Here is a 115343-nt window from a genome sequence, read left to right as displayed (position 1 = left end):
GCCAACAAAGACCTCCAATACGTCGAAAAACGGATTGAAGATCTGGATGTGAACGTAGGCTGACAGTTGAAATGGACGGACGACCTGGTGACAGACAGAAGGAGGAGCAGCAGATGCGTTTTTCACGACAGATGAAGACGGTGGAGGAAGCCTTGCAGGAGCTATTGGCAAGACTGCAAAAGCTGGATGAGGAGCAGGTAGAGCTCGGGGAGGCGTACGGAAGGATCTTGGCGCATGATGTGATCGCCACCTGCGACATGCCGCCTTTTGACCGCTCCCCACTGGACGGGTTTGCCGTGAAAGCCGCAGACACTGTTCATGCCGCTGTCGATCAGCCCGTATACTTGCGGGTGGTAGAGACGGTCGCCGCCGGTCAAGTACCGCGCATCCCGGTCGACCCTGGGTGCGCCACGCGAATCATGACCGGGGCGATGATGCCGGCTGGAGCAGACGCGGTCATCATGTTCGAACAGACGGAAAATCCGGGAGTCCACTCCGAGGTCGTCGGGATCAAACGCGCCCTGCGTCCCGGAGAAAATCTCTCCCGGCGCGGAGAGGAGATCGCGCAGGGTACTGTCGTGGCTCATGCGGGTGAACGGGTCAATGCAGGGACGATCGCCGTACTGGCGACGTTTGGCTATTCGCAGGTGAGTGTCATCCGCAAGCCGCGTGTCGGGCTGCTCTCCACCGGGATCGAGCTCGTCGCTGTCGATGAACCGCTTGCACCGGGAAAAATCCGCAACAGCAATACAGCGATGCTGGCCGCACTGATCACCGAGGCAGGAGGCATTCCCGTGCTGTTTCCGGTTCTTCCCGATGAGTTGGCGGAAGCGAAGCAAAAAATGACGGGCTACGTCCGGGAAGTGGATCTGCTGATCAGCAGCGGGGGAGTATCGGTAGGGGATTACGATGTCATTGCGTCTCTGGCAGATGAACCGGAGGTAACGCTCTTGTTCAACCGGATCGCTATGCGCCCGGGAAGCCCGACGACTGGCTTGCTGATGTCGGGCAAACCGGTCCTCGCCTTGTCCGGCAATCCTGGAGCCTGTTTTGTCGGGTATGAATTGTTCGCACGCCCCGCTCTGCAATGCCTGGCAGGAAAAAAGCAGGTTTCACTAGAACCGATCAAGGCACAGCTAGGCAGCCCCTACGAGAAGCCTTGTCCACATCCTCGCTATTTGCGCGGCAGACTGCTGCAAAAAGACGGGGTCTTGATCGCACAGCCTGACTTCAACGATAAAGCAGGCAATCTGGGGACACTTAAAAACAGCGAATGCCTGATCGTCATTCCAGCCGGGGGGCGTGGCAAGCAGGCTGGAGAGCTGGTCGATGTGATCGTACATGCTCAGCCAAGCTGGCGGGAAGAGGTGTAGGACTTGACCGACGAACACAAGAAACCGCTTGTGATGCAAGTGGTGGGATACGCCAACACGGGCAAAACGACTTTGTTGGCCAAGCTCATTCCGCTGCTTGAGCAGGAGGGCATGCGAGTCGGGGTGATCAAACATGATGGCGGGCATGATTTTGAGATTGACCAGCCGGGAAAAGACACCTGGCGTTATCGCGAGGCAGGCGCTTCGCTAGTCGCCATCACGTCACAGACGAAGACAGCCTGGATCGAACAACGTCCCGTGCCGCTGGCTGCGCTCATCGATCGAATGGGTCAGGCAGGTGTCGAACTGGTGCTGGTAGAAGGATTCAAACGGGAGGCTTATCCGAAGCTCTTGCTCATCCGGGAAGCGGAACACCGGGAGCTGCTGCCGGAGCTGACCAACGTGGCAGGCATTGTCCATTGGCGTGACGAGGTATATGCGGATCTGCCGCATTTTTTCATCGATGACGCAAGCGGGCTTGCCGCTTTTATACGAAAGCTGCGTTAAAGAGAACCGCCTTCTAAGGAAGGCGGTTTATTACGCTGACAAAGCGCAACGGCTGATCCGAGACCCTTCCTTTCCAGATCATATGATCAGTCCCATTCCCCCAATAATTGGGAAACAGATAAGTCGGTTCGCCAAATTTTTTTCTCCATACTTGTTGTGCTCTCGTATATCCGTTTCCCAATAAGGTAAGAAAAATCGCATTGAGAAGCACATTGGCAACTCCCTGCCCTTGAAAATCCGGATGAACGAAAACCGTCCCGATCCCCCTCCTTCGCTTCATTTCCACCGATGGGTCTGCTTAACCATCATTTTCCTTGTTATAATAATGAACATTGAGACTGAAATAAAGGAGTTTCTCCATGCTGATGACATTCTTAATCTGGGCCGGAGCAGTAATCGGGCTCCTTGCTTTGTTGTTTGTGGTGTATGTTCTCTACATGTATAGACGGCATATGGCGCATCGGCCGAAAGCCACTCCTCAGCAACTGAAGCACAGACCAAGACCTGCCGAATGGCGGGATACGGAGGTTACGTTTGCCTGGATCGGACATTCCACCATCCTGCTCAATCTGTTCGGGGTCAAAATCATCACCGATCCGGTTCTTTGTGAAGGAATCGGGGTCAACATCCCGGGCTTCGGGCAGATTGGTCCCAAGCGCTTTACGCCGCCAGCTCTGACGGTGGAGGAGATGCAAGAAGTAGATATCGATCTGATTCTGCTGTCGCATGCGCATCTGGATCATGTGGATTTGCCCACCTTGCGCATGCTGGCACGCCGCGAGACACAAGTCATTACGGCAAAAAATACGGCAAGGCTGGTCAACACGCTGCCATTCGGATTGATCGAAGAGCTGGAGCCGGGACAAAGCACGCGTACAGCGAAGGATGTCACGATTCATGCCATTCCCGTACGTCATTGGGGCAATCGATTTCCATGGAATACGGATTATGGCTACAACGGATACGTGATCGAGAAAAACGGAGTACGCATCCTGTATCCGGGCGATACCGCCTACGTTCGGATGACGGACCTGCCAAAGACATTTGGCAAATTTGATCTGGTCTTTATGCCGATCGGCGCGTACAGTCCGGATTCTTACCAGCAAGCCCATTGTACACCGGAGCAGGCGTGGCAGATGTTTGAGGAGACCGGAGCTGACTGGCTGGTGCCGATTCATTGGAATACATTCGTTCTGTCCAGAGAACCGATCCATGAGCCGATCCAGCGCTTGCGGGAAGCGGCGGGAGAGAGGAGAGAGCGAATCCTGATGGATGAAATCGGGGATACCAAGACAATACCCGAGTAAATTTCAGGCAGGAATTGGCTTGCTTGCAAAGAATTATTTGAACGTACAAGAAAATTTCGTAGATTTGAAGTGGAATGAACTGGGGGGATTGACATGACGCAACAACTCGCACAGCGTTGGGATCTGGAAGTGCTGTTTCCCGGAGGAAGTGAATCGCAAGCTTTTGCTGCTTTTCTTGACCGCTTGGAAGCTGACATCTCGGAATGGAAGCGAGAGCTGGATCGCACAGATCTCGTTTTTGAAGAAAAGGAGACATTTTTGGCGGCTGTCTCTTCTGTGCAGAGCTTGTCTGTGCGCATCAGGGAAGCGGGAGCGTTTATCTCCTGCCTGACCGCACAAAATGTAAAGGATGAGGCAGCGAAGCAGCTGGGCGGACGGGTTAAAAGCATTTCGGCAGCCTTATCTGCTGGATTAAGCGCTTGGGAACAGCGGCTGCTGGCGATTGAAGAAGATGCTTGGCGCCAATTGCTCGCAGAGGAGGAGCTGTCACCGCTCGCCTTTTCGCTCGATGAACGCCGTCGCCGCGCGAAAGATAAGCTGCCGACCGATCAGGAAGTGCTGGCAAGCGATCTGGCTGTAGACGGCTATCACGCCTGGCAAGAGCTGTACAATACGGTGGTCGGGCGCATTACGATTGAAGTAGAGCTGGATGGTGAGACGAAGCAGTTGTCGGTCGGGCAAGCAGCCAATCTGATCGGACATCCGGATCGTCAAGTCCGGGAAAAGGTATACGCCAAGTGGCTGGAGGCATGGGGACGGGAAACGGATCTGTGCGCATTGGCTCTCAACCATTTGGGCGGATTCCGCCTGGCTTTGTACCGTAATCGCGGCTGGGATCAGATTTTGCGGGAGCCGCTCGAAATCGGCCGGATGCAGGAAAGCACATTGGATGCGATGTGGCAGGCCATTAACAACCGTCGTGACAAGCTCGTCGCCTATTTGCAGCGAAAAGCCAAGCTGCTCGGCCTGGAGAAGCTGAGCTGGTTCGATGTCGGGGCACCTGTCGGCAGCCAGACGAAAAAAGTGCCGTATGACGATGCAGCAGCGATGATCGTCGAGCACTTCGGACGATTCAATCCCAATATGGCGGAGTTTGCTCAAAAAGCATTCGATGAAGCATGGATCGAGGCAGAGGATCGCCCTGGCAAGCGTCCTGGCGGATTTTGCACCAGCTTCCCGGTGTCCAGGCAATCCCGGATTTTCATGACCTATGCAGGCAACGCAAGCAACGTATCTACACTGGCACATGAGCTGGGCCACGCCTATCACCAGCATGTCATGTGGGGTCTGCCGCCGCTCGCGCAAAATTACGCGATGAATGTAGCGGAGACAGCGTCGACGTTTGCCGAGATGATCTTGGCGGATGCCGGGGTCAAGCAGGCAGCAAATGACGAGGAGCGCCTGGTGCTTCTGGAAGACAAGCTGCAGTCCGTGGTTGCGTTCTTTATGAACATCCAGGCGCGGTTCCTGTTTGAGAAAAACTTCTATGAAAAACGCAAGCAAGGGGTGGTACGTGCTGTCGATCTGGATCAGATGATGCTGGAAGCCCAGCGGGAAGCATACGGCGATGCTCTCGCGGATTATGAGCCGCATTTCTGGGCATCCAAGCTGCACTTCTACATCACCTCGTACCCGTTCTATAATTTCCCGTACACGTTCGGCTATTTGTTCAGCATGAGCGTCTACGCCCGGGCCTTGCAGGAAGGCGAAAGCTTTGCCGCGAAATACGATGCCTTGCTCCAGGACACGGGGCGGATGCGAGTCGAGGATTTGGCGCAGAAGCACCTCGGCGAGGATATGACCAAAGTGGACTTCTGGCAGGCAGCTGTCGATCTGGCTGTTGCGGACATCGACGAATTCCTGCGTCTCACCGAAAATCAGTAACACAAGAGCAGTACTCGAATTCTGGGGATTACTCAATCACTGACAAGAGGGCAGCCGGTCGAAATGATCGGCTGCCTTTGTTTTGGTGACGGGCAGTTGGGGTTCGCCGGGTTCCCACAAACGCTTGTTCAATTTGTAGCCTCCCGGAGTTGTTATGTTTTATGTACAGGACGGATGTCCTATGCAAGTTTTAACTTATGTGGTATTTGTTTTAAAGATACTGCTTAACATGACGGGTGTTTATTTACACTACAGTAGTCAGGTTGCTTGCAGGCCAGTACATTCCAAAAGACTGTTTAATAGCAAAATTCTTCATAGGGGGAAAGACATGGTCTTTTTAAAAAAACTAGGACATCAGGTGTTTTTAGTACTTCTAGCTCTAATGCTTATTTTTCATGCAGACTCATCATTGGTGAATGCAAATTCTAACGAACAGAAAGTTGATTTTCATGAAGAGACCATTACTTTTGAAAGCGGGACCGGGGAATACAAGGAAACATTACATGGAACGGTACTCATTCCTAATCAAGTTGGACGAAAGGCTGGAATTGTTCTTGCGCATGGTTCTGGAGTTGGCGATCCTGGGAAGGGTGGAAATCAAAAAGACATTCGTAAAGAAGCAGAGGTTTTTGCCCGAGCTGGTATCGTAGCATTGATTTATAACAAGAGAAGTAAAGGATATTCTAAGACAAATCGTTCCTATGAATTGTTGGCCCAAGATCTTATTGCAGGGGTGAAATTTCTCCAAACCCGATCAGATATTGATAATAAGAAGGTAGGAGTTTGGGGCTTAAGTGAAGGCGGTTGGGTTGCACCACTAGCAGCTTCACAAACAGATGATATTGCATTTGTTATCACAAGTGGTGCGCCGGGCATTTCTCCAGCCCAACAACAAACTTGGAATGTAGAAAATCGGTTGCGTCATCAAGGCGTCCAATCCAAATCTGCTATTCATTCTCTTGTATACAATGGAGCAGGCGTCGTGTTTTCACTACCTGGGTCAGGAGCGGTCTATAATCCTGTTCCCCCATTACAAAAAATTCATCAACCTTTCTTAGCTATCTAGGGTAGCAAAGACCGACAAGTGCCACCTGCAGAGAGTGCAGAGATTTTCAAAAATGCTTTAGACAAAGCCGGTAATCGAAACTATGTTTTACAGTATATTGAGGGTGCAGATCATTCCATTTACAACAACACGGATGACGGCTTTGTCTCCCTGAAGACACTCTATCCAGGTTATGCGGAAGCGATGACCTCATGGTTATTTCATGTTATTAATGGCCAACCGCCGGTAGCCCAAACGGTTGGACAAACACCTGTACAAATGAGTAAGAGTCTGACCGATCTTACCACCGTACATTGGTATGATTACTATTGGTTTCAACTAGGTATATCAGTACTTTTTCTGTTGATTTTTATAGGGTGTTATTTCGTTTCCATAAAGGATCGATTGAAAAAGAAAACAAAGGCTCCTTCCATTCAAAGATTGGCTGGCTGGACTGCTTTAACTGGGATGATCTCCATTCTTAGTTTCTGGATGTATCTCATTTCCCTGTGGACGAATGAGGGAGAGATATAGGATGGGTCATTGCCGGTATTCCATTTTTATGGATTGTTATTCAGCTATTGGCTACAATTACGGCAGTATTAATCATCCTGCTCATCATTTCTTGTTTGAAAAATCAAAGGAAACAACAAACGAGTGCGCGTGTAAAATGGATACTTTATGGAGGGATTCCTTTTATTCCTTGGGCAATTTACTGGCACTTATTGTTTTTTTGAATAGCATAAATATAGCTGAAAGCTAACTTTCATGCGTAAAGCGCAGAAGGACAAAATAGCGTCGACTCTGCGCAATTCGATCGGACATAAAATAAAACAGCAGCGAGTCTAAGACTTTATTTTCAGGTCTTAGGTCGCTGCTGTTTCAATTATCCGTGTTCAGTCTAAAACATTTTTTTCAACGAGCACATAAAGTTAAAAATTACGTTGTAAAAACTCATGTTCGTAAATTGTATGAATCCTTTCCAAAACGTGTCGTGCTTGATCTGTAAATTTTAATTCTGCAACCTGGCCTTTCAGCAAAAACACGCCGGTCTCATTACGATGATCCCCGAGAGCACCTTCATACAGCTTGTTGGCGCCGTGAGTAGGCGGAGAGAAAAACAGCTTCATCAACGGTTTAACCAATAGGGGCAGTCCGGGATTCTTCCCTTTTCTTAGCGTATTGTTGCTACCCGGGTCAACACTGCGGATCTTGATGTTTTCCTTGGCAAGCTGCGGACCGATGGCCTGCGTCCACAGCGAAAGCGCTAGCTTTGAGGTGGCGTAAGGACCAATCAGCTTACGGAAGGTTTCGGGGCGCTCCAGGCTTTCGATAGTAAACTCTTTCGTAAATTTTAGCGCTGAAGATGAGGTATTGATCACTGTTTTTAATTCACTATTTTTGATGAGTTCTTTTAATTCCATCAGAATGATATATGGAACGACTGTCAACAGCTCATAATGCTGTTCACGTCCTTGTTTCGAATAGCTCAGCTCGGGAAAGGACCCGCCAGCGTTGTTGAACAAAATATCGATCCACTGCTCCTTGCTTTTTATTTCTTCCAAAGATCGTCTCAAGCTGGCATAATCGGCAAGATCAGCTATTTTATAAATTCGAAGCCATCCACTCTTGACTGCTTTTTGAATTCTCATATCGTCCGCTGGAAAATCAGAACGGTTCAAAGCAACTACCTGCCAGTCCTCCGATAACAATTTCCGAGTTAACTCCAACCCGATCCCGGCGCTTGCACCCGTAATCAATGCGATATTTTTATGTTGGTTCATGTTCATTGCAAGTCTCCCCCCCCTGATAGTAGGGCATTTGCCCTGATAGCGCACATTCTATTACTTGGAGTCGACTCCAAGTCAAGACGTGAGTGCAAAGGTTTTCCTAAGGGAAGGAGACTTGACTTGGAGCCAGCTCCAATATTTATAATGTACAAAATAATAATTTCCGGGAGGGGATAGGATGAAGGAAGAGCAAACTTTTACAATAAAGCAAGCCGCAATGCAAACCGGAATTTCTGAAGATACGATCCGTTATTACGAAAAGATCGCTTTGTTGCCCTTGGCAGACCGAAAGAGTAACGGACACCGCGTCTACCGGCAGGAGGACATCAATACGATCCGGCTGATATCGTGTCTGAAAAAAACCGGGATGTCGCTAGAAGAAATGCGGCCTTTTTTGACAGTCTCCACCGATGCTGACCCTGCGGAATATCCCGAACTTGTGGAACACTTAAGGAGCCACCGGGAAACGATTGTCAACCAAATCGCCTCTTTGCAGCAGGTTATCGATTTTATCGATATGAAGTTGGAGGAGGGAAGATTACGATGGGACAACTCGAATGATATTCAGGAGGAAGCTTCAGAAAAAATGAAGGGAAAAACGAAAACAAAGCGAGTTTCACCTGTTCAGATGAATTATTTTTCAGTATCGGCCAAAACGGACATGTCATCGACCTCCGTAAGAAAAACTTGATGCTTCGTGGTTCGTGGTACCGCTGAAAGGAGCCTGTCCACACGTGGAATAGGCTCCTTTTTTGTTATTCATGACTCTGCTGCAATTGATCTGCCTGCTACACGGCCCGTAAAAAGGCAGCCTCCGACAAATGTTCCTTCGAGAGCACGATACCCGTGGACACCGCCGCCGCCAAATCCGCAAACCTCTCCGGCAGCATACAGCCCCGGAACCGGATCGCCAGCGGAATTTAATACTCGTCCCGATAAATCCGTCTGCAAACCGCCCAGGGTTTTCCGGCTCAGGATATTCAGGCGAACCGCGATGAGAGGTCCGTTTTTCGGATCGAGGATTTTATGCGGCTGAGCAACACGGATGAGTCGATCACCCAGGTAATGGCGCGCGCCCCGAATCGCCGTGATCTGATGATCCTTCGTAAACTTGTTGTCGATTTCGCGATCCCTGGCTTTGATTTGCCGTTCTACGTCAGACAGGTTCAATAAATGGTCGCCAGTATGTTCATTCATGCCGGATACCAGATCTGCCAAATGATCTGCAATAATGAAATCTTCACCCTTGTCCATAAAGGCTTTGACAGGATCGGGAATGCTTTTTAAAGCTCTGCCGATTACCTTGCGAATACTTTTTCCCGTCAGATCCGGATTTTGTTCAGAACCGGAGAGGGCAAATTCCTTTTCAATGATTTTTCGCGTCAAAATAAACCAGGAGTAGTCGTAACCCGTCTTCTGGATGGCTTCGAGGGTAGCCAATGTATCAAAGCCGGGGAAGTTCGGGGGTGGTAAACGCTGCCCGCGCGCATCCAACCAAAGGGAAGAGGGACCAGGCAGGATTCGGATGCCGTGTTTGTTCCAGATGGGAGCCCAATTCTTGATTCCTTCTGTGTAATGCCACATCCGATCGCGATTCACAATTCGACCTCCCGCTTCCTCTGTGATGCCAAGCATCCTTCCATCTACATGGGCGGGGACACCTGACAGCATGCGTTTGGGAGGCTGACCGAGCCGGCTGGGCCAATTTTGGCGAATGAGGTCGTGGTTGCCGCCAATTCCGCCGCTTGCTACGAGCACTGCTGTCGCATGATAGTCGAAGCTTCCCGTCACCTCGCGGCTGCTCTCTTCCCCGCGTGCTGCAGAACTGGGGGCAAGGATCGATCCACTTACGCCAAAGACGGCGCCATTCCTCGTAATCAACTGGTCGACCCGATGCCGTGGACGAAACTCGACCAACCCATTTCGCATATGCTCACGGACACGCCGTTCGAATGGCTCTACAATGCCGGGACCAGTACCCCAGACAATATGGAATCGGGGGACGGAATTCCCGTGACCCAGGGCCAGACCGCCGCCGCGCTCTGCCCATCCGACTACGGGGAAAAAGCGGACGCCCATGCCGGTTAACCAGGCGCGTTTCTCCCCTGCGGCAAAATCGACATAGGCCTCCGCCCATTTTTTGCCCCAGTAATCCTCATCATCCCGGTCAAAGCCAGCTGCGCCTAACCAGTCCTGCCATGCCAGCTCCTTGGAATACCGAATCCCCATTCGCCTTTGCTCGGGTGAATCGACGAGGAACAACCCCCCGAAGGACCACCAGGCCTGACCACCCATGGAGGCTTCCGGTTCTTGATCCAACAGCAATACTTTTTTTCCGGCATCCGCAATTTCTGCTGTCGCCACGAGACCAGCAAGCCCGGCTCCTACCACGATTGCATCGAATTCCATGACCTTCCCCCCGCCCATTTTATTTTCAATCTTTTGACAATTATATCACTTGTTCATCAAATTGATCCTCTGTACAGTGCAGGAAGCTTTGTGATACACTTGAAAAAAATATATGTTCGATGGTGATCGAATGAATAACAATTATTCAATTTGTATCGAATGGTTTCCTGCCTATGAATGTGTGATGAGTCTTTATGCGTATTTGAATGAAGCGGAAAGAAAGCATCTGCACATGGGGAGTGATTGGAAGGCGAAAACGCAGATGATGCTGCCTGCGGATTTTGCCGAGGAACTGGAAGATGAACGCTGGGAAGTGCTGCATCGGATCGTCTTGTTGGTCGCGCAGTCTCCCGAGAAAGAAAGTGTCGATGCGTTTCTGGACTGGCTAAAGAATATTCCGCCCGGGGAGATTTACGAGCGTCTGGCGCCGTGGGTGGACAGCATCCCGCTCAATCTGGGAGAAATTCGCGATCGCAGCCTGTCTTTGCTGCGGCGCTGGAATGAGCATTATTTTTCCAAGCTGGAGCCGCTCATTTTGGCCAATCTGCAAAAAAGCGCAGAAGAGCTGAAAGGCCTTGTGTCCACGCTGGAACCGCCCGCACTGATCGACCATGCGACTCGCGGGATCTGGATCGAACCGATGGACGATTTGCAACAGGTTGTACTCGTGCCGCAGTATCATTGCGCATTTTCGTCAGTTCTGGACTTTCATCGCGGAATTGCTACCTGCTTGTATCCTGTGCCGGATGCTGCTGTGGAGCAGTCTGAGCCGCTGCGCGAACTCCTGCCGATGACGCAATGCCTGGCGGATGAAAAGCGCCTGCAGATTCTGCGTTGTCTCGCCATCAGGCCCTGCACGCTCGGGGAGCTGCAGCAGCAGGTATCCTTGGCAAAAAGCACCGTGCATCACCACGTCACGGCACTGCGGCGCGCTGGATTGATCCGGGCACATTATGTCGGCTATTCGACGGTTTCGTACTACAGCCTGCGTGAATCGTTTGTCGATCGTCTGCCCTTGCTCTTGCGCAACTTTTTGGAGAGGGAAGGGGACTAAGTTCCGTATGCAAAAGCTGCAACAAGCTTGGCAGGCGTATCATCCTGTCGTCCACCTCTTGATGGGGGGAACGGTCTTCGTCATGCTCACACAGATGATGAGCATGCCCTTTTTGGCGATTTACTTGAGTGAAACGACGACACTCGGCCCGGCAGCCATCGGATTGATCATCGGAGCCGGGCCATTGGCGGGGACGTTCGGCGGATTTTTTGGCGGCGTCTTGTCGGATTTGTTCGGCCGAAAAAGGCTGATGATTCTCTCCATGCTGGCGATGGCGATCTCGTACATGGTTTTTGTCATGGTAAGCGATCCGCTGGCATTACTGCTTATCAGCCTGTTGAAAGGACTGGCAAGTTCGATTTACGGTACGGTCTCCAAGGCCTTGATGGGAGATGTAACGCCGGAGGATAAAAGATTTCGGGTATTTTCCAACCGCTATATGGCGGTGAATCTAGGAGTAACCATTGGGCCGGTATTTGGAGCCTTTCTCGGGATTGCGGGCAGTGGGATTGCGTTCTGGCTGACCGCTTTCTCCTATCTGCTGTTTGCTTTCGTGCTGCATGTGGCTTGCCGCAAGTATGGCGTGGGAGATGGCGTGGCGAATGAAGGAATGGACGACGCCGAGGAAAAGCCCAGTCTCCGGCAAATGGGGCAGGTTTTGTTTCGAGACGCGGCTCTGCTTTGCTTCGTCATCGGAGGGATTCTCTTGGTAACGGTTCACGGTCAAATGTCTGTTACACTGTCCCAGTATTTGCGTGACAACTTTGCAGATGGGGTAGCGTTGTTCGGGGTGATGATGAGTGTCAACGGAATAACCGTCCTGCTCCTGCAAATTCCGCTGACTCGTCTGGTGGAACGCTACTCGCTACTGTCCCGGATCGTGGCAGGAGCCTTGCTGATGGCGATCGGGGAGATAGGATTTGCTACTTCTGTCGGGTGGAGCTGGTTTGTAGCGTCGATGGTCGTCTTTACACTTGGCGAGATCCTGATCATCCCTGCCGAATACGCACAGATCGACCAGATCACGCCTGCCCGAATGCGCGGCACGTATTACGGCGCGCAGAGCATCAGCGAGCTGGGAAGCTTTCTGGGCCCGTGGGTGGGTGGCATGATCCTGTTCGCTTACGGTGGCCCGGTCATGTTTTCGTTCATGGCGTTTTTAGCGGTATTCAGTCTGCTCTTTTACTGGCTGGGAAGGAAAATGTATGTGAAACGGCAGGCACAGGCATTCGTGGTCGTGAAAGAGTCAGTTGATGCATAAGAGGATCAAGAAGGGAGTCTGGTGCCAGGCAAGCAAGCACTCAGACTCCCTTTTTGTTATCCTGCCATATCTTTTGCAATGCGCTGCAGCCGGTTCGCTACCCATTCTACATCATAACCTGCTTCCTGCAGGATCACCGTATTATACAGTTCTTCGAGACCGATCCGAAGCATGTAGCAATGGAGCGTATTCTCGGTTTCGGGTGAATGCGAATACATGGCTTTCAGGTGAGTAAGTAGCGGTTGAAGCTTATCTTCGTTCCAGAACAGTAGATTGGCTATATCATAGAGGTGGTCCCCGTACATGGACAGGCTCCAATCGATCATTCCGGAGATGTGTCCCCGGTCGGCAATGACATTAAATGAACCTAGATCACCATGGATCAACTGCTTTTTGCTTATCGTTACGCTACTTACACCACTTTTCAATTTCCTTATGGCGGTATCGATGATCTCAGCGTCCAGGCCTTTTTTCTCCGCCGCGGACCAGTTGTAGATCTTATCGTTATAAATGGCTTCTACAAAATCGAGCCATGTAGGGTAAGGTGCCTTTCCTGTTTCGTCAAAACGGCCATATCCATCCGAATTGGATACCTCGAGAGATCGAAGGGTAGACAGGATCTGTAGGAAGGAGGGAACGACTTCGGACAGTTCCTGTCTATTCAGGTCAAACACTTTCACTCCCTCGATGAAATCGTATATGGCATAGGGTGGTTGCCGTTCTGGCTCGTAAATCTGGATGACTCGGCGGATGGGGAGTACATGTTGATAGTGGTCATACACCCATTGTTCTTTTCCGAACGCTTCTTTGCGAGGTCCCGTCTTGAACACGTACCGGTTCCCGTTCGCTTCGAAAAAGACGGTCTGAGAGGCTAAACCTCCCGTCAATTCTTTGATTTCGGATGCCGCAGGATAATGGTTGCGAATGATGGCTTCCATCTCATCTCTCGTACGTCTTGGAAACATAGTGAGCTCTCCTTTGAAATAGATTTTTCCTAGCAACAATTCATCCAAGGAGAGACCGTAAATGTGAGCGAGTGCGATGACAGAGTTGATGTCTGGAATATTTTTACCGACTTCCCAATTGGAAAGCGTTTGCCTCGTAATGTTCATTCTGGCGGCGATTTGTTCCTGGGTGAATCCGGCTTTTTGTCTTCTTAGCTTGAGCTTCTCGCCAATGTTCATGTTCATCCTCTCCTTACTGCCATTTTCTCATGTTGTGTGGGGAAATCTAGCAAGGATCTCTTGCTTTCGTTGTATAGAAAAACAGCAGCAGTCTGGGAATTTTCTCTTACCAGACTGCTGCTGTTGTTATGACCCAATCCACTCACAAGCATCAGGCGAAACATCTGCCAAAAACGGACTTACTTCCCCTGAATAAAGAAGATGCAATTCATGCATTGCGCGGGTGCAGGCCGTATAAAACAACTTTCGCTCTCTCTCATGACCGTAGCTCTCACGCGAAGCATCATGGAGAATCACGGCATCGAATTCTACGCCTTTGGCCAGATAGGCGGGGATGACCAGGATCCCGCTCTCGAATGTAATTGTACCGCTGCCGATCAGACGAAGCGCAAGCGAATCGCGAAGCTGCTCGTATGCGGCCTTGGCTTCGGCTGCTGTTTTGGTAATGATGGCAATGGTCTGATGTCCGTTCTCCTGCAGGCTGTGGACCCGGGAGCAGATCCAGTCCTTGCGAGCGGCTTCATCCTGCACGCGAGTGATGCTTGGCTTCAGCCCGTCCCGATTGAACGGCTCAATCCGCTCACCACCGGGGATCAACTGCCGCGTAAACTCCACGATGGGCCGCGTCGAACGGTAGCTTTTGGTCAGCAAGAAGGTCTCCGTCTCTGCGGGCTCGTACAGGGAAGCGACTGCCTCAAAGCTGTCCTGGTCAAACGCGTGGGCATAAATGGCTTGATTCCAGTCGCCCAGCACCGTCATTTTGGCACGGGGGAACAGGCGCTGGATGAGAGCGAATTGAAAAGGAGAGTAGTCCTGCGCCTCGTCGATGAAGACATGGCGGACAAGGTTGTTCGTCTGAAAGCCTTCCAGCCGCTCCTGCAGATAGAGAAAAGCAGGCGTATCCTCATAGGATAGCTGGTTTTGTTCCAGGCGAAGCAGAGTCTGCTCACAGATGGCAGGCCAGTTCCCGCTCCGTTTTCCATCTGGCAAAAGAATCTCGATTTGTTCAGGCTGACTGAACAACTGACGATAGATCCCTGGTGTGTCGATAAACCCTAGCTCGCGGACCATCAAGCGCAACGGTTTGAAAGCGCGTTTGACCAGCTTGGCGGCAAGCAGGTCGCGTTCCCGGTCAAAGTCATCAAATGATTCTTCGTGGAACTGGTTTTTGCGCCGCAGTTGCTGGTATGCCTTGGCGAATTCTTCCTTGTCCAGCAGCTCCAGCTCGTCATCCACCCAGGGCTTTCTGCGCTCGGAACGCTCGCGTTTTTTCAATTCGGTGAGCAGCCATCTGGCGACGAGAACCATCCGATTGGGAATCGGCAGGGAGGTATCCAAGGAATAGAAAAACTCATGAATCTGCCGGGCGTCAATGAGCTTGCGATCCTGGAAAGCGATGTCGCGAAAAATGAGGCCGGACTGCTTGAGGCGTTCTGCGTATTGGTCAATGATGTGCATAAACGCTGCCGATGACTTCCAGCGGATCGCTTCCAGTCTCGTCTCGTATCCCGGCTCCTCCATTGCGCGCAGGACGTACTCCATCTGTTCCAACGGATGCTCCAGGTCAAATTGGGAGCCGAGCCGATGCTCTGCATATTCCTGGAACGTGGTCTGCTGCATGTTTTCCTCGCCCAGCTCGGGGAGGACGGTGGAGACGTAGCTGTTAAAAAGGGCGTTGGGGGAGAACAAGACCACCTGCTCCGCTTGCAGCGTTTTGCGATACCGGTAAAGCAGATAAGCGATGCGCTGCATGGCGGCGGAGGTCTTGCCGCTTCCTGCCGCACCGGAAACTACGACCAGCCTGCTTTTTTCGTTGCGGATGATGCGATTCTGGTCCTTCTGGATCGTCGCGACGATACTCTTCATTTGGGTGTCGGCCTGTTTGCCCAAAACTTCTTGAAGCAGTTCATCCCCGATGGTTACTCCTGTATCGAAGAGATGGAGCAGACGGCCGTCTCGGATTTTGTATTGACGCTTGCAGGTGATTTCTCCGTCCACGCGCCCTGCCGGCGTATCGTAGCTGGCTGGACCTGGCGTATAGTCGTAATAGAGACTGGAGATGGGAGCTCGCCAATCATAGATGAGAAAAGCTTCGTCCTGTTCGTCCAGCAGGGAGGCAATCCCCAGGTAGACAGGTTCTGCTTGCCTTTCACCCTCTTCTAGAAAATCGATGCGGCCAAAGTATGGGTTTTGCTCCAGCCGTCTCAAGATTTTCAATTGCTTCACGGCATGCCGATGAGCACGTTCCCGCTCGGAGAGAACTTCTGCTTGCTGCTTGATGCTGGCATACGTCTCGACAGCTTCTATCGCATCCTCGAAGTTGACGGTCACATCATCCCAAAAATGCTTGCGGATACTGACGATGTCCGTCGTGACATCACTCACCTGCTCCGTCAAATCATGGATTCGCTTGTGGATCACGTCCACGACCTGCTCAACGCGCTGTGCTTCCTCACGCCACTCTTGGTCAGATACGCTCATCGAACCGCTCCTTTATGATTATTTTGGTTCCGCTTGTTTTGTTGACAACCAAATGATTCTGTGCTAAGATAGATAGTGGAAAGACATACTCGAAAATAGAGTGACGAATCTAAAGACCAATTCCCATTGTAACACGGGAGAATTGGCTTTTCAACGTGGGAATATATTCTTTATAAATGAAAGCAGCGGAGTGCGAGGGCACTCCGTTTTTTTTGTGTTTTCGAGCGGACCACCGCATTCACCGAAACAAAGGCTGCTCCCACCAGCCGATCGCAGACAGGACCTGTCCTCCTTCCCGCTCAGCCTGAGGAAATTGGAACATCAGTGCTGTGCCGGGAGCAAGAATCCAGTGGCCGTTTTTCTCCGCGTTGACTGTGGTCATCGGAGGGAGAATGCGTGTAGAGGCGATCACGCCGTCAGCCGGAGGGAAGGCACCACCGGAAGAGTAGAGGATCTGTCCTTGCGAGGTGGGACAGGGGGAGGGCTGCACATAGCCGGACGTAATCTGGGAGGAGGTTTTGGCCCCGGTCACGGCACGCGCCTGTCCGAACCATAGCTGCATTTCCACTGGATGATCCGTGAAGTTGCTGACATACCAATCATTGATATAAAGCTGCATCGTGGAGCGGACGGGATTGACCAATGCGGCATAGCCCTGCGTGCCGCTGATGTCGATCTTCTCCGTCTGCCCCAGATAATATCGGCACTGCATGGACATTGACATGGCATAAGGAACCAGCACGTTGCCCGTGACAGCTTCGGGTGCAGCCTGGGTGGGAAAAGGGAAATATCCCATCTGCATGTACATGTCCGGCATTCCGTAATAGTAGGAGGTATGGGTGTAGGAGGACTTTGCCATCGGTTCCTCTCCTTTAAGGAAATGGTAACTCTACACCATATGGCAAATGTCCCGGGGAGGTGATTCGCCGGGATGACTCAATCCCCAGGGGCGAACACGTCGATCCCTTTATTTTGCAAAATGGCGATTGCCTCCCGCACAGGCAGACGCGGCAAGGCGAATTCCTCTGCGACCATTGTCTCCATTTCGTCAAGAGAGCGGAGCAGGATTTTTTCTTCTGCTCCGTTTTCCTTCATGATTTGCAGCGAGTTGTTCAACAGGGAGAGACTGCGCCCACGATCCAATTGATAGAGCTGGACGCGCAGGCAGCCCATATAGGTAGCATCCGGTTGAAAGGTAAGCGCCACGGATTCAGAAAAGTCTTGAATTTCCTTCGCCTCAGAAGGATCAAAATTCCAGCGGTCGCTGACCAGTTCACCGCGGCGAAAGCGCAGAAAACGAAAACGCTCTGGTTGAACGGGGTCCCGTACGATCCGGACAGACTCGAATCCAAAAGCGATTTCCTGCTCGGCTGCAGAGTGAAGGGCGACAGGTACAAAGATCGGAGCGGCAGCCCCCATGTCGACGTAGACGGGTTCATCATTCGGGAGCAGTCCTCGGATAAGAATCGCCATATGGGTTGGCGACAACGGCATAAGGTGGCCCTGGTAGCCCAAGGCACGCAGCAGAGCAAGCAGACTGCCATTGTTGGCGAAGCAGGTTCCGCCCATGTCGTAACGAACCGCGTTGGCGACGTACTCCTCCGGGGTAGGCACGAGCTTGTCGCTGGATTTTTGCTCAAAAAAAGCAGCTTGCTCACATTTTCATAGGGAAATACCTGCATGTGCGCCCGACAAATCGCTTGCAAGAAAGGAAAATCCGGGTCTTGCGGCTTCAGGCGCATTCGATGCAGATAGGTGATGGCCCATTCAGGCAGTTTTTTCATGGGGATCCTCCTTGTATGTAGGATGAAAAACGCCCGCATCAGCAGTAGCTTTGGACTGATCGCGGGCGTCTCTTAGATGGAGTTAGGAAGCTATTTTCCAGGCGTGGATCACGAGCAAGGCCCAACCGACGATGAACAAGACTCCGCCAATCGGGGTGATGGCACCCAGCACTTTGATGCCTGACATCGCCAATGCATACAGGCTGCCAGAGAAGATCAAGGTACCGACGAGGAAGCTCCAGCCGGCCCATTGGAGGCCACTGGAATCAGGATACCATTTGATCAAAAGCGCGACAATGATCATGGCCAACGCGTGAGTGGTCTGGTAGGTAACACCCGTGTGGAAGATTCCGAGCGAATACTCGTCCAATCGCTCCTTCAACGCATGGGCACCGAACGCTCCCAACGCGACCGATAATAGTCCACTGATACTGCCCAGCATCAGAAACAGTTTCATGAAAGGGACACTCCTTTGAATAAAGCAGGCATTTGTGCCAGCTTGTGAATAGGTCACTGAACTGTTTTCATTGTACCCCAAGATGGAAGCCCTTGCCCAATTGCAAATTCATGAACAACTGTATGTACAACGGTACAAACCCCGTCATCGACCAGTTCATAGTATGAAGCAACGCAGGGAGCATAAATAGCCCTGCTGGCAAGGGAGGTGACAGGAATTATGAACAAACTTCTTTCTCTCGCAGGTGGTCTCTTGGGCGGCTATGGCCTGCTGAAAACGCCGCTGGAAGGTTCCTTCCTCTCCGGGCTCGATCCGGTAGTGGATGCGGTTGGGATCGTCGCAATGCTTGTCTTCTCCGTTGGGCTGATCTACACCGGTGTACGGGATTGGATTCAACGCTGACGGCAGGAGGAATATTTGGTGTCTCCTCGTGAGACGCCTTTTTCTTAGGGGAACAGCCAAGTAACGAGATCTTGTCGTTTTTTGACGGAATGTTAATGTTGAAACAGACAGGCTTATAGGATAATTTGGCGAATGACTCCATGGTATAATCTTTCGGATTCTCACCAAGAGAGGAGTTCATCATGTCTACCTACAGTGTTATCGAGCATCTGCTGTTTCCGCCGACATTTTTCCATAGCCAAAAGCTGCGGCTCGCGCTGGAAGGAAAGACAGTACTCATTACGGGGGCGAGCTCGGGAATTGGTGAGCAGCTATCGTATCTGTTGGCTGATCAGAGGGTTCATCTCATTCTGGTCGCCAGAAGAGAGGACAAGCTCCAGGCCATGAAAAAAGAACTCGAAGCGAGGGGAGCGACCATCAGTCTGTTTGCTGCCGACCTTCGCCAAGATCAGGAGATGGAGGGCTTGCTAGCGTTTCTCCATCAGCTTCCCGATGGTCTTGATCTGGTCGTCAGCAACGCCGGTCACTCCATCAGACGCTCAATCTATGACTCTCTGGACCGCCTGCATGACTTTACCCGGACGATGGCAATCCATTATTTTGCCCCGGTCCGACTGCTTATGTCCGTGCTTCCCCTGCTGGAAAAAAAGCAAGGCCAGATTATCAACATCTCGACCGTCAATGCTTTGCTGCTCCCCTTTCCCCAATGGGCTGCCTATCAAGCATCGAAGGCTGCTTTTGACACCTGGTTTCGCTCAGCTCAGCCGGAGATGAACAACAGGGGGATTGCCACGACCTCGATCTATTTTCCCCTGGTCCGAACGCCCATGATCGAGCCGACGGAAGCGTATCGGACGTTTCCAGCCATGTCTTCTATGCACGCCGCAAGGATTATCGGAAAGGCCATCTACAGCAAAAGGAAACAGTACAAGCCATGGTGGCTGATTTTCGGCCAATTGGCCTCCGTCGTTTTCAGAAGGTGGTTGGAGAAGGGAATTTCAAGGTCTTTACAGAGAGGCAAGGGAAAATAGACGTGCTGAAACTACTCTATATCTTCTATAAAATGAAGCTGCTTTCTCCTTTGACGTTGCTTCGTTTAACGGCCGCCGTCTACCGCTATGGAATCAATTTGATGACGCTGCTGAATTTTTCAGCGAGAACGTACGGGGAAAAGCTGGCGTTAGTGGATGAAGGGGAGAGCCTAACCTATCATCAATTGTATGCGCAAGCCGAACAGCTTTGTGCCGTTTTGCAAACGAGGTATCAGCTTACCCGTGGCAAAAAAGCGGGACTAGCTTGCAGCAACCTGGTCGTAGCCCCGTCAAGTAGACAACTAAAAAAGAGTGATTAACTTAGGCGGCGATCGCTTCTCGATATTCTATCGGGGAGAGGTCGCCAAGTTTTTTCTGAAAGCGTTCATGGTTATAGTAATTGATGTATTCGGCAATCATTTTACGTGCTGCAACTTCGCTATTTGGCTTCTCAAGGTAAAGCTTTTCTGTTTTCAGGTGGGAAAAGAACGACTCTATACAGGCGTTATCAAAGCAGTTCCCACGTCTTGAATGGCTTCCAATGAGTTTTTTCTCCTCGAGAAGATTACTGTACGATTTGGTTGTGTATTGAAATCCTTGATCTGAGTGAAGAATGGCGTCTTTGGCGTCCAACTGCTTTACGGTATCCAATACGAGCTGTAAATCGTTTCGCGTAGATATTTCCCAGGCTACGACTTCGTTGTTACAAAGATCTAAAATAACTGACAAATAGACAAAATCATGTTCAACTCGGACATAAGTAATGTCCGTCACAAATTTCTTCAAAATAGTATCTGCTGTAAATTCACGGTTGAGAACATTCGGGAAGACAACAGATGGTTTCCGCCCCGCAAAGGGGCGTTTCTTACGGATAACCGAGCGAATACCCAGTTCTCGCATGAGCCTACGTACCTTTTTATGGTTAATGTGAAGCCCTTCTTTGCGTAGAGCCGTACGCATACGTTTGTATCCAAAATAAGGTCTCAGCCGATTAATCGCGAGAATGTGTTCTTTTAGATCGGTATCTTGCTCAATCCGAGCTTCACGGTTTCCAACGGTTGTTTTCCACTTGTAGTAACCAGCCCGCGATATTTCGGCGATCTTGCAAAGCATGACGATGGGATACTTCTTCTTCATTTTTTCGATGGTCCTAAACCGGGCTTGCTTATCCAACTTCCCTCCCCATGTAGATTCGGATTGAGCTTTTTTAGGTATTCGACCTGCGCTTTCAAGTAGGTATTTTCCTCTTCTACACTACTAAAATGCTTCTTTGTCCAACGCCCACGATAATCCTCAAACGATTCTCCACTCTGGTACTTACGTACCCAACTGATGATCTGCGCATCGCTTTTAATTCCGAGTTTTTCCCTTATCATTGGGTAGCTCCACTGTTCTTCAACACGTAAGCGAACAGCCTCTTTCTTCGTATCCTCGTCATAGCGATTAAAGGCTTGTCCCTTCTTTGGCGGCATAAAAAATCCCCTCCGGTCAACAATGATGAGTCCATGATACCATGAACTCTTTTTTCACTGTCTACCATGAGGGGATAATACCAACCATGCGTCTTTGATTAAAGCGATCTTTGCTGTTTCGTCGTCGGGAGCGGATGTCTATCTACTTCCTGCAAAGACAAGCGAGGGGCAGTTTCAACGCCTGTTGCAGCAGCATGATTTCGATCTGTTGGTCTGCGATGAGGAACAAAGCCACTGGCTGGGCGAATTTCCGTCTGCGAAGGTGCTGTTAAGCTATCATGAGACATTGCCAGCGATCAACAGTCTTTGCTTTGGAAGTGAGAACGAGAAAACAATATCGCGACGGATGTCAGCGGGAAAGCTGGTTCTATTAACCGGAGGAACGACTGGAAAAGCCAAGGAAGCCAGGCACAAACCTTCGCTCTTTCATTATTTGGACCCGTTTTTCGCTTTTATGACCCGCTTGAACATTTTGCCTTGTCATACGGCGTATATTGCAACGCCGATTTATCACGGGTACGGGGTAGCGGTCTTGCTCCTATTCATGGCCCTGGGGAAAAAGGTCGTTCTTTCGCAGGGGTTCGATCCCGGAAAAGCATGCCGTTTGATTCGCGAACACCAGGTGGAGGTCGTCACTGTCGTACCGCTGATGCTGCATAAAATGCTGAGAACCAATGCGGCCGATTTAAAGTCCCTTGTATGTATTGCCTCGGGAGGAGCGGAGCTGAACCCCAAGCTGGTGAAAGAGACGGCTGAGCAGTTGGGAGCGGTCTTGTACAATCTGTACGGCACGTCGGAAGCGGGCTTGAATATCATCGCGACACCACAGGATCTCTGCTATTCCGCCCGGACAATCGGGCGAAAGATTGAGGGTGTGCGCATCAAAATCGTGGATGAACACAACAAAGAAGTGGCAGTCGGTCAACCCGGCCAATTATGCATCCAAAACAAATGGTCGATGAAGAATCGCTCCAAGGCCTGGATCGAGACCGGGGATGTCGGCTACCGGGATGAAAAGGGCTACTATTTTTTGTGCGGCAGAACGGATAGCATGATTGTTTCAGCAGGTGTGAATCTGTATCCGCTTGAAGTGGAGCAGCTTCTGCTCACTCATCCGCATGTAGAGGATGCCGCCGTGATCGGAGTCCCGGACGATTTGTACGGGCATCGATTGCAAGCCTATATTCTTCTCGAACCGCAAGCAGCAATGACAGCGGAGGAGATGTTCGCTTGGCTGCGTCCAAGGCTGGCACGCTATCAACAGCCAAGAGAGATTCTTATTGTAGATCGTCTGCCTTATACCCATTTGGGGAAGGTAGACAGGAAATTGCTGTTACGAGATGGAATCAAATAGGAAAAAGGAAAGTAGCGGAACGTTCTGGAGGTGTTGATTTGTCTTCATTTGGTATACCGGGTCTGATACTGATCGGTACCCTCATCTTATTGGTTGTGGTCGTCGTGATCATCGTTCAGGCATTATCCAGGAGACTCTAGAAGCTAAATCCGGTTAGATTACCCGCCTTTCGCTTACACTACTTTGTAAAAGGCGGGATTTTCATGCATTCTCTCATGCGTTTGTTTCTGCTTTTTTCCTTGATTTCATTCTCTGCATCCGCATATGCGATAGCTCCAGAGACTCCTCCCTATGCGAAATGGGGAAGAATGGCCGTTCAAGAAACCCAAAAACGCTATCCCAAGGCCGCAATCATTGATTACCTCCACGTTGGGCGGGAGAACTTGCAGACTGATCGGGCGCGGGAGACCTTCAGGCTATGGCTGCGCCAGGACCGTAGAGAGTTCGGCGTAACGGTCATCATCACGTTTGACCCTCGGACAGAGAAAGTGGTTTCGATACAATTCAGAGATGGTCAGGCGCCATAAATCCAAACTCTACTGCAATAATTCCCAGAAGGATAAAAAAAGCGCTTCGCAAATCAGATAGGAGGTATAGCATGCATACCATCGCCAAAGCAAATCACATCTTCTCATTTGCACCCGACCTCAAACCCGTGATGACAGTGGAATCAGGGGCTGAGATCGTGTTTGAGACCTATGACTGCTACCGGGAGCAGTTGACAGAATCATCCAAAAACAAGGTACATGCTCTGCAGGGGTTAAATCCCGCGACGGGGCCAGTTGCCGTCATAGGGGCAATGCCGGGGGATACCTTGAAAATCACTGTGATATCCATTGACCTCGAGGAGACGGGAATCATGTACCTGCGACCAGGGGCAGGAGCGCTGCATAAATATGTGCAGGAGCCTGAGGTGAAAACTTTTCGCGTAGTTGATGGTTTGATTCAGTTTAACGAACGGCATGTTTTTCCGATCAGGAAGATGATCGGCGTCATCGGTGTCGCGCCAAAAACCGAAGATATCCCCACCTATTCCCCTGGTAATCACGGAGGAAATATGGATACGAAGGAAATTACGGAGGGGGCAATCGTCTATCTTCCGGTTTCTGTTGCGGGCGCACAATTGGCCATTGGCGATGTCCATGCATTGATGGGCGACGGAGAAGTAGCTGTTTGTGGACTGGAGATCGGCAGTCGTGTGCGGGTAAAGGTGGAGGTGCTGAAACAGCAGCATTTTCACACCCCGGTTGTGGAGGATTCAACGAATTTCTATGTGATTGCTTCTGCTGCTACTCTCGATGAAGCCTGTCAGTCTGCTGTCGAGAGTATGTTTACCTTTTTACAGGAGCGTTTGCCCGAATACGAGGCCAACGAGATTGTCTGCATCATGGGGCTTCGTGGAGATTTGCGCGTATCACAGATCGTCAACCCGTTGCGGACGGCTAAATTTGTGATGCCAAAGGAAGGGTTTGAAGTTACCTTTGCCAAGTAAGCTTTGAAATCACTGTTTCAAGGCTCAAAAAACATGCAGATGGACCGCACACTTCCCCTAAAACATAGCGTCTTTTGCCGACAACCTCATATACATATAGCAGGTGCCGGAAAGAGGAGGGGACGTCATGACAAATGAAGAACGCAAAGAGCTGGAGCGGTCCATCGACGAGATCACCGAAATTGCCAAAGGATTTGGTCTCGATTTTTACCCGATGCGCTATGAGATTTGCCCGGCTGACATTATTTATACATTCGGGGCGTACGGGATGCCGACCCGATTTTCGCATTGGAGTTTTGGTAAATCCTTCCATCGGATGAAATTGCAATACGACTTGAATTTGAGCAAAATTTACGAACTGGTGATCAACTCCAATCCCTGCTACGCCTTCCTGTTGGACGGCAATACGCTGATCCAGAACAAGCTGATCGTCGCACACGTCCTGGCCCACTGCGACTTTTTCAAGAACAATGTACGCTTCTCCAACACGAACCGCGAAATGGTGGAGAGCATGGCTGCGAGCAGTGAGCGGATTCGTCAGTACGAAATTCAATACGGCAAGGAAGCGGTGGAAAATCTGCTGGATGCTGCCTTGGCGATCCAGGAGCATATCGATCCCAGCTTGTTGCGCCCCAAGCTTCGCTGGAAGCGGGAGTCAGAGGAGCCGGTGAACACCAGCAAGGAACGGCTTAGCCCCTACGATGATCTATGGAATCTGGATCGCAAGGAGAAAAAGGAGCAGGACTCCGCCGCCAAGCCTGCTGCCCGCAAGTTCCCGCCGCAGCCGGAAAAAGACCTCCTGCTGTTCATTATGGAATACAGCACGGTGCTGGAAGACTGGCAGCGCGATGTCCTGACGATTATCCGCGATGAGATGCTGTATTTCTGGCCGCAGCTGGAGACGAAGATCATGAATGAAGGCTGGGCGACTTACTGGCATATGCGCATCCTGCGCGAGATGGACCTGACCGAAGCGGAGACCATTGATTTCGCCAAGCTGCATTCCTCGGTCATCCAACCGTCCACCACGAGCATCAACCCGTATCACCTCGGCCTGAAAATTTTCGAGGATATTGAGGAACGCTGGAACAATCCGACGCAGGAAGAGCAGGAGCGCTTTGGCCGCAAACCGGGAGAGGGACGCGCCAAAATTTTTGAGGTGCGGGAGCTGGAGTCGGACATCAGCTTCATCCGCAACTTCCTGACGCAGGATCTGGTCAACAAACTCGATCTCTACATGTTTGGCAAACAGGGCAACGAGTGGGTCGTGACCGACAAGCAATGGGAGCAGGTGCGCGATGGTTTGGCCGCTACACGCGTCAATGGCGGCTTCCCGTACGTCATGGTGCATGATGGCGACCACCTCCGCTCCGGGGATTTGTATCTGAAGCATCACTACGAGGGGCTGGAGCTGGACGTCAAATACGTGGAAAAAACCTTGCCATATGTGTACGACCTCTGGGGCAGGGGTGTTCATCTCGAGACCGTGATGGAGGATCGGCAGGCGCTGTTCAGTTATGAGGGAAAAAAGGTGAATCGCCGCTTTTTGTAAGCAAACGAGAATCAGGAAGCGTAGAAGGAGAAGCCGCAAGCCCGGTCCGTGTTGAGGATCGAGCTTGCGGCTTTTTAATATTTCCTGAAGAATCGTCTGTCGATAAAGAAAGCGATGAACAAGGCAAGGAAAGCAGTCAAAAGCAGGTTGCCGTAAGTTTCGAGGGGAAATGGCTTGCCTTCCAGCTGGATATCACTCGCACGATACTCAAGCCGCTTGACCGCGTGTTTAGCCGTAAGAAGGTCCTCTTGCTTGGCTAAATCTTCGAGTTGAACTTCGAATAGAAAGCGATCCGGTGAATGGCTGTGTACAAATTGCAGCTCCTTGTTGTTCCCCTGTTCGTTCCAGTTTTTGATCTCCTCTGCGGCCAATGATGTAGCCGTTGTACCCGGAACGATCATCTTATGGATTGTGGGTATTTTCGCTATTGGGTGTCGCGCAATCAGGTTTAAACCGTGCTTCGTTACGATGGGTTCAACCGAATTCGATATGGAATAGACTCGGGTCGTTCCAGAGGAAGAATAGATATCGAATACGGAAGCCAGAGCCATCTCCTCTACGCCATCATAGAGCAGCACTCCTGCCTTTTCCTTATTCCATTGAAAAGCAAGGTTCAGGACATACGTAGAATAGTGCCTATCGATATAGAAGGGATCTACCTTTGGATTGTGTACGAAGTGGTAAGCAGGATAATTCATTTCTTTGGCTACCTTGGCCGCCATCGGTTCACCAAGTTTTTGTGAAATCACATAAAGGACTGCATCGATTCCAGATGTAATACCGGCAGAGGACACTATGTTTTGATCAGCAAGAACATATCGCAGATCTCTCTTCCAGTCCACCTGCGGATAGTTTATTTTTCTAGACCAAATCGTTTGCCAATGCGAGGTGGACGATTTTCCATTCAACAAGCCAGTAGAGGCTAGATTGCCCGCGCCACCGCAAATGCTTACTAGCGTAGTTTCTTGGTGTTTTAGAATCCATTCTTTTGCTGGTTCAAACGTCTCTTCCTGATCGGTCAAGAAAGGAATGGCGATAATATCCGGGCTTTTCCCTAGCATTTCATCCATTTCCTGAAACGAGTAGTGCGGCACGACATCCAATCCGCCTGACAGCGTCTTGATGCCGGTGTCTGCAGCAACGGCATATACGTTGTAGGCACCTGTCCTCGCGAAAATTTCGTAGGGAATCATGAAGTCCAGTCCCTCAGTAGCTTCGCTTCCCAACATAACCGCTACAGTAGGCTTAGCCGGATCGTGCTTCGGTATCTTTACACTTTGCAAGGAAGGGAGCGGCTCTTGACGAACCGCACCGTAAAAATCTTTTTGCGAATGAACAACCCCGAGAGTTGCAACCCCTCCAACTAGCAGGGTGAATATACAGACAAAAACAATCAAACGCAGGAATAGCCTTTTCATGTCGTTTTCCTCCTGAGGATGGTACATCTCATACAATACCTGTGTAAGGTATTCATTTGAAAAAAGGGTTTCTTGATGATCAATCTTCTATCAATACAGAAAGCGATGAATAGGGCAAGGAAAGCAGTCAAAAGGAGATTGCTGTAAGTTTCGAGGGGAAACGGTTTGCCTTCCAGCTGTATATCATTCGAACGAAATTCGAGTCGTTTCAGCGCATGCTTGGCGGTGAGCAGGTCCTCTTGCTTGGCTAAATCCTCAAGCTGCACTTCAAATAAGAATCGATCTGGAGAATCACTGTGCACGAACTGGGGGTTCGTGTCGTTCCGCGCCTCGTTCCATTGCCTGATTTCCGCAGCAGCCAACGATTTCGCATCTCTTCCCGGAATCATCAATTTATCCAATTGTGGGGCGTTTGCTATCACGTGTCTGGAAATCAGGTTCAGGCCGTGTTTTGTCACTATGGGTTGCTCCGAGCTGGAAATGGATAAAACCCTAGTCGTTCCAGTGTCAGAATAAATATCGAATACGGAAGCCAGCGCCATTTCCTCCACGCCGTTATACAACAGGACGCCTGCCTGTTTCTTGTTCCACTGAAACGCATTATTCAATACATAGGTAGAAAAGCGAAAATCCATATAAAACGGGTCTACCTTCGGATTTTTAACGAAGTGATAAGAAGGGTACTTCATTTCTTTTGCTATTTTTTCGGCTACGGGTTCCCCAACCTTTTGCGAAATCACATAGAGAACGGCATCGATTCCTGATGAGACACCGGCTGAGGATATCACGTTTCCGTTATGAAAATACCGCTGATCTGCTAACCAGTTCGTCTCAGGAAATTGCTTTGGGAAAACGACAAGATTCTGCCAGTGTGTTGCCGCTGACTTTCCTTTCAATAGACCGGTAGCTGCTAGGTTTCCCGATCCCCCGCAAATGCTTACGAACGTGGTGTTGGCATGCTGTTGTATCCATTTTCGGATAGGAGCAAATTTCTCAGCGTCATTCGTTACCATAAATGGGATGGTGATGATGTCAGGGCTTTTCCCCAATAATTGAACCAACTCTGTAAAAGAATAGTGCGGTACCAGATCAAGACCTCCGGTTAATGACTTCACCTGATTGTCTGAAGCAACGGCAAAGACATTGAATGCCTCTGTCCTGGAGAACAATTCATAGGGAATCATAAAATCTGATCCCTCGGTCGTCTCGTTCCCCAACAAGACGGCTACAGTAGGTTTATTCGGATCGTATTCGGGCTTCTTCACGCCTTGCAGAGCTGGAACGGGTTCTTGGCGAAGCGCACCGTAAAAGTCCTGAAATGAACGATTATATCCGAGCAACCCTACCCCGCCTACAAACACAGCCAAAATCAACACATAAGTAGCCAAGCGCAAGAATATCTTCTTCATCTTATTTTCCTCCAGTTATTGGCAGCTCTGCCTGAACCTAAAATTTTCTTTGTAATGAACCGTCTGTCGATAAAGAATGCTGTCAGCAATGCGACTACGGTAAGCAAAAGCGGAACACCGAAAGATTCGATAGAGAACGGGTTACCCTCGAATTTCAAGTAGTCAGCGCGATACTCCAACCGTTTTGCTCCGTATATCGCTGTCAGAACATCCTCTTGTTTGGACAAATCTTCAAGCGGCGCATCGAACATAAATCTGTCTGCTGAATCGTGATGCAAGAATTCAGGTACTACGCCATTGCCCTTTTCGGTCCACTCTTGGACAACCTTTTCCGCCAAGGATTTTGCATCGGTGCCGGGAACGATCACACGATCAAGCTCTGGAGCATTCCCCACTGGATATTTGGCAATGAGGTTGAGATGATGTTTTGTCACGATCGGCTGTTCCGTATGGGAAAGGGAAATGACCTTGGTCGTTCCGGAAGCGGCATACGTATCGTAAATCGATGACAGCTCCCCTTCGTCCATGCCATCATACAGTAGCACGCCTGTCTGTTTCTGGTTCCATTGGAAGGCTTGATTGAACAGATAAACGTTTTCGCTCAGATCAATATAATAAGGATCAACCTTTGGATTTTTGACAAAATGGTATGAAGGGTAATTCAATTCGTTGGCGATTTTTGCCGCCATAGCTTCGCCCAGTTGCTGTGAAATCACATAAAGGGTTGCGTCGATTCCGGATGTGAGTCCGGCCGAAGAAACCATATTCTCGCCGCCAACAACAAACCGCTGGTCCCGGATCCAGTTCGTTTCAGGAAATGACCTTCTTGTCTGATCAAAGAATTGCCAATGGATGGTTGATGATTTTCCTTGCAATAATCCAGTATCCGCAAGATTAATCGCTCCGCCACAAATGCTCAGGAGGAACGTTTCGGAATGCTTTTGGATCCATTCACGCACTGGTTTGTACTTTTCCTGGTCGCCTAAAGGCATGTATGGGATTACGATCAGGTCAGGACTTGCTCCCAATAATTGATCCATTTCCTCAAATGAATAGTGAGGCACCAGATCCAGACCGCCAGTCAGTGACGTCATGTTTTTGGTCGGAGCAACAGCATAAACATTGTAAGCTTCAGTCATTGCCAGCATTTGGTAAGGTACGACAAAATCAAATACCTCCGTAGTGGGACTGCCCAAAACAACCGCTGCAGTTGGCTTATTCGGATCATGTTCCGGTATTTCAATATTTTGTATCGCGGAAATCGGTTCATTGCGTATGGCGTACCAGTATGCTTTTTGTTCGCTGATAAATCCGAGCAATCCGCTTCCACCGACCACTAATAAGAAAATACCTACATAAACAGCCATGCGTACTAACAAACTCTTCAATCGAATCTCCTCCTGTTACCTTCCTGATTACCTTGCTTGCGTCTGACTATATTCCACTTTTGTGAACTGAATATGAATGAAAAGGCAATTGCTCTTGTGCGGTCGTTTTTTTGTTCATATAGAGTTCACACAACCGGTTTACTGTCTCTACAGGGTCAGTCCGCATAGGGCTGCACTCCAGATTGAATGATGAGGAGAAATGAATATGAAGAAATCAATCATGACTGCCGTTCTATATGTAGCCGTAGTGCTGGGCGGGTTTGCCGCCTATGATGAATGGGTAGTGGAAAAACAACAGGTTGCCGTGGGGAATCAGCATGGGATGAATGAGCATGGCGCACAAACCCACGAGAGCAGCCATGAGCATGGAAGCGATCCTTTGCACGATGTTCAAAGCGAGGTAAACGTGTCGGTCCGAGCGGAACAAGAGGAGGTAGTCATTAATTTAGAAGACAAGGCGGGAAATCCGGTCACAGAACTCGAAATAAACCACGAAAAGATCCTGCATTTGATTATGGTAGATGAAAGCTTGCAGAAGTATGATCACGTTCACCCTGAGCAGACGGGGAAAGGAGAATTTCGAGTCCCCCATTCTTTAAAGGAAGGGTCCTATAAGGCGTTTGTTGACATAAAGCCAAAGCATCTCGCCTACCATGTGACTCCCGTTCCATTTACAGTGGGAAATCCTGAAGCAGCCGAGGATCATGATCATGGGCTATTGCCGGACAGCACGTTGACGCGACAGGTTGACGGGGAGACCGTGACGCTCTTGATGAGTTCATTGCAAGCAAACGAACCCGTGATGCTGAATTTTGAGTTGGATCAAACCAATCTGACTCCTTACTTGGGAGCGATGGGGCATGTCGTCATTCTGGATGAAAAGGCGCAACATTTTCTCCATGTTCATCCTTCCAATGAGAAGCAGCCGATTTTCGAGACCAGGTTCAGCCAACCCGGCATCTATAAAATATGGGCGGAATTCAAGCAAAATGGAAAGGTTCGGGCATTTCCATTTGTTGTAGAAATCAAAGGGGAGAAATAAGTTGCCAAAAGTCGTCGTAGTAGATGATGATGCAAATATTCGTGAGCTGGTCAGACTGTATCTGGAAGATGAAGGCTATGAAATCATTCAAAAAACAAACGGTGAGGAAGCGCTCGAATACGTAGAGAATCATGTCGTGGATCTGGTTATCATGGACATCATGATGCCCAAAATGGACGGGTGGGATTTGTGTGCGAATCTTCGCGAGTTCAAAGAGATGCCGATCTTGATGATCACAGCGAAAGGTGAGACCACCGACCGGATCAAAGGCTTTAAGCTGGGAACGGACGATTATCTGGTAAAGCCTTTCGATCCAGTGGAGCTGGTGCTGCGGGTAAAAGCACTGCTCAAGCGATATCGCATCGCTACTTCCAGCACGATCAAGCTGGGGAGCATCACCTTGGACCAAAAAAGCTATCACGTGATTTACAAGGACGGAAAAACAGTCACCCTTCCCATGAAAGAATTCGACTTGCTGTACAAATTGGGAAGCTATTCCGGGCAGCTATTTACACGCGAAAATTTGATTGAGCAGATCTGGGGCATGGATTATGAGGGAGACGAGCGGACCGTGGATGTGCACATCAAGCGGTTGAGAGAACGGTTTGCCGAATTCGAAGCCGATTTCCGCATTGTGACGATTCGCGGTCTTGGGTACCGATTGGAGGTGAACCGCGATTAAATCTCTCTATTTCCGCGTAGTCCTTATCTTCATCGGCATCGTGATGGTTAGCCTGTTCACCGCGTTTTCAATCAGCAACTGGATGTTTCAAACGCGAATCCACGATATTGTATACGACGGCTTGCTTACAGACGGCCAAAAGATCATTCAAGCCTATCAGTCGACTCCTTCTGCCGAGCTGGTACCGTTTATGCAACACTTCTCCGGTTATTCGGGTAACCTTCTCCAACTCTACAAGAAAGACAGGGAGCCCTTGCTTCAAGAAATAGAGCCTATTCATGTGGATCCTCGTGATATAGAGCTCGTGCTTGCGAATAACATTACACGCACATTAGATGCAAATATTCATAGCATTCCGATGGTTGGGATCCCCCTTCAGATCAATGGTGAGCCTTACGCCATGTTTATTTCCCTGCAACATAATCGGGTAGAGGAAGAGCTCATGCACTCGATCCACGTCTTATACATGTTGATTCTGTTTTTTGGCAGCTTCCTCATTCTGATTGCCGCCCGGTATGTGGTGAATCCGATTCGACGTTTGACGGAAGCGACAAAAAAGATGGCAAAAGGGACATTTGATCGCGAAGGCCTCTCTACGAAGCGCAAGGATGAAATTGGCCAATTAAGCATCAGTTTTCATGAAATGGCCGAAGAGCTTACGAAACTTGATCAAATGAGGAATGAATTCGTTTCCAGTGTTTCCCACGAGATTCAGTCGCCGCTGACTTCCATCACAGGGTTCACGAAGGCTTTGAAGCAGAAGAAATTGAGCGAAGAGGTCCGGTTGAAGTATTTGACGATTATTGAAGAAGAAAGTGAGCGATTATCCCGGTTAGGTCAAAATCTGCTCCAACTCTCCTATTTGCAGCAGGATCACCATCCACTGAAGGTACGTGCATACCGGCTGGATGAGCAGCTGCGAAGGATTGTCATCACGTTGGAACCCCTATGGAAGGCCAAGGAAATCGAAATGGATGTTGAGATGGAGGGCATCGCGATTGAAGCGGATCAAGATCAGCTGGATCAAGTGTGGATTAACTTATTGAGCAATGCCATCAAATTCACTCCGCCCCAAGGCATGATTCGTATCCGATCCACAGAAAACGCTCATCACGTCGTCGTATCCATAACCGATAATGGGATCGGGATCCCTGAAGAAGAGCGTGCTTATATTTTTAAACCGTTTCATAAAGTAGACAAAGCCCGTAATAGTTCTGTAAAAGGGAATGGGCTTGGATTATCCATCGTCAAGCAAATCATAGATTTACATCATGGTGATATCCACGTATCCAGTAGTCTGGGGACAGGGACAACTTTTTCCGTCACATTGAATAAAAAAAATGTTCTTTCCCGTCAGGAGGATGAAAAATGACAACAAGGGCAGCAGTGATCGGTTCCGGCGTCATGGGGCATGGAATCGCCCAGGTATATGCAATGGCAGGTTATTCGGTCTCATTGTACGATCTAAAGGATGAATTGCTGGGCAAAGCCAGACAAGCCATTGAGCGAAGCCTCTCCCTGCAGGTGCGGGAGGACGTGCTGACAGAGCAGGCGAAGCAGGAAGCTTTGGCGCGAATCACGTTGACCACCAACTTGCAGGAAGCGGTAGCGGATGCTGATCTGATCACGGAGGCAATCCCCGAAGTAATCGACCTGAAATGGACCTTGTTTGAACAGTTGGAAGCGTACGCCAAGCCAGATGCAATCATTGCGTCCAATACCTCTACGTTTTCCATCGGGCGACTGATTGAAAAAGCGAAGACACCACAGCGTTTTATCATTACTCACTTTTTCAATCCTGCCCAGCTTGTTCCGCTTGTCGAGATCGTGCGCCACGAAAAAACCTCGGAGGATGTCGTTCAAAAAACAGTGGAATGGATCAAGCAGATCGGCAAATCTCCTGTTCTGCTGAAAAAGGACGTGCCGGGCTTCATCGCCAATCGCCTGCAGACTGCATTGATGCGGGAAGCCTTTTCCCTTCTGGCAAGCGGTGTAGCGGATGCACATGAAATCGATACGGTGATGAAAGACGGTATTGGATTCCGCTGGGCATTTGTCGGTCCGATCGAAACCGCTGACTTCGGCGGGCTGGACACCTGGCAGCGCGTGATGGACAACCTCGCACCGGAGCTGGACAAGTCCGAAGCAGCGCCCGCCATCATCCGAAAGCTGGTGGAAAAGGGCGATCTCGGCACCAAGACTGGAGCGGGCATCTATTCCTATGCGGATACCTCTGTCGATGATCGCTTGCAAAAACGCGATGAGCAGTTCCTGCGTCTAGCAAAACAAAAACGGGAGCCCTGACGCCTGTTTCTGTTCAAAAAAGCTTGCATCACACCCCGCGCAGCCGTATGATAACACCATGAAATGATCGATGGGAGTGAATTCATATGGCGAAAAGCAATGCCCGCAAGCAGCGCGAAAAAATGGCTCGTGAAGGCAAACGCAATCCGGATCAAAACAGAAGCATCTTCGCCTTTGCAGACATGAGACAGCGTGTAACCAAAACGAAAGCAGAAAAACTGCATCAGCGAAAGCATAGAAGGTCGTTATCCTGGAACAGTGATGATGACCTTTTTCTATTTGTTGCATAGGGAAATGTTTGGAAATAGTAGTGCGCACAAAGAAGGACAACATGATGAAGAGATCAACCTTATGGGGGAGCAACCATGACATCTGATTTTCTGCTTAGCATCCTGCAATTAATTATGGTAGACCTGGTGTTGAGCGGCGACAATGCCGTGGTCATCGCGCTTGCCTGCCGCAATTTGAGTCCGCACCTGCAAAAGAAGGCGATATTTTGGGGAACCTTTGGGGCTGTCGGGATGCGTATCCTGCTGACCTTTATCGCGATCTGGCTGTTGAAAATTCCCCTGGTACAAGTGATCGGGGGACTGCTGCTGCTCTGGATTGCGATCAAGCTGTTGAAGGGTGAGGAAGAAGACAGCGAGATCGAGAGCAGCTCGTCCATGATGGGCGCGTTGAAAACCATTATCTTCGCAGATATGATTATGAGTCTAGACAATGTGATCGCGGTAGCGGGAGCGGCAAAAGGCAGCATTCTGCTCGTCGTGATCGGACTGGCGATCAGCATCCCGCTGATTATCTGGGGGAGCCGCTTGCTGATGAAGCTGATGAAGCGTTTTCCCGTCATTGTGTTGCTCGGGGCAGGCATACTGGGCTTCACGGCAGGGCAAATGATCATGGAGGACAAGCTGGTCGGCGTTTGGGTCGAGCGGTATCTTCCCCTCTCGCCTGTCCTAGTACCTGTTGCTCTTGCTCTTGTGATCATTGCACTTGGTACTTACATGAAACGTCGTGGATCTTCCAAGCCTGATCCGCTACAGCCCAAAAAGACAGGAGAAGAGCTGCACTAATAAAAGCCTGTGGGACTTCCAGTAGGGGGGACCGCAGGCTTTTCACGTTTTTGTCACAGAGGAAACATATGACAACCTCATCTCCAATAGGATTGCGGAAAAAACTTTGACAATTTTTCAATAAAAATTTGAACAAAACATGAACAACAAGTGAATTTTATGTTACAATCAAAGTATCAATAAGGAAAACGCAATCATACTCGGATGATAAGGGGTTATGCAACATGAATCATGACTATAAAGCTGCCAACACATTAAAATGGATGGCTTGGACCGCTACAATTGTGGGAATGCTTTTGCTGGTGCTCAATGTAAGCGATCTCAGAGCGGAAAACTTTCCACTCATGGTCTCCATTGGCTGTCTGATTGCAGGAATGAACATTTTCCTGTTAAGCGCTGTATTCCGTTTGATGAGCATGAAAACACAAAAATTGTAACCAAATAAATCAACAACTCGCCCTCTTTGCAGGGCGATTTTTTTGTTGCTACATAACTCTTCCTGCCTAAGAAAAAACTAAACATGGGCAGACAACATCAGGAAAAGGTGGATGGGATGACAACAGGAACTCTTTATGACAAGCTGGGCGGAGAAGACGTGATTCGCAAGGTTGTGGATACCTTTTACGAGCTTGTCCTTAAGGACGAGACCGTGAATCACTTTTTTGCCAACACGGATATGGAAAAGCAACGCCTTCACCAAACCAAATTCATCAGCTTTGCTTTAGGTGGTCCGGGTCGATACACGGGACAATCCATGGAAAAGGTTCATACCGGAATGAATCTGCAGCCCGAGCATTTCGATGCCATTGTCAAACACCTGCATGATGCCTTGGCCCATTTTCAGGTGGACGAAGCGGATATTTCCCAGGCTTTGCAAACGGTGGAGACATTGCGAGACGATATTTTGTATAAATAAACTTCTACAAGCATACATCGATCTCCAAGATTTACAGATTGTGTATTGGTTCGTTCGCTTGTTACAGTGGTTATGGGATGATGCTGGATCCATGCGCGGATACAATCCCAAATCATTGAATTCGAGGGAGAAACCATGTTGAATCGATCTCGTTACTGGATATTGACTTCTTTGGCAGGACTCATGCTGACTGTGATCAACGCACCGCTTGCAAGTGCTGCTCAACCAAATGCAGCTGTACAAAGCTTTGATCGGCAGGAGCTGATCGAGAAGCTGGACGTCAAGGAAAAAGACGTCATCGGGCTCTATTACACCTCCATGGAGGGAAGCTCTGAGAATCGCATTCACAACATCAAGAAAGCGGTAAAAAAGATAAATGGCGAAAAGGTAAAACCGGGTGAATTTTTTTCCTTCAATCAGGAGGTAGGCAACTCCAATCTGGCTGAAGATGGTTGGAAGAAAGCGAATGTCATCGCGGACGGCCAGCTCACGGACGGCTATGGCGGAGGAATCTGCCAGGTGTCTTCCACGCTGTTCAACGCCGTTCAGGAAGCGCAGCTGCCGATCCAGGAGCGTCACAGTCACAGCAAGACAGTAGGCTACGTCCCTGTAGGACAGGATGCGACGATTGCGTATGGCTTGCTTGATTTCCGGTTTTCCAACCCGTACGATCATTCGCTAAAAATCAAGGCCAAGACTTATGACGATTCTGATGTCGTGATTGCTATTCTGAAAAAATGAAGCTAGGAAAGACGTGCTGAGCGCGTCTTTTTTTATGGTGTGCCCGGCATGGGCGTTGTCTCTAGGGTGAAAGTCCCGAATGGCGAAGGCAACAGTAGCCACTAGCTTACGACAAGGGTGTCCACCGCGAGGTGGAATCTGAAGGAAGTCTGCGGCAAACCTCCGGCCTGAGGAACACGAACTTCATATGAGGCTAACGATAGCTGGATGAGTCTGCCATACAAGACGAAGTCCATGTTGCCAAAGGCTATCGGGAGTAAATGAAGCAGGTGGATGGAGGGAAAGACAACGTTCTTACCCGGGGAGACCTGACTGGGACGCCATGCCCTCATGGTAACCTTCTCCGCTAGGAGAAACTGAACGGTCAGGAGTCAGCAGAGGCCATAGTACCGGAGTAGAGGACGCTTGAAACGGGAAGGGCCGAACATTTAGGAAGAACGGGACGCTAGGCGTTCACTCTTTATGATGATGCAGACAATCCAGATGGACTTACTTGAAGGAGGAAATGGTGAATCCATGGGGGACTTCAAGAGGGCGGAATAGAGAGTGGCACAAGTAGAAAGAACGTTCACGCGAAAGGATATCTGGTTTTATGATGGGACAACTGCTGTCACGGGAAAACCTCCTGTTGGCACTAAAGCGAGTAGAAAAGAACAAAGGAAGCCACGGTGTGGATGGTATGTCCGTAAAATCCCTACGTCAACATATCTTATCCAACTGGGACTCCCTACGAGCGTCATTGGAGAATGGAACCTATGTACCTTCGCCAGTCCGACGAGTCGAAATCCCGAAACTGAACGGTGGTGTTCGGCTATTAGGCATTCCTACCGTGACCGACCGTCTCATCCAACAAGCAATTGCACAGGTTCTTTCTCCGATATTTGATCCTATGTTCTCCGAACATAGTCATGGATTCCGTCCAAGAAGACGGGGACATGACGCAGTCAAGAAGGCACAGACATACATCGAGGAAGGATACCGTTGGGTCGTAGACATGGATCTTGAGAAGTTCTTCGATAAGGTAAACCACGATAAACTTATGGGGCTTATCGCAAAACATGTCAAAGACAGAACTATCCTAACCCTCATCCGACGCTATCTCGAATCAGGGATTATGGTTAATGGTATGGAAATTGAAAGCGATCAAGGGGTGCCGCAAGGTGGCCCGTTGAGTCCGCTCTTATCCAATATCATGTTGCACGAACTCGACAAGGAACTGGAAAAGCGGGGGCTTCGATTCCTTCGCTACGCAGATGACTGCAACATCTATGTGAAGTCAAAGAAGGCAGGAATCCGCGTGATGGATTCCGTGACCACGTTCATTGAGAGAAAGCTCAAGCTAAAAGTCAACATGGAGAAAAGCGCCGTTGATCGCCCATGGAATCGTAAATTTCTTGGTTTCAGTTTCACGGTGAACAAATCGCCCAAGATTCGAATAGCGAACGATAGTCTGAAGCGAGCAAAACAGAGGATTCGGGAGATCACCTCCCGCACGAAACCACTCCCAATGGAATACAGAATTGACGATCTCAATGAGTACCTTACAGGTTGGTGTGGCTATTTTGCCTTGGCTGATACCCCTTCGGTGTTCAGCCATCTTGACGAATGGATTCGAAGAAGACTCCGAATGTGTCTCTGGAAAGAGTGGAAGCGCCCGAAAACAAAAGTAAAAAGGCTTATCTCCTTAGGAGTTCCCAAGGAAAAAGCCTATGAATGGGGCAATTCACGAAAGAAACAATGGCGAATTGCATGTAGTCCAATTCTTCACCGAGCATTGAATAATGCTTACTGGCGTAATCAAGGTTTGAAGAGTTTGTCAGACAGATACACCTATTTGCGTCATACCTAAATGAACCGCCGTATACCGAACGGTACGTACGGTGGTGTGAGAGGACGGGGGTTAGTCACCCCCTCCTACTCGATTCTGCTATATCCCTCGCTGGAACAATTTCTCCAACGCAGGGGATTCGTAACAATAATATGATCAACTCGTGAATTCGACGTGAACACTTTGTAACAGAAAAGATACGAAAATATGAACGTCCCCAAAAACCAGTACCAATTCTTTTGCGTTCTGATAACATGATAGTGCGCAGATGAGATGTGTTCACATTTACTAAAAATGAGCTTCCAATTAGGTAGGTCTGGTTTGTCAACGAGGAGGGATTGGGAGAATGAGTGGAGGAAAATGGCCGAGACGACTTCAATTGGCTGTCTTGGCGGCGCTGGCGAGTATCATGCTGGCCGGTTGCGGCAGCGATTATGTAGTCTTGAACCCCAAGGGGCCGGTAGCACAGACGCAATATGATCTCATTATGATTTCCATTATATTGTGCTCGATTATCATTATCCCGGTTATTGCGCTCACCGCGTTTATCGTCTATCGATATCGGGATACACCGAACAACAAAGCGACGTACAAGCCAAATTGGGCGCACAGTACCAAGCTGGAGGTAATCTGGTGGTCGATTCCGATCGTGATTATCGCCATTCTGGGTTACTTCACCGTGCGCGATACTTATGCATTAAAAGAAAATCCGAATAAAGAAGTACAACCGATGGTCATTCAGGTAACCTCTCTGGACTGGAAATGGTTGTTCACTTACCCTGAACAAAACATTGCAACGGTCAACTATTTGCAGATCCCTGCAGGCGTGCCTGTCCAGTTCCAAATCTCTGCTGAGGCACCGATGAACTCCTTCTGGGTACCGGAGCTTGGCGGACAAATCTACGCCATGGCGGGTATGACGACGGAGTTGTATCTGCAGGCTGACCATCCGGGCGAGTTCCAGGGCAGAGGAGCGAACTTCACGGGTGAAGGCTTTGCTCACATGCAATTCAATGTGAAAGCTACTTCGCAGGACGAGTTTGACCAGTGGGTGAAAGAGGTAAAAGGAACCACACCTGCGATGAGCAAGGAAGATTATGAACAGTTGAGAAAGCCGGGTCTGTCGGATGTACTGACATACTCGTCGTTCCCGGAAGGCTTGTTTGAAGAGATCGTATCCAAATACAGTCACGGCCATCCGATGGAGACAGGCGGCAGCATGCATGACTCGATGCATATGGACGGAGACAAAAAAGAGTCTGCACCTGGTTCAGAAGCCGGGGAGAAAAAAGATGAATCCGCACACTCCACTCATCACATGCCCAACACGGCAATGACACCTGTGATGAGTCACTAACGGAAAGGGAGGAGGAATACCTGATGTGGGAGAGCTTAAAAGAGTTTGCATCTTGGTTCTTTGTTACGGGCGATCCGCTGATCTACGGTGCCATGGTCTCCATTGCTTTGACCATGGTGGCGATCGTCTTCGTTTTGACCAAATATAAAAAATGGGGCTGGCTGTGGCGCGAATGGCTGACGACAGTCGACCACAAGCGAATCGGGATCATGTACCTGATCGCATCCCTGCTGATGCTGTTCCGCGGAGGCGTGGATGCCTTGCTGATGCGTGTGCAGCTGGCATTCCCGAACCTGGAGTTTTTGCACTCCGATCACTACAACGCGATCTTTACGACACATGGTACGATCATGATCTTGTTCATGGCGATGCCAATGATGTTCGGTTTGTTCAATATGGTCGTTCCGCTCCAGCTCGGGGCGCGAGATGTAGCGTATCCTTTCCTGAACGCAGTCAGCTTCTGGCTGTTCATGTTTGGTGCGATGCTGTTCAACCTGTCGTTCGTCATCGGGGGTTCTCCTGATGCCGGTTGGTTGTCGTATCCGCCGCTTTCGCAAAATGATTTCAGCCCTGGTCCAGGGCAAAACTTCTGGATCTGGGGGATTCAGATTTCCGGTATCGGTAGCTTGGCGACCGGGATCAACTTCATCGTCACCATTTTGAAAATGCGTGCGCCTGGCATGAAGCTGATGAAAATGCCAATGTTTAGCTGGTCTGTTCTGTCCAGCTGTATCATGATTATCTTTGCTTTCCCAATCTTGACTGTTACCATTGCACTCTTGTATCTTGACCGCTTTGCCGGTGCCCACTTCTTCACGATGGACGGCGGCGGCAACCCGATGATGTATCTCAACCTCATCTGGATGTGGGGTCACCCGGAAGTATATATCGTAGTCGTGCCAGCCTTCGGTATTTTCTCTGAAGTGGTAGCGACTTTTGCGAAGAAAAAACTGTTCGGTTATACATCCATGGTCATAGCCGTTATGGGGATTAGTATTCTCTCCTTCTTTACCTGGGCTCACCACTTCTTCACCATGGGTACGAGTGCCAACGTGATTGCGTTCTTTGCGATTACGACGATGCTGATCGCGATACCGACCGGGGTCAAGATCTTCAACTGGCTGTTTACGATGTATCGAGGGAAGATCTCCTTCAAGCAGCCGATGATGTGGACGATTGCCTTTATCCCGTGCTTTGTCGTCGGGGGAGCGACAGGGGTCATGCTGGCGGTAGCTCCCGCAGACTATCAGTATCACAACAGCTACTTCCTGATTGCCCACTTCCACCAAGTATTGATCGGTGGCGTCGTGTTTGGATATCTTGCAGGGATATACTATTGGTGGCCAAAACTGTTCGGCTTCAAGCTGGATGAAAAACTGGGAGCATGGGGCTTCTGGCTCTGGAACATCGGTTTCTACGTCTGCTTTATGCCGCAGTACGCGCTGGGCTTCATGGGTATGACCCGTCGTTACTACACATATGGCTGGGATCTCGGCTGGGAGCCGCTCAACCTGGTCTCGACCGTAGGTGCGTTCCTGATGGGGGCAGGCTTTGTCTTCCAAGTATGGCAAATCACGTACAGCATCAAGCACGGCGAGCGCGACACCACAGGGGACCCATGGAATGGCCGCACGCTCGAATGGTCGATTCCGTCGCCTGCGCCGTTCTATAACTTCGCTGTCGTACCGCAGGTAAAAGAGCTGGACGACTTCTGGAGAGTGAAAGAGGAGAAGGCGAACGGCACGTACAAGGAAGAGCCTGTACACCTGGAGCCGATTCACATGCCGAAAAACTCCGGTCTTCCGTTCATCATGTCTTTCTGCTGGTTTATCGCGGGCTTCGGGTTCGTCTGGGAATGGACCTGGATGGCTGCCATCGGTATGGTCGGTGTGGCTTTGGTCATGTGGGCCCGTTCGTTCCAATACGATACCGATTACTATGTACCAGTGGATGAAGTGCGTCGTACGGAAGCCTCACTGGGGAGGGTATATTAATGCAACAAGTGGCGAACAACCATGAGCATGGACATGCGCACGATCACGAGCATGGCCATGAAGATCATGAGCAGCTAAAGGTACTTGGTTTTTGGATCTTCCTGGTGACAGACTGTATCTTGTTCGGCTCCCTTTTTGCGACTTATGCGGTTTTGATGCACAGTTATGCAGGGGGACCTACCGGGAAGGAATTGTTTGAGCTCCCGGGTGTCATCGCCTCCACCTTCATCCTGTTGACCAGCAGCTTTACCAGCGGTCTTGCGATTTTGGCGATGAACAAGGGAAAAGTGAAAGAGCTGATCGGATGGCTCGTAGTAACGGCTCTGCTCGGTCTCTCTTTTATCGGACTGGAGATCAGCGAGTTTACCCATCTGGTGCATGAAGGCGCGACGATGTCTACCAGTGCGTTCTGGTCCGCATTCTTCACGCTGGTCGGAACACATGGTGTGCACGTGTCGGTCGGTCTGTTCTGGATGGTTGCGATCATGATGCAGCTTCGTCGCCGCGGACTCACTCCGGTGACACGCCGCAAGGTAACGACACTCAGTCTGTACTGGCACTTCCTGGACGTCGTATGGATCTTCCTCTTTACGGTCGTCTACCTGATGGGGGTGATGTAGGATGGCGAACCACACAAACCATAACAGCCATGCAGAGAGTCATGGTTCACTCAAATCCTATGTGATCGGTTTTATTCTGTCGATCGTGCTGACGATCATCCCGCTCGTGCTGGTGATGAATCCACTGTTCAGCAAGGTAGGGACCATCGTCGCCATCATGATCATGGCAGTCCTGCAGTTTGTGATTCAGCTGTTCTTCTTCATGCATATCCGCGAAGGAGAAAAACCGCGCTGGAACGTGCAGACACTGGTTCTCGGTCTGGTGATTGTATTGACGATCGTGGCCGGTTCGATCTGGATTATGGCGTTTAACGTATAAGAGATGGAAATGAAAGAGGCATGACCCGGGTAGGATGGGGTCATGCCTTTTGATTTTTAGCAGTGTGCTTCAAGAAGAACATCCACCATACCAGTAGATACAAGTAGCCGAGCATCGTCAGAATCGGCCAGATGAATCCTTGTTGTAACTGGACTACAAAATGTTCAAATTCATTCAAACCTTCTAATCTTCCAATGCTATTGATTATACCAGTAATTGGAATTATCACAGAAAGAACGATGGCGATGATGGACAGACCTCTTAATGTATGTTGGACGAAACAATAAAAAGCAGTTCCGATTGTTGCTAACAAAAAAAGATAATACATGATCCAAAACCAATTTGGGAGGGTTTCCCAATACATTTGTTCACCTCCTTGCTAGTTCGCATTTTACATGAAATGGTTAAAACTCACAAATCATATCATTGGCCTTGCAAGGATACACTCACTATAAAACCGAAGGATAGCAAAAAATAACACCAGGAATGACAGAAGTGCAAGCTAGGACTTTCCCTTTAACTATACTAAGTATATAATTATGTTGTTAAAGATGAAGGGAGCGATTTCCATGTATGATATTGTCATTATCGGAGCAGGACCTGCAGGAGGAAGCGCAGCTTTGCTTGCTGCCAAAGCGGGGAAGAAAACACTTCTCATCGACAACGACAAAGGGATGACCAAACGAGCATGGTTGGAAAATCATTACGGGATCATGGAAATCACGGGCCCGGATCTGATTGAGATCGGGAAAAAGCAAGCGGCCAAATTCGGTGCTGAGCTGCTCGACGCGCAAGTTACCAACGTAACCAAAACAGATCAGGGCTTGAGCGTGGAAACAGAAGGACACGGCAGCTTTGAAGCCAAGCATGTCATTCTGGCAACAGGCGCAGTTGTCGAACTGGCAACCAAGATTGGCGTAAACATCAAGGATGGTACAGAACCAAGAATCAAGAATGTTGTTGACGTTGACGCGCAAGGAAAAACCAATGTGGCGGGCATCTGGGCTGCAGGTACCTGCGCAGGAGTAAGCGTCCACACCATCATTACAGCAGGCGATGGGGCGAAGGTAGCGATCAACGTCATCAGCGAACTGAATGGCGAGCGCTACGTCGATCACGATGTTTTGAAAACTACGTAACGATAGCTTTAGAGGGCAGATCTGAGACACCTCCCTAAATCAGCAGTAGATGATTTGGAGGAGGTGTCGTGCCTATTGTTGGGGAGGAAATGATGTGAGTGTCAAAGAAAGCAGAGTCAATTTCGTCGTAGCGGGGCTATTACTGGGCTTGCTGATGGCATCGATGGACAATACCATCGTTGCGACGGCGATGGGAACCATTGTGGGGGAAATGGGCGGGATGGACAAATTCGTCTGGGTAACCTCCGCCTATATGGTCACCACAATGGCAGGCATGCCGATCTTTGGAAAGCTGTCGGACATGTACGGACGCAAGCGATTTTACATATTCGGACTCGTCGTATTTCTGCTTGGCTCGATCCTTTGCGGTACTGCGAACAGCATTGTGCAGTTGAGCATCTACCGCGCGATTCAGGGAATTGGCGGCGGGGCGCTGATGCCGATTGCCTTTACGATTATTTTTGACTTGTTCCCTCCGGAGAAACGAGGGAAGATGACGGGATTGTTCGGGGCGGTCTTTGGCACATCAAGCGTCTTCGGACCGCTTTTGGGCGCATACATTACCGAATACATCAGTTGGCAGTGGATCTTTTACATCAATGTGCCGATCGGAATTTTGTCGCTGTGGTTTATCGTGTTCAACTACCGAGAATCTCTGCAGCACCGGAAGCAAAGCATCGACTGGTGGGGGGCGATCACGCTGGTTGGAGCGGTTGTCAGCCTGATGTTTGCGCTGGAGCTGGGCGGAAACCAATACGCCTGGGGATCCGTGCAAATCATGAGTCTGCTGATTGCCTTCGCTGTCCTGTTCATTGTGTTTTTGCTGGTGGAGCGAAAGGCGGCAGAGCCGATCATTTCGTTCGCCATGTTCCGCAAAAGGCTTTTTGCCGCTTCCAATGCGGTGTCCCTCATGTATGGCGCATCTTTTATCATCGCGACAGTTTACCTGCCGATTTTTATCCAGGGTGTATTCGGCGGCTCCGCGACGAATAGCGGCTTGATTCTCATGCCGATGATGCTGGGGTCCGTCTTCGGCAGCCAGATCGGCGGTTTGTTGACGACAAGAACCAGCTTTCGCAATATCATGCTGCTCTCCGCCGTCTTTTTCATCCCGGGCGTCTATCTGCTGGGGACGATTTCGACGGACCTGCCGCGTTGGCTTTTGACGACGTACATGATCATTACCGGGTTCGGAGTCGGGTTTTCCTTCTCGGTCCTGGGGATGTCTGTGATTCATGGATTCGACATGCGGCAGCGCGGTTCCGCCAGCTCGACTGGCTCTTTCTTCCGTTCGCTGGGCATGACGCTGGGGATTACGGTCTTCGGCATTTTGCAGCGCAATTTGTTTGAGGGCGGCATGACCTCATCATTTGCAGGGCAAAAGAGCATGGCAGGACTGGTCAGTGATCCGCGTGCCATCCTGTCGCCGGAATTGCGGGCCTCTATACCGGAGCCTGTCCTTGAGCAGATCACGACGATCCTCGCGAACTCCATCGCCCAGACATTCCAGTGGGCTTTGGTTCCTGCGGGCCTCGCGCTTTTGTTCATCTGTTTGATGGGCAAGGAACGAGTGCAGATCAAGCGTCCTGATCCTACTGCCGGGCAGGAAGGCTCCAAAGCGTAATGGAGATCGATTTCTCGCAGTGGTTGATCTTTGAACGTATTATGAACATTGGGGATTTTTCCTTCTTTTGATAGTTTTTCATCTTATAATAGTGGAAAATGGACTCGCAAGGAGGAGCCCCTCTCATGTTGAAAACTGCTCTCGGGCGATTTCGCGCCGTTGGCTTGCTTGAGGGAATCTCGTATCTGGTGTTGCTCGGGATTGCCATGCCGCTCAAATATTACTTTGATGTGCCGGAAGCTGTGAAAATCGCAGGTTCACTCCACGGCTTGCTTTTTGTCCTGTATGTCCTGGCTTTGGCTCAGGTGCATTTCAAGAACAAGTGGTCTTTTCTTTTTTCGATAGGAGCGTTTATCGCTTCGCTGATTCCTTTCGGCAATTTCGTGCTTGAGGCGAAGTTGCGCAAGATGAGGGGTGCCCATTGAAAAAAATAAGGTATTCAGGAGCAAGCATCATGCATTCCTGAATACCTCTTTTTTTAACCATTTCCTCCGCTATTTCCGCATATCCTTGATCCCCATCCGTTCTTTCAGATGAAAAAATAACGGCGTAATAAGGTGGTTGAGGAGTCTTCTCGCAGCAGCGCATAGTCTTGGCTGTACTCCTCGATCAACTTTTCCATTCGATTCCCTCCTGTATCATTGCTTGTGTGGCAGGGAGCATTCAATCATAACTATTTTCTTTGTTATGGAACAAATAGATTCGTGGTTTTTGCCAATAATAAGTCACTCAAGAGTGGAATTCTTCGGAAAGTCCCGAAATGGTTGGGAATATTGTATAATTTGGAAGTGACTATGACGTGAGAGGATTATACGATGAAAAGAATCATAACATGGTTGTTTATGTTGGCAGTGATGCTTGTTTCGATGACATCATCGGCTTATGCTGCTTCTCTGCCGGAGAGGACAGGCGACATTACCGACTCAGCCGGGCTTTTCTCACCGGAGGAACAAGCGAGAATACATGACGGCATTGCGAATAAGACATATGAGCTTCTGCTCCTCACTGCGAGTGGCTTGGATGAGCAGGAAGGAGAACGCCTCGCCAATCAAGCGTACGATACCTGGCAGCTGGGACCCAATCAAATGATCCTGGTTGTGACGGTAAATCCCAATCACGTGCATCTCGTTTTCGAAAACCAGCAGTTGGCTGATTTGGTCTCACGCAGTGAAGCGGGGGATGTAAAAGGAGTTCTGGACCTGCAGTTCGTCCCCTATGCGCGTGATGGAAATGTAGCGGATGGCGTAGTAGCGGTCAGTGACTTTCTGAACTCATTGCCCGCAGCGGCCTCGGAGCCTCCTGAGCAGACAGGGGCGGCAGCGGTACAGCAGCCTGCCGGATCAAGCCACACTTCTTCGGGCGACGAGTCGGCCGCATCTCCCCGAACACCGGCAACTGCAACACCAGTTGGCGGAAGAGAGGGCATGAGTATGATGACGGTGCTGCTGGTGCTGTTGATCGCAGTGCTGGTGTTCATCGTTGTCAAACAGCTTGTCTTTGGATCAAGATTGAAAAAGCTTCTGGCAGAAGCAAAAGAAAAGCATGCAGAAGTGACTCCAATGATCGACCGGATGATCGTGTCAGAGCTTTTTCGTGAACTGGAAATTGGTTTGATCGCAGGAGAGACGAAAAGGCAGGTAAACGAGATGGAGCAGGAGGCACTCAGGCTTCATCAGGAATCCAAGCTTCTTCGTGAGCGGCTGGATGCACAGAAGGTCGCTTTTTTCGCTGCAGCAAAGACAGAAGCGGCAGTGAAAGAACTGCTGGCGGACGTGCAAATATACGCGGATGCGATTGCACAGACACAGTCCCGCATGACTGAGATGGAGCGACTGTCGCGGGAAGTGAGGGAAGCCGTGGAAAATGCCAAGGAGCGAGCAACGCAGATAGATTCTCAGATTGAGGCATTGGCAGGCGAAACTTCCTTCTCCCTCGTTGTCATGCGACGTGATATGGAGCAGACAATGTCAGTATTGAAAAAAGCGGATCAATTGGATGAGTTTGATTATGTGCAGGCGGAGGGACTAGCCAAGCAAGTCCACGAAGAGTTTGACGGCTTGCAGCTTGCTGTGGAAGAGTTGCGGCGACAGATTGAGCTGCTTCGGACGTATTTGCCTCGGATCAAGGAAAGGGAAGAGGAGCTGCGCTTGATCGTCGGTCGCGAGCAGCTGCTCCTGGTCGATGCCGATCCGTTTGCGATGCTGAGGTCAGCGGAAGCAGAGATACCGCGTCTTCGGACATTGATTGAAGAAGGCCATGCAAAAGCAGCCAGGGAATGTGCGGATCGAATTGAAAATGGGCTGCAAGAGGCGAGCGATGCGGTGGCAACGATGATTCAACATCGCGACTTTTCCTCAAATACCGTGAAGGAAGTCAATCAATTATTGACTGAATTCGGAGATTTTCAATCCCGGTATACACGAGATCTGGAGAGTTTGCGGCAGCAATACGCTGAGGTTCACCTCCAAAAACAGAATGAACGATACCGCCAGATCAGGGAGGACAAGGCTGAGCTGGAGCGGCTTTTGATAGAAATCAGAGCAGCAATTGATGAGCGCGCTCAGAACTACAAAGCTGGTTTTGAAAAAAGTGAAACTGCCCAGCATTTCCTGTCGCGCGTCCGAAATATTCGTGAGCAACTCTTTGGCTATCGCAGAAGCCTGGAGGAGAAGGTGTGGGCTGCAAAGGACGGTTTTGGACAGCAAAAGAGCCGCTTCTATCAAGCTGTTTCCCTCTTTGAGCAGCTTCGTGTACGAGTCGCACAGATCGAAAGAATGATCACGCAAAGCAAGGGCGAGGCAGAGAAGATCGAAGCTATAGCAAGCAGTGCTCGACTGGATGTGTATCGCCTGGAGGAGGCCATTGATTCCTTTGTCGTGCATGTCGACGAACTGGTATATCGCGTAGAACAAATCAAGCGTGAGAAGGAAGAGACGCTTCTGGCTTGGAACAGGCTGCAGGATGAATTTACGAGCAGGAGCCATCATTACGGCAGAAAAATCAGGATTTCATCCTATTCCGCCCGGATGAATCTATTGCGTGAGCAGGTAGAGGGAGCAATAGCCGAAGGACTTTTTGCAGAAGCGATGCGGGCAATCTCCAGCGGAAATGATATAGTAGAGCAAATGCATCGTGATTATCTTAGAAAACTGGAAGAAGAACGGCGCCGCAATCATTCAGGAGGCTCTGGCGGCGGGTTTGGCGGAGGACGTTCCTCCGGAAGCAGTGGCTGGGGTGGTGGAGGACGCTCCTCGGGCAGCACTGGCTGGGGCGGTGGAGGTCGATCCTCAGGCAGTTCCAGTTGGGGCGGCTCATCTGGTGGCGGCAGGTCCTCCGGTTCATCCAGTTGGTAGTTGCCAATAAGGATCTGAAGGGGAGTGAACAGCAAGAATGGAGTTCGTGCTGATTATTATCGGCATCAACATTTTGTATGTATCGTTTTTCACGCTGCGGATGCTGATGGTGATCAAAGGCTATCGCGTCATGGCATCCTTGTTGGCAATGGTGGAAGTATTCGTCTATTTGAAAGGACTGGGTCTGGTCCTGAACAATCTGGACAATCCAATCAATCTGGCGGCGTACTGTATTGGTTGGGGGATGGGCGTCTTCATCGGCAGCAAAATCGAGGAAAAACTTGCGCTGGGGTATGTGACGGTGCAGGTGGTGGTCGATTCGCTGGAGATGGATCTGACAGCAAAGCTGCGTGAGCATGGGTACGGCGTGACCTCCTGGGTAGCGGAGGGAAGGGATGGCCCACGTCTTATGATGCAGGTGTTGGCGAAGAGGAGCAATGAGCAGAAGCTGTGGAAGCTGATCTCCAGCTTCTCACCGAAAGCGTTTATCGTATCGTTCGAGCCAAAGCATCTCAAAGGCGGGTTCTGGGTGAACCGCCTTCGCGGGTAAAAATGGCTGCAGCCGCTCCTTTCCCATAAGCGGGGAGGAGCGGCTGCTTTTTTGCATTAATCTTCTGCGCGTCCCTTGATCTTGACGGACACCTTCCCCGGCTTATCCGAGGCTGGGGAAGACAAGGGGCTGCCTTGATCCGGTGCCGAGACGGGCCGAGTAGGATGTGAAGACAGCTCCGAGAAAGCGCCATGCAATCCCAATACGCCATAGCGAGTTCGAAATTCCTCGATGGTGCCGGATTCGACAATCTGTCCGTTCATCAGGAAGATGGCCCGGTCGGAGGCGGCATCGGCGACCTGCAGCTGGTGCGTCGTAAAGATGACGGATTGACCGGCAGTCTTCAAGTCCTTGACCAGCTCGACGAAAGCGTCCATCCAGTAGGGGTCGAGTCCATTGGTAGGTTCGTCCAGAACGACGAGGGACGGATGGGCGATGATGGCTTGGGCGAACAACAGTCGTTGCTGCATCCCTTTGGAAAACTGCGTCATTCTTTTGTCTCTCGCATCGTACAAGCCGACGGAATGCAGGGCGTCGTCCACCTTGGCTTTCGGTACACCTCGCAAGGAAGCGTAGAAGGAAAGAGTCTCACGTGCCGTCAATCCTGCTGTAAACTGGAAGTGGTCCGGCATGTAGCCGATTTGCTCCAAGTATTCGACGCGTTGTTCCCTCCAATTCAACCCATTCAGCTCGATGCTGCCTGCACTCGGCTGCAAAATCCCCACGATCATCCGCAGAATCGTGCTTTTTCCAGCTCCGTTTCCACCACAAAGAGCCACGACCTCCCCAGGCTCGATATGCAGGTCGAAGGGATGGACGATCTGTTTCTTGTCGATCTTTTTTTCTGCTTGCTTGATGCGCAATCCCAGCTCAGTCATGCCTTCTCCCCCTTTCCCACACAAAGGCAGCCAGCAAGAGCATCAGGCTGATCCAGATAAAGCACAAGGTGATGAAACCGACGACACCGAATGGGGAGTCAAACCAATTGACCCACTTGTAGTATTCCGGGCCGAAAATCGAGCCCCCGCCAAGTGAAATCACGGAGAAAAGACGCACCAGCTCGGCGGGATTCAGGATCGTGGCGAACTGCAGGACGGGCTTGATCCACGTGTAGGGGACGAAGCTGAGCGCCGAGATCAGCAGCGTGGGCCATGCGAGAATCAGGAAAAACCAGATACTGACGCCCCAAGTGAGGGCTTGCCAGCGATTTTTGCTCAACGCTCCGATCAGCATGGCGATCCCGAGAAACATCAGGATGAGGCAGATGGAAAAGCTCAAGAGAAAGAGGAGCGTCGAAAAGGAAAAACCCGCTCCGAGCAAAGCACCAATCACGCCGGAGAGCCCGTACCCAAAACAGACGATGGCGATCAGCACCAGCGCTTGACCGAAGTATTTTCCCAGCAAAAAGGACGACGTCGTCAACGCGTAGGTGGAAAGCAATTGCCAGCTGCCCTCCTCTTTTTCCGCCGTCAGGGAAAAGGAGGAAAGCAGGATCGTCATCAGCGGCAGGAGGTAGAGGACCAAAGTCAGCATGGTTCCTGTCGTGTACGTATACCCTTCCAGATAGGAGCGGGATTGAATCACCATCAAGGCGAGAGTAAAGAGGGTAAACAGGGCCAAAAAGGAGTAGGACCAGGGATTGCGAAAGCCCATTTTCAACTCCCGTCTGGCGATGTGATACATGTGCACGTTTGCCCACTTCCTTAAGTTAGTGTTTTGTATGCTGGCTATCAGTGCCGCCGTGCGTAGAAGAACTAGAACCCCCATCATGACTGCCGTGACTTTGATCATGGCTCATGTTGCGCTCCCAGCTGTGTTTGGCCAGATCGTCATATTTCATCAGGGTGCCTGTTCCTCGATCCTGGATAAACTTCTCGGCGGCAGTGGCTTCCTTGAAGGAGTAGATCCCGTAGCCCATAGGCGTCGTCAGAGTGGAATCGTAAACGAAGGCTCCTTGCTCGGCATTGAACCATTCTTCCGTATTGTGGTCGCGCACAAATTGGACGTTGATGTTATCGACGCCATTTTGGGTGACCCATTCGTTCATGCAGCCGATATCGTCGAATTTGAGCGTGCGTCCATCCTTTAACAAAATTTGTGTCGCATTGAAGTCATCCGGAACATGCATATGGCAGATTTCGCATTTGTCTACGCCCTCCTGGATTGCGACGGCTTGCGGTTCTTCTTTTCCGCATCCGACCAACAAGAGTCCCATGCCTACTACAACAGAGAGAATGGCCATTTTCAACGTTTTCATTTTCGTTTCACTCCTATATAGATAAAAGTTAAGCTGATGAGCAGAAGCAGGGCTCCGAGAAGTCCGGTTTGTGTCCGCGAAGATTCGAGTGGACCACCCTGATCAACAGTGGAAATCGGCGTCATCAAGGGGCTTGCATCCCGGACCTGCACGCTTCCTGTCGAAAACAGACTTTCCAAAAAGACAAAACCCGGAGATTGAAAAAATAGCTGATAGGGAGGGACGGCATCAGTCAAGGCCAGAAAGAACGGATTCATCTCATAGGAAAGATCGCTTCTCTCGTCACCGTTGACGTCAAGGCCCTGCAAATTGTCCCAGTAGTTGCCGTCAAAGGAATCTGCTTCGCTGTCCTGCGCTTGGGCTTGAATCACGTTGGAGACAAATTGGTTAAAGACAAGCTGGTTGTCTGCCGAATCCTTGACCTGCATCCCGATGAAGTTGAGCATCAATTCATTGTTGGTGATGTCATTCCCGCTGGAATTCTCTACATACAGTCCGACCCGATTCCCTTCGATGCGATTGCCTTCGAGCAGCGAGTCGGTTACCGAATAGAGCAGGATGCCTTGCGAGTTGGGATTGTCTTTTTGCTTGAGAAAACGATTGTTGCGAACGGTAGCGGTGGCGGTATCCATTAGCATCGCACCTGTGACATTGCCGTTTCCTGTATTTTCCAAAACCTGGGTTTTGGAGGTGCCCATAAGATGGATGCCGTAGCGGGATTTTTCTACCTGATTTTGTTCAAGCAGGTTCTCGTGGCTGTTCTCCAGATACAAGCCGTCAAACGCATTGATAATCTGGTTGCCGAAAAGGCGATTTTGGTGGGATTGCCGCAGATCGATGCCATTCCCTTTTTTCGCTTTGGTATTCGCATCTTGCTGTTTTTGCGTGAGCAGCATATGGGCGCTGTGGTCATGCCCGATGTCAGCCGCGGATTCAGTGGGATCGAGGACATGCCCTGTCACGCGAATCTGGCGCAGTTCATTGAAGCTTGCGTCGCGAAGCTGAATGCCTGTCCCCATCGTATCGATCTCCACCTGCTCCACCAGGTTCTGGTTGCCGCGGATGACCAATGTGGCGAGCGGCTGATTGATCCGCTTGTCCTGCAGCTTCAGCCCGCGCAAGATCACCTGGTTGCTGTCGATGGTGAGGACGGGATCATCTGTCGCAGTACGAAGTATGACTTCGCCTGATGCTTGCAGCGTGAGAGGCTTCGTCACGCGAAAGGGACCATCATACTCTCCGGCTGGTATGGTGATGACATCTCCCGGGGCTGCCTGGTCAAGCTTTGCCTGCAAGGAATCCGTTGCCGCCAGCAATGACTTTACCGGCAAGAATGACCACTGGCATAGCAAGACAAGGCTGAGCAAAAGCATCGCACGTGGAATGCATGGGCTTCTCCATCGTCTTTTCAGGGTTCTCCCCCCTTCCGTTACGCGATGAGAATCAATGTGATACGATAATCATAACAGTGATGGCTTTTTTTAAAATGACTCATCCGGGCTATGAAAAGTGGCAAAAAACCGAACTTCGTGTTGGCAGAGGAGGTGTGAATACCGTGATGGATAAAGCCTTGAGGACGATGCTCGACAATTGGGAGAAGATGAAGCGCAGCGAAGAAGATGAGGCCGAGGAGGATGCCAACCAGTTCGAGGCTTCCTTCTATGCATTGATGCAAGAGGTGCGCAACTGGGTTGAGGGATTGGAGCAGCCGCCGAAGACGCTGGAGGAGGCCATGCAGCTGGCAAAGATCGAGGAGTTGGTCGAGCAGTTGCCGATTGAGATCATGCTGAATTTTGAGACGGAGCTGGAGTTGATCGTAGACGGCGAGGTAAGGGAAGAGGATGAGCGGTATGATTAAGGAATGATCATGGCAACTGACTAACAAGTGAAAGGGCTTGGTCTTTGATCACAGGGAAGATCATCAGTAATCTTCTCTAGTGTGGGGTGAAGTTGGAAGATGAGGATTCTTAAGAAAATGCTATACGGCCTCCTCGTTTATATAATTGGGTGGGTAGTAGTTTCGCTATCTGTCTCCATTTACAATAACGATTCAGCCGACAACTCATTTTTGAGGGCTATCGTTTTCTCGATCTTGTATTTAGCAGCAGTTGTAAGTGTTACGATTCGTAAGACATAATCAAAAAAGGAAGGAAGGCTCTACGTTTTTAGAGACTGTAGACTCTACGCGCTCCAATCCATCGACACAGGCCGCCTAATTGCAGGGCTTCGATAACGCGCAGCGTTTCGTCCCCCTTGGTATTGAAGATATCGGAATATTGGGCGATGCCTTACCGGTCGATGATGAAGGTAGCGCGAAGAGGACCAGTAATTGATTTCTGAAAACCCAATCGTGTAAGGAATCTGTCGAGTGCGTGGGCTTAAATTATTATTACAAGAAAGAAGCTGGTGTAAAATGATACGTTCATCGCCAGCTTCTTTCCTACATTAGGGACTTTTTAGCCACCGCCATTTTGTATCTTACAACAGGTCGGGTTTCTGGATCCGCTCACAAATGCTTCGACCAATTGCGATCGATGCCGTAGCAGCCGGGGAAGGAGCATTCAGAATATGAGTGGACCGTTTGTCATTGACGATGAAGAAATCATCCACCATTTTTCCATCCCGGGTAAGAGCTTGCGCCCGCACGCCATTTTCCGATACCACCAGATCGTCTGCGGTGATTTCCGGGATCAAGCGTTGGAGACTTTGGACGAACACTTTTTTGCTTAATGAACGAACGATTTCCTTCAAGCCCTCTCCGAGGTTTTGGGAAGCGACCTTCCACAAGCCCGGATAGGTGACCGCTTCTGCGAAGTCTCTCAGATGGAAATCGGTTTTGCGATAGCCCTCCCGTTTGAAGCTCAACACCGCATTGGGACCAGCGTGAACATGTCCATCCATCATGCGCGTGAAGTGAACACCGAGAAATGGAAAGTTGGGATTGGGTACAGGGTAAATCAAATGCTTCACCAGATGGTGCTTCTCAGGCTTTAATTCGTAATACTCACCGCGGAAAGGAACGATTTTCATATTCGTTTTCAGTCCCTGAAGGGAAGCGATACGGTCGGAGTGCAAACCGGCGCAGTTGATCAAGTATTTGCTGCGGATCGTGTTGTTGTTGCACACGATTTCGAGGCCGGCACTTCCTTCCACGATCTTTTCAACCTTCGTGCGCAAGAGAATCGTGCCGCCCTTCTCTTGGATGATTTTGGCCATCGCTTCTGCGACACGCTTGTATTGCACGATTCCCGCATCCATCACCTGGATCGCTTGAAGGCCATAAGCATGCGGCTCGATCTCTGCGAGCTGGCTTGAATCGATCAAGGAGATATTCAGCTGATGCTCCAGGCCGCGCTTATACAAATTTTCCAGCAGGGGCAATTCCTGCTTTTCAGTAGCGACAATGACTTTCCCGCACATTTCGTACGGGATCTCATTCTCGTTGCAAAAGGCGCGCAATAAGTCGCCGCCTTCTTTAGACAGTTTTGCCTTCAGACTTCCCGGCTTATAGTAGATACCGGAATGAATCACCCCGCTATTATGACCTGTTTGGTGAAATGCGAGGGTGTTTTCTTTTTCGATGACGGCGATTTTTGCTTGCGGATATTTTTGAATGAGGGCATAACCGGTAGAAAGACCCACAATGCCACCACCAATAATGACATAGTCGTACATAGGATCACCTTTCTAATTTGGACATAACTTGTATTACAATTATAAATCACATGTAATACAAATCAATCAAAATTATTGAATAATTTCTTGTTTAAAAATATAGACAAATGAAAATTAATGCGATATTGTTGATAACACCTAAAAAAACATACGATTTCATTCGTGGGAAAGAGAGTGATGAGGAAATATCTTGTTATTTGTAGTACAACTTGTTCATACAAGTTGATGAGGTTGTAAGATAACCTTGTGGATTTTTCTCGTTTTTTCAAACAAAAGGTGGGTTTGAGCATGGAGATTACCCTCTTGTTTCAAGGCTTTCCAGGAAGAGCGAGCCGTGGTTTTCTTGGTTGGAGCAGCTGCGTACTGATTCGCCAGGTGGGCAAACCACCCATTCTATTTGATACGGTAGGCTTTAACGAGCGTTATACCCTCTTGTCGAGGCTGGAAGAATGCGGGGTAAAGCCAGAGGAGATTGGCACGGTGCTGATCAGCCATTTTCATTTTGATCATGCGGTCAATTATCCGTTGTTTCCAAATGCTACCTTCTACCTGCATGAAGCGGAAGTGGCACATATCGAAGAGAATGGCGAAGTGGATCTCGCAGTTCCCGCACAGATGTATCCGGCATTAAGAGATTCCGGGAGACTGGAAATCCTGTCTGGAGAATCAGGGATGGTGGAAGGGCTGCCATGGCGGCTTACTCCCGGCCATACACCTGGCCTGTACTCACTCCTTCTCGAATACCAGGGGAAGAAATGGGCGCTTGCTTCGGATGCAGTAAAAAACATCTCGGAATTGACTAGCGGGGATGTGGCCGATACGTGGGACGATGAAAAGAGCAGGGAGAGCATTCGCTTCATCAAGCAATGGGCGGATATTGTCGTTCCCGGGCATGATAGGGTGTTGGAAATCAAAAGAACGGACGAAGAAACGAAGATCATTCCAACCCAGGACAGTGAGATAGAGATAAGCATTCCGTGGGTGGAAGAGAAATTCCGGCTAAAAGTGTAAAAGAGAAAGATGGTGAGATGTTCATGAAAGGTTTACAAGGAGCAATCGACATTCACGTTCACTCCAGTCCAAGTATCTTTCCACGATCTGTCAATGATTTTGAATTGGCGAAACAGGCAAAAGAAGCAGGGATGCGGGCCATTGTCCTAAAGGCACATGAGGAGTCTACGGTTTCACGCGCACAGCTTGTCAGCAAAGTGGTGGAGGGAATCGAGGTATACGGTTCGCTTGTTCTGAATGAATACGTGGGCGGTCTGAATCCATATGCCGTGGATATGGCGATTCAACAAGGGGCGAAATTGATCTGGATGCCGACGGGATCAGCCAAGCATCATCTGGATCACTACGGAGGAAAAAGCGACTACAAAGAGCAAAAATCCACCATCCGTCTGTTGCCGCAGAAGGGCATTACGATTCTCTCCGAAGACGGGAAGCTATTGCCGGTAGTCTATGACATCATTGACTTGATCAAGGGATCAGGAGCTGTGCTGGCTACGGGACATCTATCCCCTCTGGAAACGAAAATTCTCACGCAGACAGCGATTTCGCGAGGCGTGGAGAAAGTGCTCGTCGCACATCCGGATCTCAAAATCAATAAAATGGATCTTTCCCTCCAGATCGAACTGGTCCGCATGGGAGCCTATGTAGAAAAATCGATGTTGACCCTGATGCCGCTGTGGAAATCGATCGAACCGGATGAACTGGTAGCAGGCATGCGCCAGATTGGCATTGAGAAATGCATCCTGCAAACCGATTTTGGACAGGCCAATCACCCGTCACCAACGGAAGGGTACGGTCATTTTGTCCAGATCTTGCTGGAGCAGGGAATGGATGAGAAAGAGATTGAACAAATGGCTTGTGTCAACCCGGCAGAATTGCTTGGATTAACATAGGAAAACAAGGAGAGGAGCTGTTGCAAATGTCTCAACTTCAAGTATCGAACAAGCCCTGGTATAAAGAAGTGACGAAAACACAGTGGCGCGCATTGATCGCAGCCGGCTCAGGTTGGGCGCTGGATTCGATGGACGTCATGCTGTACTCGATGATTTTGGTTCATGTGATGAGCGATCTGCAAATGGACCAAACAATGGGCGGCTTTTTGGCAACGCTTACTTTGCTTAGCTCAGCCATTGGCGGAATTCTTTTTGGTATGGTAGCGGACCGGTATGGCCGCACGAAATCATTGATGCTCAGTATTTTGATTTATTCCTTGTTTACCTTTCTATGCGGCTTCTCGCAAACGATTACACATCTGGCTATCTTCCGCTTCTTGCTGGGGATTGGTATGGGCGGAGAGTGGGTTGCGGGCGCGGCTTTGATCACCGAGACATGGGATGCGAAACACCGCGGTAAAGCGATGGGCTTGGTGCAAAGTGCGTGGGCAGTCGGCTATGCGTTGGCTGCTATTGTCGCTGGCGTTATTTCTCCGATTTGGGGCTGGAGAGGTGTTTTCTTCTTCGGGATTGTACCAGCTCTCGTCGCCATCTGGATCAGAAAAGGAACGAAAGAACCCGAGATCTGGGAGAAAATGAAGGCAGAGGAATCGAAACAGAAAACGAAGAGCAAACCAAAACTTGCTGAGCTGTTTTCCGGCAAAGTTCTTCGTTGGACCATTCTTGGAGCTCTGTTGAGCGTTTGTGCCCAGTTTGGTTACTGGGGCTTGTTTACCTGGATTCCTTCTTTTTTAGGCACGCCGATTGAGCAAGGCGGAGCAGGGCTGGATATCATGAAATCCACGACCTGGATTGTCATCATGCAGACGGGAGCCTGGTTTGGATACGTGTTGTTTGGCTTTATGGCGGACAAGTTTGGAAGAAGGAAAGCCTTTATCCTGTTCTTCGTCATGGCGGCTATCCTTGTCCCGATTTATGGCATGACGAGTGATGCGACTCGCCTGCTGATTCTGGGTCCATTCGTCGCCTTCTTCGGTTCCGGATACTTCAGCGGATTTGGCGCCGTTCTGGCCGAGCTGTTCCCGACAGAGATCCGCGCCACTGGACAAGGCTTCTGCTATAACTTTGGACGCGGGGTTGCGGCAACTGCGCCTACAGTCATTGGATTTATGGCCACAAGCATCGGTTTGGGAGCGGCATTTGGTTTCCTCGCGATTGCCTTTGGGCTGGCTGCCCTTCTCGTTCTCCTGTTCTTGCCGGAAACCTTGGGCAAGCAGCTAAGCTAAGACAGGGCAAATCCTTTCAATTGCATATTATAAATAAAAGTTCATTATGGATGATCGCCATCATGAGCTTTTATTTATATCAACCCGCTTGATATTTGTAATACAATGTTCAATTTTTAGCGGAAAAATTGACTTTTTCCTCAAAAACCCTTAATATTTGTATTACAAATACAAAGATCGGAGAATGGTTATGTCGAAAGAAAAGCTGTCGCAGATGATTTCGCGAGAATTGTTACAGATGATTGAATCAGGCAAATACCCTCCCGGTTCAAAACTGCCGACGGAGATGGAGTTGGCCAATCAGTTTGGTGTAAGCAGAATCCCGATCCGGGAAGCCCTCAGCGTCCTTCGGGCAGCAGGGGTGATCAACTCGCGTCAAGGCGGAGGAAGCTTCGTCGAGGAGAATAACGGTCCCAACATCTTTGGCAATATCCACATTGAAAAAGACGATGCGGAAATTATCAGTCATCTTTTTGAGATGAGAAAAATCATGGAGCCTGAGGCTGCTTATCTGGCAGCCCTCAGGAGGACACCTGAGCATCTGGAACGCATGCGGGAAGCACTGCGCTGGTTGGAAGAAGAGATGGCGGATGACAGTAAAATCGGAATGGAAGCCGACATGGAATTCCACCGGTCCATGATCCAGGCAACACTCAACCCGATCATGATCCAGGCGATGGAAAGTCTGTCCTCCTTGTACGAAAGAGCTTTGCAAATCACGCTGTTGCCCAACCTGGGATTAAAGCAGAAACGAAAAGCAGTCTATCAAGAGCATCAGAACATCTTGCACGCAATCGAGATGGAGGAACCGGAACTGGCAAAAATTCAATGTATCATTCACCTCAAGAACGCGGAGAAGAAACTGGATCTGTTTTTCTAGACAAACAACATGAGGAGAAAAAATGGAAAAGATGACAGAAGGACATATCAAAGAGATTCGCGATATCGTAAAAACCGGTCAGGTACTGACGAAGGAAAGTGATCGTTTCAGCTATTCGTTTGACGCATCATTTGGAACCTATCTTCCCGATGTGGTCATCCAGACCAAGAGCGTGGAGGAGTTGGCTGCTCTGGTCAAGTTTGCGAACCGCGAGAAAATTCCCGTGTATCCCCGAGGGCAGGGAACCAGTCTAAGCGGAGGCCCGCTCCCGGTCAAAGGCGGAATGGTCATCGATCTGTCTGTCATGGACGACCTGCTGGAAGTGGATGAAGAAGATCTGGTTGCCATTGTCTCACCAGGGGTCTTGACCGCTGATATTCATAAAGCAGCAGAGAAAAAGGGCCTGATGTATCCACCTGACCCCAGCAGCTCGCATGTATCCACAATCGGGGGAAATCTCGCCGAGAATTCCGGGGGGCCGCGCGGCTTGAAGTACGGGGTGACGAAGGATTATGTGATCGGGCTGGAGTTGATCACACCTGAAGGAGAAATCATTCGCACCGGGGGAAAAACGGTCAAAAACGTCACCGGTTATGACTTGACCAAATTGGTCGTCGGGTCGGAAGGGACTCTGGGGATTATTACCAAAGCAATATTGCGTCTGATTCCCAAGCCACCTGCTTCTGAGACGGTGATGGCGATTTTCGACAGCCTGGTTGACGCGGGACGAGCGATTTCTATGATCTTAACTTCTGGAATCCTGCCATCCAAAATGGAGCTGATGGATCAAGCCTCGATGACAGCTGTCGAGAATTACAAACCGTCGGGATTGCCCACGGATGCAGAAGCCTTGATTTTGATTGAATTGGACGGACATCCGGCGGCGATTCGCGACGAAGCGGAACAGGTACGTCATGTCTGCCAGAAAATTGGAGCAAGAGAAGTTCGCGTCCCGCAAACAAAGGAAGAAAAAGAAGAGGTATGGAAGGCGAGAAAGCTAGTTTCTCCTGCGATTGTGAGGGTGAAGCCGACGAAGATTTCCGAAGATGCTACGGTTCCGCGCAGCAAAATCCCGGAAATGTGCCGCCGTCTGCAAGAAATCAAGGAAAAATACCAAATCCACCTCGTCGTTTTTGGTCATGTGGGAGACGGAAATCTTCACCCTAATATTATCGCGGACAAGTCTGACAAAGAAGAGATGGCGCGTGTGGAAAAAGCCGTTGCTGAGATTTTTGAAGCGGCCGTCCAGCTCGGCGGAACGTTGTCGGGTGAGCACGGGATCGGCGTGATGAAGGCGCCGTTTATGGAAATGGAGTTAGGTGCGGCTGGTCTCGATATGATGAAGCGTATCAAACAGGCTTGGGACCCGAACAACATTATGAACCCTGGCAAAATTTTTCCTGAACCGGGACAAAAGTTGGTGTTGAGCGAATGAAACCAGAGGAACAACAGCTTGCCGCTTTGCGCAGCGAATTGAATTACGACAAGACGAATAAATGTGTGCAGTGCGGGTATTGCTTGCCAGCGTGTCCGACTTACTTGACGATGGGAGTGGAAACCCATTCCCCCCGCGGTCGCATCAACCTGGTCAAGATGGCGGGAGAAGGCAAAATCAAGGATTTGTCCGTTCTGGAAGAGCCGCTGGATCTGTGTCTGGGGTGCCGGGCTTGCGAAACCGTTTGTCCGACTGGTGTAGAATACGGCGCCATTCTGGAATCAGCCCGGGCTGCCATCACGCGGAGAAAAACGTTCACAGTCCCGCAAAAGGCGATGCGCAATCTTTTGTTCAAAAAGGTATTCCCCAGCCGTAAAGCCATGAATCTGATCGGCAATGCGATGTGGGTCTACGAAAAAAGCGGTGTCCAAAAGCTGGCGAGAAAGAGCGGTTTGATGAAAAAGCTGCCGGCGCATCTAGGCGAATTCGAGAAGATCCCCCCGCCAGCCGTAGCGCCTGCGCAGCGTGCCAGTCTTCCTGCCTTTACGCCGGCTAAAGGAGAGCGCAAATACACGGTCGCAATGTTTGTCGGCTGTGTCATGGACGCCATGTTTCGCCGGATCAATCAGTTGTCTGTACAGCTTTTGGCGGAGGTCGGCTGTGATGTGATCGTCGTGGAAAACCAGACCTGCTGCGGCGCCCTGCATGCCCACACAGGAGAGCTTGATGAGAGCAAGAATTTGGCGAAGAAAAATATCCTTGCTTTTGCGCGAAACGATGTAGATTTCATCGTAAACAATGCAGGTGGATGCGGTGCGATGATGGTCGAATACGATCATCTATTGGCCGACGAACCGGAGTGGGCAGAACGTGCAGAGCAATTTGTGAAGAAAACGAAGGATATCTCCCAGGTTCTTGTCTTGTGCGGAGGAATTCAGGGTGAAAAAAGATCGGCTGAGAGAGTCACGTATCAACGCTCTTGCCATATGACAAATGTGCAAAAAGTTACCGAAGAGCCTGTCTCATTGTTGAAGAACTTGTCTAACGTGGATCTGATCGAGATGAATAATGCCAATATGTGCTGTGGCTCAGCAGGTATTTACAACATCGTGAACTACGATGCCTCGATGGAGATCCTGGATCATAAAATGAAGGATGTCAAAGAGACAGAGACGACGACGATTGTCACGACCAATCCAGGCTGTCTGTTGCAAATGAAGCTGGGAATCGAACGTGAAAAAATGGGGGATCGGGTACGAGCCGTTCATTTGATAGAATATCTGGCAGAACGATCTGGCATGATCAACGCTGCGGACCAAAGCCTTTCCTAGATAGGAAGGGCTTTTTTGGTGCTCTTTCTTAACTTCTAGTTCGTAGATGGATGATCGTATATGTAGGACGGGATGCTAAATGATAGAATATCCATATAAGACAACACGTGGATGATTCGTAGTGATCTGGGTATTTGCATTGGCTCCACCCATGCATTGGGCGGACTAGATACTACCCTGCAAGCGATGAAACGCCTTGTAAACAAAAATGGTTATATTCTAATTGGTGAGGGCTACTGGAAACAGCGTCCTTGTTCGGAATATTTGCAGGCGCTTGGAGGAGCTGCAGAGTCTGATTTAAAAAGCCATGCCGAGAATGTGATCGTTGCAGAGGAATTAGGTATGATTCCGCTCTGGTCTTATGTGGCAAATGAAGATGACTGGGATGATTACGAATGGCTTTATTCTTCATCGATCGAAAATTATTGTCACGAAAATCCCGACGATCCAGATTGCGATGCCATGCTCGCACGAATCAGGTCTTGGAGAAGGACCTATTTGCGTTGGGGGCGGGATACCCTGGGATTTGGATTGTATTTATTCCGTAATTCGTAACTGTCGTTTACTAGCACAGTGCTTTTAGCTCTTTAATTTGCTCAATATGCCGTTGCTCGTGTAAATACAAGAGTTCCACCCATTGATCTAATGGCAGGTTGCCAAAAGCAGGATTCTTTACTGCTATTGTCTTCAAGACCGATTTGTCGTCGATTTGAGTAAGAACATTCATGAATGTATTTCGTGAATCGCTTAATAGTTGAATGATTTGCGGAACTTGGAAAGGTTCTGAACTTGGTTCTGAAATTTCAGGGGCTTGAATCTTTTTAGTCCTGTCTGATACAAGCTGAATTGGTATGTGTTCCCCGCCGACTGGCTTCTTCTTTTCCAGCCCATAGAGAATCGATTTTCCAAATAAAGTTTCCGTAATAAACAAATGATGACAAACCTGGGCGATACTCCATTTCTCCGCCTCAAATCGTCGATTGAAATCGTCAAAACTCAGAGAAGAAACCTCATGAAACAACTGCTCTCTGGTCTTACCGAGCTGGTCTATTACTTTTTCCATACTACTCTTCTCCTTTCGATTGGCGGGAGTTAGCGACTTTCTATTATTATAAAATGCAAGTGATAGAGGATTTATGCCTAGAAAGCGAGGGTGTCCCAAAAGTCATCATAAATGACTGAGGGACGGCCCTCTTTTCATTAAGTTAAACAAAAAGAAACCGCTTTTTGTTAAAATGGAAGTTCCACCCACCATTTACAAAAAGGAGCCGGTTTCTTTGTACATTCAATATACCATGGATCAACTCTGCTTACCAATGGATTTAGAAGAAGACATTCCCGCAAATCACCTCGTTCGTGTGGTCAACGCCGCTGTCAATCGTCTTGACGACGCCATCTTCGATGCGGCTTACCCCGGAGGCGGACGAGACAGCTATCACCCCAAGATGCTCACCAAAATCATTATTTACGCCTACACTCAGCGTATCTACTCTTCTCGTCAGATCGCCAAGGCCGTCCGTGAAAACATCATGTTTATGTGGATCGCAGGCAGGCAGCGCCCAGACTTTCGTACTATCAACCGTTTTCGATCAGAGCGCATGAAAGCCGTACTGGAGACCGTGTTTACCGCGGTGCTTCAATTTCTGGTTGAGGAGAACTACGTGCAACTGGAGCATTATTTTGTCGACGGCACCAAGATCGAAGCCAATGCCAATCGGTATACATTTGTTTGGGGAAAAGCTGTCGTGAAGCACAAGGCCAAACTTCAGGAGAAAGTCCAGACTTTGTTCGCCACTATTGAAGAAGCTGAGAAGTATGAAGAAAGAATCCACGAGGGCAAGGATCTTCTTGAAATAGGCGAATCTTCTACCATCACCAGTGAAAAGTTGGAGCATGCTGTCAAGCAATTGGAAGAGCGTCTGCAGGAGAAACCAAAAGACAAACCACTAAAGAAAGCGGTACGCACAATCCGCAAGGATCTGCTTCCTCGCCTCCAAAAGTATGAGACGCATGAGACAATTTTAGGCACGCGAAACAGCTACAGCAAAACGGACCATGATGCCACGTTTATGCGGATGAAAGAGGACCACATGCGAAACGGCCAGCTCAAGCCGGGTTACAATGTTCAGATCGGCACCGAAAATCAGTTCATTCTCGGCTACAGCGTCCACCAGCGACCAACCGATACTCGCTGTCTCATCCCTCATCTGGAGAAAATAAAATCACAGTTCGGCAAACTGCCAAACACCGTCATTGCCGATGCGGGCTATGGCGGCGAGGAGAATTATGACTACTTGGAGCAGAACGAAGTTGAAGCCATCGTCAAATACAGTACGTACCACCGCGAAAAAAGTAAGGCATGGCAAAAGGACATCAGCAAAATTGACAATTGGACCTACAACAGCGAACTGGATACGTGGACATGTGCAGCGGGTCAAACGCTCCATTTCCGCCGAGTAAGTAAGGAGAAAACAGAAAGTGGGTATGAAATCGAATACCGTCATTACCGCAGCGCCGGTTGTGAGGAGTGCCCGCTAAAGCCTCAGTGTACGAAAGCCCAAGGAGATCGAGAGATCAAAGTCAGCATGAAGTATTGGCGGCTAAAGAACCAAGCAAGGCAAAAACTCCGCAGCGAAGAAGGCTATGCTCTGGCCGTGAGGCGCATGATCGAGCCGGAGCCCGTATTTGGCGATATGAAGAACAATCGAGGCTTTAAAAGGTTCCTGCTTCGAGGCTTACCAAAAGTAAGTCTGGAGGTCGGGTGGCTTTCCCTTGCCCACAATCTGCTCAAGAAAGCAGCGGTAGACGCTAAAAACCAAGAAGCTAAGCGAGAACGGACCGCTTAGCCTCTTAGTTTCTTCCGAAACTCATCTAATTTTTCTGATGAGGGTGTTCCAGAGTTTACTTTTGGGACACCCTCACTCTTTTTTTGTGGATCAATCTCTCTTTTACTTGATCAGACTCTCAGTCCGGATTTCGATAGGGATTGTCTCCCCGTGCAATAATTTGATAATCTCTTCGTTTGGAAGCGTCAGACCGAACGTTTTGTTGATCAATTTCAGACTGGCTTGATGGCTCTCGAGGGTCAAGCCGGCAACCGCATCTTCGGCAACGATCACATCGTAATCACGCTGATACGCATCTCGGACACTAGTCTCCACACAGTGGGTTGTAGCCACACCACAAACCACTAACGTCGTAATGCCTTTCATGCGAAGCAGCGTATCCAGCGTGGTATCAAAAAAGGCGCTAAAACGGTGCTTGATCAGAAGTTCGGCAGGCTCCTTTGCCAAGTCTTTCAGTTCATCTACAATTTCTGCATCCCAGGTGCCTTTGAGAGCGGGCGGACCTGCCTGCCAGCGATGGGTATGCGGCTTGATGCGATGGGTTTTTCGAGTGATATCGTCCGGGTAATGGTTCTGGATCGTCCATATATCAACAATACCTGCTTGGCGGCATGCTTCGACCAGCTCTTTTACCTTCGGGATGGTGGCATTCATCATCGTATAATCGTACCCATTCCGACCGATGCTCCCCTGCGGGTGGCAATAACTGTTTTGCATGTCAATCACCAGGAGGGCAGTCTCCTTGGGAATAATAGAAAACGAATCGCTCATTGCACTCAGCTCCCTTGTTGTAGACTAAATATTATGAACATTACATCATTATAATCGACAAAAATGAGAGCTGATGTTAAACAGTTAACAATCAAAGAAAGACATTCGTGTATAATACTCTATATTCTAAATAGTCAAACAATACGGAGGTGCTCTTTTTGTGAGGAAATTCATCCTAAGCATTCTAGCCTGTGTTCTTGTTACAGTTCTGTCAGCCTGTTCTTCGTCGTCTTCACCTGGCGCCTCAGGATCTGTAAAAATCGACATCGCCCTGTTTCATACCGAGAATGATGCGTTTGCCCAGGTTTTTAAGGATTGGTCGGCAAAGGTGAAAGAGAAAACAGAAGGCCGAGTTGTATTTAATCCTCACTATTCCGCATCCCTGGTCTCCTTGTTTGATACGCTGGATTCTGTCAGCAATGGGGCAGTTGATGCAGGCATCCTGTCCGCTGGCGCTATTTCCGGTCACATTCCTGCCATGGGTCTCGTGGAGACTTTTGGTGTATTCAAGGATGAAGCCGCTTACAAATCAATCTACCAGGAAGCGACTCCCTTGTTAAGCGAAATTTTGGAAAAACGCAAGGTGAAGCTCTTGTTCTGGTCACCGGGCGGTATTGATACGTTGGCATTTCACCGATCAAAGACGCTGCAAGCACCCGATGCTTTCAAGGATTTGAAAATGCGGACCGCGGGCCGTTGGCAAGCTGAGCAGGTAAAGCTTCTCGGAGCGACACCTGTAACAATGGACCCGAGTGAACTCTATCTTGCCTTGCAAAACGGAACAGTGGACTCTACCTTGCAAACAGTAGGGCTGGCGAATGCCGGAAAGCTGGTAGAGGTAGCCAATAAAGTGACCTCGCTGAAAATCCCGTTGAACACCGTGCAATGGGTGATTAATCCGGATGTTTGGGCGAAGATTTCTCCGGAGGACCAAAAGATCATTATGGAGCTGTCGAATGAAGCCGGCTTGAATGCCTACAAAGCTGTTGAGACCAAAGAGGTAACCGATCTGGAAAGCATCAAATCCAGCGGCGGAGAGGTCTATCAGGTAACGGATGCCGAACGGGCGGCCCTGTTGGACGTGCTCAATCAGGTAAATGACAAGATCGTGGCAGAGGCTGGCGAGGAAGGCCAACAACTGAATGAAATTCTGAAAAAATACAGATAAACGTCATACCTGAGGGTGAATGTGAACATGAAGACCTACGTGAACATGATTAGCCGAGTGAATAGATGGTTTACCATGACAGCAGGGATTCTCGTACTCGCGATGGTCATTATTTTGATCCAGGATGTCCTGAGGCGGTATCTCCTGAATGACCCCACATCATGGGCGTTAGATGTTTCCCGATTTTTGCTGGTCTATATTTTTTTCCTGGGGCTTGGTCCCGCTCTCGAAACAGGTCATCACGTTTCCACGGATTTGATCTCATCCAAATTCAATGAGGCGACGAGCAAGATCATGGTAAAGGTCGTTTATGTTCTGACCGTACTGTTTGGGATCATCATGCTGTGGCAGCTTGCGGGGTCTACCATAGAAGTTTTCAAGGATGGCCGATTGTTTCCGACTGTTGTTCAGATTCCCATGAAGTACGTGTATATGATTACGCCAATTGGCACACTTCAGTTTATTTTGACGGCAATCGCCGGGCTGATCCAATCCCTTTCCACCTTCGAGAAAGAGAACGCAGATGAGGAGAAGGCAGCCGAAGTACAGGCATAACCTTCTTATGGGAGGATACTATGGAATCGTATCTTTACTTTGGGGCTTTTATTATCGCACTCTTGGCGTTTTTAGCCACGGGAATCTCTGTAGCAGTCGCGATGGGCATCATTGGCGTCTTGGGCACCCTCATTTTTATCTCTCCCAATGCGCTGAGCCAGCTTGGCAGCATTGCCTTGAATCAGTCCAGCAGCATGGTCTTGATCGTAGTACCGCTTTTTGTTCTGATGAGTGAAGCTTTGGCCGCGTCGCCCATTGGTTCCAATCTGTTTCGCACCGCCCAGCTTTGGTTGGGCAGGATACCAGGGGCACTCGGAATGAGCACGATTCTGACGAGTGCAGGCTTCTCCGCGGTATGCGGGTCGAGTCCGGTTACGGCTGCTACGATCGGCTCTGTGGCAGTTCCTGAGATGGTGAAAAATGGCTACGACCGCAAGTTGGCACTCGGTCTTACTGCGGCAGGGGGAACGCTCGGAATCCTGATTCCTCCCAGCGTGGCAATGATTTTATACGGCGTGATTACGGAGACGTCGATTGGCGCGCTCTTTATCGCCGGGATTGTCCCCGGACTCATAATTGCTGGTCTGCTTTGCCTCACCGTATGGATCAAGGTCATGCTCAACCCGCAGCTGGCGCCGCCTGTAAAAACCAGTGTAACCTGGGGCGAGCGCATGAGGTCCCTGAAATCGGTACTTCCCGTATTGCTTCTGGGGGTTGCCGTCATGGGGGCGATCTATTCCGGGATTGCTACGCCTACTGAATCTGGCGCAGTCGGCGCGGCAGTAGCCTTGATTATCGTCGGAGTCAGCGGCTACCTCGCGATTCATTCACTGAAACGCATTTTGGAAAATACGGTCAAAACGACTGCCATGTTTCTATTCCTTGTCATCGGCGGGATGTTTAGCTCCTTTGTACTGAACCGGATCGGGATACCACAAGGGATGGCGGAAATCCTTACCTCGATGGATATGCCGGGGTGGGTCATCATCGTCGGAATCAATCTGTTGCTACTGATTCTCGGCATGTTTTTGGACCCGATGAGCATTTTGGTCATCATGGTACCGATCTTTTTTCCGACTGTCATCAGCCTCGGCTATGATCCTGTATGGTTCGGCATTCTAGTGACGATTAATACGGAGATTGCCGCGATCACACCGCCCGTTGGCTTTAATCTGTTTGTGTTAAAAAACGTCATTCCGAAAGTAACCATCGCAGAGGTGACCAAGGGAGCCTTGATCTTTATCCTGCCTCTGGCCGTTGGGCTGCTGCTGTTGATTTTTCTTCCAGAGATTGCGCTCTTTTTGCCATCGATGATGAAATGACGACTCTACGAAAATGAGGTGAAGACAATGGGTACAATCACTTATACAAAAGAGACGGTTTGCTATACCCGGACGGATCGAGAAGAGCTGTATGCAGATCTCTACATCCCGGAAAAGGGAGCAGGCACTACTCCTCTGCTGGTGATGATTCACGGAGGTGCTTGGAAAGCAGGCTCCAAAGAAATGAATCAGGAATGGGGGCCGTTCTTGGCACAGCAGGGCTATTGTGTGATGTCGATTGACTATCGGCTGGCAACGCCTGAGTATGCGACTTGGCCTGGCGTTACAGAAGATGTTCGCGCTGCGCTCGCCTATATGGGAGAGCGTGCTGCCGAGTATCATGTGGATCCGAAGCGCGTTGGTCTGATCGGGGATTCCTGCGGGGCGCATCTCTCTATTCTATTGGGACTGGAAGAGGATTTCTCCCAATCGGTGCGAGCGATCGTCGGCGTATATGGCGTATACGATGTCAAGCAATGGTGGGAGCACACGCAAACCAGTCGTACAGATGATCCGGTGCGATTATTCATGGGAGGCACGCCAAGCGATATGCCGGACGCCTATCTGGAAGCATCGCCGATGTATCGTCTGGAACAGGCGCTTCAAAAAGGACAGATGAAAGAGACGCCTTTTCTCGTCGTCTGGGGAGATGAAGACGAGGTCGTATCTTGTCAGCAGTCGAAGGATTTTGTTCAATTGCTTGAACGATATCAGGTCCCTCATCGAGCGATTGAATATCCTGGTCACAAGCACTTCTGGTTCTCGATTCTTCCATGGCTGGAGGGCGGAGGAATCGGAGATGAGCCGAATACGCAACTCATCCCGGAGCTGCTTGATTTTTTGCAGGATTCACTGAAATAGCACAAACCGACTGGTGAATATGGAAAAGGCCGCCTGGCTTGAGAGCTGGGGGCCTTTTTTCGTTGTGCGCTACATTTTAAAAGTGTTCAGCATTTGTTTTAGTTCATTGGTTTTTTCCAACAGCTGATTCATCGATTTCGACATGTGATCCATATTTTCCAGCTGCTCACTAGCTGCTTTCGTCATAGTGGAGGCGGCAACTTCTGCTTGTCTGGCGATGGAGATATTCTCCTGGAAAGCAGCCGTAATTTCTTCAGAGCCTGCAGACAGCTGTTCCGAAACGGCTGATACCTCATGAATTTGCTCTGTCACATGCTTAATCTCTTTTAAGATACCATTGAATAGCGTTCCTGTTTCTTTTACAATCTGTACGCCTAAATCCACATCATTCGTTACGATACCCATGGTATCAATGACTTCTTTCGTATCATCCTTTGTTTCCTGGATGATGTGAATGATTTGCTGAGCTGACAATGTGGATTGCTCTGCCAGCTTCCGTACCTCATCCGCAACGACGGCAAAACCTCTTCCATGCTCGCCTGCTCGTGCTGCTTCAATGGCTGCATTTAACGCCAACAGATTGGTTTGATCTGCAATCGCTGTAATGGCGGAGACAATTGTCTCAATCTCCTTCGACTTCTCATCCAAATTTTTCACCGATAAAGCGGAGTTTGCGACAGAATTCTGGATCAAGGCCATTTGCTCCAGTGCCTTGTGGATATAACCTGCACCTGTTTCCGATTCCGTAAAGGTTCTCGTAGCCGAGTCGGAAACCTCGGAAGCGGATTCCGCGATCCGTTGAATGCCGATTGCCATTTCTTCAATCGCTGTTCCGCTTTCCTCAGAACGCGCTACTTGTGTTTGGGCCCCACTCGCCACTTCATTCATGGAGAGCGTCGTCTCATTTGTCGTAGCATGGGTTGCCTCAATGATTTGCAGCAGCTCTTTTGAGGCAAGGGCAGTGTCGTCAGAGGTTTGTTTCACCTTCGACATGATCTCGCGAACATCCGTCACCATTTTATTGAAATCGTTGGCTAACATCCCGAGTTCATCTTTCTTTCGAATTTGTAAGGAAACGCTAAAGTCTCCATTACTGAGCTTTGCAAAAGCTTGTTGGATGTCTTGGATGGGAGCCAGCATGCGTTTTGTCGTGATAAATTGGACCATAAACACGAGCAAGATTACGATAATCAATACAATGGAACTGCTTTTCAACAGTTCGAACTGTGCCGTCGAAATAATCGAGGCATCGATATCGATCCCAAAATATTTTTGAATGGAACCATCCGGCTCTTTCAGCGGAATGAGTACAGAGACCCAAGTCCCGATGTCATCGGTGTACGTTTCTGTTGCCACCGCTTCACCGGTTTCCAGCATCTCTCTTACTTTGTTGGCGAGGATTTCAGGCTGTGCGTAAAAGTCCCCTGGTCCCAGCTGTAATTCCTGTTTCAACATTTCGACAATATGCGTTGGCGATAAGATGATGGAGGTTTCATTTCCATTCTGCAGCTCGGTTCCAAAGAAATAAGCTTGGGCGATCTGCGGGTACCGCTCGGAAATCAGGTCAAGCTGTTTAACCAGCTCCGCATCGCTTTGAGTCAAATCTTTGCCCTTAAAAGACTCAAGCGCATAATTACCAAAACCAATGGCTTGTTGCTGAAACGATTCCAAAAATACCTTTCCCTGGATGTAGGAGCTGGCAATGGTAATGATGATTCCCGTAATTAAAATATATATGGTTGAAGAAAGAATACTTTTCCCAAAAATGGATTGCAGTCTCAGTCTCAAAATATGTCCTCCTCTAGTACAAAATGTCATGATAAAGCCATGGAACGCTGTCTATGTTTCCCTATCATTCCCTCCCACTATAAATTAATGTTTTCTCGCGTTTGCTCACTCATTCTTAGATTTTCAACCATCAACATTCCAGAGAAGTGGGCGAAGCATGTAATTATGGAATATTTTTCTGGATGAGCCGGTGGCGGGAATAAAGATTCGAATCTTTTTTCCAATCTATTGGTAAATCGTATGACCGCACATTTGGATATCCACTCCATTCCCCTGACGGCTTACCCTCCCATGTCACGCTGGGTCTTCGCCCTTACATTCCTTCGTTCTGCCTCTCAAGGTGTGGACGCCGCTTCTTGCTCCTTTACTGGGTCGTTGCCCTTACGGAATAGATCCTGCGGCTGCTCCGTGCTTCTGTTGTCATTGGTTTACTTCCAAGCTCTTGTGAGAAACGAGAATATCGTTTGAATTTAAGCTACCATCTGTATTTGGGACTGGCGTACAGGTCCTAATACGTCGGACGCATTGTACGGAATGCACTTCGTGCCTAGTGTGTACAGTACGCGAATGAGCTTCCCGCAGAGTGCCACTATAGACTGCTTCTTCTTGAGCGGATTATGACTTCGCTTCGTAAAGTAATGGTGCAACGCCTTGAATTCGGCGTTTTTGGCGACCATCGGCATCATCGCCCGAAATAGCAAGGCTCTTAGTCGGGATCGTCCACGCTTGGTAATCGTGGACTTGCCCTTCTTCTTGCCGGAACTGTTCTCTTTGAGGTTAAATCCAGCAAGACGGATGATCTGCTGCCCATGGTCATAACCGCTAAGATCACCAACTTCAGCCAAGAAGCCCGCCAGCGTAACAACGCCGATTCCTGGTACTGTCAGCATTTCATTTGTACCTGGAATTTGTGCAAGCAATGCTTCCACTTGCGCCATGATTTCTTCAAGTTGCCTTGAGAATAGTTCATATTGTTCCAGTAAGGCCTTGAGCTCGATTTTCGCCGCCGTCAGCCCTTCGGTAAGTCCAATTGAGTTTGTGGCAGCTTGTAGGAGTTGCGCTGCACGTTTGGAGCCAACCGCTCGCTTCACGTCTTCCTTCCATCGGTTCACGATTGTACTCGCGCCAAGCGATACAATCTCCTGTGGCGTCGGAAATTCACGAAGCGTGATGAGCGAGGCCTTTCCTTCCCAATCTTTAAACACAAGGCTGTACTCCGGAAAGAAGCGATCAAGCCAGTTCTGGATACGCCGTTGGACTTGACCGAAGTTCACCATCACCTTCTCTCGAAGGTTCATGAGAATACGAAGATCGGCATAAACGCTCGTAGGCAATTTGGGCTCGCTGTACTTGCCATTGCGAACTAAATCAGCGATTAACCTAGCATCCTTGTAATCATTCTTCGTCGGTGAATTGTCTTCAAGTTCTTTGCTTTTATTGACGTGATGAGGATTCACGATAACGACTTTGATGTTTTCTCGATGCAGAAATTCGGCCAGTGGAAACCAGTAGTGTCCGGTTGGCTCAATGCCCAAGATGATATCCGTCTTGGCGTATTGCCGCTGAAGCTCCTTCATCCACGAAACGAGTTTCGTCAGGCCAGAATGGTCATTGCCGAACACACAGTCCTTACCAATCTCGATTCCGCGGAAATCGACAGCTCTGGCAACATGCGTTTTCTTGGCAATATCTGCACCGACAACAAGGGTTAATTCGGTAATTTGTTGAATACGTTGATTCTGCTTTTTCGATTGCTTATACTTCATTGTGGAGTACCTCCTGTACGGGTAATTGTTCTTTGGACGGAACGTTTCCCAGTTTACAGAAGGTGCTTTTTTTATTCAAACCCCAAATTCATTCATTACAGGAATGGCTCCTATTTTTTCTACCTGCTATTACGGAAATCAATGACAGATCTATATCTAATTTCCATTACCCTTTGCAGATGGAGTATAAACTGTCTTCGTGGATTATTTTACAGTATGTTCTATTAATTTTGAAAATTTTAATTACCACTAAATTCCTAATCTCATTCCATGCTTTCCTCGACTGCTTTGCTCGAGTGACGGATTGCATCCAGACAACTTCTCCATTCAGCATCGCGCTGGCACGACGCAAGCATTTACCGTTCTTTTGCTTGATCAGCAAATAACCGAATATCTGGAGGCTGTAAAAAACGACCCAAACAAGCCCAAAAAAGAAATCTTTGAAGAGAAGGTCTTCCAGCCGGTTTGGGAGGAATGTTTTCAAGGCGGTGAGTATCTTCATTTGCTTGCCGAAGTTAGAAAAACACCCCCTGAGGAATTGGTTTATTTGGAAAAAATCACAAATGACCAGCAAAGCCTTATCAAGGTCAAAGCTACCGTGCAAGAAGCGCTGATTCAATCTGCGCACTATCTTCCGGGTCAAGAAACCACCGTCTGTATCATGCCGGCCACATCTCGGAATAGCAGTGCCTTGACCATTGGCTCCGGCAAGATTTTGCTGTTCTACAATCCGTATTTATTTCGATCCGATCATGAGCTGGCAGGTACCGTCGCCCATGAATACCATCACAGCGTGTGGACTGCGAAGCATTTTGATCCCTACCAGCCGTTTACGCTGCTCGATGCATTGCTTTTCGAAGGCAAAGCCATGCATTTTCAGGAACTTGTCTATCCGGGGTCATCTTACATCCCGAATTACGATAATCGCTATGAAGAGGCAAGGGAAGAGTTGATGAAACGTCTTGGTTCTGTAGATAGAAATCTTCGAAATGAAATGATGTTTGGAAGTGATCGGATTCCCTATGCGTTTGGATACGCTGAAGGGTATAGACTGGTCAAGCAATATCTGCAAGAAAATCCTCAAGTAAAAATCGAGCAATGGACATCCATGGAGCCGGAGGAATTTTTGTAAAAATGCCCGCAGCCGTTTGTCAGCTGCGGGCATTCTCTATGCTCCTGGTTGTGCTGTCTACGTCGCCCGCGCCCAAATCGCCAGCGAGACGGCATTGCCAGGATTGATGAAGCGATGGGGGGACGTGCTGTTGAAGCCGATGCTGTCTCCCTCAAAGAGATGGTACTCGCGGTCTTCCAGCAGGACCTTCAGCTCGCCGCGCAGGATGTAGCCGCACTCTTCCCCGGAATGCGAGATTTGCTCCTGCTCCAGCGCTTCCCCAGGCTCAATTTCGATCAGCAGAAACTCGATCTTTCCTTCCTGCAAGGGGGTCAGCACATGGTATTTGGTATTGGTGTTTTTCAAATGAATGATTTTGTGCATGCCTTTGCGGATGAGCGGATCATGATCGTCCTTCAGCCGGAAGAAGTGGTTGATGGGAACATCGAGAGCGGAGCAGATTTTCCAAAAGGTTCCTACCGTCGGGTCTACCAGACCGCGTTCGATCTGAGAGAGCAGGCTCATGCTGAGGCCGGTTTTGTCAGCGAGATTTTGCAGCGTCAATTGTTTTTGTTTGCGGATCTCTCTCAGTTCTGCGCCGTTAAACATGAATATCCTCCTTTTTTTCATGGAGCTGTGGCAGGGAGGACAACAAGGTTTTCGTGTAGCTGTCCACAGGATTGACGAAAATATCGTTTACATGGCCGATCTCCACGATGCGGCCTTTTTGCATCACAGCCATGCGATCGCACATGTAGCGGATGACGGCCATGTTGTGGGAGATGAACAGATAGGTCAGATTTCGCTCGCGTTTTAGCTCCTGCAAGAGATTCAGCACATTCGCCTGTACGGAGACATCCAGCGCGGAGGTAGGCTCATCCAGCACGACGAAGCTGGGGTCGGTGATCAGGGCTCGGGCGATGGCGATCCGTTGGCGCTGTCCGCCGCTGAACTCGTGCGGATAGCGGTTCAGATGATCCGGCTTCAAGCCGACGCGGGTGATCAGGGCTAGGAGGCGTTCCCTGCTGCCCTTCTCTTTTCGCTCAGCCGCAGGCAAAGCGAGCAGCGGCTCTGTAATGATGGCCTGTACGCGCATGCGCGGGTCCAGAGACGACTGCGGGTCTTGAAAGACGATCTGCATCTCGCCCGGCTTCAAGCGGTTAAATCGGTTGCCATTCCACAGTGAATTCCCTTCATAGGTGATCGTTCCGGACGTCGGTGGCTCCAACCCGGTAATCATTTTCCCCAGGGTGCTTTTCCCGGAGCCTGACTCTCCGATCAAGCCGAATGTCTCTCCGCGGGTGATGGCAAAATCCACCCCGGACACGGCCTGGAAGCGGTGATTGCCTTTCGTGTATTCCTTGGATACGCCGTTTACGGCAAGCAACGGGTTCATTTATTGGTTCCTCCCCCAGCACGATACTTGATGGGTCAGCGAGCCAGAGACGGCAGGCTCCAGGACGGGATGGTCCTCCCTGCAGATGGGCAGCGAACAAGAACAACGGGGCGCAAAAACACATCCATCAGGGCGGTTGCGCAGGTCGGGCGACTCTCCCGGGATCGCCAAGAGAGGCTGGCCTTGCTCCGCCAGATCGGGCAGGGCGCCAATCAAGGCTTTGGTATAAGGATGGCAAGGAGAGTGCAAGACCTCTTCCGTCGTCCCTGTCTCGACGACCTCGCCTGCGTACATCACGACGACGCGCTGGCATACCTGTGCCACGACCCCCAGGTCATGGGTGATCAGCATAATGGAGGTGCCTCGCTTTTGCGCCAGTTCCTGCATCAGCTTGAGCACCTCATGCTGAATGGTTACGTCGAGTGCAGTGGTCGGCTCGTCCGCGATCAAGAGGTCGGGCGGGGCAGACATCGCCAGGGCAATGACGACGCGCTGGCGCATTCCGCCACTCAGCTCAAACGGGTATTTGCGCGCCACCAGCTCCGGATCGTTGATCTGCACCTCGGCCAGGCTCGCGATCGCCTGTCTGTACGCTTCTTTATAGGAAATGCTCCGGTGCCGATGAATCACCTCTGCGAGCTGATCGCCGATGCGCATGGTGGGATGCAAGGCGGTCATCGGCTCTTGGAACACCATGCCGATCTCCTTGCCGCGCAAGCTTTGCCACTCCTTTTTCGGGAGGGAAAGCAGGTTCTTTCCTTTATAAGAGATCGAACCTGTGGAGATGTGGGCGTTCTTTTCCAAAAGGCCCAGGATACTCAGCGCTGTTACCGATTTTCCCGAGCCGGATTCGCCGACAATGCCGACGATTTCGCCCTCGTCGATGGAGAAGGATACAGCTTGCAGCGCTTTGACCCTGTCCTGCATGGATTCAAACTCCACCGAGAGATTATGGATTTCCAGCAGCAATGTACATCACCCCTAAGAACGGTTTGCTTTCGGATCGAGGATATCCCGGATGCCGTCACCGATTAGATTAAAGCCGCAAGAAGCCAGGAAAAGGGCAAGTCCCGGAAAAGTCGGGTACCACCAGTAATCCAACAGGTATTTCCAGCCGATGCTGATCATCGCCCCCCACTCAGGAGTAGGCGGCTGTGCGCCCAGGCCGAGAAAGCCCAAGGTAGCTACTAGCAGAATCGCGTCCCCGATGTCGAGAGTGACCTGGATGATGACGGGGGACAGGGCGTTCGGGATGATATGACGGACGATGATGAACCAGGAAGGAATGCCGAAAGTAACGGCTGCCTTGACAAAAAGCTTTTCCCGCAGTGCCAGAGTCTCCGCGCGTGCCAACCGGACATAGACCGGAATCTTGATGATGGCGATGGCGAGCATCGCATTTTGCAGGTTGGGACCAAGCGTTGCTGCGATGGCCATCGCCAGGACGAGAGCAGGAAAAGCGAGAATGATGTCCATGAGCCGCATGATGAGCTGATCAATCCTGCCGCCGAAATAGCCGGAGACGGCTCCGATGATGGTGCCGATCACGCCAGCGCCGACGACGACCGCGACCCCGACGCCGAGAGAAAGACGAGCGCCGTACAGAATGCGTGTGAAAATATCCCGGCCGACCTCATCTGTGCCAAACCAATGATCGGCGCTCGGCGGGGCAAAGCGCTCGGGAATATTGATTTTGGTCGGCTCATATGGACTGATCAGCGGCGCGAAAATCGACAGCAGCAGGATCAGCAGGAGCAAAAACAGGCCCAAAAGAGTGAGCGGATTGCGGCGGATCTTGTACCAAAAGGGGTTGACCGTCTTGGTTGATCTAGCTGCGGCGATCGATTCGGTTTTCAACGTTGTACCAGACACCAGCTTTTCCCCCTATTCCTTGATTTGCGGATCTAGCGCGTAGTAGGTCAGGTCGACCAGAAGATTGATGATGACGTAGCCAAGCGAGATCACAAAGGTAAAGCCCATGATCGCCGGGAAATCAAGGAAGGCGATCGATTCGACGACGTATTTGCCCATGCCCGGCCAGCCGAAGATCGTCTCGGTCACAACAGCCCCGCCGAGCAGCGAGCCGAAGCTGAGTCCCACTACCGTAATCGTCGGGATCAAGGCATTGCGCAAGGCGTAGCGGAACAGCAGGACCGGACCGTGGATGCCGTTGGCAAGCGCTGTGCGGATGTAGTCCTGACCGAGCACCTCCAGCATGCTGGCACGCACCTGGCGGGTGACAGTAGCCAACTGGGCGAAAGCGAGCGTGCAAGCGGGCAGGATGAGATGCCAGAGACTGTTGGAAAAGGCTGCCCAGTTCCCGGTCAGCAGACTGTCCACCAGGAAGAGTCCGGTGATCGTCGGCGGAGGAGTGACCATCAGGTCGATCCGTCCGCTGGAGGGCAGAAGATTAAACACTTTGTAAAACAGCAGGATGCCGACCAGGCCGCTCCAGAAGACCGGAGTCGAGATGCCTGCAATGGAAAAGAAGCGTCCCGCATGGTCCCAGCCGGTATCTTTTTTGACGGCTGAAAGAATGCCGATGGGAATGCCAATGACAATCGCGATGACAAACGCAGTCAGGGCAAGCTCAATCGTGGCGGGGAAAAAGGTAATCAGATCATTGATGACAGGTTGCTGCGTACGGATCGAGTCGCCAAAATCACCTGCAAGAAGCCCCTTCATATAGGTAAAATATTGGACCCAGACTGGTTGGTCTAGGCCCAATTGACGACGAACTTCCTGCAGTGTTTCCTCACTGGCGCGCTGCCCGACCATCATTCGTGCCGGGTCGCCCGGAATGACGTGGGAGAGAAAAAAGGTGATCAGCGTCACTCCGAACAAGACCAGCACGAGCATGGCAAGGCGTTTGGTGATGATTTGTCTCACGAGGAAAACACTCCTTCAAACGGCTTTATTTGGACATGTCGGCGAGGTTGTAGATCCCCTCCAGCATCGGGTTGAACACAAAGCCTTTGACCTGCTTGCTGATCGGGAGCTGGAAATCCATCTGATAGAGATAGAGGTACGGCGCTTCGTCGATGACGATGTTCTGCGCTTCCTTGTAGAGCTTTTCACGTTCTGCCTTGTCGTTGATCTGGGCTGCCTTGCGCACGAGCTCGTCCACCTTGTCATTTTTGTAGAACGCGCGGTTGCCGGCGAGGCCGAAGTTGTTGGAATCAAACCAGTAGTTCATGAACATGTACGGATCCCCGAAGTCCGGGCTCCAGACGCCGAGTGCCAGGTCGAATTCGCCTTTGTCCATCATTTCGCGAGAGGTGGCGTAGGCGATTTTTTTCAGATTGAGCGTTACACCCACATCTGCGAAAAAGGATTGCAGAGCCAGTGCTTCGGTCTCCCACCATGCTTTGTTGTCCGAGTACAGAAGATCGAGCTTCAGATTGCTGACCCCTGCTTCAGCCAGCAGGGCTTTTGCTTTTTCCACATCGCGCTTGTATTGGTGTGCGGATTCGTCATGACCCCAGAGACCTTTGGGAATCGGACCGCGCATTTGGGTCGCGAAGCCTTCCTGGACAGAGGAGGTCAGGGCATCGTAGTCGACGGCGTAGCTCAAAGCCTGCCGAACCTTTGGATTTTGCAGAGCCGGATTGCCTTTGGTGGAATTGACGTAGACGTAGTCCACAGCAAGGCTTGGCTCTTGCAGAACTTCGACGTTCGGGAAGGCCATGACGGCTTTCAGCTGTTCTTTTGGAATTCCTTCGGCGATGTCGATCTCGCCTTGTTCGAGCTGCAGTCGTTGGGATGTAGCGTCAGGCACGATCTTGAAGAAGACGTTCTGGATTGCGGGTTTGACTGAGGAGTGAGGATTCAACGTCAGCTTGATGTATTCGCCTTTGCGCCATTCACTGAGTTGGTAGGGGCCGCTGCCCATGGTGTTGTTTGCGAGGTAGTTTTGGCCGAGGTCGCCGTCTTTTTCTTGTTCCATGACCTTCGGATTGACGATTCCGCCGTAGTTGGCTGCCAGAGTAGAGAGGAATGGCGGGAAGTTCTGGTTGAGAACAAAGGTCACGCTGGTCGGCGAATCTACTTTTACTTCCTTGATGACATTGTAGACATCGGCAGGACCTTTCTGGATTTTCAGGGTGCGGTCGAAAGTAAATTTGACCGCTTCCGCCGTGACGGGAGTTCCGTCTGCGAACTTGTTTCCTTCTGCCAGGGTGAAGGTCCAGGTAAGTCCGTCGTCGCTCACCTTCCACTCCTTGGCGAGTCCGGGTTTCACTTCGGTAGTGGCACCGTCATACTCGACCAGGCGCTGATAGGTAGGATAAGTGATTTTCCATGCGCCGTTGTCAAAGGTGACGGCTGGGTCCAAGGTGCCTTGGTCTGCGTTGATGGCGACGAAAAGTGTGTCGGTGGGCGTTGCTGACTGGGCTTGCTGTGCTGGGGCGTTCTGTGCTGGGGTATTCTCGGGTGGTTTTGTTTCTCCCTGTGACTGATTTGCGGGCGTGCTGCTGCATGCGGCTGCCAGTAAGGACAGGCTGAGCAGAAGACTGGTAAAGAGATGAGACCTAGACCATCTGCGCTTCAATCAAATCGACCCCCAAGTGGTAAATATATTTAATTAATTTTTAATATATTGCAAATATTATGTGTATTCAACTCTTTTTTGCTTGCATCGACAAAATTCCTCCGTATCGAGGCTCCTCACCGGTACGCACAGCCCAGCTTCTGGTACCGTACTCGTAATGCCACCACTCTTTCGGATAGTTGACGAAACCAGCTTCGATCATGAGGTGGTAGAGGAGGCGGCGGTTGTCGCGGATCAGGATGTCGCGTTCGCTAGGTTCAGAGATTTCCTCGTAATGACGGGTCGTCGCCAGATCGCTAAAATCGTCGAAGGCCGTCCCCATTTCCAGCCAGCCGCCGGGTCCTGCGATGGTCAGGTCGATCGCGCCGCCGGAGAGATGAGGCGAGGGCTTTTGGATATCTGTGGTGGGCAAGGCGACGAATTTGCCGAGTTCGGCTTTCAACTCGTCTCCGTCCTGCCATCCTTGCCGCAGGAGGGATTGGCGGAATTCTTCATAAAGAGAGGCTTGTACCTGTGTCGAGCGCCAGCCGTCCAACGCGACGAAGGAATAGTCTGTCGGAAGCTTTTCGGCGGCGGCAGCCAAGCGTTCGGCCGCGCCTTCTCGCAAATAGATTTCAGGCTGCGTGCCGTCATAGCCCTGGTGGTAATAGGCGGAGTAGACGGTGATTTTGGGCGAAAGCGTCGAGAGTGGAACCAAGGCCTCGCCGCAATCATGCCATACAGACAGGTTCGCGGTTGACACTTCCGGAATCACAGGGATGGGAGGGTACAACAAGTCTCTCACCTCGTATACATGTTTTGGAAATATGGTAACGGATATTTGAATTCTAGTAAACTACAATTTTTTTTCATATGTTGTATACCGTTGCATGTTCACAGTCGTCAAAATCCTTTACACTCAGAGGGTCAGGCGGACGCAAGCCAGAAGCATGCCGCGATGTCAGATAATGGGAGGAGGAAGCAAAACAGGTTCAAAAATCGAAAAAATAATGCGATTATTTCGAATTAATCAACGAGTATTCATTGCTATGATGTGATGTACCAGCATCATAGGCGAAAAGAGGAGGACATGAAAGCAGTGCGTGTCAAGGTAACAGCCTGTCTCGTGATCATCCTGCTGGCAAGCATGAGCGTTGCAGCTTGTTCGGGAAATCACCTGTCATCACTTTCTTCGGGGAACGCTGGGAATCTGTTTTCAGGCAAAAGCGGGGGAACCCTTACGATCGCGCTGCAAACAGATATTGTTTCCCTTGACCCGGCCTTTGCTTATGACTACTCCACCATGCCGGTGGTTTGCCAGATTACAGAGGGTCTGCTGCGGTTTGACGAGCAATCCCGCCTGGCGCCCAATCTGGCGGAAAAGTGGGAGATGAAAGATCCGCTCACGTATGAGTACACGATTCGCAAAGACGTCCATTTCCATGACGGAACACCGATGACGAGCGATGACGTGGTTTTCTCCCTGCGCAGAATCAGGGATCAGCAGACCGGATCGTATCTCTCCTGGATGTATCGCAATGTCGAGAGCATTGAAAAAACCGCAGAGTGGACCGTTCAAATCAAGTTGAAACAGCCTGATGCCCTCTGGCGATACGTACCCGCAACCACCGCTGGGCACATCGTCAGCAAAGCCTCTGTCAGCAAGCATCAAACGAGCTTCGGCAGCGCTGAAGCGGGTCTCGTCGGGACTGGCCCATTTCGCTTCGAGAAATGGGATACAGGCTCACAGGTGGTGTTAAAGCGTAATGCTGACTATTGGAACAAAGAGGGAGGCCCCTATCTGGACGAAGTGATTTTTCGCGTCGTTCCTGACAAACAAACACATGTCACAGGCCTCAAGTCCGGAATGGTGACCGCCTCGTTCTCTCTACCCGTTGATGTCATTCCCGACGTGGAGCGGCTGGACAATGTCCAGATTCAACAGACGGAGGGCTATGTAAGCGACTTTATTGCGTTCAACACCAAGCGAAAGCCGTTTGATGAAATCCAGGTGCGCAAAGCGTTCAGCTACGCATTTGACCATGACAGATACCTGAAAGAAATTGTGAAAACCTACGGCTTGTCCGCGAAGAGCGTCCCGATTCACAGCAAGATGTGGACGTACGAAAAGCATAGCTGGGATTCCTACTACAAGAATCTCCCAAGATACGTAAATGATTTCGAGCGTGCCAAGGAATATCTGGCGCACTCCTCCGTACCAGACGGCTTCAGCGCGAAGATCCTCACCGACAACACGCCGATCAATCTCAATGCGGCACTTGCACTGCGGACCGCGGTCAAGCCTTTGGGAATTGAATTGAAAATTGAAATGGTAACCAGAAAAGAACTGACTGCCCGATCTCTGGGGGGCACACGCGATTATGACCTCATCGTCTACCAATGGGGCTCTGACATGCCGGACCCGCTGGGAAATCTACTTCCGCTGTTTCACTCCGACTATCTCGGGAGCGGGGGAGCGAATTATGCCAATTACCAGAATCCCAATGTAGATTGGCTCATCACCGAGGCAGCCACACAGATGGATGAGAAAAAACGGGCCAAGCACATGATCTATGCGCTCACGATCATTGCACTGGACAGCCCTTGGATCGTACTGGATCATCCCAAGCAAATTCTCGTGATGAACAAGGCCTTGACGGGATACACCTTATCTCCGCTGTGGTATTGGGACAGCTTCACCAAAAATATCAAATACATGCATGCGCCGTTATAAGAGGGATGGCTATGATCGTATCACAATCCGCGTTTACGTTTCTGATCGTATACGGCATCGTTGGCGGTGTAGTCGGCCTGACGACATTGGTCCTGGTCCTCTTTTGGGATAAGGAATTGGAGTACCTGAAGGTGGAAAAGCGGAAAAAAGATCTGGAGGTGCTGTTGATTGAATCTCAGCTATCCAATCTGACTTCGCAAATTCAGCCCCATTTTTTATTCAATGGTCTCAATACCGTGACATCCTTGATTCGAATCGGGAAGTACGAAGAAGCAACCGAAGCGATCCATGGCATATCCTCGTTGCTCCGGTATACCCTTCGCGCGGACAGCGATTTGATCAGCATCGATGAAGAAGTGAATACCGTCATGATGTACCTGAAAATCCAAAAGCTTCGCTTCGGTCCCAGGTTGCAGTGGCATGTGGACATTGAGGAGCGTTTGCGTTCTTTCAAAATACCCATCTTTCTCATTCAGGCATTGGTCGAAAATGCTTGCAAGTATGGAATCGAGCCATTGGCAGAGGACGGCGAGATATCCATTCGCATCTGGCACACCGCCGGCAGCCTGCAAATCGAAATCTACAACAACGGACCTGGCATTGACCAAGAGATCGTCGAGCACTTCAACCTATGGAAGGAACAAGGCACATCTGCAGAGCGAATCGGGATTGGATTCAAGAACACCCAGAAGCGTTTGCAGCATTACTTCCCGAATCGGGGAGATTTGCAGGTGGTTCCCAGTGTAGAAGGGTCCAGATTCGTAATCACCATAAAGGAGGTCGTGCTATGAAGGTGCTTTTGGTGGACGACGAGCCTTTTGAGCTTCTCAATTTGCAGGTGCTGTTGGAAAAAAGCAGCCCTGATTACGGGATAACATCTGCCCACCATGGGGGAGAAGCGTTGAAAATCCTGGAATCGGAGCCCATGGACCTGATCTTCCTGGATATTCGCATGCCTGTCCTGGATGGCATCGCGGTATTGGAACGGGTCAAGACGAGCTGGCCGGATACCGAGATCGTCATGGTTTCCGCCTACGACGAGTTTTCTTATGCCAAACAGGCGCTGGAGCTGGGCGCGTCAGCCTATTTGCTGAAGCCTTTTAGCACCACTGAATTTTACGAAACCCTGCAAAAAGTGGAGCGAAAGTACCACGAAAAATCGAAGGCGAAACCATTGCTGCAGCAATCCTTATTGGAAAAAACCATTCGCTCCGGAGATGCCATCGATGAGCATGTGTGGGGGCAGCAATTTGGTTTCGTACCCGATGCGGTGGCAGCGGTGCATGCGGCTTCTCCCGGTTGGCGAAACCTTTTGCTGGAGGAGCTCAAAGCCTCCCAGATCGTGATCGCTCCTGAGCCCATAGACGGTGCCGAGCTGGTGCTCTCTGCGACGCGGCATATGCAGCCTTTGCGAGAAGCACTGCTGCGGTGCAAACTGCTTTCGCCCGACGAATTGTTCAGGTTCGGGCTGGGAGAGTCCCTCAATCTTCGGACTGCGTGGGAAGAAGCAATGCGGCAGCTCCAGGATGCCGAGGACTCGATAACGGCCCGCTGTCTTCGTTTTATCCAAGAGTATTACCAGGAGGCCTTGACCTTGGCGGATGTCGCAAAAGCGGTACATGTCAGCCCGACGCATCTCAACCGGCTGCTGAAAAAAGTAACAGGCTGCACCTTTATCGAGGTGCTGACGGCAATCCGGATCGAGCGAGCCAAAGAACTGCTCAAAAAACCGGTCAGCATCGAGTATATCGCCATGGTCACCGGGTTCAAAAGCGCTGCTTATTTCTCTTCCACGTTTAAAAAAGTGACCGGTCTCTCGCCGAGAAGCTTTAGAAGGGGGTAATCGATGATGGCGCAAGGATTGGCAAAAAAGATTGTCTTTTTATTAATCGCCAATGTACCCCCCATGCTTTTTCTGCTGGCGCCGCAAATTGCCTACGATTACGGTGTTGTGGGTATCGTCGGCTTTACGGCAGCGGGGATGCTTTCCTTTTTATTCACGCGATTGATGTATCAAAGGACGCGGGAGCAGGAAGGAGGTGGCTTGCAGACCGCCATGCTCTTCTTCTCGATCGCACAGTTTGGCTGCTACCTGCTGTTGACGGCAAAAATTATTATTCTGCGCACCTATCTGAATGATTCCGTCTGGTATCTCCTGGCACTGGCTGGTGTGATAACGGCCATCATTCTTCTGGCGAGCAGGCGGGGATACGGCAGGTGGATTCCGGTCAGCGTGATCATGATGGGAATGATCGCGTCGGTCATCATACCTACTCTCGTCTATCTGCACGTCAGCATCCCAACGGTCTATTCCGGCGTTCACTTTTTGTCAATCGATACCCTTTCTGCGAACAGGGCAGAGATGTGGTGGGTCATGGCAGTCTTTTTTATGGGGATGATGGCGCAGCAGTTGCTGCCGGTCTTCTTCGGCAATGGCAAGCAGAAGGGCTTGTCCCAGCAAGCTTATCCCCACACCTTAAGCGCATTTCTGTGGTCCTGCCTCCCAATATCGCTCGGCTCCCTGGCGTTTGTGGCAAAAGCCCAAGCCATCTGGCCCAAGCAAACGGATCAGGTCGGGGTGTTTGTCATCGAACAATTCGGCGGGGAGGTCGGGCACACGCTTTTTCTTGTTTCCATCCTATCCATGCTGATTTACTCGCTTGCCAGCACGGTGCGAAAGGTGAAGCAATCCGTACTCGGAGCGAGGGGATTGATTGGCGCGTTCCTGTTGGCTGTATGCATCAGCCTTTGGCCAAGCATCACGATACTGGATATTTTCGTTGGATTTTGTCTGGTGTGGGGGCCCTTATTGTCGGTGATCGCTGTCGGGACGAAGTCGAAGGCGAATTTGCTTCTCGTTTTCTTCGGGTCGGCAGCAGCCGTCATCATGTCCTTGCAAACCGGAATGATTCCGGGAATTTTAGGGGGAAGCTTGCTCAGCGCCTTACTCGCGTTAGCATACAAATTCGTTGGCAAGAAAACAGAGCAATCGGCAAATGAAGCAGCTTGAATCACCGAGCCAAGCGATTTGAAAGGGGGGATTTCTGGGCAGGATCAGAACTTTTGAAAGTTGCTTTTTGCTAGGAAGGATACATCAGAAGGAGGTAGAGTGGATCATGAAAAAACGTCTCGGCCTGGCACTTGTAAGTGTATGGACCATGATCAGTTTAGTAGCCTGTTCCGCGTCACCAGCCAATCAAACCGCGCAAACGCCGCAGCAGCCGGCTCCGCAGCCTGGAGCGGAACAGACAGCAGAGCAGGACAACACCCCGCAGACGGGAGGGGTTCTGCGTTTTGCCCGCAATCATGATATTACCAGCTTCGATCCGATCATTCCCGCAACGAATTTGGCGATCTGGACCGTGCTGAACATGTATGATCAGCTGGTTCGCCTGTCCCCGAACGGAGACGGGATCGAACCGGGTGTAGCGACGGACTGGACCATCTCGGAGGATGGCAAAACCTATGTCTTCAACCTGCGGGATGATGTGAAATTCCATAATGGCATGCCGCTCACGCCAGAGGATGTGAAATATTCCCTGGATCGTGCGCGGGGCGGGGACTCCAACTGGGATTGGATCTATCCGGCGATCAAATCGATTGATGTAACAGGCGAGCATCAGGTGACGATCAACCTGGAGGCTCCTTATCTTCCTTTGCTGTCTACTTTGGCATTATCCAGTTCTTCCATTGTTCCCAAGCAGGTCGTCGAGGAGAAAGGAAAAGAATTTTTTGCGAATAATCCCGTTGGCTCCGGGCCGTTTCAATTGGAGAGCTGGCAGCGGGGGCAAAAAATCGTGTTGAAGAAAAATCCAGACTATTGGCAAAAAGGCAAGCCGTATCTGGACGGAGTCGAATTTGTCCAGGTTCCCGAGGATACAGCGAAAATCTTCATGCTGCAAGCCAAGGAACTGGAGATTTCCTCCAATGTTCCTTTCAGCTCCCTGCAGCAATTGGAGGCCGACCCGTCCCTACACGTACTCGTCGCTCCCTTCGCCCGTCTGGATATGATCCCGATCAACTCGACGGTAGAGCCATATAACGACCTGAAAATCCGTCAGGCTATGAACTATGCCATCAATAAGCAGGAAATTATTGATGCGGTGCTGATGGGGCATGGAGAGGTCGCGACCTCTTACCTGCCTAAGGTGTTGTACTATAACGATCAGCTAGAGGGCTATCCCTACAATCTGGAAAAGGCCAAGCAACTGATGGCTGAATCCTCGCGGCCAGACGGCTTTAAAGCGACGCTGACCATTAATTCCGGAAGCGATATCAACAGCCAGATGGCGGTCATCATGAAAGAACAATTGAAAGCGATTGGCATTGAGCTGGAAATCCAGCAGCTGGAGCCAGGGGTCGTAGACGAAATGCACTCCAGCATGAAGTACGAGATGATTACCACCTACTACTCCAGCGATATCATCGATCCGGACGAAATCACGATGTTCGGCGCTGCCCCGAGCGGCGGAACCAACGCGTATTATACCGGCTACAACAATGAAGCACTCGATAAAATGGCGCTCCAGGCGCAGCAGGAACAGGACGAGACAAAGCGCAAGGAGATGTACTACGAGCTGCAGCGCATCTTTAGCGAGGATGCTCCGTTTATCTTCCTGTTCCACACGCCGAATTCTTATGTGACGCAGAAAAATGTCCACGGATTCCAAGTATCCAACATGGGCAGCTACCGGCTAGAAGACGTTTGGCTCAGTAAGCAGTAAAGAAGGTGATGGACATCGGACGCCTGCAATATGCTGTCAAACACATCGTTTCGCTTGTTCCCGTTTTGCTGGGAATATCCATCATTACGTTTTTTATGATCCGTCTGATTCCCGGAGACCCGGCACAGATCCTGCTGGGCCCCCGGGCCAATCCGGAGACCGTGCAGCGGGTGACAGAACGAATGGGACTGGATCAGCCGCTGCTCAATCAGTACCTCATTTACATGCAAAACCTGTTTCAAGGGAACATGGGTGACTCGATCATCATCCAGCAGCCCGTTCTCACGCTGATTGGCGAACGGCTGGATGTCACGCTGTTTCTCGTCATCTACACCACCATTCTCAGCGTGCTGATCAGTGTACCGATCGCGATGTGGTCCGCAGTGCGAAAAGACAGTCTGCTGGACAACGGCTTTCGCGCCGCCTCGATCACGGGCCTTTCCATGCCCTCTTTCTGGATCGGGATTCTGCTGATGCTGCTCTTGAGCATCAAGGTAAAGCTGTTTCCCGTATCGGGTTACGGCAATACGTTCACCGAGCATCTGCGACACCTGTTTCTCCCTGCCTTGACGATTTCCTTTTCCCTGACCCCGGTGCTAATTCGCCCGCTGCGCACGAAAATCATCACCATCCTGTCCGCAGAATTCGTGGAAGCGGCGCGGGCGCGGGGAATCAAGGAAAGCCAGGTCATGATCAAGCATGTCCTGCGCAACGCTGTATTGGGGACGGTCACGATCCTGGGGGTAAATGTCGGCTGGCTTTTGGGAGGATCCGTCATTGTGGAAACCGTTTTTTCCGTACCGGGATTAGGCCAGCTTTTAATCAGCTCGATTTTGACCAGGGATTATCCGGTGATACAAGGACTGGTTCTTGTGTTTGCCGCACTCGTGATTGTCGTAAACCTGCTTACGGACATTCTCTATACAATCCTTGATCCCAGAGTGAAATTGGAGTGATGAAAAGCGATGTCCCACATACAAACAACTGTTACGAAACCCTACCCCAGAAGGGTTCTGCCTGATTTCGTCCGAAGACTGCCCGTCAATGCCAAGATTACGCTCGGGCTGCTGATCATTCTTTTGGTCCTGCTGGCATCCATCTGCGCACCCCTTCTGACACCCTATGATCCGGTGAAAAATGACTTGTCCCAGGCCTTTCAACCGCCTGGAAGCGAGTATTGGTTCGGCACAGATAATTTTGGGAGAGATATTTTTACAAGGATGCTGTACGCAGCCCGTATCGATTTGCAGATCGGCGTTTTTTCGGTGATCACGCCTTTGCTGCTGGGGTCGCTGATCGGCCTGCTGTCCGGATATTTTGGCGGCTGGTTTGATTCCGTCATGATGCGGCTGGTCGATATCGTGATCAGCTTTCCTTTTATCGTCCTGATTATCGCAATCATTTCCATTCTGGGAACGGGCTTGTTCAATCTGTACCTGGCGATTGCCCTGGTAGGGTGGAGCGCCTATGCACGCATCGTCAGAGCAGAGGTCCTGGTCATCAAGCAGCAGGAGTATATCCTGGCCGCGAGAGGGATGGGGTATGGGCACGGGCGCATTTTATTCCGGCATATTTTGCCCAACGTCATCTCATCCGCTTTGGTGTTCGCCATGTCGGATGTGGTGCTGTGCATCTTGCTCGGGGCTTCGCTGAGCTTTTTGGGCTTGGGCGTTCAGCCGCCTACCCCCGAATGGGGAGCCATGATTGCGGAGGGAAGAAATTTCATTATCAATGCCTGGTGGATTGCGACGATTCCCGGTCTGGGCATCATCGTCACGGGCTTGGGCTTTAGCCTTTTGGGTGATGGCCTCGCGGAAAAAATTGAAAGCCAATAAAAATGGGGGAAAAACAGATGAAATTGTTTATTTCCGTGGATATGGAAGGCATCTCCGGCGTTACGGACTGGGATGATGTCGATAAGGGAACCAGCGACTATGACTATTTTCGCACCTTGATGACTGACGATGTGAACGCTGCGATCGAAGGGGCGCTGGAGGCGGGAGTCACAGAGGTCGTCGTCAACGATTCCCATGACACCATGCGCAATCTGATCGTAGACCGCCTGCATCCCAAAGCGGAAGTGATCCGCGGCTTTGTGAAGCCTCTGTTGATGATGGAAGGGATCGACGAGTCGTTCGACATGGCCTTTTTCATTGGCTACCACTGCATGGCAGGGACCAATCAAGCCATTCTCAACCACACGCTGAACAATAAAGCCGTGCAGCGCATCACGATCAACGGCCGGGAAATTGGCGAAGCCGGAATCAATGCCGCGATTGCCGGAGCATTCGGAGTCCCAGTGGTGCTGGTTACGGGCGACAGTCAAACAGCGTTGGAGGTAAAACAGGAGATAGAGGGCGTCCACACCGTAGCGGTCAAGCAGGCCATCGGCATGTTCACGGCGCGCTGCCTGCATCCTGCGGTCAGCCAGCAGATGATTCGGGAAAAAGCCATCGAAGCTGTGCGCAACAGGCAGCAGGTCAAGCCCGTCAAAGCGCTGGATCATTATGAAATCGACATGGAATTCAAATACACCAGTTCTGCCCATCTGGTCAGCTTTCTGCCGGGGATGACGCTGGTCGGGGGGAGAACCATCCGCTTCCACACGGATGATATCCGCAAGGCGATGCCCGTCCTGCTAGCCATTCTTCTTTTGGGAGATGTGAAGGAGCTGTCCTAGAACGTGGAGTACAGGAGTGATGAAGATGGATCCACTTTTGGAAGTCAAAGATCTGGAGATCGTCCTGGAGCTGAAAGAACGATCCGTCTATGCCGTCAACAGTGTTTCGTTTGACGTCAGACAAGGGGAAACTATCGGACTCGTCGGAGAGAGCGGAAGCGGCAAGAGCATGACATGCCGCTCCATTCTGAATTTGCTGCCTGGGACCAAAAGCAAGACGGTGAAGGGAAGCGTTCAGTTTGAAGGACGAGATCTGCTCACTTTGCCGAAGCAAGAATGGCAGCAGGTGCGCGGCAAGCAAATCGGGATGATCTTGCAAGACCCGACGAGCTCGCTGGATCCGGTCTATCGGGTGGGAGATCAGATCGTGGATACCCTGCGAACCCACCAAAAGATGAGCAAAAAAGAAGCGTGGGAGAGAGCGATCAAGCTTTTGCAGCAGGTAGGAATTCCATCTCCTGAAAAACGCGTCTCTCAATATCCGCATGAATTGAGCGGAGGCATGAGACAAAGGGTGATGATTGCGCTGGCGATCTCCTGCAACCCCAAGCTGCTGCTGGCAGATGAACCGACCACGGCCCTCGACGTGACGGTACAGGATCAGGTGCTCCGCTTGTTGAAGCAGCTTCAGCGAGAGCTAGGCATGGGGATCTTGCTGGTCACGCATAATCTGGGCATAGTGGCGGAGATGTGCGATCGCGTCGTCGTCCTGTACGCGGGCAAGGTAATGGAAATCGCGAGCGTGGAACAACTGTTTGCCGCACCGAAAAACATGTACACAAAAGGGCTGATCCGCTCCGTTCCGCAGCTTGATTCGACGGGTCGGCTGGAAGGAATCCCGGGCTCGCTGCCGAGGATGAATCAGCCCCTCGCAGGCTGTCCTTTTCGGGAGCGCTGTTCGCTTGCAACCGAGGAATGCGCCGATGCCGAAAAAACCCGACTGCAAGAGGTTAGTCCAGGCCATTGGTCAGCCTGTGTCCATCATGAAAGGATGTGTGGCTTTTGACTTCGATCTTGAAGGTAGAGGGGCTGCATAAAATCTATCAGCGCAAAGAGACATGGCTGGATCGCGTTTTTCGCAAAAACAATCCGAAGCTGTACGCCGTGAACGATGTCTCGCTGGAGGTAAAGGAAGGCGAAACACTAGGGCTGGTAGGGGAGAGCGGCTGCGGAAAAACGACGCTTTGCCGCACCCTGATGAGACTTTATGAACCCACAGAAGGCACCATCTCTTTTTTGGGCCATGACATTACGCATGAAAGCCCAGGAAAGCTGCGGCATCTGTACAAGGATATGCAGATGGTTTTTCAGGACCCCTATTCATCCCTGAATCCAAAAATGACGGTGAAGGAGATGCTGAGCGAAGCGATTCGTTTTCACGGCATCTGCACGTCGGAGAAAGAGACGGACGAGTATATCGACTACTTGCTCGTGAAGGTCGGTCTCTTGCCCAGCGACGCGAACAAATACCCCAAAGCATTCAGCGGAGGTCAACGGCAGCGCATCGCCATTGCCAGAGCCATCGCCGTCAAGCCCAAGCTGCTGATCGCAGATGAACCCGTTAGCGCGCTGGATGTGTCGGTTCAGGCGCAAATCCTGAATCTGCTGGAGGATTTGCAAAACGAGCTGCAACTGACCATGATCTTTATTTCTCATGATTTGTCCGTCGTGAAGTACATCTCGGATCGAGTGGCTGTGATGTACCTGGGGCGCATCGTCGAGATCGGACGGACGGAGGAAGTATTCGAACAGCCTGCCCATCCGTATACCCAAGCCTTGCTGTCCGCCGTCCCGAGAATTCAGCCGGGAACAAAGCAGGAGCGCACGCCATTGGAGGGCGATCCGCCGAATCCGTTTGAATCAAAGGAAGGGTGCCACTTTTACGCACGCTGCTCCCAGCGCATGGAGAAATGCAGATCTGCCACACCCGACGCCTATCCGCTATCTGCTACCCACCAATCCCGCTGTCATCTGGCTGTCGAGTAAAAAGCTGAGCATTCCATTGACCCGTTTGCAGCTTTTGCTTGAATCCCCACCAGCATTTGCTATGATTAGTACAAGTACTTGTCAGCTGGAAAAATGAATACGATTGACAAACAGGTCCTTGTTTATGCGAGCGAGACATTCGGATAAGCAAGGTTAAAAGGGAAGTTTGGTGAAAAGCCAACGCGGTCCCGCCACTGTATGAGAGGAGCTTTTTCTTCACGGCGCGATGCCATCCACTGCCCGGTCAGGGTGGGAAGGAGAAGAAAGGCGATGATTCTTGAGCCAGGAGACCTGCCTGTTTTTGTGTTGCACTGATTTCCTTCGGGTCAAAGGAAGAGGTGAGGATTGTGATGGTATGCTATCCGCGCTTTGTTTTCCTTTTTCTATAGAAGGAGAACAAAGCGTTTTTCTATTTCAGGAGGGATGATGATGAACCAGCAAGCCAGCAAACGCGGGTTGCTTTTGGTCTATACGGGTGACGGCAAGGGAAAAACGACAGCAGCTTTGGGGCTTGCGGTACGGGCGACCGGAAGGGGCAAAAAGGTATTGATGATCCAATTTATCAAATCGCCGGAGCGGACCTATGGCGAAAAGATCGTCTTTGACCGCCTGGGGATCGAGATCGTGCAAAAAGGGATCGGCTTTACCTGGACGAAAACACCCGAGGAGCATCGGGTAGCGCTGGCTGAAGCGTGGCGCTTTGCCAAAGAAAAGCTCTTGTCAGATGCCTACGACATGGTGATCCTCGATGAATTAAACAACGCGCTTGCCATCGAAAAATTCCCGATTGACGATGTGCTCCCGCTGGATGATGTGATGGACACCTTGCAAAAGCGGCCCGAGCGCATGCATGTCGTGATCACCGGGCGCAGCGCCAAGCAGGAAATCATGGATCTGGCTGATCTGGTGACAGAGATGAAGCCGATCAAGCACTACTACGAGGAAGGCATCCCTGCTGTGCTGGGGGTTGAGTTCTGATGGAGGTACTGGAAAAATATGGACACGGCGGCGACTGGGTATCGGCAGCCAAGCGTTACGGCATGCCCGAAAACGGCTTTCTCGACTACAGCGCCAATATCAATCCGCTTGGACCGCCTCCCTCCGTCATCACAGCGCTGCAAAACCATCTGCATGAAATGACGCGCTACCCTGATCCCGCCCATCGCTCGTTTCGTCAAGCCTTGGGGAAAAGATTGAAGCAGGATGAGGAGTGGCTTTTGCCTGCGAACGGCGCGGCGGAAGCAATGGCGCTAGCGCTGTTGGCGCTCGCTCCTGAAAAAGTCGGGGTGGTCTATCCCTGCTTTTCCGAATACGCACAACTTTCGGAGCAGTTTGGCGCCCAGGTGATCGGCTGCTTCGGTCGCGAAGAGAACGGCTACAAGGCGGAAGAGTCTCAGCTGCGGCAGCTTTTTGAGCAGACGGATTTGGTGTTTGTCGGGTCCCCGAACAATCCGACCGGCATCCTCTATACGGCGGACGAATTGAAGCGTATGGCTGGCTGGACAGCCGAGACGAACACCTGGCTGGTTGTGGATGAGGCTTTTCTCGATTTTGTAGATGAGAAAAAGGCGTTTTCGCTGGAGGATTCATTGGGTGATTACCCTCGAGTGATTCTGATGCGCTCGATGACCAAAATGTACGCGATTCCGGGGCTGAGGCTGGGATATGCCATCGCGCATCCGGATGTCATCGCACGGATGAAGGCGAAGCAGGTGAGCTGGAGCGTCAATGCCTTGGCTTTACTTGCCGGGGAGCATTGTCTGGAGGAAATCGCCTACGAGAAGGAGACGCGCAAGCTGATTGCAGAAGAGCGCGAATATCTGCGTGCCTTTTTGCATAAGGAATTGGGCTGGCAGGCTTGGCCGGGCGAAGCGAACTTTCTGCTCGTACGCACCTCGAAAGACTGGACAGCACAGGAGCTGCAGACAGGGCTCGGGAAAAAAGGCATCCTGATCCGCAGCTGCGCCATGTATCCGGGCTTGACCCCGCGAGACTTCCGCATCGCCGTGCGCAAGCGGGAAGAGAACGAACAGTTGATGGACGCCTTGCGCGAGGTTTGCGAGGAGAGGGGGAGGAAGCGATGAGTCTGATTCTGGTCACGGGGGGAGTCCGTTCGGGAAAAAGCGGTTTCGCCGAAGAACTGGCGGCTGAGACGGGCAAGCGAGTCCTCTATGTCGCGACCGGAGAGGCGAAGGACGAGGAGATGCGCAGCCGGATAGCGCTGCACCGATCCCGCCGCCCTGCTGATTGGGGATGTGTGGAGATTCCTCTGCGCTTGTCAGAATCGATCCAGGCAGCGCGGGAATACGAGGTCGTCCTGATCGACTGCCTCTCTACCTGGGTCAGCAATCGGCTGATGGCGGTTCCCGAGCCGGAGTGGAGAAGCGAGGCCATCACCCGGGAGGTCTATGAAGAAGCGACTTCGTGGCTGGACGGAGTGGCAGCATCATCACGGACCGTCATCGCGGTCACCAGTGAGGTCGGACTTGGCGGGGTGGCGATGAGCAGGCTGGGACGCTGGTTTGCCGATGTGCTCGGTGATGTCAATCAGATGACGGCCCGCCGTGCGGATACGGTCTACGCGGTCTGGTCAGGAATACCTTGGAGGATCAAAGGATGAACGCATTTTGGCATGCCCTTTCTTTTTTCACGCGCATTCCGGTCCCTTGGCTGCGTCCCAGCGAGGAAGCGTGGAAAAAAAGCGTCGCCTGGTATCCGGCAGTTGGTCTGGTCATCGGGGTGATTTTGTGGGGCGTACATCAAGCGGGACTGTGGCTGTTCAGCCCTTTGCTCGCAGCCGTGTTGACGCTGATCGTCTGGGTGTACATCACCGGCGGCCTGCATCTCGACGGGTGGATGGATCTGGCGGATGGCCTCGGAAGCAGCCGCTCCCGAGAAAAAATGCTTGCGATCATGAAGGACAGCCGGGTTGGAGCGATGGGCGTTTTGGCGGCTCTCTTGCTCTTGCTGCTGAAAATGGCGGCGTTGGCTGAGCTGACGCATCCGTGGTGGGGGATGATGCTTCTGTTCGTTCCGATGGCAGCTCGCACGCATGTCCTGCTGGCGATTCGGTACTGGCCCTATCTGTCTGCGGATGAGGGGATTGGCAAGGGAATCAGTGAAGGTCTTTCTTCAGTGCATATTGTGGTTGCCTACTTGTTATTGCTTGGGGCCGGCTGGTGGCTGGGTGGCTGGCAGACAGTTGGCGCGATCCTGGCATCTCTACTGTTTGCCCTCGCCTTTTCCCGAGGAGTGGCGCGCAAGCTGGGAGGCTTGAACGGAGACTGCTATGGAGCGGTGATTGAGAGCAGCGAGGCTGCGATGCTTCTGGCCTTGCTCCTATTTTCCAGATAAGTGCGAAAGGAGCTGTTCGCCGATGAAGTGCCTATGGGTACGGCATGGAGAGACAGAGATGAACAGGCAGGCGAGATACCTGGGACATACCGATGTAGGCCTGCATGAAAACGGGAGGAAGCAGGTCGCCGCGCTGGCAGAACAGTTGCAGTCTTTGGAACTGAACCCGGCGAAAATCTATGCCAGCGATTTGCAGCGTTGCGTGCAAACAGCCGAATTGCTGACAGCGCGCTTTCCTTGCTCGGTGCAGACGACCGCTGCTTTGCGGGAGCTTTCCTTCGGGGAGTGGGAATTGCTTACATACGACGAAATCGTGCAGAAGAATGAAGAAGAGGTCAAGAAGTGGCACAAAGATCCCCTGCTCGTCAGCCCGCCCGGCGGAGAGAGCCTTCAGCAGCTGGGGGAGCGCGTCGATGCCTGGCTGCAAGAGATTGTGGAAATGCATGCGGGCGAAGAAGCGCTGGTGATCGTGACGCATGGCGGAGTGATTCGCTGGTTTCAGTCTGCCTGGCTGGCGCAGGACAAGAGCCATTACTGGCAGGTGGAAGGATTGCGTCACGGTACGGCCATGCTGACGGAGTGGGATGGACAGCGCTGGACCTATCAGCCCCTTCTGTAAAAGAGAGGGAGAATGACAGATGAATGAAGCGGCGTGGGTGCTCGTGACCGCCTATTTGATCGACAGGGTCGTGGGCGATCCGCGAAGTCTCCCGCATCCGGTGGTAATCATCGGCTGGTGGATCTCACGGCTGGAATGGTTGATCCGGACTTGTGTCAAACAAGAAAAGCATCTCAAAGCGGGAGGCGTGTTGTTTCCGCTGCTGATCGTAGCCGGGAGCTACGCAGTTGTCTGGCTGATCATCTGGGCAGGGGCGCTGGTATCGCCATGGCTGTCCTTCGCTTTGTCAGCCTGGCTGATTTCCACCACGATCGCGACCAAAGGACTGGCGGATGCGGGTCTGGAGATCATGCGCCATTTGCAGGCAGGCGACATCCCAGCAGCTCGGCGCTCGCTCTCGATGGTGGTCGGGAGGGATACCGAGCATCTGGATGAGGCGGAGATTTGCCGCGGCGCAGTGGAGACCGTCGCGGAAAACATCGTGGACGCCATCGTCTCTCCGCTCATCTACGCGGCGATCGGCGGCGCGCCGCTCGCGATGGCCTATCGGGCGACGAACACGCTGGACTCGATGCTGGGCTACAAGAACGAAAAATACCGAAATCTGGGCTGGGCGTCCGCTCGTTTCGACGACGTCGCCAATTATATCCCGGCGAGGTTGACCGCCCTTTTGCTGCTCGCGGCAAGCTGGCTTTTGCGCCTGGATGTCCGGCAGAGCTGGCAGATCATCCGCAGGGATGCGCACTTGCATCCCAGCCCCAACAGCGGATTGCCGGAAGCGGCTGTCGCCGGAGCCTTGGGCGTCCAGTTGGGCGGATTGAATACATACCAGGGCGTCCCGTCGGAGCGTGCCAGACTGGGGGATGCGCGTCGCCCGCTGCGCCCCGAAGACATACGCATGACGGTGCGCTTGATGTACGGCGCATCCCTGCTGTGCCTTCTGGTATGTCTGGGAATCGCCGCATGGCTTGGTTGAGTTCGTGCTAAGAAAAAGCACCTTTGGAAAAGAGGAGGTTCATCCGTATGAAAGGCAAGTTGTTTGTGATCGGGTTTGGTCCGGGCAGTTTTGAGCATATCACCAAACGGGCGCGGGAAGCGATCGAGGAGAGCGATGTGATCATCGGCTACTCCACCTATGTGGATCTGATCCGGGATTTGCTCACGGATCAGGAGATCGTCAGTACCGGGATGACGGAGGAAGTGACGCGTGCGCGGGAAGCCGTCCGCCAGGCGGAAGAGGAAGGCAAAAAGGTGGCTGTCATCTCCAGCGGGGACGCGGGCGTATACGGCATGGCCGGTCTGGTCTACGAGGTGCTGGTGGAGAAAGGCTGGAAACAGGCGACTGGCGTCGAGCTGGAAGTGATTCCGGGAATTTCGGCGATCAACTCCTGCGGAGCGATTCTTGGCGCACCGATCATGCACGATGCCTGCACGATCAGTCTGAGCGACCATTTGACGCCATGGGATCTGATCGCGAGACGCATCGATGCGGCTGGCATGGCGGACTTTGTCATCGCCCTGTACAACCCGCGCAGCGGACGGCGCACGAGGCAGATCGTCGAAGCGCAGCGGATTCTTTTGCAGTACCGCTCGCCAGATACCCCTGTCGGGATCGTAAAGAGCGCCTATCGTGATCGGGAGCATGTCGTCGTCACTACCCTGGCGCAGATGCTGGAGCATGACATCGGCATGCTGACGACGGTGATCATCGGGAACTCCTCTACATTTGTCTACGATGGCAAAATGATTACGCCGCGCGGCTATCAGCGCAAATATACCTTGTCCTCGGACGAACAGCCATTGAAGCCGCATCAGCGTCTTCGGGTGGAAAACGAGCCATGGTCTTTGGAAGCGGCAGAATCGGGAGAAAAGGCTGAGATTCAGCAGGCACCGCGAGCGATGTATTCTACGCCTGCACCTGCCGCGAAGGAACCAGCCACCGCTCAGCCAGTGCCGACTTCTGCAGCGGGTACGGCTGTCGCCACGCTGGCTATGCCGACTGCCGAGGCGCAAACCCCGACCGTTCAAGAGCATTCGCCAACACCGCTCGATTGGGCGACGCAGGCACTGCGTATGGTGGATGAAGCCAATGGGGTGGTTGTCGATACGACAGCTTCTTCAGGCGCAGCCATCCGATCCGTAGAATCCTTCGTTCCGGAGATGATATTCGAGTGCGCGGTCAGCCCCGGTGTCGCCAATAAAAAGATTACTCCCCAGCAGATGATGGTCCTTGCAGAAGTGGCGGGGGAGAAGGGCGAAATCGAGTATACACCGCATCATCAGATGATTTTGCGAGTCTCGACAGCGGACCCGGAAAGCGTGACAGGACGCCTGCGTGAGGCGGGGCTTACGCTCAGCCCGACAGGTGATGTGCTGCAGGTAAAGGCTTGCGATTTTTGCGACGGCGAGAAAAAAGACGGCATCCCGTATGCGGAGGAGCTACAACGTATCCTCGGCGGCAAGCAGATGCCGAAAGAGACGCGCATCGGCTTCAACGGATGCGGCATGGCCTGCTACCAGGCAGTGACGGAGGACATCGGAATCGTTTTCCGCAAAGGCAAATTCGACCTTTTCCTGGGAGCCAAAACGGTGGGAAGAAACGCCCACTCCGGCATTCCGGTCGCAGAGGGCATCCCCAAAGAAGAGATCGTGCCGCTTGTCGAGCGAATCGTGACGCGATTTGCAAAAGAAGCCTTCCCGAATGAACGTTTTCACAAGTTTTTCCAACGAGTCGGGGAGCTGGAAGGCTTCACATGGCGCGAGCCGGCCAAGTTTGAGATCGAAAATGCCGCATGCGGCGATTAAAAGAAAGCAGGGGGAATGGAAATGGATGCAGTCCTATTCGTTGGTCACGGAAGTAAAGATCCAGAAGGAAATGAAGAAATTCGTCAGTTTGTAAACGGATTGGCGCCAGAAATCGATGTTCCGATTATCGAGACATGCTTTTTGGAATTTGAACGCCCGGATATGCTGCAGGGACTCAGCGCTTGTGTCAAACGAGGAGCGACCCGCGTAGCCGTCATCCCGATCATTTTGTTCTCGGCGGGACACGCCAAAATCCACATTCCAGCCGCGATTGATGAAGCCAAAGAGCTGTATCCGCATGTACAGTTCATCTACGGTCGCCCCATCGGCATTCATGAGGAAGTGCTGAACATCCTGGCGACGCGCATGGAGGAAGCGGGCTTCGCTTCTGGCGAGGAGCACGAGGATCTGGCGGTGTTGGTCATCGGACGCGGCAGCAGCGACGCGGACGCCAACAGCGATATTTACAAAATGTCCCGACTCTTCTGGGAGCGCTGGAAGGCGAAATGGGTGGAAACGGCTTTTATGGGCGTGACGTTCCCGCTGTACCAGGAAGGGATCGAGCGTTGCCTCAAGCTGGGAGCCAAGCATGTGGTGGTTCTGCCGTATTTCCTGTTCACCGGGGTGTTGATCAAGCGCATGGCGGATCAATTAGAGCAGTTCCGTGCGCAATACCCGGAAGCGCAATTCACCCTGGCGGAGTATTTCGGCTTCCATCCGCTTTTGAAAGAAGTCTTGAAGGATCGCGTGGAGGAAGCGCTGCACGGCGAGGTCAAGCTGAACTGCGACACCTGTCAGTACAGACTGGCCGCGATGGAGCATATCGATCACCATCATCATGGGCATCACCATGACCACGACCACGACCACGACCATCACCACCACGACCATGACCACAAGCATGTGACCAAGTAGGAGGGACCTGAAATGATTCTGGTACTGGCCGGGACGAGCGACGCCCGCGAGTTGGCGGTTCGCATCAAGGAGACGGGGTATGAACTGTTGAGTACCGTTGTGACCGACAGCGCCGCGAAGAGTATGGAGGAAGCAGGCCTTCCCGTCCAAGTGGGAAGATTGACCGCGCAGGATCTCATCAGTCTGATCGCCGAAAAAGGCATTCGCTGCGTGGTAGACGCTACCCATCCATTCGCAGAGGAAGCCTCGAAAAATGCCATGGCAGCGGCACAGGAGGCGGGAGTTCCGTATATCCGCTACGAGCGGGAAAGCCTGTCCGCCCCAGGGAGCGAGAAGCTGATCGTCGTGGAGGATTACGTGCAGGCGGCAGAGCTCGCGGCAGAGAAAAAAGGCGTGATCATGCTGACGACCGGAAGCAAGACGCTGAAGATTTTTACAGACCGCCTGCTGGGGCTGCCGGATACGACCTTGGTCGCCCGGATGCTCCCGCGCCTCGACAATATGCAAAAATGCGAGGAGCTGGGGCTTGCGCAGAAGAACATCGTCGCGATGCAAGGTCCATTTTCCAAGGAGCTCAACAAGGCGCTCTATGACCACTACAAAGTCACGCTGATGATCACCAAGGAGAGCGGCAAGGTCGGCGCTTTCGATGAGAAGGTGGAAGCCGCGCTGGAAATGGGCATCGAGACGATTGTCATCGGCCGCCCTAAGATCGAATACGGAGAAAAGTTTTCGGATTATGACAGCGTATTGAACCAACTCAACCAAGTGACAGGAGGAAAATGACAATGGATTTTCGCACGGATTTCAAACCCCTAACGGTGCAGCCGCAGGAAATCGAAGACATGAGCTTTCAGATCATTACGGACGAGCTAGGGGAGCATCCGTTTTCCGAGGAGCAGTACAAGGTCGTGCAGCGTGTGATTCACGCCTCGGCGGACTTCGATCTGGGACGCAGCCTCGTGTTTCACCCGGATGCGGTACAGGCAGGGATCAGCGCGATCCGCAGCGGCAAAATCGTCGTGGCAGACGTGCAGATGGTGCAGGTCGGCATCAGCAAAAACCGGATCGAGAAATACGGCGGAGAGGTGAAAGTATATATCTCCGACCGCGACGTGATGGAAGAAGCAAAACGCCTCAACACGACGCGCGCCATTATCTCCATGCGCAAGGCGATCAAGGAAGCAGAGGGCGGCATCTTCTGCATCGGCAATGCGCCCACTGCCCTCCTGGAGCTGATTCGTCTGGTGAAAGAAGGAGAAGCCAAGCCGGGATTGATTATCGGGATGCCTGTCGGTTTTGTTTCGGCAGCTGAGTCCAAGGAAGAGCTGGCGAAGCTGGATATACCATTTATTACCAATATCGGGCGCAAAGGCGGCAGTCCGGTGACGGTGGCTGCCCTGAATGCGATCTCGCTGCTGGCGGAACGGTTGGGGTAAGGATGGCGGCGATGGCAGCGAAGGATGAAAAAGAAGCTAAACCGCTCCGTCACGGCTATACGACAGGGGCTTGCGCCACGGCAGCGACGAAAGCTGCCCTGGTCGCCCTGATTACGCAGGAGCCGCAACAGCAAGCCACGATCCGTTTGCCGATTGGCGAGGACGTGACCTTCCAGATGGAGCGTTGCGAGTTCGACGAGCGCAAGGCTGTGACCGGAACGATCAAAGACGGCGGAGACGACCCAGATGCGACCCATGGCGCTTTGATCGAAAGCCGCGTGGAATGGCTGGACGAGCCGGGCATTGTGCTGGATGGCGGTATCGGAGTAGGACGCGTGACCAAGCCGGGGCTTCCGGTGCCGATCGGCGAAGCAGCGATCAATCCGGTCCCGCGCAAAATGATTCGGGAGACCGCACAGGCCATCCTCGACCAGTATGAGATCGAGCGGGGCATCAAGATCGTCATCTCGGTCCCGGCAGGCGAGGAGATCGCCAAGAAAACCTTGAACGGCAGACTCGGGATTCTCGGCGGCATCTCGATTCTCGGGACGCGCGGCATCGTGGTGCCGTTTTCCACTTCTGCCTATAAAGCGAGCGTGGCGCAGGCCATCAATGTAGCCAAGGAAGCGGGCTGCGACCACATCGTTTTGTCGACGGGAGGAAAATCCGAGTCCTTCGGAATGGAGATGTATCCCGAGCTGTCGGAGGAAGCCTTCGTCGAGATGGGCGATTTTGTCGGCTTCGCCCTGCAGCAGTGCAAGCGCAAGCAGATGAAAAAAGTGACGCTGGTTGGGATGATGGGCAAGTTCTCCAAAGTGGCGCAGGGCGTCATGATGGTCCACTCCAAGAGCGCCCCAGTCGATTTCGACTTTCTCGCGCAGATGGCCGAGGAGGCAGGAGCCGGCGACGAGCTCGTGGAGCAAATCAAAGGGGCCAACACTGCCTCACAGGTGGGAGATCTGATGGCAGATACCCCGGCCTTTTTTGAAAAAATGGGCGAGAATTGCTGCCGGGCCGCCCTGAAGGAAGTCGGCGGCGGCATGGAGATCGAGACGATGATCATTACGATGAAAGGGTCCCTGTTGGGAAGGGTGACGTTGCATGACACAGACGATGAAGGTGATCGGCATCGGGGATGACGGGCAAACGAGCTTGTTGCCCTTGTATCGGACATGGATTGAGGAATGCGAGCTTTTGATTGGAGGGGAACGGCATCTCTCCTTTTTTCCCGAGCATACCGGGGAGAAGAGAGTGCTGAAGGGCGGGCTATCCGCTATGGTGGAGGAGCTTCGCACCGAGACGCGCAAGACCGTTATCCTTGCCTCGGGCGATCCGCTTTTTTACGGAATCGGCAGCTTGCTTGCGAAGAAGCTGCAAAACGTGGAGATTTACCCGAATCTGAGTTCGATCCAGCTCGCCTTTGCCAAGATGGGCGAGGCGTGGCAGGACGCGGCATTTGCCAGCGTGCACGGACGCAGCATCAAAGGGTTGGCGCAGCGCATCGACGGCAAGGAAAAGGTGGCCTTGCTGACCGATCAGGAAAATACGCCAGCCGCCATTGCCAAGTATCTGCTTGCTTTCGGGATGACGGAGTACGACGCCTTTGTCGGGGAAAATCTCGGCAGTCCCGAGGAGAGCACGGGCTGGTACACCCTGGAGGAGATGGCGGACCAGCGCTTTTCCGACCTGAATGTCGTCATCTTGAAAAAGCGGCGTCCAAGCCCGGTCTGGCCGTTGGGCATCGCGGACGAGGAGTTTTCCCAGCGCAAACCGGACAAGGGCTTGATCACGAAGCGGGAAGTGCGCATCCTCAGCATCGCACAGCTTCAATTACATACGAAAAGCATCGTCTGGGACATCGGCACCTGCACAGGCTCTGTGGCGATCGAAGCAGCGCGCATCGCCCGAGACGGAGAAGTGTACGGCGTGGAAAAGAATGCGGACGATCTGGAGAATTGCCGCCAGAACATGGCGAAGTTTCGCACGGATCTGACGGTGGTTCATGCGCGGGCCCCGCAAGGCTTGGAGCAGTTCCCCGACCCGGATGCGGTGTTCATCGGCGGAAGCGGCGGCGAACTAAGAGAGCTTTTGCACATCTGCTGCACCCGACTGCGTGCGGGAGGCCGAATCGTAGTGAATGCAGCGACTATCGAGACGCTGTACGACGCGACACAGGCACTGGCGGCGGAAGGCTTTGAAACATCGGTCACGCTAGCGCAGCTGTCGCGCAGCAAGCCGATCCTGTCGCTGACCCGTTTTGAAGCATTGAACCCGATCTACATCATTACCGCATGGGCCAAAGAGCCGACGACAGAAGGAGGCAAGTCAGATGAGTAAGATCGGAACTCTATACGGACTGGGAGTAGGTCCCGGCGATCCCGAGCTGATCACGGTCAAGGCGTTTCGCCTGCTCCAGCAATCGCCGGTCATCGCCTACCCGAAAAAACGGATGGGCAGCAAAAGCTACGCGCACCAGATCGCGGAAATGTACGTGAAGCCCGCGCCGGACAAGGAAATGCTCGGGCTGGTGTTCCCGATGACGCGCGATCCGGAGATTTTGGAGCGCGAGTGGACGAATACGGTGGAAATCGTCTGGGAACGGCTTTCCGCCGGGAAGGACGTCGCGTTCGTCACTGAGGGCGACCCCTTGTTTTACAGCACGTTCATCCATATGATGCGCGGCATGCAGGCGGCACATCCTGAAGTGTCGATCGTCACGATTCCCGGTGTCTCTTCCTTTCTCGGTGCTGCAGCCCGCTTTAATCTGCCCTTGGCAGACGGGGATGAGCAGATCGGAATCATTCCGGCTACTGAGGATCGGGAAGCCATGCGTCAAGCGATTGAGAGTCACGATACCGTCATCTTCCTGAAGGTCGCCAAGGTCTTGCCGATGATCATCGGCCTGCTGAAGGAGCTGGGACTCGCAGACAAAGCGGCCGTGGCGACCAAGGTGACTTCGTCCGAGGAAATGGTCTGGACAGATATGCGCGAGCTGGAGCGCGCGGAGCTTGGCTATCTTACGCTGATGGTGGTGAAAAAGGGATGAAGCTGTACATCGTAGGAGCGGGTCCGGGCGACCCCGATTTGATTACAGTAAAAGGCTTGAAGCTGCTGCAAAAGGCAGATGTCATCATGTACACAGATTCGTTGGTCAATGAAGAACTGGTGGCGCTGGGCAATCCCGACGCAGAGGTGCTGCAAAGCTCCGGCATGGCCCTCGAAGAGATGGTCGAGCTGATGCTGACCCATCTGCGTGCAGGGAAAACAGTCGTCCGTTTACATACAGGTGATCCATCTGTCTATGGGGCCATTATGGAACAAATCGCGCTGCTGAAAGCAGAAGGCGTCGAGGTGGAAATCGTGCCGGGAGTAAGCTCTGTTTTTGCAGCAGCAGCCGCTGTCGGGGCTGAACTGACGATCCCTGAGCTGACCCAGACGCTGATCCTGACGCGTGCGGAGGGGCGCACCCCCGTGCCGGAGCGGGAAAATCTGCGAGCACTGGCGGAGCATCACTGCACACTCGCGCTCTATTTAAGCGCCACCCTGACGAAAAAAGTGGTCCGCGAGCTGATCGAGGCAGGCTGGCGCGAGGATACACCGGTCGCGGTAGTCCAGCGGGCAAGCTGGCCGGATCAGCTCATCGTCCGCACGACACTGGAGAATCTGGATGCAGACATGGGCAAGCACGGCATCCGCAAGCATGCGATGATTCTGGCAGGCTGGGCATTGGACCCGGATATTCATGAGAAGAGCGAGCAGTATCGCTCCAAGCTGTACGACAAAACCTTCACGCACGGGTATAGAAAAGGTGTGAAAGAAGGATGATCATCGAGCTGAAAGAGGGGGAAATCCCCAAGATCCAGCAACGCGGCGATTACGCCGTCGTCGCCATTACAAAGCATGGCGTAGAGATGGCGCGTGATCTGGTGCAGAAATTCCCGGGTGCGGATCTCTACTATATGAGCAAATTTGCGCGCGGGGACGAGGAAGCGCGCGGAATCCAGCTTTTTACCAACAGTGTACGCATGCTGTTTCCTGCTCTCTGGCCCGTATACAAGGGATTGATCATCATTATCTCGCTTGGCGCGGTGGTGCGGATGATCGCTCCTTTGCTCGAAGATAAAAAGAAAGATCCCGGAATCGTCGTCATCGATGATCGTGGAGAAAATGTGATCAGCGTCTTGTCCGGCCACCTCGGCGGGGCGAACGAGCTGGCGCATGAGGTAGCCGCAGTAATGGGCGCACGTCCGATTATTACCACGGCTTCCGATGTGCAGAAGACCATCCCTGTCGACCTGTTCGGACGCCGCTTCGGCTGGGAATGGGAATCCGACGAAAAGCTGACCCCGGTAAGCGCCTCGGTCGTGAATGAGGAGCGGGTCGCCGTCATCAATGAATCGGGAGAGCGGGACTGGTGGATGCATGAGACACCGATTCCTCCTTCGATCAAAGAGTACGCAACGATCTCGGAAGCCCTGGCTGACGAGCCGCAAGCCGCACTCGTCGTGACACACCGCATCTTGACTCCGGAAGAGCAGCCGATCCTGCAAAACGGCGTGATTTACCGTCCCAAGGTGATTGTGCTCGGAATGGGCTGCAACCGGGGGACCTCTGCCGAAGAGATCGAAGCGGTGATCAAGGAAACCTTGGACGAGCTGCAATTCTCGATCAAAAGCGTCAAAGCCCTGGCGACGATCGCCCTGAAAAAGGATGAAGCGGGACTGATCGCCGTCTGCGAAAAATACGGCTGGCCGTTCGTCTGGTATGAGCCGGAGGAATTGAATCAGGTGGAAATCAGCGATCCTTCCGAGACGGTGTACAAATTTACCGGAGCCTATGGCGTCAGCGAGCCTGCAGCCAAGCTGTACGCCGGGGTCGACAAGCTGGTTCTGACCAAGAAAAAGTCGGGCAATACCACGATCTCGGTTGGTCTGATGCCCTACCACGAGGAGGGGCGCGGATGAGTAGAAGTGGAAACCGCCGATTGGTCATTGCCGGGACTGGCAGCGGAGCGGGAAAGACAACCGTCACCATCGGACTGATGGCCGCACTGAAGCAAAAAGGCTATACGGTCCAAGGCTTCAAATGCGGACCTGACTACATCGATCCCACCTATCACACTGCCGTCACCAGAAGACCCTCACGCAATCTGGACAGCTTCATGCTTGCCCACGAGGCAGTGAAGGAGATTTTTGTCCGGGGGAGCCAGGGAGCAGATATCTCCGTCATCGAGGGCGTCATGGGGATGTACGACGGCAAGGAAGCAACCAGCGACAAGGGCAGTACGGCAGAAATCAGCATCCTCACCGAATCGCCTGTGCTGCTGGTCGTCAACTGCCAGAGCATGGCCCGCAGCGCGGCTGCCATCGTCAAAGGCTTTCAATTGCTCAACCCTGCTGCACGGATCGTCGGCGTTATCGCGAACAAGGTGGGCAGCGAGGGCCATCACAAGATCGTCAAGGCTGCGATCGAGCAGGAGTGCGGAATCCCGGTCGTTGGCTATCTCAAGCGGGAGGGCGATGTGGAAATCCCCGAGCGCCATCTGGGATTGGTGCCGTCCGTGGAGCGCGGCGAACTGAATCCCCTGTTTGACCGCTTGGCGGAGATCATCGCCCAAACTGTCGATCTCGAGCAGATTTGGGAGCTGGCAAAGGCGGAGCCGCTTCATGCCGAGCCTGTTTTGTTCGCGAAGAAGGCGGTTCCTGACCGAGTGACCATTGCTGTGGCGAAAGACCCGGCCTTTCATTTTTACTATCCGGAGAATCTGGAGCTGTTGGAAGCCTACGGAGCCAAGCTGCACTTCTTTTCGCCGCTGGCGGGTGAGTGCGTGCCGCAAGAAGCAGACGGCTTGTACATCGGCGGCGGCTTTCCCGAAGAATTCGCCGCGGAACTCTCGCAACAGACTGAGGTGCTGGCATCCTTTCGTCGGGCGATTGGCGCTGGTCTGCCGACGCTGGCGGAGTGCGGCGGCTTCATGTATCTGACGGAAGCGATCGTCACGACGGAGGGCAAAAGCTACCCCATGGTCGGACTGATCCCGGGCACCGTAACCATGCAGAAAAAGCTGGCGGCGCTCGGCTATCGGGAAGTGCGCGGTACAAAAGAAAACTTCCTGCTCGGCACGGAGGAGCAGGCGAAGGGGCATGAGTTCCATTACTCTACCCTCGCCAGCTCGCAGGAAGAAGAGCTTCCATACGCCTACGAAACCAAGGGCTTGCGCGGCACGAAGCCGGAGGGCTTTGCGCAGGACAATCTGGTCGCAGGCTATACGCATCTGCATTTTGGCTCCAATCCGGCTGTCGTCGAGCGCTGGATCACGCGTTGTCTGGAGGTGGCAGGACGTGCCTAAGACCTTGCCGCTGATGATTCAGGGAACAAGCTCGGATGCGGGGAAAAGCGCCATCGCGACGGCTTTTTGCCGGATTTTTGCCCAGGACGGCTACAAGACAGCTCCCTTCAAATCGCAGAACATGGCCTTGAATTCCTATGTCACCCTCGATGGCAAAGAGATCGGGCGAGCGCAAGGCGTGCAGGCGGAGGCGGCAGGAATTGTAGCCACGACAGACATGAACCCGATCCTGATCAAACCGACGCGGGATGCCGAGTCGCAGATCGTGGTGAACGGCGAGCCCTACGCCAATATGAAGGCTCTTGCCTATCGGAGCGATTTTTTTGACGAGGGGCTGCGAATCATCCAGGAGTCCTACCAGCGTCTGGTTGATTCCTACGAGCGGATCGTCATCGAAGGGGCGGGGAGTCCAGCAGAAGTGAACCTGAACGACCGCGAGCTGGTCAACATGCGGGTCGCCCGTCTGACCAATGCCCCTGTCATCCTGGTTGCGGACATCGAGCGCGGAGGGGTTTTTGCCAGCCTTGTAGGCACCTTGCAGCTGCTGGAGCCAGAGGATCGCAAGCGGGTCATCGGGGTGATCATCAACCGTTTTCGCGGCGATCTCAGTCTCTTGCAGCCGGGACTGGACTGGTTCGAATCGTATACTGGGGTTCCGGTGCTCGGGGTGGTTCCGTTCATCCCCGATTTGTGGATCGATGCCGAGGACTCGCTGATTCTGCATCGCTATCAGGGACGGCAGGAGACAGCCAAGGAGCTGGATATCGCGGTGATCCGCTATCCCCGAATCGCGAATTTCACGGATGTCGATCCGTTTTTCGTGGAGCCGGATTGCCGCGTCCGCTATGTGTCGCGTCCGGAGGAGCTGGGAGAGCCGGATCTGATCGTGCTGCCCGGGAGCAAAAACACGCTGGAGGATCTGCAATTTTTGCGCGAAACAGGTCTTGCCGGGCGAATCCTGCAATTGCACCGCGAGCGGGCTTGCATGCTGGTCGGCATCTGCGGCGGCTACCAAATGCTCGGAGAGTTGATTCACGACCCGGCAGGCGTGGAATCTCCGCTGCAATCCCTCGAAGGGCTGGGCTTGATCCCGATGGTGACGACGCTGGAGCAGCGAAAAACGACCGTTCTGTCCCGTGGCACCGCCCGCTTTTCCGGCAAGAATATCGAGCTGGAAGGCTACGAGATTCATATGGGACGCTCCGTTTTTCAACAGAATGACGCGGCTTTTATCCAGTTGGAAAATGGGACGGACGGCTACTGTGATGCGGAAAAAAAACGAATCGGCACGTATTTCCACGGACTTTTCCACAATGATGAATTTCGGACATTATTGTTGAACAAGCTCCGCGTGGAAAAAGGGCTTGCGCCGATTCACGAGCGTCCATCTTTCGTCGCTTTGCGCGAACAGGGCTACGATTTGCTGGCGGATACGGTCAGACGCCATGTCCGACTTGACGCAATCGAGGAAAAAATGAAGGAATTTCAGCAAAGCGAGGTGCCGAAAAAATGACGAAACTACAAGATTTCCTGCCTGCTATCGGATCTCGTAATCCAGAAGCAGCAGCGCAGGCGAGACTTCATATTGACCAATTGACCAAGCCGCTCGGGAGCCTGGGACGACTGGAGGAAGTGGCGGTAGAGCTGGCTGCGATTACAGGCGAGAGCTTTCCTGTCGTAACGCCTCCTGGCGTGATCGTGTTTGCAGCTGATCACGGTGTCGCGGTCGAAGGTGTTTCGGCCTATCCGCAGGAGGTCACCGTCCAGATGGTCGCCAACATGGCGAACGGAGGAGCGGGGATCAACGTATTCGCACGGCAGATTGACGCGCTGGAGCGAATTGTCGATGTCGGAGTGGCGAACGAGATGGCAGCACCTGGCGTCATCGGGCGCCGCATCAAGGCAGGAACCGCCAACATGCTGCGTGAGCCCGCTATGTCGAGGGAAGAGGCAGCGCGTACACTGCAGGTCGGCAGCGAAGCGGCGTTGGAAATCATCGAAGCGGGTGCCAAGGTATTGATCGTAGGCGAGGTGGGGATTGCCAATACGACGGCAAGCAGCGCCATTCTGGCTGCCTTGACCGGGGCTGATCCCGATGAGATCGTCGGACGCGGGACAGGACTCGACGACGCAGGCTGGGCACGGAAAAAGCAGGTGGTGCGAGAAGCAATTGCCTTGCATCGTCCGGACGCAGCGGAGCCAATCGACGTGCTGGCCAAGGTAGGAGGTTTGGAAATCGGCGCGATGGCAGGAGCGATCCTTGGCGCTGCTTCCAAGCGTATCCCTGTCTTGCTTGACGGCTTCATTGCTACAGTGGCGGCTTTGCTGGCTGTGCGTCTGTGCCCAAGTAGCGCTGATTTCCTGATCGCCGGACATCGCTCCCAGGAGCCGGGGCACGCCTATGTGCTGAACGTGCTCGGGAAGGAACCCCTCCTGGATCTGCAATTGCGGCTGGGAGAGGGAACAGGGGCTGCCTTGGCCTATCCTGTGCTGGAGGCGGCCTGCCGCATGGTTCATGAAATGGCTACCTTCGCATCGGCGGGAGTGAGTGGAAAATGAGCCAAACAGGAAAAGTATACCTCGTCGGGGCGGGTCCCGGCGACCCGAAGCTGATCACTGTAAAAGGAATGGAATGTCTGCAGCAAGCAGATGTCGTCGTGTATGACCGCCTGGCAAACCCGGCTCTGCTGGAGTACGCGCCGACCCATGCAGAACGGATTTACTGCGGCAAGTATCCCGACAACCACACGATGCGGCAGGAAGCGATCAACCAGCTGCTGGCGGAAAAAGCTTTGGGCGGCCTGACCGTCGTACGGCTGAAAGGCGGAGATCCCAGCGTGTTTGGACGGGTCGGGGAGGAAGCCGAGCACCTCGCGCAGTTCGGCATCCCTTTTGAGATCGTTCCGGGTGTGACCGCTGGCATCGCCGCTCCTGCTTACGCCGGGATTCCCGTCACGCACAGGGAATACGGCTCCTCATTTGCCGTCGTGACTGGACATCTGCGGGAGGAGAAGCCGGAGCAGGCGGTGGAAAAGTGGCGCGCATTAGCGCAAGGAATCGATACGGTCGCGTTTTACATGGGTATTGGCAATCTGCCGATGATTCGCAAACAACTGATCGAGCATGGCAAAGATCCCAAGACACCTGTAGCGGTGATTGCCTGGGGGACGCTCCCGGAGCAAGCGACCGTGACGGGGACGCTGGCTGACATCGAGCAGCGCCTGGCGGATAACCCGCAGATCACCAATCCGGCGATTATTCTTGTTGGTGAGGTCGTACAATTGCGTGAAAAGATCCGATGGTTTGAAGCCGCACAGGTTGAGGTGTAAGGCATGAGCTTGTATCCCATGTACGTCAATCTGACAGACAAGCGCTGCCTCGTCGTAGGAGCGGGCAAGGTGGCAGAGCGGAAAATCGCCAGCCTGATCAAAGCTGCGGCAAGGGTGACGGTCGTCAGCCCGACTTCTACTCCGGGTATCCAAAAATGGAGCGACGAGGGCAGTGTGACGCTGCATCTGCGCACGTTCAACCCGGAAGATGTGCATAAGATGACGATCATCATCGCTGCTACGGATGATCCGGCCGTCAATCTGGCCGTGCATCGGGCGTGCCAGCCGCATCAGTGGGTCAATATTGCCGACCGGCCCGACCTGTGCAGCTTCATCGTCCCGGCTATGGTCGAGCGCGGCGATCTGCAGGTAGCGATCTCTACGGGCGGAGCCAATCCCGGGCTGGCGAAAAAGCTGCGCCGCCAGGCAGAGCAATGGATTGGCCCGGAATACGAGTCCTACACGCAGTTTCTCGGGGAGATGAGGCAGCAGGTCCTCTCCCTTGGACTAGGGGAAGAAGAGAAGCGGATCATCCTGCGCGAATTGCTGGATGATCGCTTTTTTCAGTGGACACGGACCGGGGAAGTCGAGCGAAGGGATCGAGAGGCAAAGGAGCTATTTCATCGCCACTCGGAAGACTAGGCTACATTTCGAATCATCACCCATACGGAAAGAATCAGGCAGATGCTAGCTGGAATGGCCATGGCAAAAGGCTGCTCAGCGCGGAAGAGATGGGCGTGGATAGCTCCCAGCATCAAAAAGACAAACAAGATCGCCGATCCTGCAGCCAGATGCCGATTCCACAAGCCCGCAATCATGGCGATGGCCCCGAGGATTTCCAGTGCTCCCGTTACAGACATGAACCACAGGGGGTAGTGATAGTGCTGCCAATGCTCCACTTGAAAGGGAACACGAAAGACCTTGATGAAGCCTCCGATCAGAAGAAAAACCGCCAAGACCACTTGCAGGACAGGGGCAAGCATCTGCTGTCACTCCTTTTGTGAATGCTATTTTTCTCTCAAGGCTGCTCATTGGTCAGCATCCCGCGAAGCAAGAGGCTGACTACCTGCTGCGCCAGAACTCTCGGAGCTTGCAGTCCCGGCAGCAGGCAGGAGACGGTCAGACGCTCCATGATTCCGATCAGGCACTCCGCTACGGTCTGCATCTCCAGCTCGGCGCGGAAATAACCGGCTTGTTGCTCCCCTTGCAAATTCTCCTGGATCATCGCGGCAAGCTCTGCTTTGATCTGACTGGACTCAGGGGCCAGAAAAAAACCGACGCGCGTCAAAGCGGGATCCTCCGCCAGAAAGCGAAATACGGCTTCCACTGCGAGATAAATCCGTTCTGAAACTTCCTTGGCTTCGATCCCGGCCTCCAAGCGGGCGTCTTGTGTCAGTTCGCGCAGACGGGAGCGAAAATGGTCCACGATCTCAGCGAAAATCGCTTCTTTGCTGGGGAAGTACAGATAAAAGGAAGGCTGCGTCAAACCCGCCCTTTTCACGATATCGCTTACTTTTGCATCATGAAATCCCCGCTCGGCAAACTCAGCCGTGGCTGCATCCAGCAATCGTTTCCGGCTTTCTTTTCCTTTCCGGCCTATTTCTTTCGTCATACCAGATTCAACTCCAAAAAGATACTAATGAGTAATGTTACTTGTGAGTATTATTTCACAGCGATCAAGCAACAGTCAAGACACGCAAAAAAACGTGCAGACAAAATACCCGACAGGTACGATGCTTGCACGTTCAACTCTCATGTATTCCTGATGACTATATTTTTTGTAAATGCGTTTCTTTAAAGCTGTGCGAATATTTTAGTCCATATCCGATTGCGCGATCCATGAAGATATGTGCGTACCAAATCAACGCAATGATGAATAGGAAATCTGATTGAATCAAGAAATAAGAGAGTAGAATGATGGTTGGCAGAATTAAACTATGTCCCATATTGTAGATTTGGGCGCCGGTTTTTGCATTTGCAAGATAGCCAAGCATTGTAATATCTGGGACCAGGAGCAACCCAAAGAACAGGAGAAGGGAAAAATCAAAGTGACTGTAAATCATGAACGTTAATGCGAAAAAAACAGCATTTTCCGTTTGAATAATCCACCTATTCTTCATGAGCCATGCCCCCATTTTGGATATCTGCATACATATCGGTAATAAGCTGCTGAATAACCTCTTTATTTTCTTCATATTTGTTTTCGTTCATCAATTGTTGTACTTGTGTCAATGCTTGATAGGCTTGCTGATAAAAGAGTATATGCTGTGAGATCTCATGTATTTTTTGCTGCATGAATGCATTCGAAACGATATTGCATTCAGATGATACGGGCTTTTCTTGCAGCTGCAGCAAGCTTTCTATTTCCTGCAAGGTAAAGCCCAGCCGTTTCAAAACCAGAACGAATTGAAGGGCTTCCTCACACTTTTTATCGTATTGCCGGTAGCCATTTTCCATTCTAGTCGGCTTTAGCAATCCCATTTTTTCATAGTAGCGTATACTGTCTGTTGATACATGAAACTTTTGGGCAAATTCTTTTATTCGCATCCAGTCACTCTCCTTGCCTAGAACTATAACATTGGAGTAAACTCCAAGGTCAAGCGAATATCAAAAAAACGTGCAAACCAGGCACCTGACAGGTACGAGGCTTGCACGTTTTTGGGCATGTCATGCGATCTGATTTTTATTCAGCAGCGGCCTGTTTCACGGACTTCACGTAGTAGACGCCGCCTTCGGAGTTGAGCAGATACTCGGGCTTCGGCTTGCCAAGATTGGCTTTATGCCCAGCAATATGCGCATCGCTTTTCTCCCATTGCTTCCAATGCGCCTCAGATTCCCAACGCACCTGGACGATGACTTCTTCCTCTCCGCGCGGAACCTTCTTGACCATGACGGTAGAATCGATAAAGCCTTCTTGCTTTTCGATCAAGCCTTCGCCGCTGAAGCGATTGACCACTTGGTCCGAGAAGCCTTCCTTTACTGTGATTTTTCGCATTTGAACGAACATGTGACCCGCTCCCATTCTCACAAAATATCTTCCTGAGACCAGTGTAACTGATAATGATTCTTATTTCCAGTGTTGACCGCTGGTGGAAGCACATCGGCAGTCCAGCCAATGCAAGAGGTCTGCGAGAAAGAGCGAATTCCCCTCCTCGTCAAAAGGGCGATGACGCATATGCTCATAGGCGATTTGCTGCTTGTCGCGGGAGCCGACAGATTCAAAGAACTGGCGCAGCTTTTCCGGCGGGGTCAGGCTGTCGTCTGTACCGTATTGCAGCAAAAACGGTACCCGCAGAGCAGGCGAACGCTTTTGCAGCAGTCTTTGTGCCGTGATGATCCCGCGACCCAAGCCTGGCGTGACGGTCTGGTGACGTAGCGGATCGCCCTTCGTCCAGCCGTTTCGATTGGGTTCTCTCGCATTTCGCGAATGGAGGGATTTTTCGACGGTGTAATCCGGCTTGAGATAGCTCATCAGGAAAATGAGCCATTTTTCCATGGGTCTGATGGTGTAGGAAAAAGCGGGTGCGATGGCGGCAAGTCCGGCAATTCCCGTCTCATTATGCAAGCAATAGTCGAGGCAGATCAGACCGCCAAGACTATGTCCAAGCAAGAAAAGCGGCAATTCAGGATGCAAACTGCCGACCATTTGGTGAAAAGCGTGCAAATCCCCGCGATACTCGTCCCAGCGGCGCACATATCCCCGCGTGCCGCTGCTTCTGCCATGGCCGCGCAGGTCAAATGAATAGGCGGCGTATTGGTGCTCGGCCAAATGCTGGCTGATCCTGTCCATCCTGCCGCTGTGGTCGCCGAATCCATGCACGACAATCACCGCCGCTTTGGGGGATGTCGCTCGGCAGAGGCTGCGGTAGTATAATTCTGCGCCGCGCACCCCTTCAAACGTTCCTTCTGTTGTCAGCAATTTGCGGCTATACC

Annotated in this window: 115 protein-coding genes, 1 pseudogene and 1 riboswitch (1 of these 117 cut by a window edge); of the genes and pseudogenes, 80 read left to right on the top strand and 36 right to left on the bottom strand. The window is 51.5% G+C overall.

The window, feature by feature from the left end:
• The 3 genes in view from T458_RS36885 to mobB are tightly spaced (at most 50 nt apart) and all read left to right on the top strand, a layout consistent with a single transcriptional unit that may run on beyond the window.
• Positions 1–63, top strand: partial view of an FdhF/YdeP family oxidoreductase gene (locus T458_RS36885; RefSeq protein WP_023556054.1) — the final stretch only. Its footprint begins 2286 nt before the window's first position; 63 of the gene's 2349 nt are visible here — the last part of the coding sequence; its start codon lies beyond the left edge, outside the window; the stop codon is at positions 61–63.
• Between the two features lie 50 nt (positions 64–113).
• A complete protein-coding gene (locus tag T458_RS36880) occupies positions 114–1373 on the top strand; it encodes a molybdopterin molybdotransferase MoeA (RefSeq protein ID WP_023556053.1) in 1260 nt (419 codons plus the stop codon).
• A 33-nt stretch (positions 1374–1406) separates the two neighbouring features.
• Positions 1407–1880, top strand: coding sequence for a molybdopterin-guanine dinucleotide biosynthesis protein B (mobB, locus tag T458_RS36875; RefSeq protein ID WP_031305555.1), 474 nt, complete (start codon positions 1407–1409; stop codon positions 1878–1880).
• 13 nt (positions 1881–1893) lie between these two features.
• Here the strand turns inward: mobB and T458_RS57885 are convergent, their stop codons facing one another.
• The gene (locus T458_RS57885; protein WP_023556051.1) at positions 1894–2160 is read right to left on the bottom strand and encodes a GNAT family N-acetyltransferase; all 267 of its coding nucleotides are present in this window, start codon (positions 2158–2160) and stop codon (positions 1894–1896) included.
• A gap of 79 nt (positions 2161–2239) precedes the next feature.
• Here T458_RS57885 and T458_RS36865 point away from each other — a divergent pair, with 79 nt between their 5' ends.
• From T458_RS36865 to T458_RS36850, 4 genes are all read left to right on the top strand, one after another.
• Complete coding sequence (locus tag T458_RS36865) at positions 2240–3187, top strand: MBL fold metallo-hydrolase (protein WP_023556050.1); 948 nt, start codon at positions 2240–2242, stop codon at positions 3185–3187.
• 93 nt (positions 3188–3280) lie between these two features.
• Entirely contained in the window at positions 3281–5071 is a 1791-nt protein-coding gene (locus tag T458_RS36860) for a M3 family oligoendopeptidase (protein ID WP_023556049.1), read from the top strand.
• A gap of 328 nt (positions 5072–5399) precedes the next feature.
• Positions 5400–6137: an alpha/beta hydrolase family protein gene (locus T458_RS36855; protein WP_023556048.1), complete on the top strand. Its 738-nt coding sequence runs from the start codon at positions 5400–5402 to the stop codon at positions 6135–6137.
• Positions 6138–6155: 18 nt separating this feature from the next.
• Complete coding sequence (locus tag T458_RS36850) at positions 6156–6650, top strand: hypothetical protein (protein WP_023556047.1); 495 nt, start codon at positions 6156–6158, stop codon at positions 6648–6650.
• Between the two features lie 398 nt (positions 6651–7048).
• On the opposite strand, the gene T458_RS36845 is transcribed toward T458_RS36850, so the two are convergent.
• The gene (locus T458_RS36845) at positions 7049–7906 is read right to left on the bottom strand and encodes an SDR family NAD(P)-dependent oxidoreductase (protein WP_023556046.1); all 858 of its coding nucleotides are present in this window, start codon (positions 7904–7906) and stop codon (positions 7049–7051) included.
• Between the two features lie 178 nt (positions 7907–8084).
• On the opposite strand from T458_RS36845, the gene T458_RS36840 reads away from it, so the two are divergent.
• Complete coding sequence (locus T458_RS36840; RefSeq protein WP_023556045.1) at positions 8085–8597, top strand: MerR family transcriptional regulator; 513 nt, start codon at positions 8085–8087, stop codon at positions 8595–8597.
• Positions 8598–8665: 68 nt separating this feature from the next.
• Here the strand turns inward: T458_RS36840 and T458_RS36835 are convergent, their stop codons facing one another.
• Positions 8666–10315 (bottom strand): FAD-binding dehydrogenase, encoded by a 1650-nt coding sequence (locus T458_RS36835; RefSeq protein WP_023556044.1) that lies wholly within the window; start codon positions 10313–10315, stop codon positions 8666–8668.
• Positions 10316–10445: 130 nt separating this feature from the next.
• Here T458_RS36835 and T458_RS36830 point away from each other — a divergent pair, with 130 nt between their 5' ends.
• Both T458_RS36830 and T458_RS36825 read left to right on the top strand, forming a co-directional pair.
• Positions 10446–11369, top strand: coding sequence for an ArsR/SmtB family transcription factor (locus T458_RS36830; RefSeq protein WP_051410057.1), 924 nt, complete (start codon positions 10446–10448; stop codon positions 11367–11369).
• 7 nt (positions 11370–11376) lie between these two features.
• The gene (locus T458_RS36825; RefSeq protein ID WP_023556042.1) at positions 11377–12630 is read left to right on the top strand and encodes an MDR family MFS transporter; all 1254 of its coding nucleotides are present in this window, start codon (positions 11377–11379) and stop codon (positions 12628–12630) included.
• A 56-nt stretch (positions 12631–12686) separates the two neighbouring features.
• Here the strand turns inward: T458_RS36825 and T458_RS55995 are convergent, their stop codons facing one another.
• From T458_RS55995 to T458_RS36805, 5 genes are all read right to left on the bottom strand, one after another.
• Entirely contained in the window at positions 12687–13814 is a 1128-nt protein-coding gene (locus T458_RS55995) for a phosphotransferase (RefSeq protein ID WP_023556041.1), read from the bottom strand.
• Between the two features lie 126 nt (positions 13815–13940).
• On the bottom strand, positions 13941–16295 hold the full coding sequence (gene helD / locus T458_RS36820) for an RNA polymerase recycling motor HelD (protein WP_023556040.1): 2355 nt from the start codon (positions 16293–16295) through the stop codon (positions 13941–13943).
• 238 nt (positions 16296–16533) lie between these two features.
• On the bottom strand, positions 16534–17154 hold the full coding sequence (locus T458_RS36815; RefSeq protein ID WP_023556039.1) for a DUF6143 family protein: 621 nt from the start codon (positions 17152–17154) through the stop codon (positions 16534–16536).
• 77 nt (positions 17155–17231) lie between these two features.
• Complete coding sequence (locus T458_RS36810; protein WP_144083817.1) at positions 17232–17909, bottom strand: arylamine N-acetyltransferase family protein; 678 nt, start codon at positions 17907–17909, stop codon at positions 17232–17234.
• A 252-nt stretch (positions 17910–18161) separates the two neighbouring features.
• Positions 18162–18536 (bottom strand): DUF423 domain-containing protein, encoded by a 375-nt coding sequence (locus T458_RS36805; protein ID WP_023556038.1) that lies wholly within the window; start codon positions 18534–18536, stop codon positions 18162–18164.
• A 219-nt stretch (positions 18537–18755) separates the two neighbouring features.
• Between T458_RS36805 and T458_RS36800 the strand changes: the two genes are divergently transcribed.
• The 3 genes from T458_RS36800 (at position 18756) to T458_RS36790 (ending at position 20289) form a co-directional block, all read left to right on the top strand.
• The gene (locus T458_RS36800; protein WP_023556037.1) at positions 18756–18938 is read left to right on the top strand and encodes a hypothetical protein; all 183 of its coding nucleotides are present in this window, start codon (positions 18756–18758) and stop codon (positions 18936–18938) included.
• A 182-nt stretch (positions 18939–19120) separates the two neighbouring features.
• The gene (locus T458_RS36795) at positions 19121–19969 is read left to right on the top strand and encodes an SDR family NAD(P)-dependent oxidoreductase (RefSeq protein ID WP_023556036.1); all 849 of its coding nucleotides are present in this window, start codon (positions 19121–19123) and stop codon (positions 19967–19969) included.
• A 2-nt stretch (positions 19970–19971) separates the two neighbouring features.
• A complete protein-coding gene (locus T458_RS36790; RefSeq protein ID WP_023556035.1) occupies positions 19972–20289 on the top strand; it encodes an AMP-binding protein in 318 nt (105 codons plus the stop codon).
• A gap of 1 nt (position 20290) precedes the next feature.
• Here T458_RS36790 and T458_RS36785 read toward each other — a convergent pair.
• A protein-coding gene (locus tag T458_RS36785) for an IS3 family transposase (protein ID WP_144083815.1) occupies positions 20291–21441 on the bottom strand; the annotation gives its coding sequence in 2 pieces (ribosomal slippage) (positions 20291–21180 and positions 21180–21441; 1152 coding nt in all).
• Positions 21442–21535: 94 nt separating this feature from the next.
• Here T458_RS36785 and T458_RS36775 point away from each other — a divergent pair.
• The 4 genes from T458_RS36775 (at position 21536) to T458_RS36760 (ending at position 25839) form a co-directional block, all read left to right on the top strand.
• Positions 21536–22795: an AMP-binding protein gene (locus T458_RS36775; protein WP_023556032.1), complete on the top strand. Its 1260-nt coding sequence runs from the start codon at positions 21536–21538 to the stop codon at positions 22793–22795.
• Between the two features lie 203 nt (positions 22796–22998).
• The gene (locus tag T458_RS36770; RefSeq protein WP_023556031.1) at positions 22999–23322 is read left to right on the top strand and encodes a YqzG/YhdC family protein; all 324 of its coding nucleotides are present in this window, start codon (positions 22999–23001) and stop codon (positions 23320–23322) included.
• 71 nt (positions 23323–23393) lie between these two features.
• Complete coding sequence (locus tag T458_RS36765) at positions 23394–24287, top strand: acetamidase/formamidase family protein (protein ID WP_023556030.1); 894 nt, start codon at positions 23394–23396, stop codon at positions 24285–24287.
• 127 nt (positions 24288–24414) lie between these two features.
• Positions 24415–25839, top strand: a complete 1425-nt coding sequence (locus tag T458_RS36760; RefSeq protein WP_023556029.1) for a SpoVR family protein — start codon at positions 24415–24417, stop codon at positions 25837–25839.
• A gap of 74 nt (positions 25840–25913) precedes the next feature.
• Here T458_RS36760 and T458_RS36755 read toward each other — a convergent pair whose 3' ends face one another.
• The 3 genes from T458_RS36755 to T458_RS36745 are packed head-to-tail and all read right to left on the bottom strand — an operon-like array spanning position 25914 to position 30054.
• On the bottom strand, positions 25914–27257 hold the full coding sequence (locus tag T458_RS36755) for a DJ-1/PfpI family protein (RefSeq protein ID WP_023556028.1): 1344 nt from the start codon (positions 27255–27257) through the stop codon (positions 25914–25916).
• Positions 27254–28666: a DJ-1/PfpI family protein gene (locus tag T458_RS36750; RefSeq protein WP_023556027.1), complete on the bottom strand. Its 1413-nt coding sequence runs from the start codon at positions 28664–28666 to the stop codon at positions 27254–27256. Before T458_RS36750 ends, T458_RS36755 begins: the two co-directional genes overlap by 4 nt.
• A complete protein-coding gene (locus T458_RS36745) occupies positions 28663–30054 on the bottom strand; it encodes a DJ-1/PfpI family protein (RefSeq protein ID WP_023556026.1) in 1392 nt (463 codons plus the stop codon). The genes T458_RS36750 and T458_RS36745 overlap by 4 nt, the downstream gene beginning before the upstream one ends.
• A gap of 205 nt (positions 30055–30259) precedes the next feature.
• Here T458_RS36745 and T458_RS36740 point away from each other — a divergent pair, with 205 nt between their 5' ends.
• From T458_RS36740 to cyoD, 14 genes are all read left to right on the top strand, one after another.
• The gene (locus tag T458_RS36740; RefSeq protein ID WP_023556025.1) at positions 30260–31096 is read left to right on the top strand and encodes a hypothetical protein; all 837 of its coding nucleotides are present in this window, start codon (positions 30260–30262) and stop codon (positions 31094–31096) included.
• 1 nt (position 31097) lies between these two features.
• Complete coding sequence (locus T458_RS36735; RefSeq protein ID WP_023556024.1) at positions 31098–31778, top strand: response regulator transcription factor; 681 nt, start codon at positions 31098–31100, stop codon at positions 31776–31778.
• A gap of 82 nt (positions 31779–31860) precedes the next feature.
• Complete coding sequence (locus T458_RS36730) at positions 31861–33150, top strand: sensor histidine kinase (protein WP_252989792.1); 1290 nt, start codon at positions 31861–31863, stop codon at positions 33148–33150.
• Complete coding sequence (locus tag T458_RS36725; RefSeq protein ID WP_023556022.1) at positions 33147–34082, top strand: 3-hydroxyacyl-CoA dehydrogenase family protein; 936 nt, start codon at positions 33147–33149, stop codon at positions 34080–34082. The genes T458_RS36730 and T458_RS36725 overlap by 4 nt, the downstream gene beginning before the upstream one ends.
• Before the next feature lie 86 nt (positions 34083–34168).
• A complete protein-coding gene (locus T458_RS36720; protein WP_023556021.1) occupies positions 34169–34372 on the top strand; it encodes a hypothetical protein in 204 nt (67 codons plus the stop codon).
• A gap of 75 nt (positions 34373–34447) precedes the next feature.
• Entirely contained in the window at positions 34448–35155 is a 708-nt protein-coding gene (locus T458_RS36715; protein WP_023556020.1) for a TerC family protein, read from the top strand.
• 224 nt (positions 35156–35379) lie between these two features.
• A complete protein-coding gene (locus tag T458_RS36710) occupies positions 35380–35592 on the top strand; it encodes a hypothetical protein (RefSeq protein WP_023556019.1) in 213 nt (70 codons plus the stop codon).
• A 116-nt stretch (positions 35593–35708) separates the two neighbouring features.
• Positions 35709–36071, top strand: a complete 363-nt coding sequence (locus T458_RS36705) for a group I truncated hemoglobin (protein WP_031305542.1) — start codon at positions 35709–35711, stop codon at positions 36069–36071.
• Positions 36072–36206: 135 nt separating this feature from the next.
• Positions 36207–36812, top strand: coding sequence for a VanW family protein (locus T458_RS0128580; protein ID WP_023556017.1), 606 nt, complete (start codon positions 36207–36209; stop codon positions 36810–36812).
• A gap of 592 nt (positions 36813–37404) precedes the next feature.
• Entirely contained in the window at positions 37405–38661 is a 1257-nt protein-coding gene (ltrA, locus tag T458_RS36695) for a group II intron reverse transcriptase/maturase (protein ID WP_023554544.1), read from the top strand.
• Positions 38662–38986: 325 nt separating this feature from the next.
• Complete coding sequence (gene cyoA, locus T458_RS36690) at positions 38987–39997, top strand: ubiquinol oxidase subunit II (protein ID WP_023556016.1); 1011 nt, start codon at positions 38987–38989, stop codon at positions 39995–39997.
• Between the two features lie 23 nt (positions 39998–40020).
• Complete coding sequence (locus tag T458_RS36685; RefSeq protein ID WP_023556015.1) at positions 40021–41991, top strand: cbb3-type cytochrome c oxidase subunit I; 1971 nt, start codon at positions 40021–40023, stop codon at positions 41989–41991.
• Positions 41991–42611, top strand: a complete 621-nt coding sequence (gene cyoC / locus T458_RS36680) for a cytochrome o ubiquinol oxidase subunit III (RefSeq protein ID WP_023556014.1) — start codon at positions 41991–41993, stop codon at positions 42609–42611. Before T458_RS36685 ends, cyoC begins: the two co-directional genes overlap by 1 nt.
• A 1-nt stretch (position 42612) precedes the next feature.
• A complete protein-coding gene (cyoD, locus tag T458_RS36675; RefSeq protein WP_023556013.1) occupies positions 42613–42930 on the top strand; it encodes a cytochrome o ubiquinol oxidase subunit IV in 318 nt (105 codons plus the stop codon).
• 40 nt (positions 42931–42970) lie between these two features.
• Here cyoD and T458_RS36670 read toward each other — a convergent pair whose 3' ends face one another.
• Positions 42971–43294 carry a hypothetical protein gene (locus tag T458_RS36670; RefSeq protein ID WP_023556012.1) on the bottom strand — a complete coding sequence of 108 codons (324 nt, stop codon included), beginning with the start codon at positions 43292–43294 and terminating at the stop codon, positions 42971–42973.
• Positions 43295–43499: 205 nt separating this feature from the next.
• On the opposite strand from T458_RS36670, the gene T458_RS36665 reads away from it, so the two are divergent.
• The 3 genes from T458_RS36665 to T458_RS36655 all read left to right on the top strand — a co-directional run bounded on the left by T458_RS36665 (position 43500) and on the right by T458_RS36655 (position 46118).
• Complete coding sequence (locus tag T458_RS36665) at positions 43500–44069, top strand: FAD-dependent oxidoreductase (protein WP_023556011.1); 570 nt, start codon at positions 43500–43502, stop codon at positions 44067–44069.
• Positions 44070–44163: 94 nt separating this feature from the next.
• Positions 44164–45693, top strand: coding sequence for an MDR family MFS transporter (locus T458_RS36660; RefSeq protein ID WP_023556010.1), 1530 nt, complete (start codon positions 44164–44166; stop codon positions 45691–45693).
• Positions 45694–45818: 125 nt separating this feature from the next.
• The gene (locus T458_RS36655) at positions 45819–46118 is read left to right on the top strand and encodes a DUF3817 domain-containing protein (RefSeq protein WP_031305539.1); all 300 of its coding nucleotides are present in this window, start codon (positions 45819–45821) and stop codon (positions 46116–46118) included.
• 52 nt (positions 46119–46170) lie between these two features.
• Here T458_RS36655 and T458_RS58035 read toward each other — a convergent pair.
• Positions 46171–46281: pseudogene (locus tag T458_RS58035) on the bottom strand (antibiotic biosynthesis monooxygenase); the annotation flags it as partial.
• Positions 46282–46508: 227 nt separating this feature from the next.
• On the opposite strand from T458_RS58035, the gene T458_RS36650 reads away from it, so the two are divergent.
• Both T458_RS36650 and T458_RS36645 read left to right on the top strand, forming a co-directional pair.
• A complete protein-coding gene (locus T458_RS36650; protein ID WP_023556007.1) occupies positions 46509–49046 on the top strand; it encodes a TPM domain-containing protein in 2538 nt (845 codons plus the stop codon).
• A gap of 37 nt (positions 49047–49083) precedes the next feature.
• Positions 49084–49596: a DUF2179 domain-containing protein gene (locus T458_RS36645; RefSeq protein ID WP_023556006.1), complete on the top strand. Its 513-nt coding sequence runs from the start codon at positions 49084–49086 to the stop codon at positions 49594–49596.
• A gap of 56 nt (positions 49597–49652) precedes the next feature.
• On the opposite strand, the gene T458_RS36640 is transcribed toward T458_RS36645, so the two are convergent.
• The 4 genes from T458_RS36640 to T458_RS36625 are packed head-to-tail and all read right to left on the bottom strand — an operon-like array spanning position 49653 to position 53184.
• A complete protein-coding gene (locus T458_RS36640; protein WP_023556005.1) occupies positions 49653–50474 on the bottom strand; it encodes an ABC transporter ATP-binding protein in 822 nt (273 codons plus the stop codon).
• A complete protein-coding gene (locus tag T458_RS36635) occupies positions 50467–51285 on the bottom strand; it encodes an ABC transporter permease (RefSeq protein ID WP_023556004.1) in 819 nt (272 codons plus the stop codon). Before T458_RS36635 ends, T458_RS36640 begins: the two co-directional genes overlap by 8 nt.
• Before the next feature lie 19 nt (positions 51286–51304).
• A complete protein-coding gene (locus T458_RS36630; RefSeq protein ID WP_023556003.1) occupies positions 51305–51853 on the bottom strand; it encodes a nitrous oxide reductase accessory protein NosL in 549 nt (182 codons plus the stop codon).
• A complete protein-coding gene (locus tag T458_RS36625) occupies positions 51850–53184 on the bottom strand; it encodes a right-handed parallel beta-helix repeat-containing protein (RefSeq protein WP_252989791.1) in 1335 nt (444 codons plus the stop codon). Before T458_RS36625 ends, T458_RS36630 begins: the two co-directional genes overlap by 4 nt.
• 227 nt (positions 53185–53411) lie before the next feature.
• On the opposite strand from T458_RS36625, the gene T458_RS36620 reads away from it, so the two are divergent.
• A complete protein-coding gene (locus T458_RS36620) occupies positions 53412–53711 on the top strand; it encodes a hypothetical protein (protein ID WP_252989821.1) in 300 nt (99 codons plus the stop codon).
• Positions 53712–54331: 620 nt separating this feature from the next.
• Here T458_RS36620 and lhgO read toward each other — a convergent pair.
• Positions 54332–55528: an L-2-hydroxyglutarate oxidase gene (gene lhgO / locus T458_RS36615; RefSeq protein WP_023556000.1), complete on the bottom strand. Its 1197-nt coding sequence runs from the start codon at positions 55526–55528 to the stop codon at positions 54332–54334.
• Between the two features lie 288 nt (positions 55529–55816).
• Here lhgO and T458_RS36605 point away from each other — a divergent pair, with 288 nt between their 5' ends.
• The 7 genes from T458_RS36605 to T458_RS36575 all read left to right on the top strand — a co-directional run bounded on the left by T458_RS36605 (position 55817) and on the right by T458_RS36575 (position 62919).
• Positions 55817–56539 carry an MBL fold metallo-hydrolase gene (locus tag T458_RS36605; RefSeq protein WP_023555998.1) on the top strand — a complete coding sequence of 241 codons (723 nt, stop codon included), beginning with the start codon at positions 55817–55819 and terminating at the stop codon, positions 56537–56539.
• 23 nt (positions 56540–56562) lie between these two features.
• Complete coding sequence (locus T458_RS36600; protein WP_144083814.1) at positions 56563–57432, top strand: DUF6282 family protein; 870 nt, start codon at positions 56563–56565, stop codon at positions 57430–57432.
• 26 nt (positions 57433–57458) lie between these two features.
• Positions 57459–58718 carry an MFS transporter gene (locus tag T458_RS36595; protein ID WP_023555996.1) on the top strand — a complete coding sequence of 420 codons (1260 nt, stop codon included), beginning with the start codon at positions 57459–57461 and terminating at the stop codon, positions 58716–58718.
• 190 nt (positions 58719–58908) lie between these two features.
• Positions 58909–59598, top strand: a complete 690-nt coding sequence (locus T458_RS36590) for a FadR/GntR family transcriptional regulator (RefSeq protein ID WP_051410030.1) — start codon at positions 58909–58911, stop codon at positions 59596–59598.
• Positions 59599–59629: 31 nt separating this feature from the next.
• Positions 59630–61033 carry an FAD-binding oxidoreductase gene (locus tag T458_RS36585; protein WP_031305534.1) on the top strand — a complete coding sequence of 468 codons (1404 nt, stop codon included), beginning with the start codon at positions 59630–59632 and terminating at the stop codon, positions 61031–61033.
• Positions 61030–62364, top strand: coding sequence for a (Fe-S)-binding protein (locus T458_RS36580; protein WP_023555993.1), 1335 nt, complete (start codon positions 61030–61032; stop codon positions 62362–62364). Before T458_RS36585 ends, T458_RS36580 begins: the two co-directional genes overlap by 4 nt.
• Before the next feature lie 111 nt (positions 62365–62475).
• Positions 62476–62919 (top strand): lytic polysaccharide monooxygenase auxiliary activity family 9 protein, encoded by a 444-nt coding sequence (locus T458_RS36575; protein WP_023555992.1) that lies wholly within the window; start codon positions 62476–62478, stop codon positions 62917–62919.
• Positions 62920–62929: 10 nt separating this feature from the next.
• On the opposite strand, the gene T458_RS36570 is transcribed toward T458_RS36575, so the two are convergent.
• Positions 62930–63427, bottom strand: a complete 498-nt coding sequence (locus T458_RS36570; RefSeq protein ID WP_023555991.1) for a DinB family protein — start codon at positions 63425–63427, stop codon at positions 62930–62932.
• Between the two features lie 214 nt (positions 63428–63641).
• On the opposite strand from T458_RS36570, the gene T458_RS36565 reads away from it, so the two are divergent.
• Positions 63642–65210, top strand: coding sequence for an IS1182 family transposase (locus tag T458_RS36565; RefSeq protein ID WP_023555990.1), 1569 nt, complete (start codon positions 63642–63644; stop codon positions 65208–65210).
• 102 nt (positions 65211–65312) lie between these two features.
• Here the strand turns inward: T458_RS36565 and T458_RS36560 are convergent, their stop codons facing one another.
• The gene (locus T458_RS36560; protein WP_023555989.1) at positions 65313–65981 is read right to left on the bottom strand and encodes a cysteine hydrolase family protein; all 669 of its coding nucleotides are present in this window, start codon (positions 65979–65981) and stop codon (positions 65313–65315) included.
• Positions 65982–66141: 160 nt separating this feature from the next.
• On the opposite strand from T458_RS36560, the gene T458_RS36555 reads away from it, so the two are divergent.
• From T458_RS36555 to T458_RS36540, 4 genes are read left to right on the top strand one after another with little or no spacing between them, the layout of a single operon-like run.
• Positions 66142–67149 (top strand): TRAP transporter substrate-binding protein, encoded by a 1008-nt coding sequence (locus tag T458_RS36555; protein ID WP_023555988.1) that lies wholly within the window; start codon positions 66142–66144, stop codon positions 67147–67149.
• A gap of 27 nt (positions 67150–67176) precedes the next feature.
• Positions 67177–67704 (top strand): TRAP transporter small permease, encoded by a 528-nt coding sequence (locus T458_RS36550; protein ID WP_023555987.1) that lies wholly within the window; start codon positions 67177–67179, stop codon positions 67702–67704.
• 20 nt (positions 67705–67724) lie between these two features.
• The gene (locus T458_RS36545; RefSeq protein WP_023555986.1) at positions 67725–69026 is read left to right on the top strand and encodes a TRAP transporter large permease; all 1302 of its coding nucleotides are present in this window, start codon (positions 67725–67727) and stop codon (positions 69024–69026) included.
• Positions 69027–69053: 27 nt separating this feature from the next.
• Complete coding sequence (locus T458_RS36540) at positions 69054–69887, top strand: alpha/beta hydrolase (protein WP_023555985.1); 834 nt, start codon at positions 69054–69056, stop codon at positions 69885–69887.
• Positions 69888–69956: 69 nt separating this feature from the next.
• On the opposite strand, the gene T458_RS36535 is transcribed toward T458_RS36540, so the two are convergent.
• Positions 69957–71675, bottom strand: a complete 1719-nt coding sequence (locus T458_RS36535; protein ID WP_023555984.1) for a methyl-accepting chemotaxis protein — start codon at positions 71673–71675, stop codon at positions 69957–69959.
• A gap of 470 nt (positions 71676–72145) precedes the next feature.
• Positions 72146–73441, bottom strand: coding sequence for an IS110 family RNA-guided transposase (locus T458_RS36530; protein ID WP_023555147.1), 1296 nt, complete (start codon positions 73439–73441; stop codon positions 72146–72148).
• Positions 73442–73745: 304 nt separating this feature from the next.
• Here T458_RS36530 and T458_RS36525 point away from each other — a divergent pair, with 304 nt between their 5' ends.
• Positions 73746–74573, top strand: coding sequence for a DUF2268 domain-containing putative Zn-dependent protease (locus T458_RS36525; RefSeq protein ID WP_023555982.1), 828 nt, complete (start codon positions 73746–73748; stop codon positions 74571–74573).
• Between the two features lie 57 nt (positions 74574–74630).
• Here T458_RS36525 and T458_RS36520 read toward each other — a convergent pair whose 3' ends face one another.
• The 7 genes from T458_RS36520 to T458_RS36490 all read right to left on the bottom strand — a co-directional run bounded on the left by T458_RS36520 (position 74631) and on the right by T458_RS36490 (position 81272).
• Positions 74631–75161, bottom strand: a complete 531-nt coding sequence (locus tag T458_RS36520; protein ID WP_023555981.1) for a cupin domain-containing protein — start codon at positions 75159–75161, stop codon at positions 74631–74633.
• A complete protein-coding gene (locus tag T458_RS36515) occupies positions 75154–75948 on the bottom strand; it encodes an ATP-binding cassette domain-containing protein (protein WP_023555980.1) in 795 nt (264 codons plus the stop codon). The genes T458_RS36520 and T458_RS36515 overlap by 8 nt, the downstream gene beginning before the upstream one ends.
• Positions 75949–76917 (bottom strand): ABC transporter ATP-binding protein, encoded by a 969-nt coding sequence (locus T458_RS36510; RefSeq protein WP_023555979.1) that lies wholly within the window; start codon positions 76915–76917, stop codon positions 75949–75951.
• 12 nt (positions 76918–76929) lie between these two features.
• Positions 76930–77820 carry an ABC transporter permease subunit gene (locus tag T458_RS36505; protein WP_023555978.1) on the bottom strand — a complete coding sequence of 297 codons (891 nt, stop codon included), beginning with the start codon at positions 77818–77820 and terminating at the stop codon, positions 76930–76932.
• 12 nt (positions 77821–77832) lie between these two features.
• Positions 77833–78837, bottom strand: coding sequence for an ABC transporter permease (locus tag T458_RS36500; protein WP_023555977.1), 1005 nt, complete (start codon positions 78835–78837; stop codon positions 77833–77835).
• Between the two features lie 25 nt (positions 78838–78862).
• Positions 78863–80497 carry an ABC transporter substrate-binding protein gene (locus tag T458_RS36495; protein ID WP_023555976.1) on the bottom strand — a complete coding sequence of 545 codons (1635 nt, stop codon included), beginning with the start codon at positions 80495–80497 and terminating at the stop codon, positions 78863–78865.
• A gap of 67 nt (positions 80498–80564) precedes the next feature.
• Positions 80565–81272, bottom strand: a complete 708-nt coding sequence (locus T458_RS36490) for a M15 family metallopeptidase (RefSeq protein ID WP_031305528.1) — start codon at positions 81270–81272, stop codon at positions 80565–80567.
• A gap of 294 nt (positions 81273–81566) precedes the next feature.
• Between T458_RS36490 and T458_RS36485 the strand changes: the two genes are divergently transcribed.
• From T458_RS36485 to T458_RS36345, 30 genes are all read left to right on the top strand, one after another.
• Positions 81567–83210, top strand: coding sequence for an ABC transporter substrate-binding protein (locus tag T458_RS36485; protein ID WP_023555974.1), 1644 nt, complete (start codon positions 81567–81569; stop codon positions 83208–83210).
• Between the two features lie 11 nt (positions 83211–83221).
• On the top strand, positions 83222–84001 hold the full coding sequence (locus T458_RS0128570) for a sensor histidine kinase (RefSeq protein WP_023555973.1): 780 nt from the start codon (positions 83222–83224) through the stop codon (positions 83999–84001).
• The gene (locus T458_RS36480) at positions 83998–85053 is read left to right on the top strand and encodes a response regulator transcription factor (protein WP_023555972.1); all 1056 of its coding nucleotides are present in this window, start codon (positions 83998–84000) and stop codon (positions 85051–85053) included. Before T458_RS0128570 ends, T458_RS36480 begins: the two co-directional genes overlap by 4 nt.
• Positions 85054–85056: 3 nt before the next feature.
• Complete coding sequence (locus tag T458_RS36475; RefSeq protein WP_023555971.1) at positions 85057–86220, top strand: hypothetical protein; 1164 nt, start codon at positions 85057–85059, stop codon at positions 86218–86220.
• A 106-nt stretch (positions 86221–86326) separates the two neighbouring features.
• Entirely contained in the window at positions 86327–87934 is a 1608-nt protein-coding gene (locus T458_RS36470; protein ID WP_023555970.1) for an ABC transporter substrate-binding protein, read from the top strand.
• 8 nt (positions 87935–87942) lie between these two features.
• Positions 87943–88890 carry an ABC transporter permease gene (locus tag T458_RS36465; protein WP_023555969.1) on the top strand — a complete coding sequence of 316 codons (948 nt, stop codon included), beginning with the start codon at positions 87943–87945 and terminating at the stop codon, positions 88888–88890.
• A 9-nt stretch (positions 88891–88899) separates the two neighbouring features.
• The gene (locus tag T458_RS36460; protein WP_023555968.1) at positions 88900–89769 is read left to right on the top strand and encodes an ABC transporter permease; all 870 of its coding nucleotides are present in this window, start codon (positions 88900–88902) and stop codon (positions 89767–89769) included.
• A gap of 17 nt (positions 89770–89786) precedes the next feature.
• A complete protein-coding gene (locus tag T458_RS36455; RefSeq protein WP_023555967.1) occupies positions 89787–90614 on the top strand; it encodes a M55 family metallopeptidase in 828 nt (275 codons plus the stop codon).
• A 25-nt stretch (positions 90615–90639) separates the two neighbouring features.
• Complete coding sequence (locus T458_RS36450; RefSeq protein ID WP_023555966.1) at positions 90640–91620, top strand: ABC transporter ATP-binding protein; 981 nt, start codon at positions 90640–90642, stop codon at positions 91618–91620.
• Positions 91608–92600, top strand: coding sequence for an ABC transporter ATP-binding protein (locus tag T458_RS36445; protein WP_144083813.1), 993 nt, complete (start codon positions 91608–91610; stop codon positions 92598–92600). Before T458_RS36450 ends, T458_RS36445 begins: the two co-directional genes overlap by 13 nt.
• A 95-nt stretch (positions 92601–92695) precedes the next feature.
• Positions 92696–92913: riboswitch (cobalamin riboswitch) on the top strand.
• 56 nt (positions 92914–92969) lie between these two features.
• Positions 92970–93578, top strand: coding sequence for a cob(I)yrinic acid a,c-diamide adenosyltransferase (cobO, locus tag T458_RS36440; RefSeq protein ID WP_290367266.1), 609 nt, complete (start codon positions 92970–92972; stop codon positions 93576–93578).
• A complete protein-coding gene (cobD, locus tag T458_RS36435; RefSeq protein WP_023555963.1) occupies positions 93578–94684 on the top strand; it encodes a threonine-phosphate decarboxylase CobD in 1107 nt (368 codons plus the stop codon). Before cobO ends, cobD begins: the two co-directional genes overlap by 1 nt.
• Positions 94681–95220: a bifunctional adenosylcobinamide kinase/adenosylcobinamide-phosphate guanylyltransferase gene (cobU, locus tag T458_RS36430; RefSeq protein WP_023555962.1), complete on the top strand. Its 540-nt coding sequence runs from the start codon at positions 94681–94683 to the stop codon at positions 95218–95220. Before cobD ends, cobU begins: the two co-directional genes overlap by 4 nt.
• A complete protein-coding gene (cobS, locus tag T458_RS36425) occupies positions 95217–95954 on the top strand; it encodes an adenosylcobinamide-GDP ribazoletransferase (RefSeq protein WP_023555961.1) in 738 nt (245 codons plus the stop codon). Before cobU ends, cobS begins: the two co-directional genes overlap by 4 nt.
• Before the next feature lie 22 nt (positions 95955–95976).
• Positions 95977–96573 carry an alpha-ribazole phosphatase gene (cobC, locus tag T458_RS36420; RefSeq protein ID WP_023555960.1) on the top strand — a complete coding sequence of 199 codons (597 nt, stop codon included), beginning with the start codon at positions 95977–95979 and terminating at the stop codon, positions 96571–96573.
• Positions 96574–96592: 19 nt separating this feature from the next.
• Positions 96593–97549: an adenosylcobinamide-phosphate synthase CbiB gene (gene cbiB, locus T458_RS36415; protein ID WP_023555959.1), complete on the top strand. Its 957-nt coding sequence runs from the start codon at positions 96593–96595 to the stop codon at positions 97547–97549.
• 47 nt (positions 97550–97596) lie between these two features.
• On the top strand, positions 97597–99378 hold the full coding sequence (gene cobJ, locus T458_RS36410; RefSeq protein WP_023555958.1) for a precorrin-3B C(17)-methyltransferase: 1782 nt from the start codon (positions 97597–97599) through the stop codon (positions 99376–99378).
• Between the two features lie 21 nt (positions 99379–99399).
• Positions 99400–100293, top strand: a complete 894-nt coding sequence (locus T458_RS36405; RefSeq protein ID WP_023555957.1) for a sirohydrochlorin chelatase — start codon at positions 99400–99402, stop codon at positions 100291–100293.
• A gap of 12 nt (positions 100294–100305) precedes the next feature.
• On the top strand, positions 100306–101079 hold the full coding sequence (cobK, locus tag T458_RS36400; protein WP_023555956.1) for a precorrin-6A reductase: 774 nt from the start codon (positions 100306–100308) through the stop codon (positions 101077–101079).
• 2 nt (positions 101080–101081) lie between these two features.
• Entirely contained in the window at positions 101082–101732 is a 651-nt protein-coding gene (locus tag T458_RS36395; protein WP_023555955.1) for a precorrin-8X methylmutase, read from the top strand.
• 2 nt (positions 101733–101734) lie between these two features.
• A complete protein-coding gene (locus tag T458_RS36390) occupies positions 101735–102871 on the top strand; it encodes a cobalt-precorrin-5B (C(1))-methyltransferase (RefSeq protein ID WP_031305520.1) in 1137 nt (378 codons plus the stop codon).
• Complete coding sequence (gene cbiE, locus T458_RS36385) at positions 102834–104069, top strand: precorrin-6y C5,15-methyltransferase (decarboxylating) subunit CbiE (RefSeq protein ID WP_023555953.1); 1236 nt, start codon at positions 102834–102836, stop codon at positions 104067–104069. The genes T458_RS36390 and cbiE overlap by 38 nt, the downstream gene beginning before the upstream one ends.
• On the top strand, positions 104062–104778 hold the full coding sequence (cobI, locus tag T458_RS36380) for a precorrin-2 C(20)-methyltransferase (protein ID WP_023555952.1): 717 nt from the start codon (positions 104062–104064) through the stop codon (positions 104776–104778). Before cbiE ends, cobI begins: the two co-directional genes overlap by 8 nt.
• Entirely contained in the window at positions 104775–105557 is a 783-nt protein-coding gene (cobM, locus tag T458_RS36375; protein ID WP_023555951.1) for a precorrin-4 C(11)-methyltransferase, read from the top strand. Before cobI ends, cobM begins: the two co-directional genes overlap by 4 nt.
• Positions 105554–106696: a cobalt-precorrin 5A hydrolase gene (locus T458_RS36370; RefSeq protein WP_023555950.1), complete on the top strand. Its 1143-nt coding sequence runs from the start codon at positions 105554–105556 to the stop codon at positions 106694–106696. Before cobM ends, T458_RS36370 begins: the two co-directional genes overlap by 4 nt.
• On the top strand, positions 106693–108081 hold the full coding sequence (locus tag T458_RS36365; protein ID WP_023555949.1) for a cobyrinic acid a,c-diamide synthase CobB: 1389 nt from the start codon (positions 106693–106695) through the stop codon (positions 108079–108081). Before T458_RS36370 ends, T458_RS36365 begins: the two co-directional genes overlap by 4 nt.
• Positions 108074–109594, top strand: coding sequence for a cobyric acid synthase (locus tag T458_RS36360; RefSeq protein ID WP_023555948.1), 1521 nt, complete (start codon positions 108074–108076; stop codon positions 109592–109594). The genes T458_RS36365 and T458_RS36360 overlap by 8 nt, the downstream gene beginning before the upstream one ends.
• Positions 109591–110640 (top strand): nicotinate-nucleotide--dimethylbenzimidazole phosphoribosyltransferase, encoded by a 1050-nt coding sequence (gene cobT / locus T458_RS36355; RefSeq protein ID WP_023555947.1) that lies wholly within the window; start codon positions 109591–109593, stop codon positions 110638–110640. Before T458_RS36360 ends, cobT begins: the two co-directional genes overlap by 4 nt.
• Positions 110637–111410: a uroporphyrinogen-III C-methyltransferase gene (gene cobA, locus T458_RS36350; RefSeq protein ID WP_023555946.1), complete on the top strand. Its 774-nt coding sequence runs from the start codon at positions 110637–110639 to the stop codon at positions 111408–111410. Before cobT ends, cobA begins: the two co-directional genes overlap by 4 nt.
• A 3-nt stretch (positions 111411–111413) precedes the next feature.
• Positions 111414–112052: a precorrin-2 dehydrogenase/sirohydrochlorin ferrochelatase family protein gene (locus tag T458_RS36345; protein ID WP_023555945.1), complete on the top strand. Its 639-nt coding sequence runs from the start codon at positions 111414–111416 to the stop codon at positions 112050–112052.
• Here T458_RS36345 and T458_RS36340 read toward each other — a convergent pair.
• The 6 genes from T458_RS36340 to T458_RS55990 all read right to left on the bottom strand — a co-directional run bounded on the left by T458_RS36340 (position 112049) and on the right by T458_RS55990 (position 115329).
• Positions 112049–112393 (bottom strand): DoxX family protein, encoded by a 345-nt coding sequence (locus tag T458_RS36340; RefSeq protein ID WP_023555944.1) that lies wholly within the window; start codon positions 112391–112393, stop codon positions 112049–112051. The two genes, T458_RS36345 and T458_RS36340, sit on opposite strands and share 4 nt — an antisense overlap.
• Positions 112394–112428: 35 nt before the next feature.
• Positions 112429–113022 carry a TetR/AcrR family transcriptional regulator gene (locus T458_RS36335; protein WP_023555943.1) on the bottom strand — a complete coding sequence of 198 codons (594 nt, stop codon included), beginning with the start codon at positions 113020–113022 and terminating at the stop codon, positions 112429–112431.
• A 157-nt stretch (positions 113023–113179) separates the two neighbouring features.
• Positions 113180–113530, bottom strand: coding sequence for a DUF4260 domain-containing protein (locus tag T458_RS36330; RefSeq protein WP_023555942.1), 351 nt, complete (start codon positions 113528–113530; stop codon positions 113180–113182).
• Complete coding sequence (locus T458_RS36325; protein WP_023555941.1) at positions 113520–113957, bottom strand: MerR family transcriptional regulator; 438 nt, start codon at positions 113955–113957, stop codon at positions 113520–113522. The genes T458_RS36330 and T458_RS36325 overlap by 11 nt, the downstream gene beginning before the upstream one ends.
• Before the next feature lie 136 nt (positions 113958–114093).
• Positions 114094–114417 (bottom strand): antibiotic biosynthesis monooxygenase family protein, encoded by a 324-nt coding sequence (locus tag T458_RS36320; RefSeq protein WP_023555940.1) that lies wholly within the window; start codon positions 114415–114417, stop codon positions 114094–114096.
• A 60-nt stretch (positions 114418–114477) separates the two neighbouring features.
• Complete coding sequence (locus T458_RS55990) at positions 114478–115329, bottom strand: alpha/beta hydrolase (protein WP_023555939.1); 852 nt, start codon at positions 115327–115329, stop codon at positions 114478–114480.
• Between the last annotated feature and the right edge of the window lie 14 nt (positions 115330–115343).

It is taken from the genome of Brevibacillus panacihumi W25, from assembly GCF_000503775.1.
In the GTDB taxonomy this organism is placed as follows: Bacteria; Bacillota; Bacilli; order Brevibacillales; family Brevibacillaceae; genus Brevibacillus; species Brevibacillus panacihumi_A.
The sequence above is the reverse complement of the archived record's forward strand: the minus strand, read 5'-3'. Positions and strand labels throughout refer to the sequence as shown.

Coding starts and splice junctions, on each gene's coding strand:
- T458_RS36880 (WP_023556053.1), top strand. CDS start 114: ATGCGTTTTTCACGACAGATGAAGACGGTGGAGGAAGCCTTGCAGGAG.
- mobB (WP_031305555.1), top strand. CDS start 1,407: ATGCAAGTGGTGGGATACGCCAACACGGGCAAAACGACTTTGTTGGCC.
- T458_RS57885 (WP_023556051.1), bottom strand. CDS start 2,160: ATGAAGCGAAGGAGGGGGATCGGGACGGTTTTCGTTCATCCGGATTTT.
- T458_RS36865 (WP_023556050.1), top strand. CDS start 2,240: ATGCTGATGACATTCTTAATCTGGGCCGGAGCAGTAATCGGGCTCCTT.
- T458_RS36860 (WP_023556049.1), top strand. CDS start 3,281: ATGACGCAACAACTCGCACAGCGTTGGGATCTGGAAGTGCTGTTTCCC.
- T458_RS36855 (WP_023556048.1), top strand. CDS start 5,400: ATGGTCTTTTTAAAAAAACTAGGACATCAGGTGTTTTTAGTACTTCTA.
- T458_RS36845 (WP_023556046.1), bottom strand. CDS start 7,906: ATGAACATGAACCAACATAAAAATATCGCATTGATTACGGGTGCAAGC.
- T458_RS36840 (WP_023556045.1), top strand. CDS start 8,085: ATGAAGGAAGAGCAAACTTTTACAATAAAGCAAGCCGCAATGCAAACC.
- T458_RS36835 (WP_023556044.1), bottom strand. CDS start 10,315: ATGGAATTCGATGCAATCGTGGTAGGAGCCGGGCTTGCTGGTCTCGTG.
- T458_RS36830 (WP_051410057.1), top strand. CDS start 10,446: ATGAATAACAATTATTCAATTTGTATCGAATGGTTTCCTGCCTATGAA.
- T458_RS36825 (WP_023556042.1), top strand. CDS start 11,377: ATGCAAAAGCTGCAACAAGCTTGGCAGGCGTATCATCCTGTCGTCCAC.
- T458_RS55995 (WP_023556041.1), bottom strand. CDS start 13,814: ATGAACATTGGCGAGAAGCTCAAGCTAAGAAGACAAAAAGCCGGATTC.
- helD (WP_023556040.1), bottom strand. CDS start 16,295: ATGAGCGTATCTGACCAAGAGTGGCGTGAGGAAGCACAGCGCGTTGAG.
- T458_RS36815 (WP_023556039.1), bottom strand. CDS start 17,154: ATGGCAAAGTCCTCCTACACCCATACCTCCTACTATTACGGAATGCCG.
- T458_RS36805 (WP_023556038.1), bottom strand. CDS start 18,536: ATGAAACTGTTTCTGATGCTGGGCAGTATCAGTGGACTATTATCGGTC.
- T458_RS36800 (WP_023556037.1), top strand. CDS start 18,756: ATGAACAAACTTCTTTCTCTCGCAGGTGGTCTCTTGGGCGGCTATGGC.
- T458_RS36795 (WP_023556036.1), top strand. CDS start 19,121: ATGTCTACCTACAGTGTTATCGAGCATCTGCTGTTTCCGCCGACATTT.
- T458_RS36770 (WP_023556031.1), top strand. CDS start 22,999: ATGCATTCTCTCATGCGTTTGTTTCTGCTTTTTTCCTTGATTTCATTC.
- T458_RS36765 (WP_023556030.1), top strand. CDS start 23,394: ATGCATACCATCGCCAAAGCAAATCACATCTTCTCATTTGCACCCGAC.
- T458_RS36760 (WP_023556029.1), top strand. CDS start 24,415: ATGACAAATGAAGAACGCAAAGAGCTGGAGCGGTCCATCGACGAGATC.
- T458_RS36755 (WP_023556028.1), bottom strand. CDS start 27,257: ATGAAAAGGCTATTCCTGCGTTTGATTGTTTTTGTCTGTATATTCACC.
- T458_RS36750 (WP_023556027.1), bottom strand. CDS start 28,666: ATGAAGAAGATATTCTTGCGCTTGGCTACTTATGTGTTGATTTTGGCT.
- T458_RS36740 (WP_023556025.1), top strand. CDS start 30,260: ATGAAGAAATCAATCATGACTGCCGTTCTATATGTAGCCGTAGTGCTG.
- T458_RS36730 (WP_252989792.1), top strand. CDS start 31,861: ATGTTTCAAACGCGAATCCACGATATTGTATACGACGGCTTGCTTACA.
- T458_RS36725 (WP_023556022.1), top strand. CDS start 33,147: ATGACAACAAGGGCAGCAGTGATCGGTTCCGGCGTCATGGGGCATGGA.
- T458_RS36720 (WP_023556021.1), top strand. CDS start 34,169: ATGGCGAAAAGCAATGCCCGCAAGCAGCGCGAAAAAATGGCTCGTGAA.
- T458_RS36715 (WP_023556020.1), top strand. CDS start 34,448: ATGACATCTGATTTTCTGCTTAGCATCCTGCAATTAATTATGGTAGAC.
- T458_RS36710 (WP_023556019.1), top strand. CDS start 35,380: ATGAATCATGACTATAAAGCTGCCAACACATTAAAATGGATGGCTTGG.
- T458_RS36705 (WP_031305542.1), top strand. CDS start 35,709: ATGACAACAGGAACTCTTTATGACAAGCTGGGCGGAGAAGACGTGATT.
- T458_RS0128580 (WP_023556017.1), top strand. CDS start 36,207: ATGTTGAATCGATCTCGTTACTGGATATTGACTTCTTTGGCAGGACTC.
- ltrA (WP_023554544.1), top strand. CDS start 37,405: ATGATGGGACAACTGCTGTCACGGGAAAACCTCCTGTTGGCACTAAAG.
- cyoA (WP_023556016.1), top strand. CDS start 38,987: ATGAGTGGAGGAAAATGGCCGAGACGACTTCAATTGGCTGTCTTGGCG.
- T458_RS36685 (WP_023556015.1), top strand. CDS start 40,021: ATGTGGGAGAGCTTAAAAGAGTTTGCATCTTGGTTCTTTGTTACGGGC.
- cyoC (WP_023556014.1), top strand. CDS start 41,991: ATGCAACAAGTGGCGAACAACCATGAGCATGGACATGCGCACGATCAC.
- cyoD (WP_023556013.1), top strand. CDS start 42,613: ATGGCGAACCACACAAACCATAACAGCCATGCAGAGAGTCATGGTTCA.
- T458_RS36670 (WP_023556012.1), bottom strand. CDS start 43,294: ATGTATTGGGAAACCCTCCCAAATTGGTTTTGGATCATGTATTATCTT.
- T458_RS36665 (WP_023556011.1), top strand. CDS start 43,500: ATGTATGATATTGTCATTATCGGAGCAGGACCTGCAGGAGGAAGCGCA.
- T458_RS36655 (WP_031305539.1), top strand. CDS start 45,819: ATGTTGAAAACTGCTCTCGGGCGATTTCGCGCCGTTGGCTTGCTTGAG.
- T458_RS36650 (WP_023556007.1), top strand. CDS start 46,509: ATGAAAAGAATCATAACATGGTTGTTTATGTTGGCAGTGATGCTTGTT.
- T458_RS36645 (WP_023556006.1), top strand. CDS start 49,084: ATGGAGTTCGTGCTGATTATTATCGGCATCAACATTTTGTATGTATCG.
- T458_RS36640 (WP_023556005.1), bottom strand. CDS start 50,474: ATGACTGAGCTGGGATTGCGCATCAAGCAAGCAGAAAAAAAGATCGAC.
- T458_RS36630 (WP_023556003.1), bottom strand. CDS start 51,853: ATGAAAACGTTGAAAATGGCCATTCTCTCTGTTGTAGTAGGCATGGGA.
- T458_RS36620 (WP_252989821.1), top strand. CDS start 53,412: ATGGATAAAGCCTTGAGGACGATGCTCGACAATTGGGAGAAGATGAAG.
- lhgO (WP_023556000.1), bottom strand. CDS start 55,528: ATGTACGACTATGTCATTATTGGTGGTGGCATTGTGGGTCTTTCTACC.
- T458_RS36605 (WP_023555998.1), top strand. CDS start 55,817: ATGGAGATTACCCTCTTGTTTCAAGGCTTTCCAGGAAGAGCGAGCCGT.
- T458_RS36600 (WP_144083814.1), top strand. CDS start 56,563: ATGAAAGGTTTACAAGGAGCAATCGACATTCACGTTCACTCCAGTCCA.
- T458_RS36595 (WP_023555996.1), top strand. CDS start 57,459: ATGTCTCAACTTCAAGTATCGAACAAGCCCTGGTATAAAGAAGTGACG.
- T458_RS36590 (WP_051410030.1), top strand. CDS start 58,909: ATGTCGAAAGAAAAGCTGTCGCAGATGATTTCGCGAGAATTGTTACAG.
- T458_RS36585 (WP_031305534.1), top strand. CDS start 59,630: ATGACAGAAGGACATATCAAAGAGATTCGCGATATCGTAAAAACCGGT.
- T458_RS36580 (WP_023555993.1), top strand. CDS start 61,030: ATGAAACCAGAGGAACAACAGCTTGCCGCTTTGCGCAGCGAATTGAAT.
- T458_RS36575 (WP_023555992.1), top strand. CDS start 62,476: ATGATTCGTAGTGATCTGGGTATTTGCATTGGCTCCACCCATGCATTG.
- T458_RS36570 (WP_023555991.1), bottom strand. CDS start 63,427: ATGGAAAAAGTAATAGACCAGCTCGGTAAGACCAGAGAGCAGTTGTTT.
- T458_RS36560 (WP_023555989.1), bottom strand. CDS start 65,981: ATGAGCGATTCGTTTTCTATTATTCCCAAGGAGACTGCCCTCCTGGTG.
- T458_RS36550 (WP_023555987.1), top strand. CDS start 67,177: ATGAAGACCTACGTGAACATGATTAGCCGAGTGAATAGATGGTTTACC.
- T458_RS36545 (WP_023555986.1), top strand. CDS start 67,725: ATGGAATCGTATCTTTACTTTGGGGCTTTTATTATCGCACTCTTGGCG.
- T458_RS36540 (WP_023555985.1), top strand. CDS start 69,054: ATGGGTACAATCACTTATACAAAAGAGACGGTTTGCTATACCCGGACG.
- T458_RS36530 (WP_023555147.1), bottom strand. CDS start 73,441: ATGAAGTATAAGCAATCGAAAAAGCAGAATCAACGTATTCAACAAATT.
- T458_RS36520 (WP_023555981.1), bottom strand. CDS start 75,161: ATGTTTAACGGCGCAGAACTGAGAGAGATCCGCAAACAAAAACAATTG.
- T458_RS36515 (WP_023555980.1), bottom strand. CDS start 75,948: ATGAACCCGTTGCTTGCCGTAAACGGCGTATCCAAGGAATACACGAAA.
- T458_RS36485 (WP_023555974.1), top strand. CDS start 81,567: ATGAAAGCAGTGCGTGTCAAGGTAACAGCCTGTCTCGTGATCATCCTG.
- T458_RS0128570 (WP_023555973.1), top strand. CDS start 83,222: ATGATCGTATCACAATCCGCGTTTACGTTTCTGATCGTATACGGCATC.
- T458_RS36480 (WP_023555972.1), top strand. CDS start 83,998: ATGAAGGTGCTTTTGGTGGACGACGAGCCTTTTGAGCTTCTCAATTTG.
- T458_RS36475 (WP_023555971.1), top strand. CDS start 85,057: ATGATGGCGCAAGGATTGGCAAAAAAGATTGTCTTTTTATTAATCGCC.
- T458_RS36470 (WP_023555970.1), top strand. CDS start 86,327: ATGAAAAAACGTCTCGGCCTGGCACTTGTAAGTGTATGGACCATGATC.
- T458_RS36465 (WP_023555969.1), top strand. CDS start 87,943: ATGGACATCGGACGCCTGCAATATGCTGTCAAACACATCGTTTCGCTT.
- T458_RS36460 (WP_023555968.1), top strand. CDS start 88,900: ATGTCCCACATACAAACAACTGTTACGAAACCCTACCCCAGAAGGGTT.
- T458_RS36455 (WP_023555967.1), top strand. CDS start 89,787: ATGAAATTGTTTATTTCCGTGGATATGGAAGGCATCTCCGGCGTTACG.
- T458_RS36450 (WP_023555966.1), top strand. CDS start 90,640: ATGGATCCACTTTTGGAAGTCAAAGATCTGGAGATCGTCCTGGAGCTG.
- cobD (WP_023555963.1), top strand. CDS start 93,578: ATGGAGGTACTGGAAAAATATGGACACGGCGGCGACTGGGTATCGGCA.
- cobU (WP_023555962.1), top strand. CDS start 94,681: ATGAGTCTGATTCTGGTCACGGGGGGAGTCCGTTCGGGAAAAAGCGGT.
- cobS (WP_023555961.1), top strand. CDS start 95,217: ATGAACGCATTTTGGCATGCCCTTTCTTTTTTCACGCGCATTCCGGTC.
- cobC (WP_023555960.1), top strand. CDS start 95,977: ATGAAGTGCCTATGGGTACGGCATGGAGAGACAGAGATGAACAGGCAG.
- cbiB (WP_023555959.1), top strand. CDS start 96,593: ATGAATGAAGCGGCGTGGGTGCTCGTGACCGCCTATTTGATCGACAGG.
- cobJ (WP_023555958.1), top strand. CDS start 97,597: ATGAAAGGCAAGTTGTTTGTGATCGGGTTTGGTCCGGGCAGTTTTGAG.
- T458_RS36405 (WP_023555957.1), top strand. CDS start 99,400: ATGGATGCAGTCCTATTCGTTGGTCACGGAAGTAAAGATCCAGAAGGA.
- cobK (WP_023555956.1), top strand. CDS start 100,306: ATGATTCTGGTACTGGCCGGGACGAGCGACGCCCGCGAGTTGGCGGTT.
- T458_RS36395 (WP_023555955.1), top strand. CDS start 101,082: ATGGATTTTCGCACGGATTTCAAACCCCTAACGGTGCAGCCGCAGGAA.
- T458_RS36390 (WP_031305520.1), top strand. CDS start 101,735: ATGGCGGCGATGGCAGCGAAGGATGAAAAAGAAGCTAAACCGCTCCGT.
- cbiE (WP_023555953.1), top strand. CDS start 102,834: ATGACACAGACGATGAAGGTGATCGGCATCGGGGATGACGGGCAAACG.
- cobI (WP_023555952.1), top strand. CDS start 104,062: ATGAGTAAGATCGGAACTCTATACGGACTGGGAGTAGGTCCCGGCGAT.
- cobM (WP_023555951.1), top strand. CDS start 104,775: ATGAAGCTGTACATCGTAGGAGCGGGTCCGGGCGACCCCGATTTGATT.
- T458_RS36370 (WP_023555950.1), top strand. CDS start 105,554: ATGATCATCGAGCTGAAAGAGGGGGAAATCCCCAAGATCCAGCAACGC.
- T458_RS36365 (WP_023555949.1), top strand. CDS start 106,693: ATGAGTAGAAGTGGAAACCGCCGATTGGTCATTGCCGGGACTGGCAGC.
- cobT (WP_023555947.1), top strand. CDS start 109,591: ATGACGAAACTACAAGATTTCCTGCCTGCTATCGGATCTCGTAATCCA.
- cobA (WP_023555946.1), top strand. CDS start 110,637: ATGAGCCAAACAGGAAAAGTATACCTCGTCGGGGCGGGTCCCGGCGAC.
- T458_RS36345 (WP_023555945.1), top strand. CDS start 111,414: ATGAGCTTGTATCCCATGTACGTCAATCTGACAGACAAGCGCTGCCTC.
- T458_RS36340 (WP_023555944.1), bottom strand. CDS start 112,393: ATGCTTGCCCCTGTCCTGCAAGTGGTCTTGGCGGTTTTTCTTCTGATC.
- T458_RS36335 (WP_023555943.1), bottom strand. CDS start 113,022: ATGACGAAAGAAATAGGCCGGAAAGGAAAAGAAAGCCGGAAACGATTG.
- T458_RS36330 (WP_023555942.1), bottom strand. CDS start 113,530: ATGAAGAATAGGTGGATTATTCAAACGGAAAATGCTGTTTTTTTCGCA.
- T458_RS36325 (WP_023555941.1), bottom strand. CDS start 113,957: ATGCGAATAAAAGAATTTGCCCAAAAGTTTCATGTATCAACAGACAGT.
- T458_RS36320 (WP_023555940.1), bottom strand. CDS start 114,417: ATGTTCGTTCAAATGCGAAAAATCACAGTAAAGGAAGGCTTCTCGGAC.